Annotated in this window: 107 protein-coding genes and 2 pseudogenes; 43 read left to right on the top strand and 66 right to left on the bottom strand. The window is 71.1% G+C overall.

Annotation, left to right across the window (positions count from 1 at the left end; translation table 11 throughout):
- Positions 1-51 precede the first annotated feature (51 nt).
- Together C6N31_RS12245 and C6N31_RS12240 are read left to right on the top strand one after the other, a co-directional pair.
- Positions 52-432 carry a winged helix-turn-helix transcriptional regulator gene (locus C6N31_RS12245; protein WP_138355271.1) on the top strand — a complete coding sequence of 127 codons (381 nt, stop codon included), beginning with the start codon at positions 52-54 and terminating at the stop codon, positions 430-432.
- Positions 433-519: 87 nt separating this feature from the next.
- Entirely contained in the window at positions 520-876 is a 357-nt protein-coding gene (locus tag C6N31_RS12240) for a hypothetical protein (RefSeq protein ID WP_138355270.1), read from the top strand.
- Positions 877-882: 6 nt separating this feature from the next.
- Here the strand turns inward: C6N31_RS12240 and map are convergent, their stop codons facing one another.
- Entirely contained in the window at positions 883-1,650 is a 768-nt protein-coding gene (gene map / locus C6N31_RS12235; RefSeq protein ID WP_138355269.1) for a type I methionyl aminopeptidase, read from the bottom strand.
- 66 nt (positions 1,651-1,716) lie between these two features.
- Between map and C6N31_RS12230 the strand changes: the two genes are divergently transcribed.
- The 7 genes and pseudogenes from C6N31_RS12230 to C6N31_RS12200 all read left to right on the top strand — a co-directional run bounded on the left by C6N31_RS12230 (position 1,717) and on the right by C6N31_RS12200 (position 5,201).
- On the top strand, positions 1,717-1,992 hold the full coding sequence (locus C6N31_RS12230) for a helix-turn-helix domain-containing protein (RefSeq protein WP_138355268.1): 276 nt from the start codon (positions 1,717-1,719) through the stop codon (positions 1,990-1,992).
- A gap of 217 nt (positions 1,993-2,209) precedes the next feature.
- On the top strand, positions 2,210-3,151 hold the full coding sequence (locus tag C6N31_RS12225) for an AEC family transporter (protein WP_138355267.1): 942 nt from the start codon (positions 2,210-2,212) through the stop codon (positions 3,149-3,151).
- Positions 3,152-3,186: 35 nt separating this feature from the next.
- A pseudogene (locus C6N31_RS12220) lies at positions 3,187-3,369 on the top strand (DUF4291 family protein); the annotation flags it as partial.
- Between the two features lie 18 nt (positions 3,370-3,387).
- A complete protein-coding gene (locus tag C6N31_RS12215) occupies positions 3,388-3,672 on the top strand; it encodes a hypothetical protein (protein WP_232485100.1) in 285 nt (94 codons plus the stop codon).
- Between the two features lie 243 nt (positions 3,673-3,915).
- Positions 3,916-4,230, top strand: coding sequence for a hypothetical protein (locus tag C6N31_RS12210; protein ID WP_138355266.1), 315 nt, complete (start codon positions 3,916-3,918; stop codon positions 4,228-4,230).
- Positions 4,231-4,411: 181 nt separating this feature from the next.
- Positions 4,412-4,723 carry an RNA-binding protein gene (locus C6N31_RS12205; protein WP_194445645.1) on the top strand — a complete coding sequence of 104 codons (312 nt, stop codon included), beginning with the start codon at positions 4,412-4,414 and terminating at the stop codon, positions 4,721-4,723.
- Between the two features lie 217 nt (positions 4,724-4,940).
- On the top strand, positions 4,941-5,201 hold the full coding sequence (locus C6N31_RS12200; protein ID WP_138355265.1) for a DUF7683 domain-containing protein: 261 nt from the start codon (positions 4,941-4,943) through the stop codon (positions 5,199-5,201).
- A gap of 468 nt (positions 5,202-5,669) precedes the next feature.
- Here C6N31_RS12200 and C6N31_RS46890 read toward each other — a convergent pair whose 3' ends face one another.
- Positions 5,670-5,906, bottom strand: coding sequence for a DUF7848 domain-containing protein (locus tag C6N31_RS46890; RefSeq protein ID WP_138355264.1), 237 nt, complete (start codon positions 5,904-5,906; stop codon positions 5,670-5,672).
- On the bottom strand, positions 5,906-6,118 hold the full coding sequence (locus C6N31_RS12195; RefSeq protein ID WP_164298834.1) for a hypothetical protein: 213 nt from the start codon (positions 6,116-6,118) through the stop codon (positions 5,906-5,908). Before C6N31_RS12195 ends, C6N31_RS46890 begins: the two co-directional genes overlap by 1 nt.
- A 333-nt stretch (positions 6,119-6,451) precedes the next feature.
- Between C6N31_RS12195 and C6N31_RS12190 the strand changes: the two genes are divergently transcribed.
- The 5 genes from C6N31_RS12190 (at position 6,452) to C6N31_RS12170 (ending at position 9,689) form a co-directional block, all read left to right on the top strand.
- Entirely contained in the window at positions 6,452-7,195 is a 744-nt protein-coding gene (locus C6N31_RS12190) for a helix-turn-helix domain-containing protein (RefSeq protein WP_138355262.1), read from the top strand.
- Positions 7,192-7,668, top strand: coding sequence for an NUDIX domain-containing protein (locus C6N31_RS12185; protein WP_138355261.1), 477 nt, complete (start codon positions 7,192-7,194; stop codon positions 7,666-7,668). Before C6N31_RS12190 ends, C6N31_RS12185 begins: the two co-directional genes overlap by 4 nt.
- Positions 7,669-7,686: 18 nt before the next feature.
- The gene (locus C6N31_RS12180) at positions 7,687-8,211 is read left to right on the top strand and encodes a DUF4291 domain-containing protein (RefSeq protein ID WP_232485099.1); all 525 of its coding nucleotides are present in this window, start codon (positions 7,687-7,689) and stop codon (positions 8,209-8,211) included.
- A 120-nt stretch (positions 8,212-8,331) separates the two neighbouring features.
- Positions 8,332-8,916: a SigE family RNA polymerase sigma factor gene (locus C6N31_RS12175; RefSeq protein WP_138355260.1), complete on the top strand. Its 585-nt coding sequence runs from the start codon at positions 8,332-8,334 to the stop codon at positions 8,914-8,916.
- Positions 8,913-9,689, top strand: coding sequence for a hypothetical protein (locus C6N31_RS12170; RefSeq protein WP_138355259.1), 777 nt, complete (start codon positions 8,913-8,915; stop codon positions 9,687-9,689). Before C6N31_RS12175 ends, C6N31_RS12170 begins: the two co-directional genes overlap by 4 nt.
- A 139-nt stretch (positions 9,690-9,828) precedes the next feature.
- Here C6N31_RS12170 and C6N31_RS12165 read toward each other — a convergent pair whose 3' ends face one another.
- Together C6N31_RS12165 and C6N31_RS12160 are read right to left on the bottom strand one after the other, a co-directional pair.
- Positions 9,829-11,445, bottom strand: a complete 1,617-nt coding sequence (locus C6N31_RS12165) for an MFS transporter (protein ID WP_138355258.1) — start codon at positions 11,443-11,445, stop codon at positions 9,829-9,831.
- 145 nt (positions 11,446-11,590) lie between these two features.
- The gene (locus C6N31_RS12160) at positions 11,591-11,917 is read right to left on the bottom strand and encodes a carboxymuconolactone decarboxylase family protein (RefSeq protein WP_138355257.1); all 327 of its coding nucleotides are present in this window, start codon (positions 11,915-11,917) and stop codon (positions 11,591-11,593) included.
- Between the two features lie 492 nt (positions 11,918-12,409).
- On the opposite strand from C6N31_RS12160, the gene C6N31_RS12155 reads away from it, so the two are divergent.
- Entirely contained in the window at positions 12,410-12,766 is a 357-nt protein-coding gene (locus tag C6N31_RS12155; RefSeq protein ID WP_138355256.1) for an amphi-Trp domain-containing protein, read from the top strand.
- 7 nt (positions 12,767-12,773) lie between these two features.
- Here C6N31_RS12155 and C6N31_RS12150 read toward each other — a convergent pair whose 3' ends face one another.
- The 3 genes from C6N31_RS12150 to C6N31_RS12140 form a co-directional block, all read right to left on the bottom strand.
- Positions 12,774-13,358 carry a universal stress protein gene (locus C6N31_RS12150; protein WP_138355255.1) on the bottom strand — a complete coding sequence of 195 codons (585 nt, stop codon included), beginning with the start codon at positions 13,356-13,358 and terminating at the stop codon, positions 12,774-12,776.
- A 243-nt stretch (positions 13,359-13,601) separates the two neighbouring features.
- Positions 13,602-14,951 (bottom strand): diaminopimelate decarboxylase, encoded by a 1,350-nt coding sequence (gene lysA, locus C6N31_RS12145; protein WP_138355254.1) that lies wholly within the window; start codon positions 14,949-14,951, stop codon positions 13,602-13,604.
- On the bottom strand, positions 14,948-15,253 hold the full coding sequence (locus tag C6N31_RS12140) for a hypothetical protein (protein ID WP_198357510.1): 306 nt from the start codon (positions 15,251-15,253) through the stop codon (positions 14,948-14,950). Before C6N31_RS12140 ends, lysA begins: the two co-directional genes overlap by 4 nt.
- Before the next feature lie 271 nt (positions 15,254-15,524).
- Here C6N31_RS12140 and C6N31_RS43710 point away from each other — a divergent pair, with 271 nt between their 5' ends.
- Positions 15,525-15,944 (top strand): SAV_915 family protein, encoded by a 420-nt coding sequence (locus tag C6N31_RS43710; RefSeq protein ID WP_232485098.1) that lies wholly within the window; start codon positions 15,525-15,527, stop codon positions 15,942-15,944.
- A gap of 30 nt (positions 15,945-15,974) precedes the next feature.
- On the opposite strand, the gene C6N31_RS12130 is transcribed toward C6N31_RS43710, so the two are convergent.
- The 3 genes from C6N31_RS12130 to C6N31_RS12120 all read right to left on the bottom strand — a co-directional run bounded on the left by C6N31_RS12130 (position 15,975) and on the right by C6N31_RS12120 (position 17,647).
- Positions 15,975-16,505, bottom strand: a complete 531-nt coding sequence (locus C6N31_RS12130; RefSeq protein WP_198357509.1) for a SixA phosphatase family protein — start codon at positions 16,503-16,505, stop codon at positions 15,975-15,977.
- On the bottom strand, positions 16,502-17,221 hold the full coding sequence (locus C6N31_RS12125; protein WP_198357508.1) for a hypothetical protein: 720 nt from the start codon (positions 17,219-17,221) through the stop codon (positions 16,502-16,504). Before C6N31_RS12125 ends, C6N31_RS12130 begins: the two co-directional genes overlap by 4 nt.
- A gap of 81 nt (positions 17,222-17,302) precedes the next feature.
- Positions 17,303-17,647 (bottom strand): MerR family transcriptional regulator, encoded by a 345-nt coding sequence (locus tag C6N31_RS12120; RefSeq protein ID WP_138355250.1) that lies wholly within the window; start codon positions 17,645-17,647, stop codon positions 17,303-17,305.
- 255 nt (positions 17,648-17,902) lie between these two features.
- Here C6N31_RS12120 and C6N31_RS12115 point away from each other — a divergent pair, with 255 nt between their 5' ends.
- The gene (locus tag C6N31_RS12115; RefSeq protein WP_138355249.1) at positions 17,903-18,343 is read left to right on the top strand and encodes an STAS domain-containing protein; all 441 of its coding nucleotides are present in this window, start codon (positions 17,903-17,905) and stop codon (positions 18,341-18,343) included.
- A gap of 114 nt (positions 18,344-18,457) precedes the next feature.
- Here C6N31_RS12115 and C6N31_RS12110 read toward each other — a convergent pair whose 3' ends face one another.
- The 4 genes from C6N31_RS12110 to C6N31_RS12095 all read right to left on the bottom strand — a co-directional run bounded on the left by C6N31_RS12110 (position 18,458) and on the right by C6N31_RS12095 (position 24,880).
- Complete coding sequence (locus C6N31_RS12110; protein WP_138355248.1) at positions 18,458-19,996, bottom strand: DEAD/DEAH box helicase; 1,539 nt, start codon at positions 19,994-19,996, stop codon at positions 18,458-18,460.
- Between the two features lie 283 nt (positions 19,997-20,279).
- The gene (locus tag C6N31_RS12105; protein WP_034275260.1) at positions 20,280-20,483 is read right to left on the bottom strand and encodes a cold-shock protein; all 204 of its coding nucleotides are present in this window, start codon (positions 20,481-20,483) and stop codon (positions 20,280-20,282) included.
- Positions 20,484-20,756: 273 nt separating this feature from the next.
- The gene (locus C6N31_RS12100) at positions 20,757-22,211 is read right to left on the bottom strand and encodes an MFS transporter (protein ID WP_198357507.1); all 1,455 of its coding nucleotides are present in this window, start codon (positions 22,209-22,211) and stop codon (positions 20,757-20,759) included.
- A 194-nt stretch (positions 22,212-22,405) separates the two neighbouring features.
- Positions 22,406-24,880 (bottom strand): RICIN domain-containing protein, encoded by a 2,475-nt coding sequence (locus C6N31_RS12095; protein WP_198357506.1) that lies wholly within the window; start codon positions 24,878-24,880, stop codon positions 22,406-22,408.
- A 268-nt stretch (positions 24,881-25,148) separates the two neighbouring features.
- On the opposite strand from C6N31_RS12095, the gene C6N31_RS45115 reads away from it, so the two are divergent.
- From C6N31_RS45115 to C6N31_RS12085, 3 genes are all read left to right on the top strand, one after another.
- The gene (locus C6N31_RS45115; RefSeq protein WP_269288301.1) at positions 25,149-25,280 is read left to right on the top strand and encodes a hypothetical protein; all 132 of its coding nucleotides are present in this window, start codon (positions 25,149-25,151) and stop codon (positions 25,278-25,280) included.
- A 292-nt stretch (positions 25,281-25,572) separates the two neighbouring features.
- On the top strand, positions 25,573-26,412 hold the full coding sequence (locus C6N31_RS12090; protein ID WP_232485124.1) for an MEDS domain-containing protein: 840 nt from the start codon (positions 25,573-25,575) through the stop codon (positions 26,410-26,412).
- Entirely contained in the window at positions 26,406-26,831 is a 426-nt protein-coding gene (locus C6N31_RS12085; RefSeq protein ID WP_138355244.1) for an ATP-binding protein, read from the top strand. The genes C6N31_RS12090 and C6N31_RS12085 overlap by 7 nt, the downstream gene beginning before the upstream one ends.
- Before the next feature lie 40 nt (positions 26,832-26,871).
- Here C6N31_RS12085 and C6N31_RS12080 read toward each other — a convergent pair whose 3' ends face one another.
- The 3 genes from C6N31_RS12080 to C6N31_RS12070 all read right to left on the bottom strand — a co-directional run bounded on the left by C6N31_RS12080 (position 26,872) and on the right by C6N31_RS12070 (position 30,437).
- On the bottom strand, positions 26,872-28,362 hold the full coding sequence (locus C6N31_RS12080; RefSeq protein ID WP_138355243.1) for a UDP-N-acetylmuramoyl-L-alanyl-D-glutamate--2,6-diaminopimelate ligase: 1,491 nt from the start codon (positions 28,360-28,362) through the stop codon (positions 26,872-26,874).
- A gap of 570 nt (positions 28,363-28,932) precedes the next feature.
- A complete protein-coding gene (locus tag C6N31_RS12075; RefSeq protein ID WP_198357505.1) occupies positions 28,933-29,472 on the bottom strand; it encodes a GNAT family N-acetyltransferase in 540 nt (179 codons plus the stop codon).
- A 32-nt stretch (positions 29,473-29,504) separates the two neighbouring features.
- Positions 29,505-30,437 carry an AraC family transcriptional regulator gene (locus C6N31_RS12070; RefSeq protein WP_138355241.1) on the bottom strand — a complete coding sequence of 311 codons (933 nt, stop codon included), beginning with the start codon at positions 30,435-30,437 and terminating at the stop codon, positions 29,505-29,507.
- Between the two features lie 146 nt (positions 30,438-30,583).
- On the opposite strand from C6N31_RS12070, the gene C6N31_RS12065 reads away from it, so the two are divergent.
- A complete protein-coding gene (locus tag C6N31_RS12065; protein ID WP_138355240.1) occupies positions 30,584-31,093 on the top strand; it encodes an anthrone oxygenase family protein in 510 nt (169 codons plus the stop codon).
- Between the two features lie 85 nt (positions 31,094-31,178).
- Here the strand turns inward: C6N31_RS12065 and C6N31_RS12060 are convergent, their stop codons facing one another.
- The 4 genes from C6N31_RS12060 to C6N31_RS12045 form a co-directional block, all read right to left on the bottom strand.
- Positions 31,179-32,834, bottom strand: a complete 1,656-nt coding sequence (locus C6N31_RS12060) for a glycosyl hydrolase family 8 (RefSeq protein ID WP_244809621.1) — start codon at positions 32,832-32,834, stop codon at positions 31,179-31,181.
- Positions 32,835-32,993: 159 nt separating this feature from the next.
- A complete protein-coding gene (locus C6N31_RS12055) occupies positions 32,994-35,186 on the bottom strand; it encodes a discoidin domain-containing protein (protein ID WP_381588728.1) in 2,193 nt (730 codons plus the stop codon).
- Complete coding sequence (locus C6N31_RS12050; protein WP_198357504.1) at positions 35,183-37,108, bottom strand: glycosyl hydrolase family 28 protein; 1,926 nt, start codon at positions 37,106-37,108, stop codon at positions 35,183-35,185. The genes C6N31_RS12055 and C6N31_RS12050 overlap by 4 nt, the downstream gene beginning before the upstream one ends.
- A 4-nt stretch (positions 37,109-37,112) precedes the next feature.
- Positions 37,113-38,354 carry a glycoside hydrolase family 88/105 protein gene (locus C6N31_RS12045; protein ID WP_138355238.1) on the bottom strand — a complete coding sequence of 414 codons (1,242 nt, stop codon included), beginning with the start codon at positions 38,352-38,354 and terminating at the stop codon, positions 37,113-37,115.
- 354 nt (positions 38,355-38,708) lie between these two features.
- Between C6N31_RS12045 and C6N31_RS12040 the strand changes: the two genes are divergently transcribed.
- Positions 38,709-39,503, top strand: a complete 795-nt coding sequence (locus tag C6N31_RS12040; protein ID WP_138355237.1) for a VOC family protein — start codon at positions 38,709-38,711, stop codon at positions 39,501-39,503.
- A gap of 120 nt (positions 39,504-39,623) precedes the next feature.
- Here C6N31_RS12040 and C6N31_RS12035 read toward each other — a convergent pair whose 3' ends face one another.
- Positions 39,624-40,799, bottom strand: coding sequence for a 4-hydroxybenzoate 3-monooxygenase (locus C6N31_RS12035; protein WP_138355236.1), 1,176 nt, complete (start codon positions 40,797-40,799; stop codon positions 39,624-39,626).
- The gene (locus C6N31_RS12030) at positions 40,799-42,004 is read right to left on the bottom strand and encodes a thiolase family protein (protein ID WP_138355280.1); all 1,206 of its coding nucleotides are present in this window, start codon (positions 42,002-42,004) and stop codon (positions 40,799-40,801) included. Before C6N31_RS12030 ends, C6N31_RS12035 begins: the two co-directional genes overlap by 1 nt.
- A 245-nt stretch (positions 42,005-42,249) precedes the next feature.
- On the opposite strand from C6N31_RS12030, the gene C6N31_RS45110 reads away from it, so the two are divergent.
- Entirely contained in the window at positions 42,250-42,504 is a 255-nt protein-coding gene (locus C6N31_RS45110) for an alpha/beta hydrolase (RefSeq protein ID WP_381588725.1), read from the top strand.
- Here C6N31_RS45110 and C6N31_RS12020 read toward each other — a convergent pair.
- From C6N31_RS12020 to C6N31_RS12010, 3 genes are read right to left on the bottom strand one after another with little or no spacing between them, the layout of a single operon-like run.
- Positions 42,497-42,868, bottom strand: a complete 372-nt coding sequence (locus C6N31_RS12020; protein ID WP_138355235.1) for a hypothetical protein — start codon at positions 42,866-42,868, stop codon at positions 42,497-42,499. The genes C6N31_RS45110 and C6N31_RS12020 overlap by 8 nt on opposite strands.
- Positions 42,865-43,080 carry a ribbon-helix-helix protein, CopG family gene (locus C6N31_RS12015; protein ID WP_138355234.1) on the bottom strand — a complete coding sequence of 72 codons (216 nt, stop codon included), beginning with the start codon at positions 43,078-43,080 and terminating at the stop codon, positions 42,865-42,867. Before C6N31_RS12015 ends, C6N31_RS12020 begins: the two co-directional genes overlap by 4 nt.
- Before the next feature lie 44 nt (positions 43,081-43,124).
- A complete protein-coding gene (locus tag C6N31_RS12010) occupies positions 43,125-43,766 on the bottom strand; it encodes a hypothetical protein (protein WP_138355233.1) in 642 nt (213 codons plus the stop codon).
- Positions 43,767-43,895: 129 nt separating this feature from the next.
- Here C6N31_RS12010 and C6N31_RS12005 point away from each other — a divergent pair, with 129 nt between their 5' ends.
- Positions 43,896-44,114: a DUF2277 domain-containing protein gene (locus tag C6N31_RS12005; RefSeq protein ID WP_138355232.1), complete on the top strand. Its 219-nt coding sequence runs from the start codon at positions 43,896-43,898 to the stop codon at positions 44,112-44,114.
- Between the two features lie 91 nt (positions 44,115-44,205).
- Positions 44,206-44,973 (top strand): VOC family protein, encoded by a 768-nt coding sequence (locus C6N31_RS12000; protein ID WP_138355231.1) that lies wholly within the window; start codon positions 44,206-44,208, stop codon positions 44,971-44,973.
- A 65-nt stretch (positions 44,974-45,038) separates the two neighbouring features.
- Here the strand turns inward: C6N31_RS12000 and C6N31_RS11995 are convergent, their stop codons facing one another.
- From C6N31_RS11995 to C6N31_RS43705, 7 genes and pseudogenes are all read right to left on the bottom strand, one after another.
- A complete protein-coding gene (locus tag C6N31_RS11995) occupies positions 45,039-46,817 on the bottom strand; it encodes a glycoside hydrolase family 3 protein (RefSeq protein ID WP_138355279.1) in 1,779 nt (592 codons plus the stop codon).
- Positions 46,818-47,116: 299 nt separating this feature from the next.
- On the bottom strand, positions 47,117-48,175 hold the full coding sequence (locus C6N31_RS11990; RefSeq protein ID WP_198357503.1) for a 5'/3'-nucleotidase SurE: 1,059 nt from the start codon (positions 48,173-48,175) through the stop codon (positions 47,117-47,119).
- Positions 48,172-49,506, bottom strand: coding sequence for an MFS transporter (locus tag C6N31_RS11985; protein WP_198357502.1), 1,335 nt, complete (start codon positions 49,504-49,506; stop codon positions 48,172-48,174). Before C6N31_RS11985 ends, C6N31_RS11990 begins: the two co-directional genes overlap by 4 nt.
- Positions 49,507-49,775: 269 nt before the next feature.
- On the bottom strand, positions 49,776-50,360 hold the full coding sequence (locus C6N31_RS11980; RefSeq protein WP_198357501.1) for a DUF1990 domain-containing protein: 585 nt from the start codon (positions 50,358-50,360) through the stop codon (positions 49,776-49,778).
- Positions 50,361-50,569: 209 nt separating this feature from the next.
- Positions 50,570-51,382, bottom strand: a pseudogene (locus tag C6N31_RS11975) (YndJ family protein); the annotation flags it as partial.
- A gap of 27 nt (positions 51,383-51,409) precedes the next feature.
- Positions 51,410-51,850 carry a ribosomal maturation YjgA family protein gene (locus C6N31_RS11970; RefSeq protein WP_138355226.1) on the bottom strand — a complete coding sequence of 147 codons (441 nt, stop codon included), beginning with the start codon at positions 51,848-51,850 and terminating at the stop codon, positions 51,410-51,412.
- A gap of 10 nt (positions 51,851-51,860) precedes the next feature.
- Positions 51,861-52,220, bottom strand: coding sequence for an ABC transporter substrate-binding protein (locus tag C6N31_RS43705; protein ID WP_232485097.1), 360 nt, complete (start codon positions 52,218-52,220; stop codon positions 51,861-51,863).
- Positions 52,221-52,599: 379 nt separating this feature from the next.
- Here C6N31_RS43705 and C6N31_RS11960 point away from each other — a divergent pair, with 379 nt between their 5' ends.
- Positions 52,600-53,073, top strand: a complete 474-nt coding sequence (locus C6N31_RS11960) for a cupin domain-containing protein (protein ID WP_187145142.1) — start codon at positions 52,600-52,602, stop codon at positions 53,071-53,073.
- A gap of 24 nt (positions 53,074-53,097) precedes the next feature.
- On the opposite strand, the gene C6N31_RS11955 is transcribed toward C6N31_RS11960, so the two are convergent.
- The 8 genes from C6N31_RS11955 to C6N31_RS11920 all read right to left on the bottom strand — a co-directional run bounded on the left by C6N31_RS11955 (position 53,098) and on the right by C6N31_RS11920 (position 62,912).
- On the bottom strand, positions 53,098-54,171 hold the full coding sequence (locus tag C6N31_RS11955; RefSeq protein ID WP_138355225.1) for a rod shape-determining protein: 1,074 nt from the start codon (positions 54,169-54,171) through the stop codon (positions 53,098-53,100).
- 181 nt (positions 54,172-54,352) lie between these two features.
- A complete protein-coding gene (locus C6N31_RS11950) occupies positions 54,353-55,585 on the bottom strand; it encodes a transglycosylase family protein (RefSeq protein WP_138355224.1) in 1,233 nt (410 codons plus the stop codon).
- Positions 55,586-55,732: 147 nt separating this feature from the next.
- Positions 55,733-56,602, bottom strand: a complete 870-nt coding sequence (locus C6N31_RS11945) for a chitosanase (RefSeq protein ID WP_138355223.1) — start codon at positions 56,600-56,602, stop codon at positions 55,733-55,735.
- Positions 56,603-56,815: 213 nt separating this feature from the next.
- On the bottom strand, positions 56,816-58,084 hold the full coding sequence (locus C6N31_RS11940; protein WP_232485096.1) for an alpha/beta hydrolase family protein: 1,269 nt from the start codon (positions 58,082-58,084) through the stop codon (positions 56,816-56,818).
- A gap of 148 nt (positions 58,085-58,232) precedes the next feature.
- Positions 58,233-59,270: a rod shape-determining protein gene (locus C6N31_RS11935; RefSeq protein WP_138355221.1), complete on the bottom strand. Its 1,038-nt coding sequence runs from the start codon at positions 59,268-59,270 to the stop codon at positions 58,233-58,235.
- Positions 59,271-59,337: 67 nt separating this feature from the next.
- A complete protein-coding gene (locus tag C6N31_RS11930; protein ID WP_138355220.1) occupies positions 59,338-60,420 on the bottom strand; it encodes a rod shape-determining protein in 1,083 nt (360 codons plus the stop codon).
- 311 nt (positions 60,421-60,731) lie between these two features.
- Positions 60,732-61,538 (bottom strand): SDR family NAD(P)-dependent oxidoreductase, encoded by an 807-nt coding sequence (locus tag C6N31_RS11925; RefSeq protein WP_138355219.1) that lies wholly within the window; start codon positions 61,536-61,538, stop codon positions 60,732-60,734.
- A 93-nt stretch (positions 61,539-61,631) separates the two neighbouring features.
- Positions 61,632-62,912, bottom strand: coding sequence for an alginate lyase family protein (locus C6N31_RS11920; protein ID WP_138355218.1), 1,281 nt, complete (start codon positions 62,910-62,912; stop codon positions 61,632-61,634).
- Positions 62,913-63,248: 336 nt separating this feature from the next.
- On the opposite strand from C6N31_RS11920, the gene C6N31_RS11915 reads away from it, so the two are divergent.
- On the top strand, positions 63,249-64,364 hold the full coding sequence (locus C6N31_RS11915; protein WP_138355217.1) for a baeRF3 domain-containing protein: 1,116 nt from the start codon (positions 63,249-63,251) through the stop codon (positions 64,362-64,364).
- Positions 64,365-64,371: 7 nt separating this feature from the next.
- Positions 64,372-65,343, top strand: coding sequence for a tellurite resistance/C4-dicarboxylate transporter family protein (locus tag C6N31_RS11910; protein WP_198357499.1), 972 nt, complete (start codon positions 64,372-64,374; stop codon positions 65,341-65,343).
- Here C6N31_RS11910 and recQ read toward each other — a convergent pair.
- The 5 genes from recQ to C6N31_RS11885 form a co-directional block, all read right to left on the bottom strand.
- Complete coding sequence (recQ, locus tag C6N31_RS11905; RefSeq protein ID WP_138355215.1) at positions 65,340-67,283, bottom strand: DNA helicase RecQ; 1,944 nt, start codon at positions 67,281-67,283, stop codon at positions 65,340-65,342. The two genes, C6N31_RS11910 and recQ, sit on opposite strands and share 4 nt — an antisense overlap.
- Before the next feature lie 86 nt (positions 67,284-67,369).
- Positions 67,370-69,310 (bottom strand): Xaa-Pro dipeptidyl-peptidase, encoded by a 1,941-nt coding sequence (locus C6N31_RS11900; protein WP_198357584.1) that lies wholly within the window; start codon positions 69,308-69,310, stop codon positions 67,370-67,372.
- 108 nt (positions 69,311-69,418) lie between these two features.
- The gene (locus tag C6N31_RS11895; protein WP_138355214.1) at positions 69,419-70,312 is read right to left on the bottom strand and encodes an oxygenase MpaB family protein; all 894 of its coding nucleotides are present in this window, start codon (positions 70,310-70,312) and stop codon (positions 69,419-69,421) included.
- 83 nt (positions 70,313-70,395) lie between these two features.
- A complete protein-coding gene (locus C6N31_RS11890) occupies positions 70,396-72,822 on the bottom strand; it encodes a Tex family protein (RefSeq protein ID WP_164606789.1) in 2,427 nt (808 codons plus the stop codon).
- Between the two features lie 107 nt (positions 72,823-72,929).
- Positions 72,930-73,445 carry a GNAT family N-acetyltransferase gene (locus C6N31_RS11885; RefSeq protein WP_138355213.1) on the bottom strand — a complete coding sequence of 172 codons (516 nt, stop codon included), beginning with the start codon at positions 73,443-73,445 and terminating at the stop codon, positions 72,930-72,932.
- 145 nt (positions 73,446-73,590) lie between these two features.
- Between C6N31_RS11885 and C6N31_RS11880 the strand changes: the two genes are divergently transcribed.
- Positions 73,591-74,658 carry a fatty acid desaturase family protein gene (locus C6N31_RS11880; RefSeq protein ID WP_138355212.1) on the top strand — a complete coding sequence of 356 codons (1,068 nt, stop codon included), beginning with the start codon at positions 73,591-73,593 and terminating at the stop codon, positions 74,656-74,658.
- A gap of 18 nt (positions 74,659-74,676) precedes the next feature.
- Here C6N31_RS11880 and C6N31_RS11875 read toward each other — a convergent pair whose 3' ends face one another.
- Together C6N31_RS11875 and C6N31_RS11870 are read right to left on the bottom strand one after the other, a co-directional pair.
- Entirely contained in the window at positions 74,677-76,083 is a 1,407-nt protein-coding gene (locus tag C6N31_RS11875; RefSeq protein WP_138355211.1) for a M1 family metallopeptidase, read from the bottom strand.
- Between the two features lie 5 nt (positions 76,084-76,088).
- Positions 76,089-77,879, bottom strand: coding sequence for an AMP-dependent synthetase/ligase (locus C6N31_RS11870; RefSeq protein WP_138355210.1), 1,791 nt, complete (start codon positions 77,877-77,879; stop codon positions 76,089-76,091).
- Positions 77,880-78,039: 160 nt separating this feature from the next.
- Here C6N31_RS11870 and C6N31_RS11865 point away from each other — a divergent pair, with 160 nt between their 5' ends.
- Positions 78,040-78,777 carry a MerR family transcriptional regulator gene (locus C6N31_RS11865; RefSeq protein ID WP_138355209.1) on the top strand — a complete coding sequence of 246 codons (738 nt, stop codon included), beginning with the start codon at positions 78,040-78,042 and terminating at the stop codon, positions 78,775-78,777.
- A gap of 34 nt (positions 78,778-78,811) precedes the next feature.
- On the opposite strand, the gene C6N31_RS11860 is transcribed toward C6N31_RS11865, so the two are convergent.
- The 6 genes from C6N31_RS11860 to C6N31_RS11835 form a co-directional block, all read right to left on the bottom strand.
- On the bottom strand, positions 78,812-80,989 hold the full coding sequence (locus C6N31_RS11860) for a 3-hydroxyacyl-CoA dehydrogenase NAD-binding domain-containing protein (RefSeq protein ID WP_198357498.1): 2,178 nt from the start codon (positions 80,987-80,989) through the stop codon (positions 78,812-78,814).
- A 33-nt stretch (positions 80,990-81,022) separates the two neighbouring features.
- A complete protein-coding gene (locus C6N31_RS11855) occupies positions 81,023-82,237 on the bottom strand; it encodes an acetyl-CoA C-acetyltransferase (protein WP_138355207.1) in 1,215 nt (404 codons plus the stop codon).
- A gap of 46 nt (positions 82,238-82,283) precedes the next feature.
- Positions 82,284-83,435: an acyl-CoA dehydrogenase family protein gene (locus C6N31_RS11850; protein WP_138355206.1), complete on the bottom strand. Its 1,152-nt coding sequence runs from the start codon at positions 83,433-83,435 to the stop codon at positions 82,284-82,286.
- Complete coding sequence (locus tag C6N31_RS11845) at positions 83,432-84,619, bottom strand: CaiB/BaiF CoA transferase family protein (protein WP_198357497.1); 1,188 nt, start codon at positions 84,617-84,619, stop codon at positions 83,432-83,434. The genes C6N31_RS11850 and C6N31_RS11845 overlap by 4 nt, the downstream gene beginning before the upstream one ends.
- 145 nt (positions 84,620-84,764) lie before the next feature.
- Positions 84,765-86,294, bottom strand: coding sequence for an APC family permease (locus C6N31_RS11840; protein WP_138358441.1), 1,530 nt, complete (start codon positions 86,292-86,294; stop codon positions 84,765-84,767).
- Between the two features lie 37 nt (positions 86,295-86,331).
- Complete coding sequence (locus C6N31_RS11835; protein ID WP_138358439.1) at positions 86,332-87,288, bottom strand: hypothetical protein; 957 nt, start codon at positions 87,286-87,288, stop codon at positions 86,332-86,334.
- Between the two features lie 403 nt (positions 87,289-87,691).
- Between C6N31_RS11835 and C6N31_RS11830 the strand changes: the two genes are divergently transcribed.
- The 5 genes from C6N31_RS11830 to C6N31_RS11810 all read left to right on the top strand — a co-directional run bounded on the left by C6N31_RS11830 (position 87,692) and on the right by C6N31_RS11810 (position 92,462).
- The gene (locus C6N31_RS11830) at positions 87,692-88,546 is read left to right on the top strand and encodes a BN159_2729 family protein (protein ID WP_198357496.1); all 855 of its coding nucleotides are present in this window, start codon (positions 87,692-87,694) and stop codon (positions 88,544-88,546) included.
- The gene (locus tag C6N31_RS11825) at positions 88,539-89,219 is read left to right on the top strand and encodes a hypothetical protein (protein WP_138358435.1); all 681 of its coding nucleotides are present in this window, start codon (positions 88,539-88,541) and stop codon (positions 89,217-89,219) included. The genes C6N31_RS11830 and C6N31_RS11825 overlap by 8 nt, the downstream gene beginning before the upstream one ends.
- A gap of 115 nt (positions 89,220-89,334) precedes the next feature.
- Positions 89,335-89,700: a nuclear transport factor 2 family protein gene (locus C6N31_RS11820; protein WP_138358433.1), complete on the top strand. Its 366-nt coding sequence runs from the start codon at positions 89,335-89,337 to the stop codon at positions 89,698-89,700.
- Between the two features lie 85 nt (positions 89,701-89,785).
- Positions 89,786-91,246 carry an MFS transporter gene (locus C6N31_RS11815; RefSeq protein ID WP_138358431.1) on the top strand — a complete coding sequence of 487 codons (1,461 nt, stop codon included), beginning with the start codon at positions 89,786-89,788 and terminating at the stop codon, positions 91,244-91,246.
- A gap of 85 nt (positions 91,247-91,331) precedes the next feature.
- Positions 91,332-92,462 carry a WD40/YVTN/BNR-like repeat-containing protein gene (locus C6N31_RS11810; RefSeq protein ID WP_438817414.1) on the top strand — a complete coding sequence of 377 codons (1,131 nt, stop codon included), beginning with the start codon at positions 91,332-91,334 and terminating at the stop codon, positions 92,460-92,462.
- 61 nt (positions 92,463-92,523) lie between these two features.
- Here the strand turns inward: C6N31_RS11810 and C6N31_RS11805 are convergent, their stop codons facing one another.
- From C6N31_RS11805 to C6N31_RS11790, 4 genes are all read right to left on the bottom strand, one after another.
- Positions 92,524-93,393 carry a hypothetical protein gene (locus C6N31_RS11805; RefSeq protein WP_232485095.1) on the bottom strand — a complete coding sequence of 290 codons (870 nt, stop codon included), beginning with the start codon at positions 93,391-93,393 and terminating at the stop codon, positions 92,524-92,526.
- Entirely contained in the window at positions 93,393-94,667 is a 1,275-nt protein-coding gene (locus tag C6N31_RS11800) for a VWA domain-containing protein (RefSeq protein ID WP_138358427.1), read from the bottom strand. The genes C6N31_RS11805 and C6N31_RS11800 overlap by 1 nt, the downstream gene beginning before the upstream one ends.
- Positions 94,668-94,741: 74 nt before the next feature.
- Entirely contained in the window at positions 94,742-95,197 is a 456-nt protein-coding gene (locus C6N31_RS11795; protein WP_138358425.1) for a GNAT family N-acetyltransferase, read from the bottom strand.
- 29 nt (positions 95,198-95,226) lie between these two features.
- Positions 95,227-96,741, bottom strand: coding sequence for a fatty acyl-CoA synthetase (locus C6N31_RS11790; RefSeq protein ID WP_198357495.1), 1,515 nt, complete (start codon positions 96,739-96,741; stop codon positions 95,227-95,229).
- A gap of 158 nt (positions 96,742-96,899) precedes the next feature.
- Between C6N31_RS11790 and paaK the strand changes: the two genes are divergently transcribed.
- Positions 96,900-98,234: a phenylacetate--CoA ligase PaaK gene (gene paaK, locus C6N31_RS11785; protein ID WP_269286353.1), complete on the top strand. Its 1,335-nt coding sequence runs from the start codon at positions 96,900-96,902 to the stop codon at positions 98,232-98,234.
- Between the two features lie 40 nt (positions 98,235-98,274).
- Entirely contained in the window at positions 98,275-98,724 is a 450-nt protein-coding gene (locus tag C6N31_RS11780; protein ID WP_198357494.1) for a hypothetical protein, read from the top strand.
- Between the two features lie 337 nt (positions 98,725-99,061).
- Here C6N31_RS11780 and C6N31_RS11775 read toward each other — a convergent pair whose 3' ends face one another.
- Both C6N31_RS11775 and C6N31_RS11770 read right to left on the bottom strand, forming a co-directional pair.
- Entirely contained in the window at positions 99,062-99,502 is a 441-nt protein-coding gene (locus tag C6N31_RS11775) for a nitroreductase family deazaflavin-dependent oxidoreductase (protein WP_138358417.1), read from the bottom strand.
- Between the two features lie 279 nt (positions 99,503-99,781).
- On the bottom strand, positions 99,782-100,735 hold the full coding sequence (locus C6N31_RS11770) for a quinone oxidoreductase family protein (protein WP_198357493.1): 954 nt from the start codon (positions 100,733-100,735) through the stop codon (positions 99,782-99,784).
- Between the two features lie 229 nt (positions 100,736-100,964).
- Here C6N31_RS11770 and C6N31_RS11765 point away from each other — a divergent pair, with 229 nt between their 5' ends.
- Complete coding sequence (locus C6N31_RS11765; RefSeq protein WP_269286354.1) at positions 100,965-102,053, top strand: hypothetical protein; 1,089 nt, start codon at positions 100,965-100,967, stop codon at positions 102,051-102,053.
- Positions 102,054-102,111: 58 nt separating this feature from the next.
- Here C6N31_RS11765 and C6N31_RS11760 read toward each other — a convergent pair whose 3' ends face one another.
- On the bottom strand, positions 102,112-103,272 hold the full coding sequence (locus tag C6N31_RS11760; protein ID WP_164298197.1) for a citrate synthase/methylcitrate synthase: 1,161 nt from the start codon (positions 103,270-103,272) through the stop codon (positions 102,112-102,114).
- A 100-nt stretch (positions 103,273-103,372) separates the two neighbouring features.
- On the opposite strand from C6N31_RS11760, the gene C6N31_RS11755 reads away from it, so the two are divergent.
- The 5 genes from C6N31_RS11755 (at position 103,373) to C6N31_RS11735 (ending at position 109,331) form a co-directional block, all read left to right on the top strand.
- The gene (locus C6N31_RS11755; RefSeq protein ID WP_198357491.1) at positions 103,373-104,674 is read left to right on the top strand and encodes a citrate/2-methylcitrate synthase; all 1,302 of its coding nucleotides are present in this window, start codon (positions 103,373-103,375) and stop codon (positions 104,672-104,674) included.
- 343 nt (positions 104,675-105,017) lie between these two features.
- Entirely contained in the window at positions 105,018-106,505 is a 1,488-nt protein-coding gene (locus C6N31_RS11750) for a radical SAM/SPASM domain-containing protein (RefSeq protein WP_164298193.1), read from the top strand.
- Positions 106,502-107,698 carry an MFS transporter gene (locus C6N31_RS11745; RefSeq protein WP_198357490.1) on the top strand — a complete coding sequence of 399 codons (1,197 nt, stop codon included), beginning with the start codon at positions 106,502-106,504 and terminating at the stop codon, positions 107,696-107,698. Before C6N31_RS11750 ends, C6N31_RS11745 begins: the two co-directional genes overlap by 4 nt.
- Entirely contained in the window at positions 107,695-108,435 is a 741-nt protein-coding gene (locus tag C6N31_RS11740) for an SDR family NAD(P)-dependent oxidoreductase (RefSeq protein ID WP_138358403.1), read from the top strand. The genes C6N31_RS11745 and C6N31_RS11740 overlap by 4 nt, the downstream gene beginning before the upstream one ends.
- A gap of 8 nt (positions 108,436-108,443) precedes the next feature.
- Complete coding sequence (locus tag C6N31_RS11735; RefSeq protein WP_198357489.1) at positions 108,444-109,331, top strand: hypothetical protein; 888 nt, start codon at positions 108,444-108,446, stop codon at positions 109,329-109,331.
- Between the two features lie 73 nt (positions 109,332-109,404).
- Here the strand turns inward: C6N31_RS11735 and C6N31_RS11730 are convergent, their stop codons facing one another.
- The 4 genes from C6N31_RS11730 to C6N31_RS11715 form a co-directional block, all read right to left on the bottom strand.
- Complete coding sequence (locus tag C6N31_RS11730; RefSeq protein WP_164298188.1) at positions 109,405-109,779, bottom strand: acyl carrier protein; 375 nt, start codon at positions 109,777-109,779, stop codon at positions 109,405-109,407.
- A 130-nt stretch (positions 109,780-109,909) separates the two neighbouring features.
- On the bottom strand, positions 109,910-110,098 hold the full coding sequence (locus tag C6N31_RS11725) for an acyl-CoA carboxylase epsilon subunit (protein ID WP_138358397.1): 189 nt from the start codon (positions 110,096-110,098) through the stop codon (positions 109,910-109,912).
- Positions 110,095-111,639, bottom strand: a complete 1,545-nt coding sequence (locus tag C6N31_RS11720; protein ID WP_164298242.1) for an acyl-CoA carboxylase subunit beta — start codon at positions 111,637-111,639, stop codon at positions 110,095-110,097. Before C6N31_RS11720 ends, C6N31_RS11725 begins: the two co-directional genes overlap by 4 nt.
- A gap of 168 nt (positions 111,640-111,807) precedes the next feature.
- Positions 111,808-111,890: adenosylhomocysteinase (locus tag C6N31_RS11715; protein ID WP_198357582.1), on the bottom strand; the 83-nt coding region annotated here is incomplete at its 5' end.

Genomic DNA, 111,890 nt, shown 5'->3' with positions numbered 1-111,890 from the left:
CAACGCAACCGGCGTGTCGCCCACCCTCCACGACCGGGAAAGGCAGTGGCCATGACCATCGCGTGCACGACAGGAAACCACGCACAGCACGACGTCTACGCCGCGCTGTGCCCGTGCCGCGACGTGCTGGACCTGCTGGCCAACAAGTGGACGGCGCTGGCGATCGGAGCGATGGAGGAAGGGCCGCAGCGCTTCGGCGCACTGCAGCGCCGCCTCCAGGGCATCAGCCCCAAGGTCCTGACGAGCACCCTGCGCCGGCTCGAGGACAGCGGGTTCGTCGACCGCACCGTCTACCCGGCCGTCCCGCTGCATGTGGAGTACGAACTGACGGAGCTGGGGCGCGGTGTGGCCGTGCCGCTCGGCGTGCTGCGCGCGTGGGTGGAGACCCACCTCGACACCGTCAAGCCGGACGCACCGGCCGGGTGTGTCTGACCACCGGACGGGCCGGTCTACCCGGACGGGATCCTGTCCCCCGCCCGGGCACACATCAGCGGCGCGGGAGGGGACATACGTACAGGTATGAGGTTTCCCAGCGCAGAGCCGCACAAGGAACAGACCGTCGGCACCAGGTCACTGGCCGAGGTCGAGGAGGCATTTCACGCCCTGGAGGCCGTCGGGGCGGGGCCGGCCCAGCAGACGCAGCTCTCCCGGGGCGCCCTGACGGGCTACCTGTGGGCGCTGGGCCGCGGCGACCCGGCGCCGGTCACGGGCGCCTCGTGCGAGGGGGCACCGGATCTGCCCCTGCTGACGGCCGAGGCGGACGCCGCGGTCGTGCAGCTGGCGGACGCCACCCAGCGCACGATCCCGCGCGACTACATCCAGGGGGTGCACGACGCGCTGGCCTGGGTCTGCGGGCACAGCGACCTGCGGCCCTGACCCGGGTCAGGGCAGGGTGAGGACGCGGGGGCCCTCCGCGGTGACGGCGACGGTGTGCTCGATGTGGGCGGCCCGGCTGCCGTCGACGGTGCGCAGCGTCCAACCGTCGGGATCGGTACGGTAGTCGTCACGTCCGCCCGCCATCAGCATCGGTTCGATGGCGAGCGCGAGACCGTGCCGCAGCGGGAAGCCGCGGCCGGGACGGCCGCGGTTGGGTACCCCCGGATCCTCGTGCATCCGGCGGCCGATGCCGTGGCCGCCGAAGTCCGCGGGCATCCCGCAGCCGGCCGCCTTGGCGACGGTGCCGACGGCGTGCGAGATGTCCCCGATCCGGTTGCCCGGGACGGCGGCCGCTATGGCGGCGTCCAGCGCCCGCTGGGTGGCGTCGATGAGCCGCAGGTCGGCGGGACGCGGCGTGCCGACGATGAAGCTGATGGCGGCGTCGCCGGTCCAGCCGTCGAGCTCGGCTCCGCAGTCGATGCTGACCAGATCGCCGTCGCGCAGCCGGTGGTCGCCGGGGATGCCGTGCACGATCGCGTCGTTGACCGAGGCGCAGATCACCGCGGGGAACGGCACCGGGGCGAATTCCGGCCGATAGCCGAGGAACGGCGAACGCGCCCCGGCCGCGCGCAGAACGCCACGGGCCACGACGTCCAGCTCCCGCAGCCGGACCCCTACGGCCGCCGCCGCGCGGACGGCGCCGAGCGCCTGGGCCACGACGCGCCCGGCTTCGCGCATCGCCTCCAGCGCCGCGTCGGTCTTGATCTCCACCATGTTGCTGACCCCTGACTGATGACCTCGATGATGCCCAATACTTATACCGGTATTAGTATCACGGTCATGGTGAGAACTCCTTTGACCCCCTGGGAACGTGAACGCGGTGAGCGCTTCGGCGCGCTGCTGCGCCGGGCCCGCGGCGACCGCAGCATGGTGGAGGTCGCCGCCGCGGCGGGACTGTCCGCGGAGACCCTCCGCAAGATCGAGACCGGCCGGGCACCGACCCCGGCCTTCTTCACCGTGGCGGCGCTGGCCGCCGCGCTGGACGTTTCCCTGGACGAGCTGGTCACCGCGTGCGCGGAGAGCGCAGAGGACGCCCCCGAGGCGCTGACGGCCTAGGCCGGGGCCGGCCGGGTCGACGGGAGCCGCCGCGGGTCGGCGCGGCGGCGCGGCGGCGCGGCGCGGCAGCGGGTCGCGGCGGCGGGTCGGCGCGGCGGCGCCCTCAGGCATGCCCTGCCGGAGGCGCCGGGAAGCGGGCGGGGATCATGGACGGCGGCAAACCGCCGACCCGCGGCCCCTTCGGGCCGCGCCCGTGACCCACCGGACCCGAGGATTCATGCCCTCCCTGCTCTCCAGCTTCGCCCCGATCTGGATACTCACCGCGGCCGGCTACCTGGTCAGCCGCACGGGTCTGCTGGGCGAGCAGGCGGAACCCGTCCTCGGCCGGTTCGTCTTCCATGTGGCCATGCCGGCCGCGCTGTTCGTCATGATCTCCAAGGCGCGCCTCGACACCTTCGCGAACACCTCGATGATCGCCTTCGCCGCAGGCACCGTCGTGGTCTGCGCCCTCGGCCTCCTGGCCGCTCGCCGGCTCTTCCACCACAAGCTCGCCGACCAGGCGATCAGCAGCATGGCGGCCGGCTACGTCAACTCGGCCAACCTCGGGATCCCGGTGGCCCTGCAGGTACTCGGAGACGCCTCGTTCGTCGCCCAGATCCTGCTCTTCCAGGTGCTGCTGATATCCCCCCTCATCCTGACCCTGCTCGACGCCGGCACCGGCGCCGGCTGGAGGAGCGGCGGCCTCACCCGGATGCTGAGGATGCCGGTGCGCAACCCGATCATCATGGCCTCCGCCCTCGGCGCCGTCGTCTCCGCCGCGGGCTGGCAGCTTCCGACGGCCCTCGGCCATTCCTGCGAACTGCTCGGCGCGGCCGCCGTTCCCACCGCCCTCGTCACCCTCGGCATGTCGCTGCACGGCCGCCCGGCCGCGACCGGCACGGGCCGGCTCACCGAGGTCGGCGTGACGGTCGTGCTCAAGACCCTCGTTCAGCCCCTCATCGCCCTGGCGGTCGGCGGCCTCCTTCTGCACCTGCCGCAGCACCAGTTGCTCGCCGTGGTCCTCTGCTCCGCGCTGCCCACCGCCCAGAACGCGTTCATCTACGCGCGCCAGTACGACCTGGACACCGATCTCGCCCGCGACTCCGTGATGGTCTCCACCCTCGTCTCGATGGCCACCCTGTCCGTCGTCTACTGGACCCTGGGCCCGACCCACCCGTAGAAACCGTTGGCGCCCCCGCGGCCGGTGGCCGCACCCTGTATCCCGTGGAAGAACCGAAACACCTCCTGGCCGAACCGAAACACCGGATCCGCGCACTGCACACGGAGACGACCGTCACCGTCTACCAGGCGTACTCGCCGCACATCGGACTCCCGGCGGCGAGCACCGGCCGGTTCCCGGCGGCCTGGCAACGGGACCGGATGACGTGGATCAAGCCGCGCTCATAGTCTTTTTCCATGACGCCCGACACCAACAACCAGCAGTCCGAAGCACGATTGCGGCGCGCGCTGCGTGCCAACCAGGCAGCCGGACCACAGCGGACGAAGAAGAGCCGCACCGACTGGGAAGGGGAGCCGGCCGCGATCTACTGCCGGATCTCCCATGTGAACGACGACGACCAGACCGGCGTGGAGCGCCAGGAGAGCATCTGCCGGGAGGCCTCCGGCGCCACCGCGCACCGCAGTACGCCGAGCCGGGATGTGTCCACAGGTATGGCCTGCATGGGGTGTTGGTCTCCTTGACCACTCAGACGCGGCGCATACCATCGTCGGCCCTGTGGTTGTCAGCCGTCCACGGGCACTCCTCTCGGAGTTCCATGGTGGACATTGAAGCGGAGGTGCGTACAAACCCGCCGCCGAACGAGCTGATCCACCCGGGCCGTCTCCGAGCCGTCAAGGGGTGGCCCGGCACCACCGGCCGAACTCATATGATCCGCACCTCGGCGCTCCCCCACAGCGGATGTGCCTCAGACAACCGGGGGCAATATGAACGAGCACTGGCAAACGTCGGACTGGGATCTCATGGACGGCGAGACGCTACTCGGCCGGCTCACCGGATATGACGTCGACCAGCCGAGGTTTCTCCTGCGCTTCGCTCCCACGCCGGCCTGGGAGCCGATCAGGCCGCTATTTGATGCCTTCGCGGCTCTACGCGGGCCCGATCCTGAGGGGACCGCCATGATGCGCGTCCTGAGGCCCATCCGTGATCTTGGGCTCACGCTCGTTCCAGCCGGGGGCGGCACCCCGCTCACCGAGTACATCCTCACCATCGACGGAGATGAAGCTCGCTTGCGCTACTAGCAAGCAACCCCCTGCCCGATCCGTGCCCGGTCCGGCGGGAAGCGGCGGAGATTCGCGGGGAATCCCGGCGACGCTTCCGCTCTGGGGCAGGTCAGACGCTTCCCAGGTCGGCCAGCATCCGCATCCCTGGTCTTCCAAACTAGGGCTCTACAGGCCAGCCTCGCACTGGCATGATCGGCCCATGTCTGAGTACGCGTGGCCGGCGGGGCCCGGAATCCCGGCCGAAGAGGACGTTCGCCGAGATTGGCCGGCGACCGTGTTCGCACTCCCGGTAGGAGCAACGATCAGCTGCCAGGTCATCGGTCGCCAACGCTTCGGCGTGTTTGTCCGGATAGATGGCGTGCCAAACGCAGTGGGGTTGGCGGAGGTCACACTCATGCCACCCGAGATGGATCTACCCCGCATGGGCGCTGTAGTCACCGGTCAGGTGATCTGGCATGCCGACCACAATCACCAGGTGAAGCTCAGGCTGGACGAATGGGTGAGTCCGTAGAGGATTGTCTCGCGGGCCGTCTCAGGACCGTGCGAAGCTGACCGACGTCGCTGCGCTCGATCTGACGCCGGGTCGCGCGCGTCAATCGGGTTCGATCATGTTCCTCAAGATGCCACAGCGGATACGACAAAGCGGGACGACGGCAGACGGGATGGCAGCCAAGAGCAGCGTGGCGGGCACCGCATGATCAGGCCGAGGGCGCCGTTAGGCTCGGTGCATGGCAATAGATGAACCGTCCGTCGTCTGGTCCTTGGACGGCTTCAGCAAGGACGACGAGTTCTTGCGAACTGAGCGCCCGATCAGCCGCGAGCAGATCATCCAACTCCGAGAAGTGATCACTCCGGACCCGGACGATCCTTGGATGCTCTACTGCTACGACGTGCCTCTCAGCGACTGGGCCGCAGTCGACGCGATCTTGCATTGTGGCCCCCCTGACGCGACCCTCGACTACCAGACCTCGGCCAGCGCCCAGCGTTGATCCCCGTGCCCCTTCCGTGCCCGATCTGCCGGGAAGCCACGGGGAACCACGGGGAACCACGGTCGCCCGCAGGCAACACGCATGAGAACGGCCCCCGACCGATGTCCCTGGTCGGGGGCCGACTTGGTGTCTCTGGCTGCGGAGGATGTGAGATTCGAACTCACGGTGACATCGCTGCGCCAGGGAAGGTCAAGAACGGAAGCCGCCGGACCTTCCCGGAACGACGACCCCGGCCCGACCTATGGGGGCAGGGAGCGACCCTCCCGCGCTTCGGCCGCACCAGCTCTGCGAACCCGCCCGGCAACCTCCGCAGACCCTCCTGCGCGCGGGCATCGGACATCCCGGCAGCGATCCGGGCACGCTCCCCATCCAGCAAGCGGAACAACCTGCGATCCGTCACGTGGCGCCACCACCAGACCTCCAGCACGAACGCGGCTGACGCCACCCGCTCGCGCGCACCCACGCCCCTCACCGTGGACCTTCCACCAGCGAGGCCCGGAAGAAGCTCGTGATCACGCCACGGAATCCCGTGTGCCCGGTGAGCCCGGCATGGCGCAAGCACCACACCTCCGGACCCTCTTGCTCATCCGCTGCCGCCGACGCCTCGCCGCACGAAGTGCACTCCGCCGCATAGATCGGGCCGCTAGCCGTTGTGTCCGTGGCCAGCGACCAATCCGTGTACCGATAGACCGCCCTGCCCACCATCACCGCAGCCCCCGGCCACCACGTTCGACCGCCAGGCCGTCCGCCGCATTGAGCCGCAGGGCCAGACCAGAGGTGAAGACCAGCACGACTACCAGGCCACCCGAGGCAAACCGGTCCGAACGAACCGCCTTCACCTCTCGCCACTGACCGCGCACACTGACCCGGTCCCCGCGCTGTACCCTCAGCGCCGCAACGCGGGCCATCACGACCACCGGTCCTCAACGCTGCTCGCGTCGTCGACCCGCGTACCAGTCTGACCGTCAGTCCCGGCAGGCTTGACGTCCTCCGGGCAGGCGCCCCATTCCGTTCCACCGCCGACTGGCCGCAGTTGGATGTACGGGCCTACGCGGCCCATGACGTGGCCCGTGCGCCGCTTGGCTGTATCCACTGCCAGCGCGCCGACTTCAGGAATCCCGTCATTGCTCATGCCGGGATCATCACGCGCATCACCAGGACGTTGGAACCTCCCCCAAAACCCACTTCGGGACGTCCCACACCGGGTAGAACGTCCCTAGTGCCGTCCCGTCAGGTGGGGAGAGACTCAGATGCCGAACGAGAGATTACGTGCCGCCATGGCAGCCGGAGGCTGGACATACGCCGCCCTCGCGGTAAAGGCCGAGGTGGACCCGAAGTCCGTTGAGCGATGGGTCAATCTCGGCCGCACACCACGCCGCGTCACAGCCATGCTGGCGGCAGAGACCTTAGGAGAAGACGTGCACGCTCTGTGGCCAGCGCTCAGGCAGGCCCGTGCTGCCCGAGCAGTCAGTCCCGAACTGGTAGCGCTCTATGACCAGCGCGCTGACATTCCCGCGTCGACGTTCGTCGACATGCTGTCGCAGGCACACGAGCAGATCGACGTGTTGGTGTACGCCGCCATCTTTCTGCACGAGGCGTATCCCCGCCTCAATGAGCTTCTGCGGGAGCGAGCCGCCGATGGCTGCGCGGTTCGCATCGCCATTGGGGATCCGGACGATCCCAACGTCCGGCAGCGCGGCCAGGAGGAACGCTTCGGGCACGGCATCGAATCACGCTGCCGACTCGCCCTCATGCACTACACGCCACTCGTCGGCGTGCCCGGGATCGAGGTCCGGACGCACGGGACCACCCTGTACAACTCGCTGTATCGCGCCGATGACCAGGCCCTGATCAATGCCCATGTCTGGGGAGTGAACGCATACGGCGCACCCGTCTGGCACCTCCGCCGGCACGGCGATGGTGGAATGTTCGACACCTACGCGGGAAGCTTCGATGCGGTGTGGGCGACAGCGACGCAGGTACAGGAGACGTGACCGCGAGCCGGACTGAGTACTACGACGACCCCAAAGCGCCCAAGCCCAACAGCTTGGTCGTGGCAGCGTCCGCTGTCGTCACCGACGAGGAGGGCCGTATCCTGCTTCAGCGGCGGACGGACAACGACCTCTGGGCCTTGCCGGGCGGCGGTATGGACATGACGGACTCGCTTCCAGGTACCGCAGTCCGTGAAGTCAAGGAAGAGACCGGCCTGGACGTGGAGATCACCGGGCTTGTCGGCACGTACACCGACCCGCGGCACGTCATCGCCTACTCGGACGGCGAAGTACGACGGCAGTTCAACATCTGCTTCACCGCCCGAGTCGTTGGTGGTCGACTCGCCATGTCGGATGAGTCGACGGAGCTCCGATTCATCGCCCAGGCTGAGATTGCCGAGCTTCCGATGCATCACACTCAGCAGCTCCGAATCCGCCACTTCATGGAGCACCGCGCTGAGCCCTACCTGGGCTGATGTCGCACGACGTTTCCCTTGGCAGGCGCATCCAGCACGAGGACATCCTCTCGGTCCAAGTCCGAAAGGGACTATGAACGCGGCTTGACGTGGATCAAGCCCTCGTTCCTCTGGATGATGTACCGCTGCGGCTGGGGCATGAAGGAGGACCAGGAGACGGTACTCGCCGTCGAAATCTCCCGTGAAGGCTTCGAGTGGGCGCTGCGCCATGCCTGCCTCTCCCACTACGAGCGTGGGCTCCAACCCAACCTGGCCACCTGGAAGCGCGACCTCAAACGCTCCCCCGCCCGCGTCCAATGGGACCCGGAACGCGATCTCCACCTCCAGCCGCTGCCGTACCGCTCCCTCCAACTCGGCCTCACCGGCGACGCCGCCCGCCGATACGCGGACGAGTGGACGGTCACCATCACCGACGTGACGCCGCTCGCCCAGGAGATCCACACCCTCGTACGCGCCGGAGACCTGCACACCGCGGACCGGCTCCTGCCCGCCGAACTCCCCTACCCCGCCGGCGAAGAACTCCTGGCGCCGCTGCTGCCGTAGAGCCAGGGGCAGCGGTTCAGTGCCGCCGGCGCGCTCCTCGTGGTGCCCGCGGCACCGCTCAGTCGGTGATCTGAGGTGACCGGGCAACCATTTGCGGTGTCGCGTGACTCTAAGGGGGTCATGAGCATCTTCAACGTGAAAGCGCGTGGCACGGCGCCCCCCGGAGTTGCTGCGGAACCGGTCGAGGAGGGTGAGGGGATACCGGATTTCGACCTGCTGGCGGCGAGGCGGTGGCCATCGCTCGTCAGGACCGGTTATCTGCTGACCGGTGATGTCGGCGCCGGGCAGGATCTGGCCCAGACCGCTCTGGCGTCCTGCTATGCCCATTGGGACAAGGTGTCGCGGGCGCGGGACGTGGACGCCTATCTGCATCGGGTCCTGGTCAATGCGCACCGCACCCGGATGCGTCGGCGTCGGGTGCGGGAAGTGGCGTGGGACCGCCGGACCGAGGCGAGCGCGGCCGCCTCGGTGGACTTCGCACCCGCCGCCGCGTGGCGGGTGACGGTCAACCGGGCGCTGGCGGCGCTTCCGCCGCGGCAGCGCGCGGTTCTGGTGCTGCGTTTCTGGTCGGACCTGACCGAAGCGCAGGTCGCTGCGGCGATGGGCTGCTCGGTGGGCACCGTGAAGAGCCAGACCTCCAAGGCACTGGCCAAGCTTCGGCTCGATCCCGCGCTGCGGCTCGACCCTTCGGAAGGACAGTCATGAACGACCCCACGAGCCCTACCGAGGACGGTCTGAAAGCGGTGTTCGAGCGGCTGTCGCAGGACAGTGAGGTGGGCCGGGTGCCGCTGGGAGCCATCGTGACCTCCGGCCGGCGGCAACGTCGGACGCGGCGGGCCCTGCTGGGGCTTTCGGCGGTAGCTGTCGCGACGGTGCTGGGGGGAGGCGGCTGGCTGGCGGCGCAGGCGAACTCCGCGGGCACCACGGCCACCCCGATGTCCCCACCGGCCGCTACGACCCCGAAGGCCCCGGCGATCCCCCGGCCGAGCATCACGACAACGAAGGCCCCGCGCACGCCGCAGGATCCGCCCTTCCCGATCTACCGAACCTTCCCCGAACATTCGGGAAAGATCGCGGGCGTCCCCTGGAAGCTGGGGCTGGTGCACGCCGGCGGCGGCACCTCCTGCACCGCGGTCGTGGCAGCGACCGGCCCGGACACCGGCACAGCCGGCATGTTCGGCTGCGACCAGCAGCCGGCCAATTCGGACGGCGGCGTCAGCACCACCGGCTACACGATCGACGCTCCGTCAGGCCACGGCTCCGTGGGGTGGGTGACCATCGGGCAGGTCAGTCCCAGCGTGAAGTCGGTGGACTGTGTCTGGAAGGGCGTGCACTACAGCACCCCGACCTTCCGGCTCCCGGGCCTGACCCAGACCTACTTCGCCCTGGGACTGCCGGGTACCCAGGGCACCGACCACTCCTCCGAGATCAAACTGCGGGACGCCCAGGGCAAGGAGATCGGCACTGCTCCCTTCTGATCCGGCCACGTCCGTGGACCGTCCGTGGACGCAAGGATCACGGCAACAGCCCCGGTCCTGCTCAGCGGATTCCTCACCGGACCGTCCCAGCCCCGCGATGGCCCCGCACTCGGTCTCAACCCGCCGTCGAGGTCGCCCGCTACGGCTCCGTCGAACGGGGCTGGGTCGTCGGGATCCGTGAGGTGAAGAACATCGCCAGGAGAGCGCTGAAGGCGAGGATGGCGAGTGCGGCGCGCAGGCCGTCGATCCTGGCGTCGGCGTTCGCGTCGAGTGCCGCCTGAGTCACCTTCGCGCTCGTGCCGGCGTCGCCGAGGGCGGACTTGAGCTGGGCGTCCGACAAGAACGGTACGCCGCTCTGGAGCTCGACAGCCGCCTGGCTCTTGACGTCGGCCGGGACCGCCGGATTCTGCTCCACGCTGGTCAGGAACGACGTCGACAGCGCGGCGATCATGATCGACCCGGCGAGCGCCGTACCGATCGAGGCGCCCAGGTTGGTGACGGCGTTCTGAACGCCGCCGACTTCCGAGCTCTGGGCTTCGGGCACGGCGGACACGGTGACCGACCCGAGCTGGGAGGCCAGCGCGCCCATGCCGAGTCCGATCAACAGGAGGGGAATGGTGACGACTTCCGCGCCGGCGTCCGCGTCGAGCGCGGCCATCAGGATCACCGCGCCCGCGAGCAACGCGAGGGTCCCGAGCCGCACCACCCGCCGCGGCGAGACATCCGGGAAGAGGCGCGGAATCAGGATCGCGGCCGCCAGCAGCGTCACGGAGAGCGGCAGGATGCGGGCGCCGGTCTTGAGCGCGGACAGGCCCAGGGCGACGGACAGATAGAGCGGTACGACGAAGAAGACGCCCATCTGAACGAGGTACTGGAAGAAGAACATGGTCAGTCCGCCGGTGAGCTGCCTGTTGTGCAGCATGGCCGGGTCGACGAGAGGTTCCCTGTGCCGCTCCACCATGCGGGCCTCCCAGCGAAGGAAGAGCCAGATCAGCAGTAGGCCGGCCAGCATCAGCCACACGACCAGCGAAACCCCGAGCCACGAGGGCGCGTCGGGTTTCGGCTGGAACCAGCCCCATTCGTCCGAGCGGAGTACGCCGTAGACGAAGATCCCGAGCCCGAGCGCGGAGAGCACGGCGCCCACGAGATCAATGCGCGGCCGCTCGCTGATCGGCGTGTCGACGATGCGGGCGGCAAGCACCAGGATGCCGAGCACCACCACGACCTCACCGGCGAAGACCCATCGCCAGGAGAAGTACGTCGTCGCGACACCCCCGATGAGCGGCCCGACCGCGATCGCCACGGCCCCTGCGGCCGCGACGAGACCGTAAGCGGCGGGACGGCGCTCGGCGACGAAGTTGCTCGCCACGAGTGCCACGATGGCGGGCAGGATCAGTGCCGCCCCGATCCCCTCGAGGAACGCCCAGCCGAACAGCAGCACGGGCAGGTTCGGTGCGATCGCCGTGGTCAGGGAGCCACAGCCGTAGATGACGCAGCCGATCATGAACGCGCGTTTGCGGCCGATCAGCGCCCCCACCTTGCCGCCGAGGATCATGAACATCGCCATCACGAGGGTGTAGGCCGTGATGGCACCCTGGATTCCCGTCACCGTCGTGCCCACGTCCTCGGCCACCGTCGCGATGGAGACGTTCATGACCGAGCTGTCGAGCGCCATCAGGAACTGGCCGGCAGCGAGTGCCAGCAGGACGATTCGCGCCGTTGCCGAACTCGCGGCGGTTCCTGCCTTGGATGCCATGGGCCGAATCGTCCCAGCTGTCCCGGAGCGCGGACCCGCGACCCACCACGGAGGTCAACCGGTTGGTGGACCGGTTGGTGGACTCAGGTCGGCGGAGTGACTTCGGACATCGACTGCTGCTGCGGCGGGACGAGCGGACGGAGATTCAGCCCTGGGCGTCCATCTCGGCATCGGCGACGGCGATGGCGATGCCGAGCGCCGTGGCGATGTTGCCTGCTGCCGTCATGACACGGGCGGTGCCGACGATGGGTGCAATGGCGACCAGGATGTCCTGCACCTGTTCGGCGGTCAGACCGGCTTGGAGTGCGGGGTCGATATGCGCCACGTAAGAGATGGGCGGGGCATCCGAGGCGGCGAGTGCCGCGATACGCGTGACGATGAACATGTCGGGTGCCATCCCGCATCGCTCGATCGAGTCGACCGTCATGGCAGCAAGGGTGTCCAGGACAGGGGTTTCCAACGCAGTGGACATGTCGCATGGCCTCCTGGTGAGTTTCGAGCTTCAGGGAGATATCTCGAGGGAGAGAGGGAGATATGAGGCGGAGAGAACCGCGTTCCGCGAGCGTGAAGCTTCCCCAATCGTAGAACCCATCGTGGGCTCCCGCATGGGGGCGCATGGTCCGCCGGGCCATGGGTGCAGGCGTCCGACCAGGTGCGGGCCCGGATGGGGAGAGCCCGTTTGTCGTGATCGGTCACGTCGTCGCCGTATGCGTTACGACACCGCTCCGACCTGCACAGATGGGCTGCGAGTTGCTCATCGAGCGCTGTCGGTCAGGCACCCCGAGGTGCGGAGTGATCCCGGTGGGTCGACATTGGAAGTAGGCCGGGCGGCCGAGCGCGGACGCGCGGTAATGATCTTCGTGGGCATCGCCGCCATCGCTGAGGACGACGTGTTCCCTACGCGCCCGCGCATGGCCCTGATACGACGCCCGACGCCCATCCCGTTTCCGGATCGGAGACACCCATGAAAGACCTCAAGTTCGAGCAGAAGCGCTCACTGACACGCCTTGAGGCGGCTGACCAGCTCACAGCACTCGCAGCCGCGCTGAGGAAAGGTGAGGATGCCGAACTTGAACTCAGCCCGGGAACGCTGAGCCTGCGGATCGCCGACGACCTTCGCAGCGAGATCGAGGTCGAGATCGGCGATGGGGAGATCGAGCTCGAGATCGAGTTCACCTGGTCGACCAGGTCGAGCAGGAAAGAGCCGGCACGGAAGGCCGCGGGCACGGCGAAGGCCGTAGGCACGGCGAAGGCCGCGGGCACAGCGAAGGCCGCGGGCACAGCGAAGGCCGCGACGCGAAAGAAGGCCCGCCGGGCCTGACAAACCGTCATGAGGTTGATGACGGGCGATACGGATCTTCACCCACAGGGCTCATCTCGTCGGGGCGCCGCGTCGCATAGCGCGCTCCGAAGCGGGTGTTGGGGAACGGGAACCCGTGGCGCCCCGCGCGTTCGAGGGTCTCCAGCAGGTCGGACGGCGGTACGGCGATCACCGGGCACTTGGCGTGGGCCAGGCAGTAGCGGGCCACCGAGCCGTGGAACATCCGGGTCAGCGGGCCGCGGCGGCCCGCACTCACCACGAGCAGGTCGTCCGGCCGGTCGGCGATCCGCACCAGCGCCTGACCGGCCCCGGCACGCACGATCAGCGGCCGGATACGCAGGCCGTTGGGGTAGCCGCCGAGGGCCTGCTCGAAGGCGGTGTCCAGGCGCTTGCCGGCCGCGCGCTCCCATTCCTTGAGCAGCGGCGGGCAGGGCGTCCTGCGGTAGGCGATCTCGCCGCCCACCGGCACCCAGGCGAGCACCGGCACGAGGAGGGCGTCGGAGCGGCGCGCCTCGGCGACGCCGCGATGCAGGGCGGCCAGGCTGCTCAGCGATCCGCTGACGCCGACGATGATCCGCGTGGCCTCGGCCATGGTGGTTTCGCTTCCTTCTCTACTGAGACCGGTGAACCGTGGACCCTGCGCCCCGGTTCCTTGTCCTTCCAGTGGATCCCCGCGAAGCGCGGGCAGCGGCATCCCTTGACGGACCCGATATACGGCCGGCGGGATCCTTGACGGCCCTCTGACAGCCTCACGCCCGGACGCGGCAGGACGACGGGTCCTGACGGAATGGTCCAGACGGACGGCTCCTGGCTGACGGGTCCTGGCTGACGCGTCCTACAGACCGATGTCGCGCAGGCTCATGTCCGTCAGCGTCTCGCGGCGTACCAGGAGCCGGGCGGTGCCGTCGTGGACGGCGACGACGGGCGGGCGGCCCACCAGGTTGTAGCCGGAGGCCATGGACAGGTGGTAGGCGCCCGCGACGGGGACGGCCAGCAGGTCGCCGGGACGGACGTCGTCCGGCAGTGCCGCACCGGCCGCGAGGACGTCACCGGCCTCGCAGTGCCGGCCGACGACGGTGACCGGGCGCACCGGGGCGGTGGAGCCGCGGCCGATGAGCCGGGGCGCGTAGCGCACCCCGTACAGGGCGGGCCGCGGGTTGTCGCTCATGCCGCCGTCCACGGCGACGAAGCGCTGCCCGCCGGTGTCCTTGACCGACAGCACGCGGTAGAGCGCGACGCCCGCCGGGCCGGCGATCGCCCGTCCCGGCTCGATGGTGAGCCGTGGCACCGGCAGCCCGGCGCGGGCGCAGCCCTCCGCGAGTTCGGCGCGGACCCGGGCGGCGAGCGCGGCCACGTCGAGGACGTCCTCGCCGGGCCGGTAGGCCACCGCGTGCCCGCCGCCGAGATCGAGTTGCGGCAGGGCGACGCCGTGGTCGTCCCGGATCCGCGCCATCAGGCCGATCAGCCGGCGCAACGCCGTGATGTACGGCTCGACGTCGGCTATCTGGGATCCGATGTGGCAGTGCAGGCCGACCAGTTCCAGCTCGGGCCGGCCGAGGATCCGGTCGACGGCCTCCTCGGCGGAGCCGTCGGTGATCGACAGGCCGAACTTCTGCCCGTCGGTGCCGGTTCTGACGGCCGTGTGGCCGCCCGCCGAGACGTCCGGCACCACGCGCACCATGACCTGCTGCCGGGTGCCCCTCGGCACCAGCACGGCCAGGTGGTTGATCTCCGAGGCGCTGTCGACCACGATCCGCGCGACGCCGAGCCGTACGGCAGCGCTCAGGTCCTTGGGGCTCTTGGCGTTGCCGTGCAGGACGATCCGCTCGGGCGGGAATCCCGTGGTGACGGCGAGCTCCAACTCGCCCGCCGAGCAGACGTCCAGGCCCAGGCCTTCCTCCTCCACCCAGTGCAGCAGGGCACGGCAGAGGAACGCCTTGGCCGCGTAGATCACATCGGCCTCGGGAAAGGCGGCGCGGTAGGTGCGGCAGCGGTCGCGGATCTCACCCTCGTCCAGGACGTAGAGCGGGGTGCCGAAGCGGTCGGCCGCCTCCGCAAGCGAGACGCACGCGACGGTGACATCGCCGTGGGCGGCGGGCCGGGCGGAGGCGGGCCAGACGACGAGCGACGACGGGTCCACCGCCGGCGCCGTGGCCAGGGCCGGTACGAGCGAGGTGGCGGTCATGCGCAGCGCGCCGGCGTCGTGCGGTCCGCGTGGCGCCAGTTGTCCGGCGCCAGGGTCTTGACGGGAGCGGGAGCGACGACGTCAGGGCCGGCGGCGGGGTACGCCGGGGCCGACCGGGCGCAGAGGGTGGTGCGGACGTACGGAGCCGGCTGGTCCGACGGCGCCGGGACGACAAAGGAACCGGCCGCGATCCGTTCGGTCGGCTCGGGTTCGTCCTCGTCCTCGTACTGGCACAGGCACATGGCGGTCCTCCGGAAGGGAGACGAGATGCTCTCCGGCGTGATCGCCGGGAGCACTGCCATCACGCTATGCCCGCAGGTCCGGGCCCCGCCTCCCTCCCTGACGCGTGCTTGACGCGCAGGCCGGAGCTTTGATGCACCCCTGACGGCGCAGGCCTCAGGACGCCGCTCCGCGCCCCGTCAGCTGCCCGTCAGGAGCGCGTCAAAGGGGCCGGTGCCGCATCAAGCCCCCGTAAGGAGCGTGATCGACGACCCCCCGCGCGGGGATACCTTCATCGGAGCGGCGCCGGCGATCACGCCGGAGTACGCTTCGCCTCTTTCAAGGAGCACTGTGATGGTCGAGCACCAGTACGCGGAGGATCCCGAACCTTCCGAACGCATCCCGGCCGGACCACTTCTCGTCCCTGTCCGGCCGGGTTCCGCGGGCTGCAGCGCCCGCTTCTTCCGCACCCCGCTCGGCGGCCGCACCGCCGTCGCCTTCACCACCGAGCGGCGGCTCGTCGCGGCGCTGGGCGCCGGCCAGGAGTGGATCAGACTGTCCGCGTCCGCGCTGCACGAGCTCGGGGCGCCGCTGGGCGTCACCGCCCTCACCGTCGACCCGTCGCTGGTCGCCCCCGCTCCCAGGCCCGTCGGAACCACCGCGCGCCTCGGAACCACCGCGCCCGTCAGAACGGCCGGACCCGTCAAGGCCGCTGGACCCGTCAGAAGCGTCGCGACCCCGGCGACCGTCGCGGCCGCCGGGACCTTCCGCTGAGGCGGGGAACGCCCTTCCGGCCGCCCGCCGTCAGGAACGCTCCTCACGCCGCCCGCGCGGAACCACGAAGTCGGTCAGCAGGGCGGACCCCGGCTCGAGGGCCGACCACGGTCCGCTCCAGGTGAGCACGGCGGTGCCGGACGTGGGGAACTTGGTCCGCGCGCGCTCCAGGGTGTCGCCGGCCGCCTCGCCGGCGAGCAGCAGGGCCAGTTCCTGGAGGCCGGGGTTGTGGCCGACCAGCAGCAACGTCCCGACATCGGAGGCCACTTCGCGGACGACGTCGAGCAGATCGTCGTCGTCCGCCGCGTAGAGGCGCGGTTCGTAGCGGACCGGTGGAGCGCCGTCGAGCTCGGCGGCGGCCAGTTCCCAGGTCTGGCGGGTCCGGCGGGCGGAGGAGCACAGGACGAGGTCGGGCAGCCGGCCCGCCTCGTCCAACCACCGGCCGGCGGCGGGGGCATCGCGCAGGCCGCGCCGGTTCAGCGGTCTGTCGTGGTCAGGAACGCCGTCGGGCCAGGCGGACTTGGCGTGCCGCAGGATCACCAGTCGCCGCGTCCCGTTCATGCCGGTGCCCCGGCGGAGCGCGGGCGGCCGATCTCGCGGACGACTTCCAGGCCGAGAACCCGGTCGAGATGCGCGAAGGTCTCGAACTTGGCGCCGGACGGTACCTCACCGGCCGTCTCCAGCCCGCGCAGCAGCCGCAGCACCTCGGAGGTGTCGAGGGTGTCCTCCAGCGTGGCCCGGGCCGTTCGCACCAGGTCGGCGGCCATCGGCTTGGACGGCTCCTCGGCCCAGTCGGCCACCGCTCGCCGCCAGCGGGCCAGCAGGCGGCCGGCCACGGCGATCTCCTCGGACGTGACGGCGATCGGTTCGTGGTGCGGGTGGCCGAGGAGCAGCACGCGCACGGCGAGCATGTCCCCGTCCACCGGGTCCGGACCCGTGGCGCTCGCCTCGCCGACGCGGAGGCTGGCGCCGCCCGCGCCCTCGTAGGCGCGATGGGTGATGTGCACGACCGGTGGGCCGCCCAGTGTCTCGGTGATCTCCTCGAGGGTGCCGGTGGCGTCGGCCGGACGGATGCCCGCCCCGTCGGCGGAGGGCACCTGCGGTCCGGTCCACCCCATGAGCACCGCCCTGCCGCGCAGCTCGACGACGCGCGCCAGCACATCGGCGACGAGGAGCACCCGCAGTCCGGTCAGATCGCCCGGATCGCCGTCCTGTGGGGCATGGGCGCAGATCCGCAGCGGACCAGGGCCGGTCAGTTCATCCACGATGCTCAGCACAGCACCGACCCTAGGCGCTCCGGCGCCGTCGTGGCACGGGCCCGCACCGCCCCGTCCGGCCCGGATGCGCCGCCCGGACGGTCAGTCGTCCCCGGGCGGCGGGCCGCCGGCCCCGCGGCGCAGCTCCTCGTTGAGGCGCAGGGCCTCCTCGAGCTGGTCCTCCAGGATGACGATGCGGCAGGCCGTGTCGATGGCCGTGCCCTGGTCGACGAGTTCGCGCGCGCGGGCGGCGACGCGCAGCTGGTAGCGCGAGTAGCGGCGGTGGCCGCCCTCCGAACGCAGCGGGGTGATCAGCCGCGCGTCACCCAGCGCCCGCAGGAAGGCGGGCGTGCTGCCGATCATCTCCGCGGCCCGGCCCATGGTGTAGGCGGGGTAGTCGTCGTCGTCGAACCTGTCGGTCGTGTTCGTACGGGTTCTGGGGGTCATTGCACCTCTGCGGCGGACAGCCCACTCGGGGGAGGCGACAGCCGGAGATCACCGACGTCCTGCATTACGTCAGAAAACCTAACAACCCGATCGGGAAATGTCTATCGTGGCCGAGGCAGATTTACGCACGCCGGGAAGCCAGGTACGCTTCCCTCGCGCTACCTCGCCACGGAGTCGGCCGACCCGTGGCAAGGCGGGGTGGGGGCGACGTGAGCACACCCAGATTTCCTCGATCTTGATCTTCGGGAGACGACCATGACTCGGCTGCAGGTGCGGCCCGTACGCCACGGCCAGGGGGATGTCGACGTACTCGCGCTGGCGGGCGAGCTCGACCTCGACAGCGAGGACGTCCTGGCGACCGCCGTGGCCGAGCTGCTCCGGGCCCGGCAGGACGGCCGGGCCGGGAACGGCGAGCTGCCGGCCCAGCAGGACGGCGACACCCGCCGGTCCCGCCTGGTACTGGACTGCGCCGGCCTCACCTTCTGCGACTCCCGCGGGCTGGGCCTGCTGCTCACCATCCGGCAGACGCTGCAGGACCGCGGGGACGTCCTGGTCCTCGCCGACGTCAGCCCGCAACTGCTGCGCACGCTCGAACTGACCGGTGCGGACCAGGTCCTGACGCTCGCCGACGGGGTGGGCGAAGCCCTGCTCCCGGTCGCTCCGCCCGAGCCGCGCACCGGCGACGCGTCCGCCTGACGACGCCTCCGCCTGACGGCCCTTCCGCCTGACAGCGACAACGAAAAGCCGGGCCCCACTCGTCAGTGGGGCCCGGCGGTATTCGGGGTGCTGCCGGCCGTTGGCCGGCAACGGTCAGACGGCGGTCGTACGGGGCCTGGAGGAACGATCCGGCGCACCGGCGCGACGAGCCTGGGCCGTACGGCTGCGGCGCCCGCGGGTCGAGGCGGCACTGCGCTTCGCGGTCTCGGACACCGGGGAGGTGATGACGACCGGAACACCGGACGGGGCCTGGGCACCGGTGATCCGGGTCAGCTCGGCCTCGCCGGAACGGACCTGGGTCGTCTTCGGCGTGATGCCGGCGTCGGCCATCAGACGCGTCATGTCGCGGCGCTGGTTCGGCAGCACCAGCGTGACGACCACACCGGACTCCCCCGCGCGGGCGGTACGGCCGCCGCGGTGCAGGTAGTCCTTGTGGTCGCTCGGCGGGTCGACGTTGACGACGAGGTCCAGGTTGTCGACGTGGATACCGCGGGCGGCGACGTTGGTCGCCACCAGCACGGTCACGTGGCCGGTCTTGAACTGCTCCAGCGTCCGGTTGCGCTGCGGCTGCGACTTGCCGCCGTGCAGCGCGGCCGCGCGCACACCGCTGGCCAGCAGCTCGCGGGTCAGCAGGTCGACGGCGTGCTTGGTGTCCAGGAACATCAGCACCCGGCCGTCACGGGCGGCGATCTCCGTGGTGGTGGCGCGCTTGTCGGCGCCGTGCACGTGCAGCACGTGGTGCTCCATCGTGGTGACCGCACCGGCCGACGGGTCCACCGAGTGGACCACCGGGTCGTGCAGGTACTGGCGCACCAGCTGGTCGACGTTGCGGTCCAGGGTGGCCGAGAACAGCATCCGCTGGCCGTCGGTGCGCACCTGGTCGAGCAGCGCGGTGACCTGCGGCATGAAGCCCATGTCCGCCATCTGGTCGGCCTCGTCGAGCACCGTGATGGCCACCCGGTCCAGCCGGCAGTCACCCCGGTCGATCAGGTCCTTGAGCCGGCCCGGCGTCGCCACGACGACCTCGGCGCCGCCGCGCAGCACGCTGGCCTGGCGGCCGATCGACATACCGCCGACGACCGTGGCCAGCCGCAGGTGCAGCGAGCGGGCGTACGGGGTCAGGGCGTCGGTGACCTGCTGGGCCAGCTCACGGGTCGGCACCAGCACCAGGGCGAGCGGCTGGCGGGGCTGGGCACGCTGTCCGGCGGTGCGGCAGAGCAGCGCCAGACCGAACGCGAGGGTCTTGCCGGAGCCGGTACGCCCCCGGCCGAGGACGTCACGGCCGGCCAGCGAGTTCGGCAGCGTCGCGCCCTGGATCGGGAACGGCTCGTTCATGCCCAGGCTGGTGAGCATCTTGAGCACCTCGACGGGCATGTCCAGCGCGCCGAAGGTGGTGACGGCGGGAAGCGCCGGGGTGATGGTGACGGGCAGGGCGAACTCGCCCTGCAGCGCGGCCGGCCGGCGTCCGGAACCGCCGGAGCGGTTCGGGGACTGCGAGCGGGAGCGGCCGGTGAAACCGGCGGTGTTGTTGCCCGAGCCCGCGGAGCGGCTGCTGTAGCTGCCGCCACTGCCCGAGCCGCCGGTGCGGCTGCTGCGGGAGTAGGGGCTGTTCGAGCGCGTGGTGCGGTTCATGCGGAACCTTCCTCGAGGCGGCGCGTGTCGAGGAAGTCCCGGCGGCCGGCAGCCGCGCAAGGAATCGCAAGAAACGAACCGAAGCAAATGACGAATGCGGAGTTCGGCGGAAATATCCGCGCGGTGAACTCCGATGAAAACGGCGCCTACTGAGAAGTGGCGGCCGGAATACCGGACCGATGAGGTCCGTGTGGTGAATGGTGCCCGGGAGGTCCTACGGAGTCCGGGCAACGGCCAGGGCCCGCACCGTGAGGTGCGGGCCCTGGCTCAGCTCTTGTCAGCGTCAGGCGGGAACGATGTTCTCGGCCTGCGGGCCCTTCTGGCCCTGCGTGACGTCGAAGGAGACCTTCTGGCCTTCCTGGAGCTCACGGAAGCCCTGGGCGGCGATGTTCGAGTAGTGGGCGAAGACGTCAGCGCCGCCGCCGTCCTGCTCGATGAAGCCGAAGCCCTTTTCCGCGTTGAACCACTTCACGGTGCCAGTAGCCATGTCAAATCTCCTCTGATAGGGGGCACAGCCGGAACACGCACTTCACGTGTTCCGCGTCGCCGCAATGAGCCCATCCGGAGATGACCGGAAAAACAAAATGCACCTGAGGGATGTAACCGTCAGGTGCACACAAAGTTTCATGGGTACCACAACTGCAACTGAGATCTACGATAGCACGTGGCCCGCATCCATGGCGGATGCGGGCCTTCCGGCGGCGACCCGGGTGCGCGGCGCCCTTGTGGCACACCGCCGGAATGGGGTGTGAGACCCGCGTCACGTCCGCCGTGTGCCGCTCAGGAACAGGGCCGCGAGGACCGCTCCGGCCAGCGCGAGGGCCGCGTTCACCAGGACCGCGTTCCCGATGCCGTCCAGCACCGCGCCCGTGCCGGACGAGACGGTGATCCCGGCGGTGGCGATGGCGCTCATGACCGGGGCGCCCATGGTGATGCCGACCTGCTGGGTCATGGTGGCCAGCCCGGTCGCCATGCCCTGCTCGGCGTCGGGGTTGCCGGAGGTGGCGGTGACCATGAAGCCGACGATCACCAGCATGTTGCCGATCCCGCCGAGGAAGGTGCCGGCCAGCAGCAGCGCCATCCAGCCGCGGTCGTCGCCCAGCGCGACCAGCGCCACCGTCGCCACGGCCTGGACGACACCACCGGTCACGAGGGTGGCCCTGGTGCCGATCCGGCCGATCACCCGGGCCGCGACCAGACCGCCGGCGACGGTGCCCAGGCCCAGCACACCGAAGGAGAGACCCGCCGCCAGCGGGGAGAAGCCGAGCACTTTCTGCAGATAGAGGGTCATGAGGAAGACCAGCGAGGTCTCGGTGACGAAGGCGATGAGGCCCGCGACGTTGCCCCAGATCACGGTGCGGCGCCGCAGCATCGCCACCGGCACCAGAGGAGCGGACGCGCCCTTCTCGACGAGGTAGAACACGACGAGCAGTACGGCGCCGGTCGCCAGGGAGACCAGAGCCACCGGGTCGCCCCACCCCTTCTCCCCTGCGGTGGTCAGCCCGAGGACCAGGGCGAGCAGGCCGAGGGTGACCGCGATCGCGCCGGGTACGTCCAGCCGCGGGCGGACCGCCGGGCGGGTCTCCTTGATCACCAGCGGGGCCACGATCAGCACCGCGACGGCGACCGGCACGTTGACGAAGAACGCCCAGCGCCAGGAGAGCAGGTCGGTCAGTACACCGCCGAGGACCGCGCCGGCGGTGAAGCCGGCCGACATCAGAGCGCCGTTGAGACCGAGCGCCTTGTCGCGGAGCGGGCCCTCGGGAAAGGAAGAGGTCAGCAGCGACAGCCCGGCCGGGGTGACGGCCGCGGTCGCCAGCCCCTGGGCGACCCGGGCGGCCAGCAGCATGCCAGGGCTGACCGCCAGCCCGCCGACCAGCGAGGAGACCCCCAGCACCGCCAGCCCGGCGAGGAACAGCCGGCGGCGGCCGACGATGTCGGCGATCCGGCCGAACAGCAGCGTGAACCCCGCGGCGGCCAGCGCGAACGACGTACCGATCCACTGCAGGTCCGCCAGCGGGAACCCGAGCCCCTGGCCGACCACCGGCAGCGCCACATTGAGAATCGAGAAGTCCACGGCCAGCATGAACTGCGCGACCAGCAGCACCACCAGGACCAGCCGCAGCCGGCCCGTCATCCGGTCGGGCACGGACTCCCGTACGGACCCGCCGACCGGCGCCTCCACGCCGGCCGGCACCCCTTCGACAATCGCCATCGTCCCGTTCCCTCCGGATACCGGGCCCGCCGCACCGATCGTGCCGCGGGCTCCCGGAAGGAATACTTCGCCGCCCGGGGCGGCCGACCCAGCCCCCTGTACTGCGTACGCATGCGGCACGTACCAGCGCGGTTCCTACCACTGGCAGGGTCTGGACCGGCCGCCCCGGAGGCACGGCGAAGGGCCGGAACGGATCAGGAGACGGGCACCAGCTGCCACTGCTGGTTGCTGCCGCCGTTGGCCGGCCACTGGTCGACCGGCGCCTGGTCGGCGGTGGACGCACCGCTGACGTCGGCGAGCTGGCCGCTGTCGCGGCCCTCCAGCGTGTAGTAGCCGCCACCGCTGGGGACGATCAGCCATTGCTGGTGGGCGCCCCCGTTGGACGTCCACAGGTCGAGTTGCGTCCCGGCGACCTTGGCGGCGCCCGGTACGTCGAGCGCTTTGCCGCTGGCCACTCCGGTGACGGTGTAGTAGCCGCCCGCGGCCGGAGTGATCTTCCACTGCTGGTTGCCGCCGCCGTTGCGGGTCCACTGGATGATGGGCGTGCCGTCGGCAGTGCCCTGCTCGGCCGCGTCGAGCGCCTTGCCGCTGTTGCGGTTGACCAGCGTGTACGTACCCGACACGGCGGCCGGGGAGCCGGGCGTCACGCTGAGGTTGTCGAACTGTGCGGCCACGTACCCGGCGGTGCCGATACCGACCTGACCCGCCCCGTAGGAGTCGTCGGTGACGGAGCCGGCCTTCGTGCCGTCGATGGTCGCGGTGATGGTGCGGCCGGCGAAGGTGAGGGCGAGCCGGTGCCAGCTGCCGGTGCCGGGCGCGGCGACGGTGCCGGAGGCGAGGGTGGTGACCGCTCCGGTGGCGCTGTTGCGCAGGATGGACCAGGCCCCGGTGTTGGTGAGTTTGAGGTAGTAGGCGTTGATGCTGCCCGGGGAGAAGCCCTTCTGGGTGCCGACCCGGCCCATCAGCTGGACCGCGCCCGCCTGTTCGAGCATCGCGTCGGCCGACACGGTGTAGTCGGACCAGCTCAGGTCGCCGAGGGTCGCGTACGGGTCACTGCCGCTGTCCCAGGCGATGGGGGTCGTCGTGGCCATCTGCCGTACGCAGGTGCCCGTGCGGCCCGCGCCGCAGGCCGCGCCCTCGAAGGAGCCGTTCATGTCGGCCAGGTACCGGGCCTCGCCGCCGTGCCGGGTGGACTGGAAGTCGTCGGAGTAGGGCAGTGCGAGCAGCCCGCGGGTGGGTGAGGCGGCTGTTCCGGCGCCCTGTCCTGCAGTGGTGGTCACCGAGTACACCCGGCCCGGCTGCAGGGTCAGCTGGTAGGCGCCGTTGACGGGTGTGAGGTCGGCGGTGTGCACGAGGTAGTCGCTCTGCCGGCCGGAGGCGAAGTCGCTGGACCAGACGTGCACCGTGCCGCCGGGCAGTCCTCCGGCGGTCTTGAGGCTGACGGTCTGCGCGGCCGTGGCGTCGAGGGTCTCGATGACGGTGCTCCAGGCGGTCTTTCCCGGTGACTTGTAGCTGACATAGCTGCCGTTGGCCCGGTCGCCGCCCAGGTAGCCACTGCCGGAATCCAGGTACTGCCACCCCGGCTGGGTGAACTGGGTGGTGTGCGCGGTGGCCCAGGTGCTCTTTCCGACGCTGTACGTACCCGACCAGGGCTGGGTGGCGGTCAGCATGCCGTCGGTGTTGTACGGGAGGTTCTGGTAGAGCGCGGCGGCCAGCGGCCAGTTGATGAACGCGGAGAACTTGGCGTCCAGATAACCCCTGTTGATGGCACGGGCGATGGGCGCGCCACCGGTGTTGTAGTCCTCCGAGCCGTTCTCGCTCGCCCACAGCTGCTTTCCGGTCGCCAGGGCGTCGGAGGTGGTGGAGCAGGACGTCATGGCGGACATGTAGCCGCAGGGGTAGTGCGCGCCGACGATGTCCACGGAGGCGGCGAAGGCCGCGTCGCCGCGGATGTCCCCGGCGACCGACCAGTCGGAGTCCGCGCCGACGATCTTCGTCGATCCGTATCCCTTCGCGGCGAGGGTCGCGTGCAGATTCTCGTACCAGGCCTTGTTGTAGCCGCGCTCGTTCCAGCCGCCCAGGTAGTCGATCCGGAGTCCGTGCTGGGTGGCGCAGCCCATCCAGGCGATCAGGTAGTCGATCATGTCCTGGGACCAGAAGTTGCCGTTGCCGATCCAGCCGGGCGCGCCCCAGGCGAGCCCGTACAGCTTCACCGCGGGATTGCGGGCCTTGGCCTGTTCCATCAGCCACCACTCGTACCCGGTACCGCAGTCGACGGTGCCGCGGGTGTGCTCATGGCTGGGCTCGGCGCCGTCGGTGGAGTTGGTGTCGCCGCCGATCTCGACCTTGAAGATCTGCAGCGCCGCGCCGTAACCGGGCTTGAACAGGTAGTCCAGGATCTGGCCGCGCTGCGGCTCCGGATAGTCCGCCAGCAGCCGCGAGTTGCCTCCGCCGCCGCTGATCGCTCCGACTCCGTCGAAGATCCGGCCGGCGGAGTTCCCGTCGACCGTGATCGCGGTGTTCACCGCCGCGTGGGCGGGCGGGGCCTGCAGGACGGCGAAGGCCGCCATGACGAGCACGAGCAGTACGGTCAGGGGCGTTCGCAGGGTTCGTAAGGTGCGCGGGTGCGCTACGGCGCGCTGTTGCGGTACGGCGTGCGGGCTTCGCATACGCGGGGCTCCTTCTTCGCGGCCGGACAGAGACGGCCGTTGGGGTTTGTGGAGAAGGGTTGCGAAAAGCGAACAGAAGACAACTCAGTCCACCGCCATCGGACGGTAAGACCGTGACCGTGTCCCGTCAACAGTTCGGACAACAGCGGATGCGTCCCCCGAACGGGGGTATACGGCCCGGAGAGACGCCAGTACCGCACACCCGGCGGTTAACCTGGCGCCTTCCTGATGTACAGCGCCACCGACACCGACAGGGAGGACGAAGATCATGCCCGGCACCACCAGCGGCCCGAGCCAGTCCACCGACAGTCCGCAGCAGAAGCCCTCGCCCGTGCCCGTCCAGCGCTCCGACTCCGCCCAGTCGGCGCACCGCCGCTTCATGCAGCGCTCGAAGTGGTAGGACGCGGCGCTCCGCGCTGACCCGCGCCCCGCACCCTCGGCCGCGCCCCTGGCCGCGCCCCGGCGAACGGTCAGATGTGATCAGGCAATGACCAATCGCGACCCTTCCTGAAAACGGAAGGGCAACTTCCTTACGCCATCGTTCACTTCCGCCGGCGCATGTCGCGTCCGGAAGCAGACTCGCTAGCTTTGCCACGACTCCGGTCCGCGGAAACAGCGGTACGGGTCGCAGAAAGCGAGGGGCGATGCCTGTCTGGGATGAGGTCCATCCCGCCACGATCTCCGTGCAACGCATGCGAGCCGGCGACCACTGCTTCGTCAGCTACGGCGACGACGAGTCGAACTGGGATGTGCTGACCACCTTCGCCTGGACGGGGCTGGCCCGCGGCGAGAAGGTGATGGTCTTCGCCGCTCCCCAGGTGAGCGATGACGAGGTGTGGTCCCGGCTGGAGGCCGACAGCCCTTCGATGGCCCGGGTCAGAGCCCGCGGCCAGCTGGTGCTCACCAGCATGCGGTCGCTGATCCGCCCCGACGTCGGCTTCACCCCCGAGCGGCAATGGCAGCGGATCCGCGAGGAGACCGCCCTCTCGGGCCGGCAGGGGTACACCGGGCTGCGCACCTTCATCGACATGCACTGGGTGCCGGACCTGGACGCCGACATCGACGTGATGATGCATCGCGAGTCCCACGCCGGGCACCTGTTCACCGACGGCTCCTACAGCGAGATCTGCGCGTACGACCGCCGCTGGTTCGACGAGGACGTCCTGGCGCGGATGTGCCGGGCACACCCCGTCAATCTGCTCACCCGGCTCGGCGAACTGCGAGCGGTGCACGGGGACGGCTCGCTGCGGCTGATCGGCGAGGCGGACCTCGCCACCGGCGAGCAGTTCGGTGCCGCCGTCGGCGAGGCGCTCACGCGCACCGCGGACGCCCGCAAACTCGTCGTGGATCTGACGCAGTTGAGCTTCCTCAGCGTCCGGTGCGCCGACGACCTCCTCCGGCTGGTTCGCGCCGCCGACGGCCACGACCGCGTCGAGGTCCGCTGCGAGAGCGGCCAGCTCCGCGTACTGCGCGCGCTGGGCGAGCACGGCTCGGCCCGGCTGGTGCTGACCGGGATGGGGCGCCGATGCTGACCGACCCGGCCGGCGGCCGTGCCGGCGAACCGGCGGAGTGCCTGCTGAAGGTGGCGTTCACCGGGGAGGACCTGCCACGGCTGCGGGTCCTCATCGAGCAGCGCGCGTCCCTGGCGGGGCTGTCGGAACCGCGCCGCGGCGAGTTCGTCCTCGCCATGGACGCGCTCGCCTCGAACGTGGTGGAGCACGCCGGCGGGGACGGCGCCCTGGCGCTGACCAGGGTCGGCGACGAACTGGAGTGCCGCATCAGCGATTCCGGTCCCGGCTTCTCCGAGGACGTCATCCCCGAGCTGGCGCCCGGGATCAACGGCGGCCCGGCCGGCCGCGGGCTGTGGCTCACCCGCCTGCTCGCCGACCGGCTGGTGATCGCCGCGGCCTCCCCCGGCGCTGTCGTGACCTTCGCGATGCGACTGGCCTGAGCAAGAACCGGCCGTCGCATCGCGGCACGGCCGGCGGTGGCTACAGGGCCGCTGCGGCCGGCTCCAGCGCCAGCTCGCGGACCACGCCCATGTCGCTGAACGGAAGCAGCTCGTCACCGATGATCTGGAACGGCTCGCTGCCCTTGCCCGCGACGAGCACGACGTCGTCGGGACCGGCGACGGACAGCGCGTAGCGGATCGCGTCCCGGCGGTCGGTGATCCGCTGGAACGGGATCCCGGTGTGGACCAGGCCGGGGGCGATCTGGTCGAGGATCCCCTCGGGGTCCTCGTAGCGCGGGTTGTCCGAGGTGAGGACGCACAGGTCGGAGAGCTCGCCGGCGATGGTGCCCATGGCGACGCGCTTGGTGATGTCCCGGTCGCCGCCGCAGCCGAAGACGGTGATGACCCGGCCGGCCGCGAAGCTGCGGATGGTGGTGAGGACCTTCTCCAGCGAGTCCGGGGAGTGCGCGTAGTCCACGATCACGCAGGAGCCCTGCGGGGTGGTGTAGCGCTCGAAGCGGCCGGGGGTGGGCGGCATCCGGTCGAGAGCGCTGACGAGGCCCTGCAGGTCGTGGCCGAGCAGATGGCACGCCGCCAGGGTGGCCAGCGCGTTCGCCACCGAGAAGCGGCCGGGGACCGGGATCGCGGCCGGGTACTTGCGGCCGGCGTGGTGCAGCGTGAAGCGGCTGCCCGCCGCGTCCACGACCAGGTCGGTGGCGCGGTAGTCCGCCGGGGCGTCCAGGGCGTACGTGGTCACCGTGTCCGGCATCAGCGCGATGATCTCGGCGCTGACCGGGTCGTCGGCGTTGACCACCGCACGCCGGCACAGCCCCTGGAACAGCCGCATCTTGGCGTTCTTGTAGTGCTCCATCGTGCCGTGGTCGTCCAGGTGGTCCTGGGTCAGGTTGGTGAAGACGCCGACGTCGATGAACACGCCCTCGACCCGGCGCTGCAGCAGCCCCATCGAGGTCGCCTCCAGCACCACGCTGGGCGTCCGGCGGTCACGCATGTGGCCGAGCAGGTACTGCAGGTCCGGTGCCTCCGGGGTGGTCAGCACCGACCTCGGCATCGGGATCGACTCGTCGCCGATCCGGCTGCCCGAGGTGCCGATGACGCCGACCTTCACGCCCTCGGCGATCCGCAGGACCGCCTCGACCATGTACGAGACCGAGGTCTTGCCGTTGGTGCCGGTGATCGCCACGACGTCCATCGCGCGGCCGGGCTCACCGTAGTAGCGCGACGCGACGACCGCGGCCAGCGCGCGGATGTCGGTCACCCGGACCACGCAGACCGCCGCGGGCAGGCCCGCGAGGTGCGGGGCGTCGCCCTCGGCCAGTACCGCGACCGCGCCCAGCTCCAGCGCCCGCCCGATCAGCTCGGGGCCGCCGTCCTCGTGGCCCGGTACGGCGATGTACAGCGAGCCGGCCGTCACCCGGTGGGCGTCGAAGCTCATTCCCGCGGTGATCGGCGTCGCCGGGTCGCCCTGGAGTACGTGGTGGTCGTGACCGTCGAGCAGTGCACTGAGTTTCACAACTATCCCCTCGGAAGCGGCCGGTGGTGCACTGCGGGTGGCCCGGCCTGTCGGCAGGGGTGAGGGCAAACCGGATACCGCGATGATGACCATGACCCGGCGTCCCGGCACCGGTCGTCCGGTACCCGGCTGCCGGGGATCGTGCTGTCGGCCGGGTGCGGACCCGCTCCGGCGCAGTGCGGTGCACATGCGACGCGGAAGCCGGGGCACCGGCGGTGGTACGCGTGAAGGCGAGCGGTCCCCACAGGGGGGCGATCTGCGTGCGGACCGAAGGGCCGGATCGGCCGAGGACCGCTACCTGTCACTGCGCAACAACTGCGGCGTGCGTCCGGACCGGCTCAGGACCCGTTCCGGGGTCGGCCGAGTTCCGGGCGGCAGCACTCTCTGGTCTGGCCGCAGACGGTTGGATACAGGTGGTGCATACAGGTGGCCGGGCGGAGCAGGGGCCTGCCCGACACCTCTTCAGTGTACGTCCGACCCTGCCACCTGCGGCCATGGTGCCAAATGCTGACATTTCGCCATGTCGAAACTCCCTGGCCGCGTTGCGGCGGGACCGTCCTCCACCGGCCCTCAGCGGCCGACCGCGGTCAGGTCCACACGCCAGTCGTTGCACCGGATCGGGTTCCCGGGCGGGTACTCGAAGTCGCAGACGGAGACCAGGGTGAACCCGGCCTTGCGGCAGATCGCGTTCGAGGCGGGGTGGTCGACGGACGGGTACGCGTGCAGGGACCCGTGCGTGCGCCGGGCCGCGGCGTCGGCGATGGCCGCGGTCGCAGCCGCCACCGCGATCCCCCGGCCCTGGTACCCCGGCAGCACACCCCAGCCGGTCTCGTACACCGTCTCGCCCTGCCAGACCCGGTCCCAGTACCCGATGGTGCCGACCGTCACGCCCTCCGGGAGCAGGACGACGCTGAACATCCGTCCCGTTCCGGCGCCTTCGATGTCCAGGTAGCGCTGATGGCGTACGAGCAGCTTCTCCTCGGGTTCCGGGCCGCCCAGGTGCTCCGTCATCTCCGGGGAGTTCGTCAGCCGCAGCAGCTCCAGATCCCGCTCCGCCCAGGTCTCGAGCCGCACCTGCGCCGTGCCGGCCGCGTCGCGCCGTTCGGACATCGCGCCGTTTCCTCTCCTTGGATCCTGGGCCGTCACACGCCCGCCCGGTGCTCCTGCGGCCGGATGCCGCGGACCCGCTTGAAGGCGGTGCTCAGGGCGAACGCGCTTCCGTAGCCTACTTTTCTGGCCACCGAGCCGACCGTGGCATCGGGCTCCCGCAGCAGGTCGGCGGCGAGCGACAGCCGCCATCCGGTGAGGTACGCCATCGGCGGCTCGCCGACGAGTTCGGTGAACCGCCGGGCGAGCGCGGCACGCGACACCCCGGTCTTCGCCGCGAGCGTGGCCACCGACCAAGGGTGCGCCGGGTGGTCGTGGAGCAGCCGCAGCGCCTGGCCCACCACCGCATCGGCCAACGCCACGTACCAGGTGGGCGCTTCGGCCTCCGGCCGGGCGAACCACGCTCTGACGAGGGCGATCAGCAACAGGTCCAGCAGCCGGTCGAGGAAGACCTCCTGACCCGGCTCGTCGCGGACGATCTCCTCGCCGAGCAGCGCGACGAGCGGGCAGTCCCAGGAGTCGGCGGGCATCACGAGGAGCGTGGGCAGCGCTTCCAGCAGCCGCCGGCTGATCTCGCCGTCCATCGCATAGGTGCCGGTGAACATCATCGTCGCGCCGTCCGGGCGGTTGCCCCAGGTACGAACCCCCAAGTCCATGGTCTCGCACAGCTCGTCGCCCTCCGTGGAGGTGGAGAGCTGCCCGGGGTGGATCACGATCCGCGGCGGCGTGTCCGGAGTATCGGCGACGGTGTACGGGGCGGGGCCGCGGACAACGGCGATGTCGCCGGGGCGCAGGCACACCGCGGCACCGTGCTCGGGCAGCACCCACGCCTCGCCGCGCACCAGGGAGATCAGGGTCAGCGGAGCGCGGTCCTCGATCCGCAGCGACCACGGCGGGTCGAGGACCGACCGCATCAGGAATGCGCCACGGGCCCGGGGCCCGTCCAGGAGACCGGCGAGTGCGTCCATGTCTTTCAGCCTAGACGTCCGGGTGGACGCACGCGTATGGAGTTGAGGCTCTGCATCATGGCCGGTCCTGGCTGTTACGGCTTGACTGTCCTCATGACCGATCAGCCGCACGGCGGCCCGGCGGTCCGCTGAGGGAGGTTTCGACGATGGACGAGTTCCGCACGGTCGCACTGGTGGGCGCCACGATCACCACCGGGTTGATCGCGGGCCTGTACTACGGCTTCGCCTGCGCCGTCATGCCCGGTCTGCGCAGGGCCGACGACCGGACGTTCGTCGACGGCATGCAGTGGATCAACGTCCGTATCCTCAACGGCTGGTTCGCCCTCGGCTTCGGCGGGTCACTGGTGCTCACCCTGCTGGCCGGGGCGCTGCACCTGCCGGGGGACGCCCCGGACGGTCCGCTGCCCTGGATCGGCGCCGCTGCCGTCCTGTACGTGCTGACGCTGGTCTCCACGTTCGCGGTCAACATCCCGCTCAACGACGAGCTCGCCGCGGCCGGCGACCCGGGGTCGGCAGGCGCCTCCGCTCTCGCCGCGGTCCGTGAGCGCTTCGAGACGCGGTGGGTCCGCTGGAACCTCTTCCGCGCGGTGGCCGCCACGGGCGCGCTCGGCTGTCTGATCTGGGCGCTGGTGCTCTACGGGCGGGCCACGCCGTAGGTCCTGTCGCACCGACGGGCCCGGCGGAAGGCTCTCCACCGGGCCCTCCCCCAGCTACCGCTGGGAGGTGCCCCAGTCGTTCCCGTCAGGGAATCCAGTAGTTGCCGGAGACGACGATCATCGACTGGAGCTGCACACTGCCGCCGTAGTAGAGCGAGGCGTCAAGGGGCGTGCCGGCCAGCTTGTTCCACAGGGCGTCGAGCCAGGCCTGGGAACCGGGGTCGGTCAGGGCGGCGACCGCGAACGGTGCGGTGAAGGCCATGTCGTGGCCGCTGTCGAACGTCGATCCGTTCAGGTGGTAGCCGGTCACGATGCTGGCGGGGTTGCCGCCGGTCCTGGTCTTGATCCAGGCGTTGAGCTTGCGGGCCGAGGCGAGGGACGCCGGGTCACCGCTGGTGACGGCGTCGGTCGCCACCCGCCAGGGGTCACGGCAGGCGTTCCATCCGAAGTCCCCGTCGTTGGGGCTTTCGAGCACCTCTCCCGCGGCGGGCTTGGGGGTGGTGTTGGTGTTGACGACGAAGTCGGCGAGCAGTCCGGTACTGGGCGCGTAGCTCGCCTGCTGCTGGGTGATCAGGTTCTGGTGGGCGGTGCGGATGGTGTCCCAGGCGCTGTCGCCGGTCGCGGTCCTGAAGGCGCGGAAGTGGTCGATCAGCCAGTCGGAGGACCGGGTGATCCAGTGGTGGGACTCCCCGGAGCCGCTCCAGTCGCCGAGCAGCATCAGGTGAGTGGTGGAGTTGACCTCACTGGCCTTGATGGCGTTGATGTGCTGGACCGCGAGGTTCTTGTAGTTGTAGGTGCCGGTGCTTCCCCACTGCCGGTCGGCGAGCAGCAGGCCGTACGCGACGTCGAGATCGCCGTCGGTCGCGGAGTCCGAGCCGTCGACGCTCTTGCAGGAGCTGTCCTGTTCGGCGGCGAGCAGGTTGGGGTTGTTCACCGACGGGTGCGCGAGCATGAACTTCACCAGGCCGTCGAAGACGGTCTTGGCATTGGTGTCGGCGCCCGCCATCAGCGCGGTGACGACCATGCCGTAGCCCTGGCCCTCGGCGACGTACGGGTGGTCGGCGTCGGGCGAGATGACCTCGTACCAGCCGTTGCCGCAGTTGTGCTTGACGAAGGCGGCCTTCCACTGGTTGTAGGTGGTGACGACCGCCTGGTCGATGGTGCTCTGCGCGCCCGAGGGCTTGAGGGTGCCCGCGGTGTACGGGAACTGGTGGCTGCCGAACGGCACGGTGGGTCCACCGCCGCCGCCTCCGCCCTGGGGGTTCGCGTCGAGGTAGTCGAGGTTGGGCCCGCCGTTGGCGGTGGTCGCGGTGGCGCGGATCTTGTTGCTGCCGGCCAGCAGCGTCGCTGTGAGGGTCCTGGTCTGCCAGGTGTCCCAGGAGCCGGTGCCCGCGAAGGAGACCCCGGACGCGACGGTCGTGCCGTTCACCGCGATGTCCATGGGGCGGTTGACCGTGGTGCCGTTGGCGAAGCCGAGGACGAGGGTGCCGCTGCCCGCGGCGGCCGCGGTCACGGTGAACTCCACGGAGGAGCCGGCGATGTTGGTGTAGTCGACGAAGCCGGTGCCGGAGAACCCGGTGTGGTTGGTGGCGACGGAGGACTGCGACAGTGTCGCGTTCTCGGCCTCGTAGCGGGTGGTGGCCGCCTGGGCTTGCGGTACCTCGGCGGCCAGCGGCAACAGCAGGCCGAGCGATGCGGTCAGGGTCAGACCGAGGAGTCTTCGGGGGATGGGGATGCGCACGTGGGGACCTTCCCTCAGGACAGCGGGACGGGACGCGGGACACGGTTAGGAAAGTTTCCTAACCAAGAATGCATGGGAGCGCCACGCGGGCCTTCTGTCAAGGGGCCCCGGGAGAACCGTTAGCCGATCGCGGCGAACGGCCCTCCCGGGGCGATCCCGCTACCCCACGTCCAGATGGTCGAGATTGGGCGCGCCGGTCGCCGTGGTCGCGGTCACCCGGACGGTGTTGGCCCCGGCGTGCAGCGCCGCCGTCAGCGTCGAGTCGGCCCAGGTGTTCCAGTCGCCGGTGCCGTTGAACGCCCTTGCGGACATCACGGTCGTGCCGTTGACCGCGATGTCCATCGGACGGTTGACCGTGGTGCCGTTGGCGTACCGGACGGCCAGCGGTACGTTTCCGGCGGCCGCCGCGTCGACCGTCCATTCCACGTACGCGCCGGACGCGTTGCCGGTGTTGACGAAGCCGGTCCCGGTGTACCCGGTGTGGTCGGAGTCGACGGAGCTGCCCGCGGAGAAGGCGGCGGCCTCCGCCTCGTAGCGGGCCGGGGACGGACCGGTGCTCCCGGTCGCGTACCCGGACCCGATCCAGGTCTCGTCGATGCGCAGCCGCTTGTAGCGCGCGGTGTCGGTGGAGGCGGCGTAGGTGCTGGTCACTTGGAGGCGGACATGACGGGTGGTGACCGCCGGGATGTCGATGGTCGCGACCCCGCGGGCGCTGGGCAGGGTGCCGGACTTCACCGGGCTCCCCCACGTGCTGCCGTCGCTGCTGACGTACACGTTGTAGCCCTTGATGCGTGCCGACTGCTCGGTGGCGGAGCGGGCGTAACTGACCGAGTCCTCCCGCTGGTTGATGCCGACGTACCGCACCGGCTTCGACGATCCGAGGTCGAAGTCGAGCCGCACGGGCAGCGTCTGATTGCTGTCCCAGTACGTCAGATAACTGCCGTCGGCCGCCGCCGGGGCGCCGTGGCCGCTCGCCGAGGCACTGGCGCTCATCGTGTACGAGGAGGCCGGATAGATCCCCGTACGGCCGTCGGCGGTCACCTTGAAGACCGTGTCGTACGGATCCCAGCCGCCCAGCCCGGTCAGGGTGAGACTGCCGCCGGACTGGCTGAAGGCGATGGGCGCGCCGGTGCGCAGATCGGTGACGGCGGAGATCCGGTACCCGTTGTCGCGCAGGCGCAGCGTGCTCGTCGACGGCGGGGTGACGACATGGATGTACTGCCGGTCGGGGTCGGACGTGCTGATGGTCGTGACGCCGCGGGCGCCGTCGTTCCAGGCTCCGGGTTGCAGGCCGCCGTACAGATAGCCGCCGCCCTCGGTGCCGTGCAGCGATTCCCAGATCGGGTTCAGATAGCTGTTGGCGAAGGTGTTGAAGGCCTCCTGGTTCGACGGGAACCTGCCGTTGACCTGGGCGGTCTCGGCCATCAGCGCCTTCACGGACGATCCGGCGTTGGTGATGAGCCGGCCGAGGGTGAGGGCCCGGTCGACGGCGGGGTTGGAGCCGTCGTACCACCAGGCCCCGGTGGAAGGCAGTTTGAAGTCGGCCTCGGTCAGCCGGGGGCCGGCGGTGTAGAGCGCCTGCGGGTAGTCGTACGCCGGGGACATGCCGGTCTTCTGCTCGTTGCTGATCATGTCCATGATGGGGGTGTCTTCGTTGTTGTTGCTGATCGTGTAGTTGGGGCGCTTCTGGTAGATCTGGGCGTAGAGGTTGTGGCTCTCCCAGTACGCGTTGTCGTTGTCGATCCAGAACCCGCCCAGGGTGGGATAGCGGTTCATGACCTCGAAGAAGTTGTCGTAGGAGAACTCCCCGAAGCCATCACGGGTGGTGAGGTCGACGGTCTTGCCCTTGTACGACGAGTAGGCACCCGAGTTGAGCCACTCATGGCCGCCCTCGGCATGCCACTGCGGGTCGTCGGTCATATAGAGGATGACCTTCAGGCCCTTCGCGCTCGCGGCGGTGATCAGTTCGCCGAGGAAGTCGCGGTGGGTACTGCAGCTGCCGGGGATCGCCGACGGCCACGGCCGTGCGTAGCCGAGCCGGCTGTGGAACGTGGCGAGCACCAGGTACTGCGCATGCAGCTTCTGGGCCTCGTTGACCCAGTACGCCGGGGTCCAGCCGCCGTTGGTGACATCGGACTCCCACTGGGCGCAGTCGGTGTGCGCCGGGGCGGTGCGTTCGCCCCAGTGCAGGAACAACCCGCTGGTGGAGCCGCGCAGGAAGTCCTGCCGCGGGTTCTGCAGATCGGCGCGCGCCGCGGTGCCGGGCAGCAGCAGGGCACCGAGGATCAGCGCGACCACGGCCAGCAGCCGCACGAACGTCCTCCGGTCCGCCCTCCTGTCCATCGCGTTCATACCGGACCGTCCAGGTAGTCGAGGTTGGGGCAGCCCGCCGCGGTCGTCGCGGTGGCGCGGATGGTGTTGGCTCCCGCGCGGAGCGGGACGTTGACGACGGCGGTGTGCCAGGTGTTCCAGCTGCCGGTGCCGCCGAAGGCCGTGCCGGCCGGGACCGCGGCGCCGTTGACGGTGATGTCCATCGGGCGGTCGGCCGTGGTGCCGTTGGCGTAGCCGAGGGTGATGTCCGCGGTGCCGGCCTGCGCGGCGTTCACCGTCCACTGGACGTAGGCGCCGGCCGCGTTCGCGGAGTTCACGAACACGGTCCCGCTGTAGCCGGTGTGATCGGTGTCGACCGTGCCACCCGCGGAGTACGAGCCGTCCTCCGCCTCGTACCGCGCGGCGGACGGCGGCGCGCAACCGGCGGTCGAGCCGGTGGCGTTGACGCGCAGCGCCCCGCCGGTGGTGTTGGCACTGTTGGCGACGCAGTAGCCGGTGACGCCCTGGAAGCCGAGGTCGTACGGGCTGTTGGTGCCGCGCTGGGCGGTGAAGTGGTCGAACTTCACCGTGCTGCCGGTGTTGGCCAGGACGGCGGGCCGGCCGTCGTTGGCGGCGAAGCGCACCGAGCTGTCGGTGAAGGTGATGTTGTTGGCGTTGTGCAGGTACCAGCCGTAGGCGGGGCGGGTGCCGATGCTGTTCGGGTTGTAGTCGGTGGGGTTGTTGGACGGGACGGTGACCGCCGTGGTGCCGCTGCCGCCCGGGACGGTGATGTTGACGTTCCGGAACGTCACACCGTCGATGTGGTTGCCGCCGGACTCGCCCCACAGGGTCGGGCTGAACGCGGGCGAGGCGCCGGTCGCGGTGATGTTGTCGTAGGTGATGTCACTGATGTGACCGACGCCCGGGCTGTTGCCGCAGCGTTTTCTCGTGCCGATCTTCTGCATGATGGGTGAGCGCACACCGGTCATGGTGATGTCGCGGTAGTGGACGTCGGAGATGTCGGCGCCGTCCATGGAGACCATGCCGAGGCCCGACTTGTCGGCGCCGGTGATCGTGATCGCCTGGAACTGGTAGTCGGTGAAGTCCCCGCAGGTCTCGGAGCCGAACATCAGGGCGTTGCAGCAGCGCGCCGACAGATGTGAGTCATGCACGACGACATGGCCGTTGGGGAGTTTCGCGCCGAGCGCGTAGTCGCTCTTGAAGACGAGCGCGTCGTCGTTGGCGGCGATGTCGGCATGCGTGATGACGGCGTTGGTGGTGCTGATGATGTTCCAGCCGTCCCGGTCGCTCGCGGTGTCGATCGTCAGACGGTCCGAGGTCACGTTGGAACAGCCGTTGATGAGCGCGGCGAAGTGGCCGCCGCGCCGCAGGGTGATCCCGCTGAGCGTCAGGCCGTTGCAGCGCGTCAGCGAGATGATCTTGTCCGCCTCGCCGGCCTTCGGGTTGCCGGTGATGAGGTTGCCGCCGCCGTCGATCGTCCCGGATCCGGTGAACCCGATGTTGGTGAGCCGGTCGCCCCAGATCATGGCGTCGTGGAAATGGCTGTGCCCGTAGTCCTGGTACGCGTCGTACGGGTTGGACTCCGCCGCGTCGTAGGTGTCGGCGCTGGAACCGGTGAGCGTGGCGCCCGAGTCCAGCTGGAGGGTCACATTGCTCTTCAGGCGGATCGAGTTGGCGGACTTGTAACTGCCGGACGGGAAGCGGACGGTGCCTCCGCCGGCGGCATTGGCGGCGGTGATCGCCTTGTTGACGGCGGCCGTGTCGTTCGTCGAGCCGTTGCCCGTCGCACCGTAGTCCCGGACGTTGAACTCGGCGGCCGCCCGGGCCGCCGCGCCGGGTGCGGAACCGGGTGCGGAGCCGGCCGTGCTTCCCATGGCGGGTGCCTGCGCCAGTCCGAGAAAGACGAACAGGGCGAGACCCACGAGAACTGCGATTCGCTTCATCACGTCACTCCCCGGCCTTCGGCGAGCTGCTGCCGGTGGTCCCCCGGAGCTGCTCGTTCATGATCAGGAAGGCGCCGAGGCCGTGGAAGTCGTTCGTGGCCCGGGTGCGCCCGATGTAGTAGGCGTAGGTGCCGACGTTGGTCCCGATGGAGATGTCGGAGAGGTTGGTCCGGCCGTCGGTGCCGAGCGCGACCTTGGCCAGCACACCCTGGTAGCCGCGCCGCGCCACCGCCGCGTAGTGCGGGTCGATGTAGCCCTGCTCCGCCGCGCGCGACAGGGTGAAGGTGAACATGCTGGAGCAGGACGTCTCGGTCCAGTCGTCCGAGTGGGTGCCCTTGTCGGCGACCTGGAACCAGCGCCCGGTGGCCGGGTCCTGGTAGTGCTCGATACCGGCCGCCAGGTTGCGCAGGATGGCCAGCAGCCGGTCCCGGCGCGGCTGGTTCGCCGGGATGTTGTCGAGGACGTCGATGGCCGCCATTCCGTACCAGCCGACCGCCCGGCACCAGTACTCCGGGGCCAGCCCGGTGGACGGGTTCGCCCAGCTCGCGGTCCTCGACTCGTCGTAGGCGTGCTTGAGCAGGCCGTTCGGCTGCTGGAGATGGGTGCCGTAGACCACCAGCTGCTTGGTCGTCTCGTCGTCGGCGTACGCGGTGTCGTTGAACTCCCGCCCGTACTCGACGAGGAACGGGTTGACCATGAACGTGCCGTCGGCCCAGAGCTGGTGGGCGCGGCTGTCCGAGGTGGAGTGCCAGAATCCGCCGTCGGAGGTCCTGGGGTACGTGGCCAGCCGATTGCGGATCTTGGTGGCGGCCGTCCCGTACTTCGCCTGGCCGGTCTCGTGGCGCATGATCACCAGCAGCCGGCCGGCGAGCATGCTGTCCAGGTTGTTGAAGCTCTGGCCGATGGCGCCCTTGCTGTCGACGAACCGGTCCACCCAGCTCTTGATGTACGCCAGGTCCTTGGGGTTGTGGGTGCGCTGGTAGACGAGGTACTGGCCGTAGAGGTAGAGGCCTACGGGGTACGACCAGCCGCCGATCTGGCTGGGAGTGAAGCGCGCCATCGTCGAGTCGGTCATCGCGACCGACCAGTCGGTACCGGCGGCGGCGACGCCGGGAGCGGACACCGGAACCGGGGCTGGAACCGTGACCGAGGCTTTCTCGGGTACAGCCGCCGCCGGTGGACCGTTCAGCGCGACAAGCGCGGCGCAGGCCGCGAGCGCGGCCGTCAGAGCACGTAATCCGTTCATGATCCCCTCACCCTGAATCCCCTGCATCGGGGGCTGATCGGGTAGCAAAGGTTGGACCTTTAAACGGAATCTAGCAGCGCTGAAACATCTGTCAATAACCCTAACAATTATCGTCGAACCAACAACTGGCTGGATCTATGGCTCCCAGAGTGACCCCTGGGACGAACCAGAGCCTCGATGATTCGGACATGCCAGACATCAGATATCGGATGTATTACCAAGAACCATAAGTCGCCAGAAATGCGGCGTGCAGGGACGATGAGTTCTGCGGCGGCGGATCGTCTACCTCACAGACAGCCGCGCCCGAACCCCGCGCCGGGCAGGCACCGCGAGAACAGCTGGAAGGAACCCCTCATGCTCTCCACCGACTACGTCCCGGGCGCGCCGAACTGGCTCGACCTCGCGAGCCGCGACATTCCGGCGTCCGCCGCGTTCTACAACGCGGTCTTCGGCTGGGACTTCCAGTCCGCCGGCCCCGACGCGGGCGGCTACGGAATGTTCGTCCTCGACGGGAAGACCGTCGCCGGTGTCGGACCGATCATGGTCGAGGGCGTGGAACCGCGCTGGACGCCGTACTTCATGACGCCCGACGCGGACGCCACCGCCAAGACCGTGGAGCAGGCGGGCGGCACCGTGCCGTTCCCGGCGATGGACGTCTTCACGATGGGCCGTATGGCCGTCTTCACCGACCCGGCCGGCGCCGGGTTCAACGTCTGGCAGCCCGCCGACAACAAGGGTCTGGACCTGGTGACCGCCGACAACGCGCTGTGTTGGGTCGAACTCCACACCACCGACGCGGCCGCCGCGAAGGCCTTCTACCACCAGGTCCTCGGCTGGGACTTCAACGACGCCCCGATGCCCGGCATGACCTACACGCTCATCCGCCCGGCGGGCACCGACGCCGAGGCGGAGCACGGCGGCCTCATGGAACTGCCCCCGGGCGGCACCGGGCCCGGCAGCACCCCGAACTGGCACCCGTACTTCGGGACGGCCGACTGCGACGCCACCTTCGCCACGGCCGTCGCGCACGGAGCCACCGCCATCATGCCGCCGGACGACGCGCCCGGGGTCGGCCGGCTGGCCATGCTCCTGGACCCGGCGGGCGCCCAGTTCGCCCTGCTCACCGGGGCGGCGCCGGACGCCGGCTGACCGCACGCACCGACGGCCGTCCCACGGCTCGAACGCTCACCGGCACCCGCTCCCACGGGGGGAGGGGGTTCCGGTGAGCGCGTTCACGGGCCACGCCGACCCCGTCGGCCGTAGGTCCCGTCAGCCGATCGGCAGGCCGGTGTAGTTCTCGGCGAAGTCGGTGGCGGCGGCCGTGGACCCGGTGATCCGGTCGAGCTGGGCGGTCTGCAGCCGGGTGGCGAACGGCGACTGCCCGGGCTCGTTGTGCAGCGTGGTCGTCAAGAAGTACGAGAAGTGCTCCGCGCGCCACACCCGGCGCAGACACGTCCGGGAGTAGGCGTCGAGCAGCTCCGCCGATCCGGTGTCCCGCAGCTCCGCCAGCGCCCGCGCCAGGACGATGACATCGGCGGCGGCCAGGTTCAGGCCCTTCGCACCCGCCGGGGGCACGATGTGCGCGGCGTCCCCGGCCAGCAGCACCCGCCCGTACCGCATCGGCTCGGTGACCGAACTGCGCATCGGCAGCACGGACTTGGCGGTGATCGGCCCCCGGTCCAGCTTCCAGTCGCCGTCGATCGCGAAACGGGCGTCGAGCTCGTCCCAGATCCGCCCGTCCGGCCAGTCGGCGGGATCCTCGCCGTTGGGCACCTGCAGATACAGCCGGCTCACCAAAGGCGAACGCATGCTGTGCAGCGCGAACCCGCGCGGGGAGTGCGCGTAGATCAGCTCGTCGCACGACGGCGCCACATCGGCCAGGATCCCCAGCCACGAGTACGGGTACACCCGCTCGAAGGTCTGCCGCACGCCTTCGGGGATCGCGTCGCGGGCGACGCCGTGGAAGCCGTCGCAGCCCACCACGTAGTCGCACTCCAGGGTCCGCTCGCGGCCCTCGTGCGTGAACCGTATGACGGGCGTGTCGGTGTCCGCGCCCTCGACGGCAGTGGCCCGCGCCTCGAACAACAGCGGCCCGCCACCGTCCAGTTGCAGGGCTATGAGGTCCTTGACCACCTCGGTCTGGGCGTAGACCATCACCCGGCGCCCGCCGGTGAGGGACGGAAAGTCGATACGGTGCGCCCGTCGGTCGAACCGCAGCTCGACACCGTCATGGACCAGCCCCTGCCGGTCCATCCGCTCCCCCGCCCCGCACGCGCGCAGCGCGTCCACGGTGGCCTGCTCCAGGATTCCCGCGCGCTGCCGCTGCTCGACGTAGGCACGGTCGCGGGACTCCAGGACGACGCTGTCGACGCCCGCCAGATGCAGCAGCCGCGCCAGCAGCAGTCCGGCGGGACCGCCGCCGATGATCCCGACCGTGGTGCGCATCAGCGCTCCAGGACCAGGGCGAGCCCTTGCCCCACCCCGATGCACAGCGCGGCGAGCCCGGTACCGCTGCCCGCGGCCTTCAGCTGGTGCGCGACGGCACCGGCGATACGGGCGCCGGACGCGCCGAGCGGGTGGCCGATGGCGATGGCGCCACCGCGCGGGTTGACGACCGCCGGATCGAGGCCGGGCCACTCCGCGAAACAGCCGAGGGCCTGCGCGGCGAACGCCTCGTTGAGTTCGAAGGTGCGCAGGTCGCCGAAGCCCCGGCCGGCCCGCGTCAGCGCGCGGTTGACGGCTTCCACCGGGCCGAGCCCGAAGTACTGCGGTTCGATGCCGGACACGGCGCTCGCCCGGATGCGGGCCAGCGGTTCACGGCCGGTGGCCGCCAGACCCTCCTCGTCGGTGATCAGCAGGGCGGCGGCGCCGTCGTTCAGCGGCGAGGCGTTGCCCGCAGTGACGGTGCCGCCCGCACGGAAGACCGTCTTGAGCTTGGCCAGCGACTCCACCGAGGTGTTGTCGCGGATCGTCTCGTCCCGTACGAGGGTGGTGCCCTCGACGGCGACGACCTCGTCGTCGTAAAGACCGTCCTTCCAGGCGCGCGCCGCCTTCTCATGGCTCGCGACGGCGAAGGCGTCCTGCTGCTCACGGGTGATGCCGTGCTTGTCGGCGATCAGTTCCGCGCCCTCGCCGAGCGGAATCGTCCACGCCGGTTCATGGCGCCGGTTGACCATGCGCCAGCCGATGGTCGTGGAGTACATCTCCTGATGGCCGGCCGGGAAGGCGCGGTCGGGCTTGGGCAGCACCCAGGGGGCGCGGCTCATCGACTCGACGCCGCCGGCGACGGCGATCGACACGTCCCCGAGGGCGACCGCCCGGTACGCCTGGACCACCGCCTCCAGCCCGGACGCGCACAGCCGGTTGACGGTCACGCCCGGCACCGAAACCGGCAGGCCCGCGAGCAGCACGGCCATCCGCGCGACATCGCGGTTCTCCTCGCCCGCGCCGTTGGCGTTGCCGAAGAAGACATCGCCGATCCTGGCCGGGTCCAGTTCCGGTGTGCGGTCCACCAGGGCCTTGAGGACGTGTGCGGCCAGGTCGTCGGGGCGGACGCCGGACAGCGCGCCACCGTACTTCCCGACGGGGGTGCGGACGGCGTCGACGATGTAGACGTCACGGGTGTTCGGCACGTTCGGCACGCTGGCCATATGGGTCACCGGTCCCTTCCTGCGGCCTTCGGGGCGCGGCGCGGAGAGTTCTTCGCCGGCGTCGGGTGCAGGATACCGAGCCGGGTGATCACGGTGACCGGGGGCCGGGGTGGCACCGGTCGCCCGCGGTAGCACTGATGCCACCGCGGGAGTGGCACCAGCGGGATCGATCTTCGTCCCGGTACGCCGGAACATCGGGAGTGCGACCGCAACACCCTCCAGGAGGAACGCTGTTCAGGTTCGGCATGTCACGGTGGAGGATCTCCGCGGTGTCCGGCGCGGTGGTGGCGGCCATGGCGGCCGCGGCGCTGCCCGCGGCGGCGGTGACGGTCACCGGCGGCGGTGACCACGGCCAGTATCTGAACGGCAACGCGTGCGTCGACGGCATCGTCACCGGCTACCTGCTCACCGGAGCCGCTCCGGCCCACGACACCAGCTGCGCGGCGAACCCGCTGCCGGTGCCGGACCCGGCGAGAACGGGCCCCTATGCACTCAGCTGAGTGGCCGCAGCACCTCGGCGACCTGCTGGATCCCGGTCCTGTGGGTTTTGACGCGGTCCACCAGATCGCCGAGGGCGACCGTGTCCGGCAGCGTCTTCCAGCCCGCCGCGGCGCAGTACGAACGGGTCATGGCCATGGCGTAGAACTCGTTCATCGGCGATTCCAGCGGCGGGCACACGGTCAGGGTGTGCAGCAGCGCGGCGGCCCGCCAGGCCGTGTCGTGGCCGGGGCTGTCGGGCGCCATGACGAGGTCGGACGCATGACGCGCTATGGCGGCCTCGATACCCGAAGGGTCCCAGACCGTGGGGTCGGACGGCAGGTGATGGGCCAGGACGTTCCAGGCCCAGGTCAGGTCGATCTTCACGACTTGGGGCCGAACCTCTCCTGGACGTACGCCCAGTTCTCCTCGTTGTTGAAGTCCGCCGCCGCGGCCAGGAACCGGTCACGGTTCTCGTCCAGCTCGCGCCTGGCGGCCTCGGTGATCAGAGCGGTGACCGTGGTGCCCTGCTCAGCGGCGCGGACCTTGAGTCGCTCGAGGAATTCCTCGTCAAGGCGGATCGTCACATGCTTCGACATTGCACCAGCGTACAGCGATAGCGCTGTACGCGGCGAGAGGATCGTCACGCGCGACGCGGCGAGGCCAGCAGGAAGCGCCCGCCCGCGCCGTCCGGATGCTCGGTGACCTGCCAGCCGGCGCGCTCCAGCGCGGCCGCGCAGGCGGCCGTTCCGACCGCGGCGGGCTCGGCGCCGCCGCCGGTCCACTCCACGCTCACGGCCTCGGGCTGTTGCGCGGGGCCGACCCGATATCCGCCCTCGCCTGCCACCGCCGGGGAGCAGCCGGCCGCCTCCAGCGCCAGGGCGGCGCCCGAGACGAGGTGGGCGCGTTCCCACGGGCAGGGCTGGTCGGTGATCCCTCGGTTGGTGACGCGGCGCAGCTCCAGGAGCCCTTCCCAGGCGACGGCGACCTCCCGGGCCCGGCGCGGATCGTCGGCCGTCGCCGGCTCGTCGCCGGTGCGCGCGGCGAAGGTCTCCACCTCGGGCGGCGGGTCGGCGGTGGGCTCGGGCGGGGGCGTGAGCAGTTCGGTGCGCAATGCGAGTCCGGCCGGGGTCAGATAGCAGCGGTGGGGCGCGCGTGGGTGCTTCACGGCGAGCCCTTGGCCGCAGAGCGCGTCGAGCAGCGCCTGCGAGCCGCGGAGCAGCCCGGTGTTCGGGTCGGCGGCGGTGATCAGGCGGCGCTGGGCCACGGTCGGCTGCTTGGTCATGTCCACCCCCGTCCGGTGTCGGTCGTGCGGCGGGGCGTGGTCTGCCGCCCCCTGTGGGACGACAGTACCGACCGGTCGGCCGGGAGCCTGTCCCGGCCGACTGTCCGAGGGGCGGAGCACACTGGAGTCATGTGCCGAAGCATCAAGACTCTCCGACCCCCGATGACCCCCGACGTCGATGACGACGACATCAGGGCGGCGGCGTTGCAGTACGTCCGTAAGGTCTCCGGATTCCGCGCCCCGGCCGCTCACAACCGCGAGGTCTTCGACCACGCGGTGGACGCGGTGGCCGAGGCCACCCGGCAGCTCCTCGCCGAGCTGACCGTGCGCGGCGCCCCGACGACGTAAACCCGCCCGCCGCCGCGGCCGCATTGCGGACAGCACCTGACCGCGATGACTCCTAACGTCAGACCCACAGGTTCCGACGAAGGGTCGTGCGATGAGCTACGTCACCAGCAATCCACCGGACGGTACGCCGACGTGGATCGATCTCGTCGTCCCCGACCGCGAGCGCGCGATGGAGTTCTACCGCGCGCTGTTCGGCTGGGAGTACGCCGTGGGGTCGGCGGAGAGCGGTCATTGCACGATGTGTCTGCTGCGCGGAAAGCCGGTCGCGGCGCTCGTGCAGGACCCGGAGCGGGAACCGGCCGGGGCGTCCCCGCGCTGGACCATGTACATCGCCACCGACGACTGCGACGCGACGGCCAAGCGCGTGACCGAGGCCGGCGGCACCCTGATCACGGCCCCTGGCGATGTCATGGACCAGGGCCGCATGGCTCTTGCCGAGGACCCGGTCGGCTCGCGGTTCGGTCTCTGGCAGGGCCGGGCGCACGTCGGCTGCGAGATCGTGAACGAGCCCGGGTCCCTGGTCCGCAACGACCTGGTCACCCCGGATCCCGGCCCGGCCCGTGCCTTCTACACAGCGGTGTTCGGCTACACGCTCGACTCCAACAAGGATCTCCCGGACGTCGACTTCACCTTCCTGCGCCGTCCGGACGGCTACGAGATCGGCGGCATCTTCGGCCTGCCGGACGCTCCGTCGTCCGCCTGGGCCACCACCTTCGAGGTCGACGGCACCGACGCCGCGGTGGAGCGGGCCACGGCGGCCGGCGGCACGGCCGGTGTCCCCGAGGACATGACCTACGGCAGGATCGCGACCGTCACCGATCCGTTCGGCACGGAGTTCTCCGTCATCACCAGAGCGTGAATCCGCCGTCCGCCCGCGGTACGGGCGGACGGACGGCGGACAGCGGAGCACCGGCGGGCAGGACGTCAGCCGATGGTGAGCCCGTGCCCGAAGGGGAAGAGCGGGTCGCCGGAGTCGTTGGGCATGTCCTCGTGGCCCGCTTCGACCTGGGCCATGGACCGGGGCAGTTCGAAGGGCAGCCGCCCCTCGGGCGCGGCCCTGCCGAAGAGCACGTCCAGCACCGCGGCGTCGGAGGCCCCGAAGGTGCCCACCAGGGCCGCCGCCTGCTCGGCAATGCCCGGGATCACCGCCGGCCGGTCGAGGAAGATGTCGACGACCGTGGGCACCGCTGAGACGACATCGAGGATCGGACGGAGTTCGTCCTCGGTGAAGTCCAGCCGGCCGGCGCGGAAGAAGGATTCGAAGCCTTCGGTGCGCCGGTCGAACGGGGTGGCGATCCGCAGCACCGCGACGTCCGCCTCCTGCGGCGTGGCGACCACGGTGCCGTAGCGCGCGGCGACCTCGGGGTCGACGCCCTCGGTGTACAGCCGCAGTCCGGCGGCGAGGGGCAGCAGCGGCGCGGCGGATGCGGCCGGGCGGTCGGTGAGGACGGTGACCGAGCGGCTCTGCGCCGCGGTGCCCGCGTCGCTGAACTCCTGGCTGCCGCAGATCCGGGCGGCCTCGTCGGGATCCACGAACGGATCGTCGAACAGGCCCAGGACGAACTTCTCCCGCAGCAGCCGGCCCACCGACTCGTCGATGCGCTCCTCACTGATCCTGCCGCCGCGCACCAGCTCGACCACGAGTTCGGGGCAGGCCTCGCCGCCGAGCTGGTCGGCGCCGGCGTCCAGGATGCGCTCGACGCGGGTCAGCCGGTCCAGGTGCTCCGCGCCCCAGGCCCGGGCGGGGAAGGGCGCGCCGAAGATCTCGGAGTCGGTGACCAGCCCCCAGTCGGTGCAGACGATGCCGTCGAAGCCGTAGGTGCCGCGCAACAGCCCGGTGATGACGCCCTTGTTGAAGCCGAAGCCGATCTCCTCGTACTCGGTGCCGACGGGCATCGCGTAGTACGGCATGATCTGCGAGGTCCCCGCCTCGAACGCGGCCTCGAAGGGGATCAGGTGGTGCTTGAAGTTGTCACCGGGGTAGACCTGCTCACGGCCGTAGGCGAAGTGCGCGTCCTCGCCGTTGAGCTGGGGCCCGGCGCCGGGGAAGTGCTTGGTCATCGCCGCGACGCTGGTGGTGCCGAGGGTCTCGCCCTGCAGCCCGCGGATGTAGGCGGCGACCATGCGGGCGGCCAGGCCCGCGTCGGATCCGAAGGTGCCGACGACGCGCGCCCAGCGCGGTTCGGTCGCCAGGTCGGCCATGGGGTGCAGGGCGAGCCGGATGCCGACGGCGAGGTACTCACGGCGGACGATGTCCCCGTGCTGCCGCACGAGTTCCTCGTCACCGATGGCGGCCAGGCCCGGCGGCTCCGGCCACAGCGAGAAGCCTTCGGTGTGCACGCTGGCGGCCGGGTTGTCCATGAACCCATTGCGCGGGTCGGTGGAGATCGTCACCGGGATACCGAGCCGGGTGGTCGCGGCGAGCGCCTGCAGGCGGTTGTTCCACTCGGCCATCCGGCGCGGGGCGGCGGCGCCGAACAGGTTGAAGTGGTTCATCAGCTTGCCGGTCACCATGCGGGAGGTGGAGGCGCGCATCGGGTCGTCGTCTGCGGCGCCGGTCTCGGGCTCGACGAGGGTGCCGTCGGCGTTGATCCCGACCATCGTCTGGAAGAGCAGACCCGCCTTCTCCTCCAGCGTCATGCGCCCGACGAGGTCGGCCGCCCGTTCGCCGGCCGGCAGCCGGGGGTCCTCGTACGGTTCCATGACGCCGTTACCGTTCAGGTCCCGGAAGGGTGTGCCATCGGGTGCCTGGAGCAGGGGTGCGCGGGTCGGTGGGCGGGTCGTCGGGTGCTGGGACACAGGGGTTCGTTCCGTTCTGTCGGCTCTGTGGGCTCACCGCCGCGCACGGGCGCCGCCACCGTGAAAAAGGTCGGTCGGGTCGGCGGTGGTGCGCAGTGCTTTCGGCCCGCGCTGGGCGGTGGTGCGGTGCGAGGGCCACCGGCACCGGCACTTCCCCTCCGGAGTGCCGGGGCCGGTGTCCTCGTCCGGCCGCTGAGGTCAGGTCAGCGGCCGGTCCTGACGAAGCGTTCGAGCCGCCCGGCCTCGCGGCCCTCGAACGTCCGGTCAGGAGTGATGGGGGTGACGGTGACGTTCCCCTGCTGCAGCAGCCGGTAGTCGGCGTCGCGCTTGGTCTCGGGACGGCACTTGGGGTTGTCGGCGGCGCAGAGGGCGCCGCCCACGGTGAACGTGTCGCCGTTCGCGGCGGTCTGTGCGTAGCTGGGCTGGATCAGTTTCTGGCTGCCCACCGACGACCGGACGGTGCTCCGGGGCTGCTGCCCTTCGGCGAGGTACGGGTAGTTGACGTTGACGACGAAGTCGGTGGTCAGCAGCCCGCGATGGCGGAGGGAGCCGATGAAGGCGGCACCGAAGTCGGCCGTCTGCCGGTAGGTGCGGTCGGCGACCTCCAGGGAGGTGGTGACCGTCGGGTCGTAGGAGCTGTTGAGGGCGACGGCGGGCGTGCCCTCCTCGATCGCGGCGAGAGCCGCGCTGACCGTGCCGGAATCGTTCACCACCGAGGCGACGTTGGGCCCGAAGTTGCTGCCCGTGACCACGAGGTCGGGGGCTGTCGTCCAGCCCGCCTTGGCGGCGAGGCCGCCGTTCAGCGCGAGCCGGACGGTGTCGACCGGGGTGGCGCTGACGCTCGCGGCGTCGCAGGCGGCGGCGCCCTTGCACACTCCGAAGACGGCGCCGGCGGCGGGCGCACCAGCGCAGTCCTGGCCGTAGCCGGCGGGCAGAACGGTACGCCGCTGCACGGTGAGCGAGCCGCTGCCGGCCGCGCCCGTACCGGCGCCGCTCTGGTTGGCCCAGGGCGCCATGACGACGACGTCGGCTCCGGCGGAGCACAGCGCGCGCCGCACCTCGTAGAGGCCCTTGCCGTCGGAGGCGTTGGGGCGGGCCATCTGCATGGAGTCGTCGTTGCTCATCAGGATCCGCATCCCGGCGAGCGGCTCGCTGTCATGGTGGTTGCCGGTTCCGGCGTTCGCGCTGCCGCTCAGCGGCAGGACGAGCGTTCCGGCGGCGAGCAGCGTCGTGACGGTGCCGCGGTGGTCACGGATTCTCATCGCACACCCCGCACGCGCAGCACGAGGACGGCTCCCGCGAGGGAGACGGCGGCGGCCACCGGGAACAGCGCCTCGTACCCGGCGGCGCTGACGATCCAGCCGGCGACGGTCGGGGCGAGGATCTGCGGGCCCGCGTTGGCGATGTTGATCAGACCCATGTCCTTGCCCGCGTCCGCGGTGGCCGGCAGGACCTTGGTGATCAGGGCCATGTCGACGGCCATGTAGACGCCGAAGGCGACTCCGCCCGCGACGTTGTAGGCGACCATGCCGCCCTCGGTCGGCGAGATCATCGGAAGGGTCAGCGCCAGCGCAGCCCCGATGCCGGAGGCCAGGACGAACGGCTTCATCCTGCCGACACGGTCGACGAGCGGGCCGATCAGGATCACGGCGGCGATCGTGCAGACCGCGTTGACGATCATCAGGAACCCGACGGTCGGGAGCAGGTCCTGCGGTGGGATCTTGATGTAGTCGGCCAGCAGATACATGTTGTAGGTCAGGACGACGAAGTAGCCGAGCATGACCCCCAGCCGGGACAGGAAGGCCCAGATGAAGTCGGGGTGTTCCTTCGGGTTGACCCAGAAGTTGGACAGGAACGCCCGCAGGTCGAACTTCTGCCGCGGCAGGTCCCGGGCGGACGTGTCGGGCGACACGACGGTGAAGATCAGCGCGGCCACGACGACACAGGCCGCGATCAGGTAGTAGCCCTTCTCCCCCGCGAACCGGCCGCCGAAGCCGCCGATGACACCGTCGAGTCCGAACTTGCTGCCCGGCACACCACCGATGACCAGCGCCGCAACGATGGTGCCGAGCGGCACACCGAGTCCGACGAGGGCGGAGAACGTGCCGTACTTGGACTGCGGGACCCGGTCCGGCATACAGGCGGTGAGCGCCGCCTGGTAGCCGTTCATGATGAACTGCACGACGCCCCAGCTCAGTCCGAGCATGGCGATCGAGTTCGCGTGCGCCTGGCCGATCAGTGCCAGCGCGCCCATCCCGGCGCAGAGCAGGATCCACGGGGCGCGGCGGCCGAAGCGCGATCGGGTGCGGTCCGAGAGCTGGCCGAATATCGGGTTGCCGACGGTCGCCAGGATGGCGCCCGTGGTGCTCGCCGTGGACAGCGCCCCCGTGTCGTTCGTGCCGGTGATCTGCGCGACCTGGATCGGCAGCAGAAAGCTGCCCACGCCCAGCCACAGCAGGTACAGGGCGATGTTCGCGAGCGGGAGCGTGACGTACAGCGGGCCCAGGCGGTAGCGGTTGACGGGGCGCATGACCTCGTCCGGACCTCCGGGCGCGAGGACCGAAGACCCTTCTTCGGGAAGCAGTGTGCTCATCGGTGGACCCTTCAACGGAAGAGACGGCGGAACGGGGGCAGAGCGAGGGGAACGCGCGCCAGTAGTCGAACCGACCGGCTCCGGAGGCCGCGGCGGGGCGTTGTCGGTGAGCGTAGATGACACGTGTCAGCAATGTAAGAGGTCGGTTCGCGAAGCAATGGATCCGTGATGCACGACTGTGTGTTCAAGAAGTGAACACATCATTGCGACAGCGCCCGTTCCCGGCCCTGCTGTCCCCGGTCCTGTCCGGGTCCCTTCCAGGGTTCGGGCTACCCGATCGGAGCCGCATCCACCGGCGGCGCGGCGGCCAGCCGCCGCAGGGTCCGGCCGCAGTGTCGGGCGTAGAGGCGCTGGCAGAGCGGTACGAGCGGCCCGGCCAGGCGGGTGTACCAGCGGCCCGGGCGGCTGAACGCGGTGACGGTGAACCGTACGGAGTCGTCGGGCAGGAGCTCCACGACAAAGGACTCCTCACCGCACTCCGGATGCCCGGTCAGCGTTCCGTAGGCGAAGCCGATCCGCTGGGCCTCGTCAGCGGTCCACACCACGCGGCAGGGGGCGGCGATCCGGAACGGCCCGACGCCGATCCCGCATTCCACCGCGATCCCGGGCTCCGCGCGCGGCGCTCCGGCCCGGATCCGGACACCGGCCGCGCGGTGCATCTGCCAGGTGGTGACGGCGGCGCCCGCCCTCTCGAAGACCTCCCGGCCCCGTCCGATCACGACTTCGTGGCGCAGGTGGTGGTATCCGTCGGGCAGTTCCCCGTGCCGGGTGGCGCCGAACTCGGGATAGCTCGGGACCGGATCCCGGCGGGGACCGGCGTTCGCGACGGGCTTCCGCCCGGGGTTCGGCGTCATGCGGGGGTACCCGCCGCCAGGACGCCCTTCTCGGCACCGTCGCGGACCGGTTCCGGCCCTTCGTCCGGCTCCGGTCGTCCGCCAGGTTCCAGTCGTCCACCGGGTTCCAGCCGTCCATCGGGTTCCAGCCGTACGTCCGGCTGAGCGGCCGTCCGCTCGACCGGCCGTTCAACTCGCTGTTCATCCCGCCGTTCGTATGGCTGTTCATCCGACTGCCGCAGTCGGCGCCAGGCGAGCACCGAGCACAGCGCGAAGCCGAGGGCGTTGCCGAGACCGTGGGTCGCCGCCATCCAGGCCGGCGTGGGGTGCGGAATGCCGGTGGCCTCCCCCAGGGCCCAGCTCAGGGCGAGCAGCATCGTCGCCAGGAGGACGGCCGCCGATGTGCCGAGCAGACCGCGGGTGAGCCGGTCGGGGGCGCCGGTGCGGATCTCGCGCCAGGTGAGCAGGCCCACCAGCCACATTCCGGCGGTGAGGACGACGGCTCCGGCGAGCTCGGCCCAGTCGTCGATGAAGTAGCCGGCCAGGACGAGCAGCGTTCCCACCGGCACGCTCAACGCGGCGAGCCGGCCCGCGACCCGGCCTGGGGTGGCGCGGCAGACCAGCCCGGCCATGAGCGCGGCGGTGAAGCCGGCGAAGTGGAAGTGCGGCACCGTGAGCTCGAGGATCTTCAGATCGAAGCCGAGGAGCCGGTGGCCCGACCGCTCGGCGACCAGCGCCAGTCCCGCCACCGACGGGGTGACGAGCGCGGTCAGGACCGCGATCTCGCGGGGCGCGAGCGACCGGGTGCGGGCCAGCCGCAACGGAGCGGTGGCGGCGAGGACCACGGTGGCGGCGGCGTAGACGGCGGCGAGCCCGGTCGCCGGACCGCCGCGCGGCAGCCACAGCGCCACGCTCCCCGGCACGGCGCCGACCAGCCAGAACACACGGACCGCGGCGATACCCGGCCCGTGGATCAGCGTGAGTCCGCACGGGACCACGACGAGCATGCCCAGCATGACGATCAGGTTCACCAGAGCCGTCACGGCGCCCCACCCCTACGTTGAACGCGTTCAATTCTCCCGTACGACGCCGACTGTACGCCGAGAACTGAACGCGTTCAACATGAAATGGACGACGCAGCCGAACACCGCTCCGACGGCGTACCAGAACAGGTCGGGCGCGTTGAAGGTGGACCCGAGGACCAGGCGCGCGAGTGTGCTGCGCGCGGACAGTTCGCCGGGTACCGGGCTGAGCTGAGCGAACTCGACGGCCCAGCTGACGCCGAGGGCGACCGCGACCGCCACCAGGGGCTTCACCCGAGGCGCGGCGAGGACGACCAGCGCGTGGAGCAGCACGGTGTACAGCGCGTCCCCGGCGTACTTGCCGACCGCTTCCGTCGCACCTGTGGCGCCCGCCCTGACGCCCAGCGCCACCGCGACCGTCAGCACGGCGGCGCCGACGGCGAACAGCCGTGTCGACAATGGTCCGCCGCGCCTCAAGGAGTCGTTCATGCCGGAGACCCTATGCGGCGCGGAGGCGACGGGCGCCGGACGGCCGCCCCGCAGGCCGGCGCCCGGCCGGGGCGGCGCCGGACCGGATCCCCCAGGGTCGCCCCGAGTCGGAGTTGGCCAGTTGGGCGGCGATGAGTGACTTCGGGTGGTCCCGGCCGCGTTCGATGCTCTTCTTGACGGCAGTGGCGTCGAGCGGGGTGCCGTCGCTGAACGTCGTCCCCTTGCGCAGCGTGAAGGTGACCGAGGTGCCGTCGGCGTTGTACTCCCAGGACTCGGCGAGGGCGGGAACCGGGTCGCCCTTCTCGTTCTCCTTGGTGAGGCCCGCGTAGACGAGCGACAGGACGTGCACGTCCCAGCCCGCCGAGGACATCACCGGGTCCCATGAAGTGGGCAGCGCCCAGCCTCACTTGAGGGTTCCTCCGGTGCCGCCGGCGGTGGCCGGGGGGCGTCCGAGCCGCAGGCGGCCAGGGTGAGGACGGCGCCGGCGCCGAGGGCGAGCCCGAGGAACGAGCGTCTGCCGAGGCCCGCGGGGAGCGTGGCGGGTAGGTCGGCGTCCGCGGTGGTGGAGGGGGTGCGGAAGAACTGCATGGGCGTGCGCCACCCTTTTCGGCCGTGCGGAACATGCGCGGGCGGGGGCATGGGGGCAGCGCCGTACGGCGCCTCGTCGGGTACCGAGGGCGCGGAAGGATTCGGAGTGAGGGTGTGCGGAACGTGCGGGCGTGCGGTGTCGGCGGGGGAACGGCGCGCGGGTGCACGTGCAGCGGTACGGCGACGAGGAGGGGCCTGGAGCAGGCGGCAGCGGCACCGCCGTCAACAGGGGGAACGGGGACGCCACAGGACTCGCACGGACGGCCGTCCGGCGACCGGTAGGCGGCCGGCCCGCGGTCGGCTCCGAGCGCATCTGGATGGGCCAGACGCACGTCGCGCCGGCCACCGCGTCCTCCGACCACCATCACGGCGCGTCCGAGACCGCGATCCATGTCGTCAGCGGCCACCCCGAGTTCGTCTTCCTCGACGAGTCGAACGGTGTCAGGGAAGAGGTCAGGCTGCGCACCTCGCCCGGCGACTACATCTTCGTGCCGCCCTTCGTCCCGCACCGCGAGGAGAACCCGAGCGACGACGAGGAGGCCGTCGTCGTGATCGCGCGCAGCACCCAGGAGGCGGTCGTCGTCAACCTCCCGGGGCTGTACGTCCTGGGCGACCCCGGCACCGAAGCGCCTTGAGCCGCGGCGCACCCGGCCGCCGGATCAGACCGGGAGCATCTGCTGGGGCAGGAACTTCGCCTCGGTGAGGTACTTGCGGGCACCGAGGATCGCCGAGGACATCGGATCGGCCGCCGGGATGACGGGCATGCCGACCACTTCGGCGAGCAGTTCGCGCAGGCCGCCCATGAGCGAGCCGCCGCCGGTCAGCACCAGCCCCTGCCGGGCGATGTCGTCGGCGACGCTGGCCGGGCTCTGTTCGAGTACCGCGCCGACCGTCTCGGCGATCATCCGTACGTAGGGCGCGACGACCTCGGTCAGCTCGGCCATGGTCACCTGCACCGTACGGGGCCGGCCGGTGTCGCCGTCGAGGCCGGTCACCGACAGCGCGGCCGGGCCCCGTGCGCCGGGCGTACCGCTCAGGCCGGTCTTGATGTCCTGCGCCCGGCGGACGCCCAGTGCCAGCCCGTGCCGGCTCTCCAGGTGGGCGGCGATCACCTCGTCGAAGGTGTCCCCGGCCGCGGCGGTGGACGAGGACGCGACCATGCTGCCGAAGGCGAACCCGGCCACGTCGGTGGTGCCCGCTCCGACATCGACGACCATGCACCCGTCGCCGTCCCACACCGGCAGCCCGGCGCCGAGCGCGGCGGCCATCGGCTTGGGCAGCATCCGCACCTGGCGGGCGCCGGCCGCGTGCAGCGCGTCCTGCAGGGCCCGGCGCTCCACCGAAGTGGCCAGGACCGGGACGGTGACCATCACCCGGGGCGGCGCCCACGCCGTCCACTGCCGTCTGCGTCCCAGCACGTGCCACAGCAGCCGTGACGCCGCCTCGAACTCGGTGATCGCCCCGTGGCGCAGCGGGGAGGTGGCGACGATGCCGGGCGGGGTGCGGCCGAGCATCTTCCGGGCGTCCTCGCCGATCGCCAGCACCTTGTTGGTCCCGGTACGCACGGCCACCACCGAGGCGCCCTCGCTCACCGGGCCGTTCCGGCTGTGCACCCGGGTGGTCGCCGTTCCCAGGTCCACCACGAGGTCGAGGGCGCTGGACGCCCCGTGCGGGACGGGCGAGTCGGTCTGCTGCCGGCTGGTGAAGACGTTCAGCAGCTGAGGGAGCGTCATGGTGACTCCTCGGAGGGATACCTGGGCCGGGCCTGACCTGTCGTCATGAAGGCATGCCCGCCTTCACGCGCGCGGTGGTGCCCGCTGCGCGTTGTCCCTCGAAAGAGTGAATTCCCTCGCCCCGGCGGCCGACGGGTGTGCCGGGGCGGCCCGGCGCCGGGTACCGGCGGTCCCGCCGGCGTCAGATGCTGACGCCGTGTGCCCGCAGGTAGGTGAGGGGGTTGATGTCCGAGCCGTACTCGGGCCCGGTGCGGATCTCGAAGTGCAGATGCGGTCCGGTGGCGTTGCCGGTGGAGCCGGAACGCCCGATCTGCTGACCGCGGTTGACGGGCTGCCCGGACCGTACGGACAGTTGCGACAGATGCCCGTACTGGCTGTACCTGCCGTCGGTGTGGCGGATGACGACCTGGTAGCCGTACGCGCCGCCCCAGCCCGCGGAGACGACCGTCCCGTTGCCGACGGCCTTCACCGAGGTGCCCGTGGAGACCGGGAAGTCGACGCCGGTGTGGTACCCGCTCGACCAGCTGGCGCCGGACGCGTGGTACGGGGTGCTCGGGCTGACCCCGCTGACCGGTGCCATGAAGGTCGATCCGGACTGCGCCGGCTTCTGGGCCGGTTTCTGCGCCGCCTTGTGGGTCGCCGCCGGCTTGGCGGGGGCCTTGGCGGGCGCCGCCTTCTCGTGCTGCTGCGGCTTCACGGCGGGCGCCTGGGTCCTGGCCACGGGACGCTCGGTACCGGTGAGGCTGAGATGCTGGCCGGGGAAGATCAGGTCGGGATCGCCGCCGACGATCTGCCGGTTGGCCGAGTACAGCTGGGGCCAACCGCCCTTGGTGTGATGGTCCGCCGCGATACCGGACAGCGTGTCGCCGCTGACGACGACATACGCGTCGGCCGTGGTCCTGCCGGGTGTCGAGGGCGAGGAGGGCTTGGCGGCCGGTGCCGACTTGGCGGGCGCGGCCTTCGTGGAGACCTTCACCGGTGTCTTCACGGGAGTGGTCTTCTTCGGGTGCGCCGGGGCCTGTTGCGGAGCCGCGCTGTCGCGGGTGAGCCCGGCCCGGGGGCCGCACACCGGCCATGCTCCCGGTCCCTGGCCGCGCAGTACCTTCTCCGCGACGGCGATCTGCTCGGACTTCGACGCGAGGTCGGCGCGGGAGGCGTACGCGGTGCCGCCGTAGGCCTTCCAGGTGCTCGACGCGAACTGCAGCCCGCCGTAGTACCCGTTACCGGTGTTGATGTTCCAGTCCCCGGTGCTCTCGCACTGAGCGACCTTGTCCCAGGTGTTGAGCGGCGCTGCCGCCGCGCCGCTGACGCTGATCAGCGGCAGGGCGAGACCCGCTCCGCCGGCGGTGACGGTCAGGGAGGCCTGCGAGACCCGGCTGGGCCGGTAGCGGCGGTGACGACCACGTAAGGGCATAGACCTCGTCCTCTTCCACGACCGGGGGCCGGACTGGCGCCCCACAGGGTAGACGCAACGATTTGGCCACCACAAGGGGCGCACGTGGAGCGGCTGTTGGGGCGGGCCGCACCGGATGGCTTCCGGTGCGGCCCGCCCCGCCGGCGATCAGTTGGCGATGTTGTAGCTGTCGCCGTAGACCTTCCAGCTCAGCGGCGGGTTGAGGTCGAAGTTGCCCTTCTGGAGGAAGACGCGCTGCTCGGTGTCGACACGGCTGGTGTCGCTGTGCGCCTCCTCGGTCTTCATCGCGGCCTTGCGGGCGTCGAGGAAGGCATTGAGGTACGTTGTCTCGTTTCCGCCCTGGGCGGGGGTCTTGGCCTTCTTCATGGCGGTCTTGCGGATTCCGCCGAAGCTGGTGCTGTCGGTGCCCGGTCCGTGCATCACGATCGCGTCGTAGTAGGCGAACTGGCCGAGCGCGCGCAGGCCGTCGGACTTGGCCTGGTTGACAGCCGGGTTGAAGTAGACCCGGTCGCGCTCGTCGTTCTGCGCGGTCTGGAACGCGGCGTCCTTGGCGGCGGTCTTCCAGGCGCTCTCGAACGCGGAGCCGAGGCCCGAGTGCGATTCGGTGCCGTTGACCTTGCGCAGCGCGGGGAGGTACTTGGCAAGGGCGTTGCCGGGCTTGCGGTCCGTGTACAGCTGGACGAGGTCCAGCATGTCACCGGTGCCCGAACAGAAGCCGATGATGCCGGCGGTGTAGCCGCGGCCGTCACCGATGTCCTCGATGTACTTGTACTGCGACTTCCAGTCCAGCGAGGAGTTCTCTGCGCTGGAGACCAGCTGCATCGCGATGTCCTTCTTGTGGGCGTCGTCGAGACCGACGCCCGCCGCAGCCTTGACACCGGCGCTGTGCGCGGCCACCGGCGTCGCGGCGTTGCCGTTGGCCGCGATCACCAGGGGGGTGGCGCCTGCTGCCAGCAGTCCGGTAGCTATGAGAAGGGTCAGGCGCTTACGGGATCGTCCTGCGCGGTGGTCGTTCACGTGCTCTCCGCTTCCGGCCGGGGGGCGGCCACTTCGGGGCTCAGGAGGTTGCTCACGCCTTAGTTAGGAAACTTTCCTAACCGGGCGGGTGTATTCAAGCACCGCAACGAAGGAACGCCAAGAGGCAGTTCAATGATCAGTTCCGGATCCGTTCGGGTTCGGCCCGAAATCGGCTCCGGATCGGCCCCGAATACGATCGGGGCCGACTCCGGTTCAGCCCCGGCGCAGTTCCTCGAACCAGCTCAGGATCTGCGGGTAGGCCACGAACGGCGACGACATGTGCCCCGCCTCGCCCGCGTGGAGGAGGGGCGCGTGCACCCCGTTCGCCCGCAGTTGCGCCTGGCAGTGCTCGCTGTTGGCGATCGCCACGTCCCGGTCGGTTTCGGTGGCGAAGATCCGTACCGGCACCCGCGGCGTCCAGTCCGAGCAGGTGGAGTCCCCGACGCGCAGCGCCTCGGCGAACGCGCCCGTGGGGTGCTGCAGTGTGTCGATGAAGGCCGGGGTGAACAGCTTGCGCGGGTCGCCCGGCAGCGCGCCGAGGATCTCCTCGTCATTGTGGCTGCCGTCGAAGAGCTGCTCCACGGTCCGGTCGTAAGGCGGCAGGAACGCCTCGGAGGTCGAACCGTAGAGCGGGTACAGGCGGTTCCAGGACGTCGTGAAGTAGCCGAGGTAGTAGGCGGCGATGGCCGGGTCGAGCCGGCCGTCGAACGCGGCCGGAAGCTCCGCGCCGCGCGCGTCGAACGGGCCGCTGACCGGCGCGAGCGCCTGCAGCCTGAAGTACGGGTCGGCTCCGCCCTGCAGCGCCCGGCCGAGCCCCATCGAGGCCACCCCGCCCTGGGAGAATCCGGTGACCAGCACCTGCCGCTGCAGCGTCCGGCCGTGGCCGGCCGCGAACGTACGGGCCGCGCGCAGCATGTCCAGCGAGGCGCTGGTCTCCGTGCCGATGTCCATGTACGGGTGATGTCCGGGGCCGGTGCCCAGCCCGAGGTAGTCGGGGGCCACGGCGGCGAACCCGGCGCCCGCGAACATCACCGCGACCGCGCGGTCCGCGGTGTCCGGGTCCGTGGAGGCCACGCCCTTCTTCTCGGCGCGCGTGCCGTGCTCATAGGAGACGGTCCGCAGCTCGCGGGGCCCGCCGACCGGCAGGGAGACCAGGCCGCTGGCGGTGGTCGGCCGGCCGTCGGTGCCGATCGTGCGGTACGTGATGCGGTACGAGGCGGTCGCGTACCGCGCGCCGGGCACGTCGAATCCCTGGCTCTCGACGTAGGCGTCCGTCTTCGTACGGTTCAGCAGGGCGACGGGCACGGCGGAGAGCAACGTGCCGCGGCCGTCCGCGTGGTGAGCGGCCGATCCCGCGGCGGCGGGGCGGCCGTCGGCCGCGAGTGCGGCGGCCGGCACACCGGCGACGAGGGCGAGGACGAGCGCGGTGGCCGCGGCCCGGGCGATGTGGGTGCTGCGGGCGGTACGAGCGGATCGGGACATGGGCTTCCCCTGCGGTGAAGGTGCGGTGAGCACTGGGTTTCTGCTCCCCTCAGCCTTCCGTCCCGCGCTACGCCGCTCCATGGCCCCACACACCCGACGGGGGTGGGGCCGGCAACACCCCTGCTCCGGGGGGAATCCGGCGTGCCGGTTACCTGACCGCCACGCTCTGCCGCGCCGGAAGGATCCGCCCTTCCATCATCGCGCCCATTCCCCGCGCCACACACCCGTCCGGATGCTCCGCGATCTGCACCCGTAGCCCGGTGGCGGACCGGAGCAGGGAGTCCAGGCCCGGCATCCGGGAGATGGAGCCGCCGAGCGTGAGTCCGCTGTCCGCGATGTCGACCACCAGGTCCGGCGGGCAGCGCCGCAGGACCATGCTGACCCCGTCGAGGATCGGCCGCAGCGGGCCACGCATCGCGTCCCGCGCCGCGTGGGCGTCGGCCGTCACCGAGCGGGCCAGGCCGCTGACGATGTCCCGGCCGTTCAGCTCGACGTCCGCCTCGGCCGCGGGCGCGGTCCCGCCGATCGCCTCGCGCAGCGACTTCACGGTCTGGAAGGACGGCGCCAGTTCGTGGTGGCCGCGGAAGTACTCCACGACGGCCCGGTCGATGGTGTCGCTTCCCACCGGCACGGTCTCGGCGGCCACCACCGTGCCCATCGAGAGCACCGCCACCTGCGTACTGTCGGCGTTCGCCAGCACGATCATGGCCGCTTCCGGGTACTCCACGGGCAGTCCGCAGCCGACGGCCGCCGCGAGCAGCGAGTCCACCAGCTCGACACGGCGCAGTCCGAGGCCCGCCAGCGTCTCGAGCGCGGTGCGCCGCGCGACCGGCGGGGCGTCGTACGGAAGGCTCAGGGCTGCCCTGAGCACCGGGGTGCGCAGCCTGGCCCGGCGCAGTCTGGACCCCGCCACATGCCGGAGCAGACGCCGCGCCATCTCGACGTCGACCACCATTCCGCCCGCCACCGGCTTGATGACGAGGAGGTGCTCCGGCGCGCGGCCGGTCAGCTGTTCCGCGGTGGTGCCGATCGCGACCACCTCGCCGCGCTCGGTGTCGAACGCGACGACGCTGGGCTCGTCGGCGATCAGGCCGTGGCCCCTGAGGTAGACCCGGGTCCTGTCGGCTCCCAGGTCCACGGCGACGGTGCACCGTCGCAAGCGCTCCAGAACCGGTGCCAGGGTCATCACGCGCTCCCGACCCCGGGGAGTTCCCCGGAAGATATGGACGTGGCCGGCCCGTACGACCGGGTGGTCATGCGAGTTCCTGGCTCGCCGCCCGCACAGCGCTCTCCGGCCGGACCTCCGCCACCTCTTCTTCGACGGCGGGTTCGGTGGCCTCGGCAGATTCGATCATCATGCCCAGACCCAGCACGGTGGAGAGCGCGGGGTCCTTCGTGATGTGCACCGGCATGCCGGTCGCGGTCCCCAGCATGGTGTCGAGACCGGGCAGGACGGCGCTGCCGCCGGTGAGGATGATGCCGCGGTCGGCGATGTCGACCACCAGGTCCGGCGGGCAGCGCCGCAGCACCCGGCCGATACCGCTCACCAGCGCGGACAGCGGATCGCGCATCGCCTCCCGCACCCCGCCGGTCTCCAGGTTCAGGGAGCGGGCGAGTCCGCTGGACACGTCCTTGCCGTGCACCTCGGTGTTCGACTGCGGCTCCGCCACCGCCTCGGACAGCACCTGGTGCAGCGGCAGCAGCCCTTGGTGCGGGAGTATCAGATCGTGGTGGATCCGCAGGTGTTCGAGCACCGCGTCGTCCATGGCGTTCCCCCCGACCGGGAGGACCTCGCCCGCGATGATCCCGCCGAAGGAGAGCACCGCGACCTGGGTCTCGGACGCACCGCAGATCACGATCATGCTGCCTTCGGGCTGTCCGACCGGGATCGCGGAACCCACCGCGGCGGCGAGCGGGGCGTGGACCAGTTCCACCTGCCGGGCGCCCAGGTCCGTCAGCGTCTCGGACAGGATCCGGCGTGCCTGCGGTCCTGCGCCGTACGGGACGGCCGCCGCTATCCGCGGTTTGGACTGACGGAGCCAGGCCCTGCGCGCCTTGTCGCCGAGGAGGTGGCGCAGCATCAGGATGCCCATGTCCACATCGACGACGGTTCCGCCGGAGAACGGACGGACCACGCGCACGTATTCGGCGGTACGGCCGGCCATGCGCTCGGCCAGGCCGCCTATCGCGACAAGGCGCCCGTTACGGATGTCGACGGCCACCAGGCTCGGTTCGTCGACGATCAGTCCGGCGCGCTTGGCATAGACGCGGGTCCGTGCAGCCCCCAGATCGATCGCCAAGGTACAGCGGCGCAGATCGTGCAAGCTGTCGGTCACGGTGGTGCCTCTCGAACGGTGGATCCGGCCGCTCGTGCGGCGGCCTTCCCTTCACCATGAGGGCGGCCCCCGGTGATCGCCCGCTGGAATGCGCCGACTGGGGACACGTCAGGTCGGGGCGTGTCAGGACCGTTCGTCGCGAGCGGACGGCGGCCGGAGGCGCGTCCGGCTGTCCGCACCGGGCAAGCACGCCGACGCCGTCCCCGACGACTCGCCCCGCGCAGACGCCGCGCGTTTCACACGTTCGAGTGAAGACCCCGTACGGAGGATTGCCGCCCGCGGCGACCGGCGAGCGGATGGCTCCCGGTCCGTCAGGTCCGCAGGTAGGAGGCGCCGTTGACGTCCAGGACGGTCCCGGAGGCCCACAGGGCGGCGGGCGACGCGAGCCACAGGGCGGCGGCCGCGATCTCGGCGGGCGCGGCGACCCGGCCGAACGGGCTCTGCGCGCGGATCGCCTCGCCGCCGGCGCCGGCCAGCCGGTGGGCGACCCGGTCGGTCTCGATGAAGCCGGGCGCGACGGACGCCACCGCGATGCCGTGCGGTGCCAGTGCGACGGCCAGGGACTGGCCCAGTGCGTGGACCGCCGCCTTCGTCGCGCCGTAGGCGGGATGGTCCGGCTCACCGCGGAAGGCACCGCGCGAGCCGATGTTGACGATGCGGCCGCCGGTGCCCGCGGCGATCATCCGGTTCGCGGCGAGATGACTGAGGTTGGCCGTGCCGAGCAGGTTGACGGCGACATGCCGCTGCCAGGTGTCGGTCCACTCCTCGTAGCCGGTGGTCGCGGGCGGGTGCGGGGTGTTGACGGCCGCGTTGTTCACCAGGACGTCGATGCCGCCGAGAGCGTCGGCCGCATCGGCCGCCAGCCGGGCCGTGGCCGCCGGGTCCGCGAGATCGGCGCCCAGCAGGACATGGCCGGTGCCCGGCAGCTCCGCCAGGGTCTCCTCGGCCTCCTCACGGCGCGAGCCGTAGTGCACTGCCACCCGGTCGCCGTTGGCCGCGAATGCCTGGGCAAGCGCCCTGCCCAGGCCGCGCGAGGCACCGCTGACCAGTACTCGGCGGCCGGTGGCGGGGAACGGTGGGACATCGGTGGCATCGGGTACCGGGCCGGGCTGGTGCATCGCGCGCTGCTTCCTGGAGGGGTGATCGAACCCCCCAGCGTAGGAGAGCCTCGGCGCCCTACCGGCCCGGCCCCGTATCTGTCGCCCCGGTGGTCAGCCGGCGTTGGCGGCGTGGGTCAGGGTCTCCCAGGCCACGAAGAGGTTGTTCGAGCCCGCGGGACGCTGCTGCTCGGTGAGCCGCTGGGTGTTGGCCATCGCGATGCCGAGCCGGTTGTGCAGCGCGTTGAAGCCGACCTCGGTGACCGGGCCGAGGCCCAGGTTGAGGTGTCCGCCGCACAGCGAGGACGGTACGGCCGCGCCGAGCTGGTACTTGGCCTGGAAGCCCAGCGCCTGGCGCAGTCGCTCACCGACCTCGGGATAGAGGTCCTGGCCCTGGATGCGGGTGGTCTCCGCGATGTGCGAGATCGCCGAGATGCCGTAACCGGTGTGGGTGAAGTCGCGGCAGGTCTCCTGGGTCAGGCCCGCGGTGAACGTGCGCTGGCCCTGCCAGTAGCTGATGATCTCCGCGCTGGTGTCGATGCTGCCGCCGGGCGGTGCCTTGGGGAGGGCGCCGTCGGAGGGCAGGTAGATGTAGGCGGGCACCCGGCCGCGGAACTTGGCTATGGCCTTGTCGTAGCTGGCGCGGTCCTCCAGGAAGACCGAGATGCCGACGGCCGCCTCCATCATGCTCAGTTCCCAGTTCCCGTTGCTCTGGGAGCCGTTGATGACCTTCGGAAGGTAGACGTTGCGCAGCATGGTCGCGAAGCGGGTGACACCGGCCGAGGACCAGCCGGCCCCGGTGTAGCGGATGATCTCGGCGGCGCGGGGCCAGGTCGAGCCGGCCCAGCCGGTCTGCAGCGGTGCGTTGCTGTTGGTGTGGTTGGTGATGACCGCGGACCAGGCGTCCATGAGCTGGACGGCCTTGTCGGCGTAGCGGTGGTCCTGGCCGATGTACCAGGCCAGCGCGTCGGTGTACGCGGCGATGGCGTCCTCGCGCTCATCCGTACAGCCGTAGTTGGGGTTGGAGTACGAGCCGCATTCGACGACGGAGCGCGGCTTCGGGGTGCGCGACAGGGATGCGTACGGGCTCGCGAGCATCTTGTCGTAGGCGGCCTTCCAGGGCTGGGCACCCGCCCGGACCTGGGCACGGACGAAGTCGAGCTGACCGCGGCTCACCAGCACACCGGGATGGGCGAACGTGGCGGGGGCGCCGGCGACCGCAGGGCTCTTCGGTGCGGCGGCGACGGTTCGGCTCTGCGGTGCGGCGGATGCCGTCCTGGCGGCGAGGGCAGGGCCCGCGACCAGGCCTGCCGAGAGCAGGCCCGCGACGGCGGCGAAGGCGATGACCAGGGTTCTCCGCCTGCGTGGGGGGCGCGGAGTGGTTCCGGTGCGCATGGGGGGTGCCTTCCGGTGGGGGGTGGCGTCAACTCCCCGAGATTCACACCTGTGAACTATGTGCATTGGTATGAACCATCGTGGTGAGAGGCGAAGTTAGAAGAAACCCGTGAACACGTCAAGGATTCGCGTCGACCCGGCCTTCGATTGGCCGGGTTTCGGGCGAAGGATTCCCTTTGACCCGCGGAACGGCGTTCAGAAGATGGAATCGGGGCTCCCGAGGCCCGCCCGGCACCCCGCGAGTGGTGCTCTGCGAGTCGCGCTCCGCCCGTAAGCCTGTTCCCCTGGTAGGACGGATCCGCCCGCTCCCGCGGCGGGCATGTGGAGAGGGCGAGCATGCACACCAGTGAACTGACCCCCGCGATCCTCGAAGGTCTGCGCCGGCCGCGGCCCTATCCGGCGGTCTCGCTGCTGATGCCCACCCACCGGCACCGGCCGGACAACGCCCAGGACCCCATCCGGCTGCGCAACCTGCTCGAGGAAGCGCGCAAGCGCCTCACGGACGACCCGCAGGTCTCGCGCGCGGACCGGCTCGACCTGGAGGGGCAGCTGGACCTGGTGGCTCAGGACGTCGACTTCCTGCACGCGGAGGACGGGCTGCTGGTCCTGCTCGCCCCCGGGGAACGGCACATCTGGCAACTGTCCTCCCCCGTGGAGATCCAGGAACGCCTCGTCTTCGCCAACACCTTCCTCACCCGCAACCTCGTCGCCGCGCGGCTGTACGCCCGCCCGTACTGGGTGCTCGTGGTGTCCGAGGAGGCGACGCTGCTCTGGGAGGGATCCGGCGAACGGCTGGTGCCCGTCGAGCGCCACGGCTTCCCGCTGAAGCCCGGGATCCCGGACCCGGAGGACGCCGTCCCCGGGCCGAACATCGGCTCCGTCCCCGGCCACCAGCGCGAAGAGCGGATGCGCCAGTACCTGCGGTCCGTCGACGCCGCCCTGGACAAGGCACTGAACCAGGAGCGCCGGCCGGTCTTCCTGGTCGGTACGGCCAGCACCGTCACCCTCCTGGCGGAGCTGTCCCAGCACCCGCAGGATCTGGTGGGCCGCCTCGACCGCGCCGGGCTCGACAAGGCGCCCGCGCACGAGCTCTCGGAACGGCTGCGGCCGGTGTTCGAGGAGTACACGGCCAAGCGGAACGCCGATGGGCTGGAGGAGCTCGACTCCGCGCGCGGCCGGCGCCGCTTCGCCGGCGGCCTCGACGAGGCCTGGCGGGCGGTCACCGAGGGCCGCGGATCGCTGCTGCTGGTCGAGGAGCACTTCCAGGCCGCGGCCCGCATCCAGGACGGCCACCTGGTGCCGGTCGAGGGCGGCACGGCGGCCGACGGCGTCGAGGAGGACGTCGTCGACCAGCTCATCGAGGCCGCCCTGGACAAGGAGACCGAGGTCCGCTTCGTCCCGGACGACTCGCTCAGCGACGACGGCCGGGTCGCCCTCGTCCTGCGCTACTGACCGTCCGGTGCCCGCACGGGTGACCGCGCGGCACTGGTGGGCCGATCGCCCGCCCGCCGCCGGAGGGGCCGCGATGGCGACCGCGATCATCTCGGTCGGCCTGCGGCTGACCGGGTACGACGCGGCCTCCGCGGTCTTCCTCGTGGTGGCGGTCGCGGCGTGGCTGCTGCTCGCGGTGCTCTTCGCCGACCGGCTGCTGCTGGACCGCGGCACCTGGAAGGCACAGGCCGGGACCCCGGCCGCGCTCACCTCGATCGCCGCGACGACTGTGCTGGGCACCCGGCTGTCGCTCCAGGGCCGCCAGGGCGTGGCGGCGGCCCTGCTGATCGTGGCCGCCGGGCTGTGGCCGGTGCTGCTGCCGTCCGTCGTCCGGCACTGGAAGCCCGGGTTGCCGGGGGCGGGCTTCCTCGTCTGCGTCGCCACCGAGGGCCTGGCCGTACTGGCCGGGAGCCTCGCTCTCGCCGAGCGGCAGACCTGGCTGATGTGGGCGGCGCTGGTGTGTTTCGTGCTGGGCCTGCTGCTCTACGCCGCTGTGCTGCCGCGCTTCGACGTCCGCCAGCTGCGGACCGGCAGCGGCGATCAGTGGGTGGCCGGCGGCGCGCTGGCCATCTCCGCGCTCGCCGGCTCCGAACTCGTCACCGCGTCGGCCGCGAACGGACCCCTGCGCTGGGCCCCTTCGGCGCACGGAACACTGCGCGTGGTCACCGTCGTGCTGCTGGTGCTGGACCTGTGCTGGTTCGCCGTGCTGCTGGTGTGCGAGGTGCGGTGGCCGCGCCCGCACTACGACGTCCGCCGCTGGTCGACGGTCTTCCCGTTCGGGATGACGGCGGTGGCCTGCCTCGCCGTCGCCGCGGCGGCGGACGTCCCGGCGGCGGAGACCGCCGGGCGCGCGCTGCTGTGGCCGACCCTCGCGCTGTGGGTCCTCGCCCTCGCGGGTGCGGTCCGCTCGGCGCGGGCCGGCCAGGGGCCGCCTCCCTAGAACTCCGGGTCGGGCTCCCCCGCCGGATCCTCCGCGTCCTCCGGCTCCGGCAGGTCGCCGAACCCCTCCGGCTCGTCCGCCGCTTCCGGCTCGCGCTCGGTGCCGGAGAGCGTGTCCAGGATCTGCTGCCCGTACTTCGCCAGCTTGTTCTCGCCGACGCCGCTGATCGTGCCGAGCGCCGCCAGGTCCGCGGGAGCGGCCGTGGCGATCTCGCGCAGGGTCGCGTCGTGGAAGATCACATACGCGGGGACGCCCTGCTCCTTCGCGCTGGCGGCACGCCAGGCGCGCAGCTTCTCGAACACCGGCAACAGTGCCTCGGGCAGGTCGACGGGAGCGGCCCGGCGGGACTTGGCCGACTTCTCCGCACGGGCGGCCTTCTCCGGCTCCCGTCGCAGCAGCACCTCGCGCTTGCGGCCCAGCACCTCGGCGCTCGCGTCGGTGAGCACCAGCGTGCCGTAGTCACCCTCGACGGCGAGCAGCCCCTGGGCCAGCAGCTGGCGGACGACACCGCGCCAGCCGGACACCCCGAGCTCGGTGCCGATCCCGAACACCGACAGTGTGTCGTGGTCGAACTGGATGACCTTGGCCGTCTTCTTGCCGAGCAGGATGTCGATGATCTGGCCGGCGCCGAACTTCTGGTGGCGCTCGCGCTCCAGCCGCAGCACGGTCGAGAGCAGCTTCTGCGCGGGGATGGTGCCGTCCCACGACTCCGGCGGGGTCAGACAGGTGTCGCAGTTCCCGCACGCGGTGCTCTGCTGGCCGAAGTAGGCCAGCAGCCGCACCCGGCGGCACTCCACGGTCTCGCACAGCGCCAGCATGGCTTCGAGGTGCGTGCCCAGCCGACGGCGGTGGGCCTCGTCGCCCTCGGACGTCTCGATCATCTTGCGCTGCTGCACGACGTCCTGGAGGCCGTACGCGAGCCAGGCCGTGGACGGCAGGCCGTCACGCCCGGCCCTGCCGGTCTCCTGGTAGTAGCCCTCGACGGACTTGGGCAGGTCCAGGTGGGCGACGAAGCGCACGTCCGGTTTGTCGATGCCCATGCCGAACGCGATGGTCGCGACGACCACCACCCCGTCCTCGCGCAGGAACCGCGACTGGTTCGCCGCCCGGACCCGCGAGTCGAGACCGGCGTGGTACGGCACCGCGTCGATGCCCTTGCCCACCAGGAACTCGGCGGTCTTCTCCACCGAGGCACGCGAGAGGCAGTAGACGACGCCCGCGTCACCGGGGTGCTCGGTGCGCAGCAGTTCCAGCAGCTGCTTCTTCGGGTCGTCCTTCGGGGCGATCCGGTACTGGATGTTCGGGCGGTCGAAGCTCGCCACGAAGTGCCGGGCGTCCTTGAGGTTCAGCCGGGACGCGATCTCGCCGTGGGTGGCCTCGGTGGCCGTCGCGGTCAGCGCGATGCGGGGCACCTTGGGCCAGCGCTCGTGCAGCGCCGACAGCATGAGGTAGTCGGGCCGGAAGTCGTGGCCCCACTGGGCGACGCAGTGCGCCTCGTCGATCGCGAACAGCGAGATCGTGCCGCGGTCCAGCAGCCGCAGCGTCGCCTCGGAGCGCAGCCGCTCGGGCGCCAGGTAGAGCAGGTCCAGCTCGCCGGAGAGGAAGGCCGCCTCGACCGACCGGCGCTCGTCCATGTCCTGCGTGGAGTTCAGGAATCCGGCCCGCACACCGAGCGCGGTGAGCGCGTCGACCTGGTCCTGCATAAGGGCGATCAGCGGCGAGATGACCACACCGACGCCGTCCCTGACCAGGGCGGGGATCTGGTAGCAGAGCGATTTGCCGCCGCCGGTCGGCATGAGGACGAGGGCGTCACCGCCCGCGACCACATGATCGATGATCTCCTGTTGCGCCCCTCTGAACGACCCGTAGCCGAACACACGGTGCAGGACGCGCAGCGCGTCGCTCGTCTCGGACGTCTCGTCGAGGGCAGCAGCAGTCATCCGGGCAGTCTACGAGGAGCACGGTGCCCGCCATGACACGATTCCCCGTCCCGGCCGGGTCCGGCCGGGACGGGGACCGTTCGGTGTCAGCGCAGCCGCGCCGCCGCCGGGAGCCCGTCGAACGCCGGGCGCGGGACGGCCGGCGCGCGCAGCCCGCGGGCCTGCGGGGTCACCGCCGCGGTGGAGGTGCGCAGAGCGCCGTAGCCGCCGACGAGCGGCAGGTTCACACCCGAACGGGCCAGGTCGACGGTGATCTTCGGGGTGGTGTCGGCGGGCAGGATCAGCCCGCCGTCGGTACCCGCGACGATGACGGCGAGGCGGTGGCCGGCCGGGATCACATGGTCGGTGGCGGCCAGCTTCAGAGTGATCGTGTACGGCTTGCCCGGGGTCAGCGGCACTCCGTGGTCGAGGGACGCGTAGTGGCCGAGGTCGGCCCAGCCCCGGCTGAACACGGTGTGGTCGACGGTGGTGGTGTCCGCCGCCGTGTCGAGGAAGCACGAGCTGTCACCGGCCGTGCTGTCACCGAAGCAGGAACGGGTGGCCAGGGTCTTGATGCCCTCGCCCGCCCCCAGATAGTTCCGGATGGTCGCCGGGCCGAGGTCGACCAGCACCGCCGACAGGTGCGCGCTGGTGGTGGAGGACGTCGCGGTGACGGTGACCGTGCCGTTGCCGGACAGCCGCAGGTCCTTGGTGAGGACCCCGGTGGTGAACGCCGTCCTGGCGGGGTTGGCGGCGTCGGGCTGGGCGGCCCAGTCCTCCTCCCACAGCGCCGGGTCGTCGGTGAACGACGCGGTGCTGCCGTGGGCGGCGGGCTTCGTGCCGAGGGTGCCGACGCCGGGCGTGGTGCCGGCGCGCAGGTTCAGCCGGGTGCCGGTGGTCGCGGCCGGCGGCCAGACACGGTCGGTGGTCCAGTGGTCGGGGGTGCGCTCGATGTCGGCCATCGGCTCGCGCTCGATGCCGTTGCGCACGCCCAGCAGGTAGTGGTCGAACCAGCGCTGCAGGGTCGGCACCCAGGTGGTGCGGCGGGTGTCGAACGGGTCGACGTGTCCGGTCTGCGACAGCCAGACCTTGCGCTCGACGCCGTTGGCGGCGATGGCGTCCCACCACTGACCGAAGTTCTTCGTGCGGACGTTGAGGTCCTGCATGCCCTGGACGGCGAAGACGCTGGCGCGCACGTTGTCCGCGTCCTTGACGTAGTCGCGCTCGGTCCAGAACGGGGTCCAGTCACCGGTGCGCGGCGAACCGGCGATGATCTTCTGCTGCTGGGCGGCGCAGTGGGCCTGGGCGTCCGGGCTCTCGACGGCGTCCGACAGCCACTCGGGGCCGTCCTGGAGCGGCGCGCCCTGGTGGAAGTAGTAGTCGTACCAGGAGCTGATCGCGCTGATCGGCACGATGGTCCTCAGACCGGCGACCCCCGTGGCGGCGACGCCGTTGGCGATGGTGCCGTCCCAGCTCTTGCCGATCATCCCGACGGCGCCGGTGGTCCAGCTCGCCTTGACGGACTGGCCGCCGGCACGGGCGCTGTAGCCCTTGGCGCGGCCGTTCAGCCAGTCGACGACGGCCTTGGCGGACTGGATGTCGGACCGGCCGCCGACGTCGACACAGCCGTCGGAGCGGTTGGTGCCCGCCAGGTCGACCAGGACGGCGGCGTAGCCGCGCGGTACGAAGTAGTTGTCGTAGAAGAGCGGCGCCTGGACGATGTGGCCGTTGGCGTCGTACGTCTTCAGCTGACCCTCGTTGCCGCGTCCGCAGCAGGAGTAGTAGGGGCTGGCATCCATGATCACCGGGATCTTCCGGCCGGCCTTGGCGGGTTCACTGGGCCGGACGATGTCGACGGCGACGCGGTCGGCCTTGCCGTCCGCGTCGCCGTCGAGTCCGGTGTCCACCCATACCGATTCGCGGATGGCGTCGGCATAGGAGTAGTCGGGTTGGCTCAGTCCTTGCCGTACCGTCCCCGCGTCCCGGGTGTTCGCGTGTGCGGCGGTCGGTGCGGTGAGTACGGCGGCCAGGGCGGCGAGTACTGCCACCACGGCGGATATCCAATGGGTGCGGGTTCCCCGCGCATGTATGAGCACGGGCGGACCGTAGCGGTTGTACCCGCCATGACAGAAGGGGGATACGAGACAACTTCTGGTTCAGCCGGGGCGGTTGTGCCCGGCCCGGTCGTGCGGCACCGGACAGCCGCCCGGCCCGAAGGTGCCCAGTTCCGCGATGTCGAAGCCGTTCCGGTATCCCTTGATCTCCGGGTTCTGGCGGGCGTAGTGCGGAGTGCGGCGCGGCGGCAGCAGCCGGACCGCGCGGGCCCGCAGCCGCAGCGCTCCGCGCACCGCGGCCCGGCCCGCCGGGGACGGCGCCGGGTAGCGGAAGGCGCGCAGCAGCGAGTCGTCGAGCAGCGCGCGGGCACCGGCACGGGCCAGCGGGGCGAGCGGGGCCGGGTACCAGGACGCCATCAGGTCCAGGGTCGCGTCGGAAACCTTGCGGCCGCCCTCGTCCCAGCCGAAGTGCGCCACCTCGTAGGCGTCGAGGAGCGACTCGAACTCCTCGAAGGTCCGCGGGAGTTCCGTGATGCCCAGGTGTGCGCCGAGGGTGCGGTAGTACGCGGCCGTGGCGCGCAGCTCGTGCGGCGACAGCCGCCGCCAGCCGTACACGTCGAGCCAGCGCTTCGGCATGACGACGAACGTGCACAGCACGTACCGCAGATCGTCGTTGCTGATGTCGTAGCGCCCGTGCATCTGGTTGATGCGGCGGATCGCGGTGCGGCCGCTCCCGCTCGCGAAGCCGTGCTCGACGACGGCGTCGAGCAGCAGCGCGGTGTCGTCGTAGCGCTTCTGCGAACGGTCCGTCAGCTCCGCGGTCTCCGCGAGCAGCCGCCCGATGCTGGGGACGGCGTAGGTGCGGTAGAGGGCGAGCTCAAGGGCCCGTGCGAAGTCCCAGGGGAATTCGAGGGTCGCGCTGATCCGGTAGATCCGCAGGAAGTCCCGCTCAGGATCGAGCCGGCGGATCTCGCGTAAGTGGTCGTAGCGTCCCACGGCATACCCCCTGGTTCCCGGCACCGGCGGTAACCCACTCTACGGCCGGCGCGCCCGCGCCGGCCGTAGAAAGTGACGACGGGTCAGCGGCCGCCCTTTCCCTGGTCCAGGCCCGCGCGGCGCAGCGCGTCGGCCATGGCGCCGCCGGGCGCCGGAGCCGCGGAACCGCCGCCGCGCCGGTCACCGCGGTCGTCGCGGGCGCCCCGGCCGCCGCCCTGGCCGCCCCGGGCCTGGCCTCCCCGGGCCTGACGGGGCGGGCCGCCCCGGCGCTCGCCGCCACCGCCGCCGCCCTGACGCTGGTCGTCCCGCGGACCGCGCGGCGTGGCCTCGTCCTCCAGCCGCAGCGTCAGCGAGATGCGCTTGCGGGGGATGTCGACCTCGAGGACCTTCACCCGCACGATGTCACCGGGCTTGACGACCTCGCGCGGGTCCGAGACGAACTTCTGGGACATCGCCGAGACGTGCACCAGGCCGTCCTGGTGAACGCCGACGTCGACGAAGGCACCGAAGGCGGCGACGTTGGTGACCACGCCCTCCAGCAGCATGCCGGGCTGCAGGTCCTTCATCTCCTCGACGCCGTCCTTGAAGGTGGCGGTCTTGAAGGCGGGTCGCGGGTCGCGGCCGGGCTTCTCCAGCTCGGCGAGGATGTCGGTGACGGTCGGCAGCCCGAAGGAGTCGTCGACGAAGTCCTGCGGCTTCAGGGCCCGGAGCACGGTGCCGTTGCCGATCAGCGACGGGATGTCCGTCTTGGCCGTGGCGCTGATCCTGCGCACCACCGGGTACGCCTCGGGGTGCACGCTGGAGGAGTCCAACGGGTCGTCGCCGCCGGGGATCCGCAGGAAGCCCGCGCACTGCTCGTACGCCTTCGGGCCGAGCCGGGCGACGTCCTTGAGCGCCTTGCGGGACCGGAAGGGCCCGTTGGCGTCACGGTGGGCGACGATGTTGCCCGCCAGGCCCTCGGTGATGCCCGAGACCCGACGCAACAGCGGCGCGGAGGCGGTGTTGACGTCGACGCCGACACCGTTCACACAGTCCTCGACGACCGCGTCCAGCGAGCGCGACAGCTTCAGCTCGGACAGGTCGTGCTGGTACTGGCCGACACCGATCGACTTGGGATCGATCTTGACGAGTTCGGCCAGCGGGTCCTGCAGGCGCCGGGCGATGGAGACTGCGCCGCGGATGGAGACGTCCAGCTCCGGGAGTTCCGCGGAGGCGTAGGCGGACGCGGAGTAGACCGAGGCGCCGGCCTCGGAGACCACGGCCTTGGTCAGCTTCAGGTCCGGGTGCAGCCGGATCAGGTCGGCGGCGAGCTTGTCGGTCTCGCGTGACGCCGTGCCGTTGCCGATCGCGATCAGGTCCACGGAGTGCTCGCGGGCGAGCTGGGCGAGGGTGGCGACCGACTCGTCCCACTTGTTGCGCGGCACATGCGGGTAGATCGTCTCGAAGGCGGTGACCTTGCCGGTGGCGTCGACGACGGCGACCTTCACACCGGTGCGGAACCCGGGGTCGAGGCCCATGGTGGCGCGGGTGCCGGCAGGTGCGGCGAGCAGCAGGTCGCGCAGGTTGGAGGCGAAGACCCGGACCGCCTCGTCCTCGGCGCCCTGGCGCAGCTGTCCGCGCAGGTCGATGCCGAGCCGGACCAGGAAGCGGGTGCGCCAGGCCCAGCGCACGGTGTCCGCCAGCCAGCGGTCGGCCGGCCGTCCCCGGTCGGCGATGCCGAAGTGGTGCGAGATGCTGCGCTCGTAGCTGCTGGGGCCCTCGCTGGGCTCCTCGGGCTCCAGGGTGAGGTCGAGGACGTCCTCCTTCTCGCCTCGCAGCATGGCCAGCACGCGGTGCGAGGGGAGCTTGGCGAACGGCTCGGTGAAGTCGAAGTAGTCGGAGAACTTGGCGCCGGCCTCCTCCCGTCCCTCGCGCACCTTCGCCACTAGGCGGCCCCTGGACCACATCCGGGTGCGCAGTTCGCCGACCAGGTCGGCGTCCTCGGAGAACCGCTCGGTGAGGATGGAGCGGGCCCCTTCCAGCGCGGCGGCCGCGTCCTCGACGCCCTTTTCCGCGTCGGCGTAACCGGCGGCCACCGTCTGCGGGTCGAGCCCCGGGTCGGCCAGCAGCGCGTCCGCCAGCGGCTCCAGACCGGCCTCACGGGCGATCTGCGCCTTGGTGCGCCGCTTGGACTTGAAGGGCAGGTAGATGTCCTCCAGCCGCGCCTTGGAGTCGGCGGCCAGGATCTGCGCCTTCAGCGCGTCGTCCAGCTTGCCCTGCGACTCCACGGACTCCAGGATCGCGGCCCGCCGCTCGTCCAGCTCCCGCAGGTAGCGCAGCCGCTCCTCCAGGGTGCGCAGCTGCGCGTCGTCGAGGGTGCCGGTGGCTTCCTTGCGGTAGCGGGCGATGAACGGCACGGTGGCGCCGCCGTCGAGCAGATCGACGGCCGCCTGCACCTGTGCCTGCCGTACCCCGAGTTCCTCGGCGATCCTGCGCTCGACCGACGGCCCGACCGACCCTGCAACAGACATCGTCACGATGCTGAACCTGCTCTCTCCGCTGGACTTCTGCGTGCATTATGCCCGCGCGGGCCGGGACGGCGCGGACGGCCCGCAGCCGTACCGCGCCCCCGGCGGAGTCAGACCAGCGTCTTCTCGAACCAGTGGTCGGCGTACTGGCTGTCGTTGTAGGCGGGGATCTCGCGGTATCCGTGCTTGGCGTACAGCGCGCGGGCCTCCACCAGGTCCTTGCGGGTGTCGAGCCGCAGCACGGCCACGCCCAGGATGTCGCGCGCGGCGAGTTCCGCGGCGGCGATCAGTCGGCTCGCGACGCCCTGGCCCCGGGCTTCGGAGCGAACGAACATCCGGGTCAGTTCACCGGTGTCCCGGTCCAGCACCCGCACGCCCAGGCATCCCATCGGCACGCCGTCACGGCGTACGACCAGAAAGTGACCGGTGGGAACGACCAAGTCGTCGCTGAGCTCGTCCAGCAGGACCTGGTCCACCTCCGCGTCGGTCGCCGGCCGGTCGTAGTACCGGGCGACCAGTTCGACGTAGTACTGCCGCAGCAGCGCGGATGCCTCGGGATGCCCCGGCGCCAGGGGGACGGTCTCCCACCGGGCAGCGTGGTCTGTTGTTGCCGTCACGCAGCCCATACTTGCAGGACCGTGCGGGGGTTAGCCCCCGAATATCCGGGGGCTTGGCACCCCAGCGGTTGGGGTGATGCCGTCATGGCTGCTCCGGGCCGCTGATCCGTAGGTTCGACATACGGATTCCGCACGCCAGCATCGAGGAGCACCCATGCCCCCCGTCAGCATTCTCGCAGCCCCTGTCACCGACGCCGCCGACGGCGCCGACTGTCCGGCGGGCAGCGACTTCGCCCCCTTGCTGCGGGTCGTCAAGGAGCACGGGCTCTTCAAACGCAGGCCCGGGTACTACGCCGCCGCGATCGCCCTGAACCTGGTCGCGCTGGGCGCGATATGGAGCGGGGTGCTGCTGCTCGGCGGCTCCTGGCTGGTGCTGCTCCTCGCCCTGCCGGCCGCGGTCTTCGGTGCCCGTACGGCCTTCTTCGGCCATGACGCCGGACATCAGCAGATCGCCCGCAGCCGGGACCGCAACCGGCTCATCGGCCTGGTGCACGCGAATCTGCTGCTCGGTATGAGCTACGGCTGGTGGAACGACAAGCACAACCGGCACCACGCCAACCCCAACCACATCGAGAAGGACCCGGACGTCGAGGTGGGCGCACTGGTCTGGACGCGGGCCCAGGCCGTCGAACGGCAGGGCTTCGCACGCTTCCTCACCCGGCACCAGGCACGGCTGTTCTTCCCGATGCTGCTGCTGGAGGGCATCGCGCTGAAGGTGTCCAGCTTCCAGAGCCTCAAGAGCCGCCCCGCACGCGAGCGCGGCGTCGAGGGCGCCCTGCTGTCCACCCATCTCCTCGGCTACATCTCCCTGTTGCTGATCGCGATGCCGGTCGGCCAGGCCATCGCCTTCGCGCTGCTGCACCACGCGCTGTTCGGTCTGCACCTGGGCTCCGCCTTCGCCCCGAACCACAAGGGCATGGAGATGCCGGAGCCGGGGTCGCGCTGGGGCCATCTGCGCCGTCAGGTCCTCACCTCGCGCAACGTACGCGGCGGGCTGGTCACCGACTGGTTCCTCGGCGGGCTCAACTACCAGATAGAGCACCACCTCTTCCCGAACATGCCCCGCCCGCATCTGCGCCTCACCCAGCCGCTGGTCCGCGAGCACTGCGACCGGCTGGACGTCCGCTACACCGAGACCGGGCTGCTCGACTCGTACGCCCAGGCGCTCAGCCACATGCACGAGGTCGGCGCCCCGCTGCGCGAAGCGGCCCCCACCTCTTAGGGCGAACGCCTGCTGCTCCTAAGGCGTTCCGGGGCGGCCGTCGCCGTACAGCCAGACGGCGAACAGGCCGCTGAGGTCCTTGCCGGACTGCTTTTCGCACCAGGCCGTGAACTCGGCGGAGTCGACGTTCCCGCCCCGGTGCCCGGTGGCCCAGCCGCGCAGGATGGCGAAGAACCGCTCGTCCCCGACGGCCTGCCGCACCTTGTGCAGGACCATCGCGCCGCGTCCGTAGACCGGGGCGTCGGAGACGTTCTCCGGCTTGCCGGGGTCGGCCGGCGGGAACGCCCACTGGGCGTCGTCCCGGTAGGTGGCGTCGAAGTGCTTCTGAACGCTGTCACCGCCGTGCTGTTCGTCCCACAGCCACTCGGTGTAGGTGGCGAAGCCCTCGTTGAGCCACATGTCCTGCCAGGTGCGGGGGGTGACGGAGTCGCCGAACCACTGGTGCGCCAGTTCGTGCACCAGGGTCGGCTCGTCCAGGGTGGTGCCCTTCCGGTCGCCGGGGAACACCGGTTTCGTCTGGGTCTCCAGGGCGTAGCCGACGGTGTCGCCGTCGACACGGTCCACGATGGCGCCGGTGGACGAGAAGGGGTACGGGCCGAACAGCCCGCTCTCCCAGTCGACGATCTGCGGGATCCTGCGGAGCACACCGGACCGCTCCTCGCCCGCCTCGCGGGGGTCGACGGCGACGTAGACCGGCAGTCCCGAGGCTGTGGCCGACCGGGTCACCTGGAACTTCCCGATGGCGACGGTCGCCAGATAGCTCGCCATCGGCTCGGCGCTGTGCCACCGGAACGTGGACCGGCCGCCCGTGGTGCGGGTCTCGGTCAACTCCCCGTTGGACACCGCGGTCAGGCCTTCGGGCACGGTCACCGTGATGTCGTAGGCGGCCTTGTCCGAGGGGTGGTTGTTGCCCGGGAACCAGGCCATCGAGCCGACCGGTTCGCCCAGGCCGACGGCGCCGTCGTCCGTACGGACCCACCCTTCGTGCGAGCCGTCGGCGTCCTTGATGGTGCCGGGGACCCCGGAGTACTCGACGACGGTGGTGAACTCCGCCCCCGAACCGATGGCGTGGGCCGGCCGTACGGTCAGTTCGGCCCCGGCGCGGGAGCTCACGGCCCCGGCCCCGTCGACGGTGACCTTGCCGACCTCCAGGCCCGACAGGTCGAGGTTGAAGGTCGGCAGACCCCGCGTGGCACGCGCGGTGATCCGCGCGGTGCCGCGCAGCACCCGGGTCGCGGGGTCGTAGTCCAGGTCGAGGCCGTAGTGCGAGACGTCGTACCCGCCGTTGCCCGCCAGCGGGAACAGCGGGTCGCCGACTCCGGAGGAGCTGTCCGCGGACGGCGGTGACGCGGAGGGGCGCCCTGCGGCGCACGCGGTCACGAGGAGCAGCCCGGAGAGCGCCGCGCGCAGGAGTCGGTGGTGCACAGGTCCTACCCCTCGTACAGGGAATCGATCTCCTCAGCGTACGTACTGCGGATCACCCGGCGCTTCAGCTTCAGCGAGGGGGTGAGCTCTCCGGTGGCCGGCCCCCACTCATCGGTGAGCAGGTGGTAGCGCTTGATCTGCTCGGGCCGGCTCAACCGGGCGTTGGCGGTGGCGACCGCGCGGGCGATCTCGGCGCGCAGCGCCTCCGGGCCCTCCCGGTCGGCCCAGGCGGGAGCCAGCTCGGGGTCGAGGACGAGCAGGGCGACGAGGTAGGGGCGGCCGTCGCCGTGCACCAGGGCCTGGCCGATCAGCGGGTGCTCCTTCAGGGCGTTCTCGACGGCGGCAGGGGCCACGTTCTTGCCCGAGGAGAGCACGATGATCTCCTTCTTGCGGTCGGTGATCCACAGATAGCCGTCCTCGTCGATCCGGCCGACGTCCCCGGTGGGGAACCACCCGTCGGCGTCGGTGGCGGGGAGCACCGTGCCGTCCGGCCGCAGATAGCCGGCGCAGACGATCGGCCCGCGCACGAGGATCTCGCCGTCCTCCGCGGTCCGTACCTCCACTCCGTCCAGCGGGCGTCCGACGGAGCCGAAGCGGAAGCCGCCGGGGCTGTTGGTGGTGGCAACGCCGGTCGTCTCCGTCAGGCCCCACGCGTCGACGATGACCAGGCCGAAGCCGGCCCAGAACTCCAGGATGTCGACGGGCATCGGCGCGGCGGCGCTCGCCGTCCAGGTCAGCCGCTCGAAGCCGGCCAGGGCCAGCACCGGGTCGAGCACCGCGGCCTTCGCCTCGGCGTAGGCCGCGGCCAGGGCCGGTGCGGGCTCCTCGCCGCGCTCGCGGCACTTCACCACGGCCCGCGCGGTCTCCGCGGCCGCCCCGACGGCCGCACGCCGCTCCTCGGGCAGCAGGCCGAGGGCGGCCCGTACCGAGGAGGTGAGCTTCTCCCAGACCCGGGGCACGCCGAAGAACTGCACGGGGCGCAGTTCCCTGGCGGTCGCCGCGACGGCCTGCGGATCGGCGCAGAGGTGGACGTGCCCGGCCCGGAAGACCGGCAGATAGATTCCGAGCATGCGCTCGGCTATGTGGGCGAACGGCAGATAGCAGATGCTCGCGGCGTGGCCGGGGAAGTCCGCGACGCGGTCCAGCGCGATGCCGTTGAGCAGCACATTGCGGTGCGAGATCACGACGCCCTTGGGGTCGCCGGTGGTCCCGGAGGTGTAGACGACGGTGAGCGGGTCGGCCGGGTCCACCGCGCGCCAGCCCTTCTCGAAGGCGTCGGCGTCGTACAGCCGGACGCCCTGCGCGGCGATCGAGGAGTACGCGACGTGCGGCCCCGCCTCGCCGGGTTCCACCACGACGATCCGCCGCAGCCGGGTCTGCGGGTCGTCGAGGAGCGGCTCCCACCGGGCGCCCTCGCGCGCCGATTCCACGACCACGAGCCGGGCCCTGCTGTGACGGGCGATATGGCCGATCTGTTCGGGCGCGGCGGTGCCGTAGACGGAGACCGGCACGGCGCCCAGGTGGACGAGGGCGAGGTCGGAGAGCCAGTGCTCGGGGCGGTTGCCCATCATCAGCAGGACGTGCTCGCCCCGCTCCACGCCGATCGCGGCGTAGCCGGAGGCGAGGACGGCCACCTTGCGGCGGACATCCGACCACGTGAGGGTGGTCCAGCCGGATCCGTCGGCGGTGCGCCAGGACAGCGCGGGGAGATCCCCGTGGTCCTCGGCATTGCGCAGCAGCAGCGCGGGGAGAGTGAGCTCGGACGGTTCGGCGGGGAGTCGCAGGATCGTGGGCATGACGGCCTCCTGGCCGGCCTGGCGGCCGGTCTCCTGGAACCTGGTGGAGTACGGGAACCGCAAGCTTTCACACCATCGCTGAGACAGCAATACTGTTGAGCACGATCCGCCGCATCGACCGGGGCGGCACCGGGGTACCGACGGAAGCGAGGCGCAGCGCATGGCGCAGTCCCTGATCCAGCCGGCCGGCCTCACCGTCGACGAGCTGGCGGCGCGGGCCGGAGTCACCGTCCGTACGCTTCGTTTCTACAGCAGCAAGGGCTTGCTCCCGCCGCCCGTGCTGGGTCCGCGACGGGTGGGGCTCTACGGGCCCGAGCACCTGGCGCGGCTGTCGCTGATCGAGGAACTGCAGCACCAGGGGCTGACGTTGGCGGCGATCGAGCGCTACCTCCTCCAGCTGCCGGCCGACATCACCGCGGAGGATCTGGCGATGCACCGGGCGCTGGTCGCCGCCTGGGTGCCGGACTCCGCCGAGGAGACGCCGCGCGCGCAGCTGGAGCGGCGGGCGGGCCGGGCGCTGACCGACCACGATGTGGACCGGCTGTCGGCGATGGGTGTGCTCGACCGCACCGACCGCCCCGAGGTCTTCCTGGTCAATCCGGCGATGCTGCACCTGGGGGTGCGGCTGCTGGACGTGCCGATCCCGCTGGAGACGGTGCTCGCCACCCGCGAGATCGTGCTGAAGCACACCCGGGCCGTCGCCCATGAGCTGCAGAAGCTCTTCCGCGAGCAGGTCTGGCAGCCGTATCTGGACGGTGACCCGAGCCCGGAGGAGACCGCCCGGATGCGCTCGCTCACCGAGTACATCCAGCCGGCCCTGGTCCAGGCCCTGGTGACCGCCTTCCAACGGTCGCTGGCGGAGGAGCTGCGGGCTTCGGCCTCGTCCGGCAGGGACTGAGACCGAAGCCCGTACGCCAAGGGCGGGGAAAGCCTCAGCTGTCCGTGAAGGTCTCGCCCTTCTCCGCCTTCGCGACCAGCAGCGCGGGTGGGGTGAAGCGCTCGCCGTACGCCGCCGTCAGCTCACCGGCGCGGGCCACGAAGCCGGGCAGTCCGCCCTCGTAGCCGTTGATGTACTGCAGGACGCCGCCGGTCCAGGCCGGGAAGCCGATGCCCATGATCGAGCCGATGTTGGCGTCGGCGACTGAGGTCAGCACGCCCTCCTCGAGCAGCCGGACGGTGTCCAGCGCCTCGGAGAGCAGCATCCGTTCCTGCATGTCCCGGAACGGGATCCGCGCGTCGGGCTTGCTGAAGTGCTCGCGCAGACCGGGCCACAGCCGGGTCCGCCTGCCGTCCTCGTAGTCGTAGAACCCGGCGCCGCCGCTGCGGCCGGTGCGGCCGAACTCGTCGATCAGCCGGTCCAGGACCACTTCGGCGGGGTGGGTCTGCCAGCTGCCGCCCTCGGCCTCGATGGCGCGCTGCGACTCCGCGCGGATCTTGCGCGGCAGGGTGAGCGTCAGCTCGTCGAGCAGCGAGAGCACCTTGGCCGGGTAGCCGGCCTGGGCGGCGGCCTGCTCGACGGAGGACGGATCCAGTCCCTCGCCGACCATCGCGACGCCCTCGTTGATGAAGTGCCCGATGACGCGCGAGGTGAAGAAGCCGCGCGAGTCGTTGACGACGATCGGGGTCTTGCGGATCTGCCGCACCAGGTCGAAGGCGCGGGCCAGCGCCTCCGCACTGGTGTGCTCGCCCTTGATGATCTCCACCAGCGGCATCTTGTCGACGGGCGAGAAGAAGTGCAGTCCGATGAAGTCCTGGCGGCGCTTGACCCCTTCGGCCAGCAGCGAGATCGGCAGCGTCGAGGTGTTGGAGCAGAGCAGGGCGTCGGGGGCGATGACGTCCTCGATCTCCTGGAAGACCTTGCGCTTGAGCGACGGGTCCTCGAAGACCGCCTCGATGACGGCGTCGCAGCCCGCGAGGTCCCGCGGGTCGCCGGTCGCCCTGATGCGGCCCAGCAGCTCGTCCCGCTTGGCCTGCGTGGTGCGGCCACGGGCGAGCGCCTTGTCCAGGATCGCGGCCGAGTACGCCTTGCCGCGCTCGGCGGCCTCGGCGGACACGTCCTTCAGGACGACCTGCAGGCCCGCCTTGGCACAGGAGTAGGCGATGCCGGCGCCCATCATCCCGGCGCCGAGGACGGCGACCTTGGTGACCGGGCGCGGGTCGATGCCCTGCGGACGGTTGGCACCGGAGTTGACGGCCTGCAGGTCGAAGAAGAACGCCTGGATCATGTTCTTCGAGATGGGGCCGCAGGCCAGTTCGGTGAAGTAGCGGCCCTCGATCGCCAGAGCGGTGTCGATGTCGACCTGGGCGCCCTCGACGGCCGCGGCGAGGATGTTGCGCGGCGCCGGGTACGGGGCGCCGGCCAGCTGCTTGCGGAGATTGGACGGGAAGGCCGGCAGGTTCGCCGCGAACGCCGGGCTCTTGGGGGTCCCGCCGGGGATCCTGTAGCCCTTGACGTCCCAGGGCTGCTGCACCTGCGGGTTCGCGTCGATGAACGCGCGGGCCTTGGCCAGCATCTCCTCGCGGTCGGTGGCGACCTCATGGATGAGACCGGCCTCCAGCGCCTGCCGCGGGGCGTACTGCCGGCCCTGCAGCAGCACCTTGAGCAGCGCGTCGGCGATACCGAGCAGCCGGACGGTGCGCACGACGCCGCCACCTCCGGGCAGCAGCCCGAGGGTGACCTCGGGCAGACCGATCTTGGAGCCGGGGGCGTCCAGGGCGATCCGGTGGTGGCAGGCCAGCGCGATCTCGTACCCGCCGCCGAGCGCGGCGCCGTTGATGGCGGCGACGACCGGCTTGCCGAGGGTCTCCAGACGGCGCAGCCGGCCCTTGATGCGCATGGAGCCCGCGAAGACCTCGGCGGCGTTCTCCGGCGTGGCACGGATCAGGTCGCGCAGGTCGCCGCCGGCGAAGAAGGTCTTCTTCGCGGAGGTGATGATGACGCCGCGTACGGTGTCGGCCTCGGCCTCCAGCCGGTCCAGGACGGCGTCCAGGGAGTCGGCGAAGGCCGCGTTCATGGTGTTGGCGGACTGGTTGGGGTCATCGAGGATCAGGGTGACGATTCCGTCGCCGTTCCCGTCCTGCTCCCAGCGGATGGTGGTGGACTCGCTCATCTCAGGGTCTCCGTAAGGGGGTTGGACGGGGCGTCAGACGCGCTCGATGACGGTGGCGATGCCCATGCCGCCGCCGACGCACAGCGTCAGCAGGCCGTAGCGCAGATCGCGCCGTTCCAGTTCGTCGATGAGGGTGCCGAGGATCATCGCGCCGGTCGCGCCGAGCGGGTGGCCCATGGCGATGGCGCCGCCGTTGACGTTGACCTTGTCCAGGCTCAGGCCCATCTCGCGGACGAAGCGCAGCACGACGGCGGCGAACGCCTCGTTGATCTCCACCAGGTCGATGTCACCGATGCTGAGGCCCGCCTTGGCGAGCGCCTTGCGGGCGGCGGGCGCGGGGCCGGTCAGCATGATCGTCGGGTCGGCGCCGGAGACGGCGGCGGAGACGATACGGGCGCGCGGGGTGAGGCCGTAGCGCTCACCGGTCTCGCGGTTGCCGATGGCGACGAGCGCCGCGCCGTCCACGATGCCCGAGGAGTTGCCCGCGTGGTGGACATGGTCGATCTTCTCGACCCAGTGGTACTTCTGCAGCGCCACGGCGTCGAAGCCGCCCGCCTCGCCGACCGTCGCGAACGACGGCTTGAGGGCGGCGAGGGTCTCGGCGGTGGTGCCGGGCCGGATGAACTCGTCGTGGTCCAGGACGGTCAGTCCGTTGCGGTCCAGGACCGGGACGACGGACCGGGCGAAGCGGCCGTCCTTCCACGCCTCGGCCGCCCGCTCCTGCGACAGGGCCGCGAAGGAGTCGACGTCATGGCGGGAGAAGCCCTCGATGGTGGCGATGAGGTCAGCGCCGACGCCCTGCGGGACGAAGCCGGTCTCGAAGTTGGTCATCGGGTCCATCGCCCAGGCGCCGCCGTCCGTGCCGAGCGGGACGCGTGACATGGACTCCACGCCGCCAGCCAGCACCAGGTCCTCCCAGCCGGAGCGCACCTTGGCCGCCGCCAGGTTGACCGCTTCCAGGCCCGAGGCGCAGAAGCGGTTCTCCTGCAGGCCGGCGACGGTGTCGGGCAGCCCGGCGGCGATCGCCGCGATCTTGGCGATGTCGGAACCCTGGTCGCCGATCGGGCCGACGACGCCCAGCACGATGTCGTCGATCGCGGCCGGGTCCAGGCCGGGGAACCGGCGGCGGATCTCGTGGATGAGGCCGACCACCAGGTCGATCGGCTTGGTGCCGTGCAGTGCGCCATTGGCCTTGCCGCGGCCGCGCGGGGTGCGGATGGCGTCGAATACGTACGCTTCGGGACTCACGTCGGGTGCCTTTCGGGAATGAGGGGTCCGGAGACCGGTCGGGGGATCAGGCGAGCAGGGAACGGCCGATGATCTCCTTCATGATCTCCGTGGTGCCGCCGTAGATGGTCTGGATACGGCCGTCGGTGAACGCCCTCGCGACCCGGTATTCGGCCATGTAGCCGTATCCGCCGTGCAGTTGCAGACAGCGGTCGGCGACGCGCTTCTGCAGTTCCGTCGCCCACCACTTGGCCATCGAGGCATGGACGGCGTCGAGCCCGCCGGCGCTGTGCTCGGTGATGCAACGGTCGATGAAGGACCGGGTGACAGCGCATTCGGTGGCCATCTCCGCGATCTCGAACCGGATGTGCTGGAGCTTGGCCAGCGGACGGCCGAACGCCTCGCGCTGCTTGACGTACTCGGTGGTCAGCTCCAGGACGGATTCGGCGGCGGCGATCCCGGAGACGGCGATGGCCAGCCGCTCCTGGGCGAGATTGGTCATCAGGTGCAGGAACGCCTGGTTCTCGCCGCCCAGCAGATTGGTCTTCGGCACCCGCACATCGCTGAACGACAGTTCCGCGGTGTCCTGCGCGTGCTGGCCGATCTTGTCCAGGTTTCGGCCACGCTCGAAGCCCGGCATACCGCGTTCGACGACCAGCAGGCTCAGGCCCTTGGCGCCTTCCTGGCCCGGCTCGTGGCCGGTGCGGGCCACGACGATGACGAGGTCGGCGAGGATGCCGTTGGAGATGAAGGTCTTGGAGCCGTTCAGGATCCAGTGGTCGCCGTGGTCGGCCGCGGTGGTGCGGATGCCCTGCAGGTCGGAGCCGGCGCCCGGCTCGGTCATGGCGATCGCGGTGATGATCTCGCCGGAGCAGAAGCCGGGCAGCCAGCGGCGCTTCTGCTCGTCGGTGGCCAGCGAGGTGAGGTACGGGCCGATGATGTCGTTGTGCAGGCCGATGGCCAGCCCCGAGACGCCCGCCCTGGTGAACTCCTCGCCCAGCACGACCCCGTAGCGGAAGTCCGGCTCTCCCCCGCCGCCGAACTCCTCGGGTACCGCGACGCCGAGCAGCCCCTGGCGGCCCGCGGCCAGCCATGCCTCCCGGTCGACGATGCCCGCCTTCTCCCAGCGCTCGTGGTGCGGCAGCGCCTCCTTGGCGAGGAACGTCCGCACGGTCTCACGGAAGGCGTCGTGGTCGGAGGTGAAGATCTCACGCTTCATACGGATGTGTCTCCTCGAAGGCTTTCGGACGCGTCGGACGCGGGGCCGTGGCCGGGCTCGGCTCCCTGGCCGAGCGCGGGCACCTGCCAGTCCCGGGCGACCTCCGCCGTGTGCGCGCCCGGCTGGGCGGGCGGGAGGCGTACGGCGCCGGGGGTGGCGGAGAACCGGGGCGCGGGGGCGGGCTGGACGATGCCGGCATCCTCGGTGAAGGTGCCGCGGGCGGCGAGATGCGGGTGGCCGGGGGCCTCGCGCAGCGACAGGACCGGGGCGACGCAGGCGTCGGACTGCTCGAAGACGGCCGTCCACTCGTCGCGGGTGCGGGTCTTGAAGCGGGCGGCGACGGCGGCGCGCAGATCGCCCCAGCGGGCGAGGTCGCCGCGGTCCGGGGCGTCCTCGCCGAGCTCCAGCAGAGCGGTGAACTCGGCGTAGAAGCGCTTCTCCAGGGCTCCGACCGCCATGTAGCCGCCGTCCGCGGTCTCGTAGACGCCGTAGAACGGGCAGCCGCCGTCGAGCAGGTTGGCGCCGCGCCGGTCCTGCCAGCCGCCGGCCGCGACCATGCCGTGGATCATCGAGGTCAGATGCGCGGTGCCGTCCACGATCGCGGCGTCGACGACCTGTCCGGTACCGGTGGTGCGGGCGTGCTGCAGGGCCGCGAGAACGCCGATGACGAGGTAGAGCGAGCCGCCCGCGTAGTCGCCGACGAGGTTGGCGGGGATGGCCGGCGGGCCGTCGGCCGGGCCGATCATGCCGAGCGTGCCGGTGATGGCGATGTAGCCGATGTCATGGCCCGCGGTGTGCGCGAGCGGGCCGTCCTGGCCCCACCCGGTCATCCGCCCGTACACCAGCCGGGGGTTGCGGGCCAGCGCCTGTTCGGGGCCGACGCCCAGCCGTTCCGCGACGCCCGGCCGGTAGCCCTCGACCAGGATGTCGGCGCGTTCGACGAGGTCCAGGACGGCGGCGGGGCCCCGCGGGGACTTCAGGTCCAGCAGCACCGACCGCTTGTTGCGGTTGGTGATGTCGTACGTCGGGTTGATGGCCAGCCCGGAACCGCCGGGCCGGTCGACCCGTACGACATCGGCGCCCAGGTCGGCCAGCACCATCGCGGCGAACGGCCCGGGGCCGATGCCGGCCAGCTCCACGACCCTGACGCCGGCCAGTGGGCCGGGACCTGCCTGCACGTCCATCGGCTCCCCGATCACTTTGACAGTAGTGATGTCACATCAGTGATGTTAGGAACGTGTTCCAGTCCTGGCAAGGGCCGGACGGGCGGGGCCCGGAAACGACACCGGCCCGCCGCGCCTCCAGGGCGTGGCGGGCCGGTGCGAGCGGTCAGGCGGAGGTCTCGGAGACCGCGGCCTTCTCCAGCTGGAACGCCTCGTTGCCGAGGCCCACGCGGGCGTGCACCTCGGGCTTCCGTGCCTTCAGCACCAGGCCCAGCACGATGCCGACGACGCCGGAGATCCCCACGATGCCCGGCAGGATCCAGGCCAGCGCCGCGTCCTGGTCGGGACCGATCAGCACGTCGAAGTCCTTGACCGCGTAGACGAGTACGAAGAGCAGGGCGGCCCCGGCCACCCCGGCGCTCAGCAGCCGCCAGATCTGGGCGCGGCCGGCTCCGCGGCGGACGAAGAAGGCGATGACGGAGGCCGAGGCGACCGCCATGAGGAGGATGACGCCGACCGCGCCGACGTTGCCGCCCCAGGTGAACAGCCGCAGCACCGGCACCGTCGGGTCGCCGGCCGGCTTGTCGTCGGTGACCGCGAAGGCGACCACGACGAGGAGGGAGATCACGGTCTGCAGCATCGAGCCGATCGCGGGGGCGCCGCTCGACTTGGAGGTGCGGCCCACGGCGGAGGGCAGCAGGCCCTCGCGGCCCATCGCGAAGGCGTAGCGGGCGACGACGTTGTGGAAGCTGAGCATCGAGGCGAAGATGCCGGTCAGGAAGAACACGTGCAGCAGGTCGGTGAAGGTGCCGCCGAGCCGGGACTCGGTGAGACCGAACAGCAGGCCCGCGCTCTGCTCCTGCGCGGCGCCCACGACCTGCGAAGGACCGGCGGCCACGCCGATCAGCCATGAGGTGAGGGCGAAGAAGACACTCGCGAAGGCGACGGCGAGGAACATCGCGCGCGCCACCGCGCGCCCCGGCTTGCTGGTCTCCTCCGCGTACACGGGGGCCTGTTCGAACCCGACGAAGCCGACGACGGCGAAGCAGAGGGCGATTCCGAGGCCGGCGCCCGTCAGCGTGCTGGGGTCGAAGCCGGTCAGGGTCAGGCCCTGCCTCTTGTCCGGATCCGCGACGAACGCGATGTCGCACACGATGACCAGGGCGCACTCGACGACCAGCAGCACGCCGAGCACCTTGGCGTTCAGGTCGATCTTCAGCGCGCCCAGCGCGCCGGTGAGCAGCACCGCGAAGAGCGCCGGTATCCACCAGTCGACGGATATGTCGAAGTGCTGGTCGAGCTGGCCGACGACCTCGAAGCCGAAGATGCCGTAGATGCCGACCTGCATGAGGCTGTACGAGACGAGGGCTACGAAGGACGCGCCGACACCGGCCGTGGCGCCGAGGCCGCGGGCGATGTAGGCGTAGAAGGCACCCGCGTTGTGCACATGGCGGCTCATCTCCGCGTAGCCGACGCTGAAGAGCGCCATCACCACACCGAGGATCACGAACAGCAGCGGCTGCCCGACGATGCCGGTCGCACCGTACGTCGTGGGCATGACGCCCGCGACGACCATGAGCGGCGCGCTGGCCGCCAGCACCGAGAGCAGGAGCCCGGTCGTACCGATCCGGTCGGCGCGCAGCGCCCGTTCCTGGCCCTTGAAGGTGCTGATCTCGGTCTTACTGCCCGTCAGCATGGCTGCGGTGTCCTTCCGGTGAGGTGAGCGTCGGGTCCTACGGAGAACCGAAACCGAGCGCGGAGCTGCGCGCGGCGCGGAATGCCTTCTTCGGATCGCGGCCGAAGTACGACCAGGGCCGCCGGGTGGCGTGCGGGCCGATCCGGTTGAACAGCGCGGCGGCCTCCACCGGACGGCCGCTGTGCACCATGGCGAAGGCGAGCAGGTTGAGATCCAGCTCCAGCCGGGGATGGTCGCCACCGTGCCATTCCAGCCACCAGTCGAACGCCGTGCGCAGGCTCTGCCGGCCGCGGCCGCTGGTCCAGTGCGGCAGGCCGGTGGGATCCTTCGGCTCGGCGCCGGTCCCGGCGAGCACCCGGTAGCGCTCGATGTGGGCGAGCAGCGGCAGTCCGGCGAGCGGCGAACCCTCGGGTGCCTCCCCCGCGGCCCACTCGGCGAACTCGTACACCTCATGGAACGGGTCGTTCCGGTCCGTCTTCTGACGCTCGGCCAGGCAGGCGGTCATCAGATGGTGCGCGTGGTGGTGGCTACGGTGCCGGCCGCGCACCTGGTCGAACGCGCGCACCTGGTCCTCGTCGGTACCGGTGCGGCGGGCCAGGATCAGCAGCGCCAGCCACGGGGAGGGGTCCGCCGGCGCCAGCCGGGCCACCGCGAGACAGGCCTCCCGCGCGACTTCCGGGTTCGCCTTGCCGGCCACGGCGCGGAACACCGTGGAGCACGCGAGCAGCATCGCCGCGTCCTGGCTGTCCGGTTCCGCGAGCTGCCATTCGCGGGTCCACGCGGCGGTGGCCGGGCCCTCGGCGAGCACGACCAGCCGGTGACCGCGGCGGTCCCAGTGGTCGCCGGTCTCGGCCAGCAAGGTGCGTACCTCGGACCAGTGGCCCTGTCCCAGGGCGCTGCGCGCCGCGACCAGCTCGACGTCGTCGAGGGCCGGATCGAAGCCGAAGTCGTCCTTGGCCCGGGAGAAGCCGAAGGGGGGCGGAGGTGGGCTCATCCGCGGGCTGCCTCCACGGGCGGGTTACGAACAGTGATCGTCCACAGCCAACCGGTAGGCACAGGTCCGCTTCAAGACCACGCCTGTTGTCTCCCTGTAGTCCCCTACGGGATTCCGGCCGGGGAGCAGCGGGCGGGCGCGGGCGCCGGGCCGGGAGAAGACGCCTGCGATCCGCGATCCACGGCACAGCCATGCGGCTGCTGTGACCCCTGCGGGGCAGCCGCATGGCTGTGCAGCGGCGCCTGGGCCATGAGTCGATGGTGACGGCCCCGGATCACTGCGGGCATCTCCCGCCCGAGCTGGAGGCCTTCGGCCTGGCGGCTATCGAGGAGGTTTCGGCGGGCCGGAAGCCGGCGCTGCGCTGCGTAAGCCGACCGTGCCGTCGAGGGATGCGATCGGCCTGATGAATCCGAACCTCTCCCGCGCCGCGCGAGTCATTCACGAGGGGCTGGCGCAGTTCACGACCGGTGACGTGGCGACGCGCATCGCGACGGCCATGGACGCGGCCGGGCTGATCACGTCCGCCGAGGGTCTTGGCCGCCCGGCTCGGGCGCCGATGGCCGAGGCCGAGGTCGAGGCCACCGAGGCCGAGGGCGAGGGCACCGAGCTCGAACTCACCGCCACGGCGTGGGACGAGCGGTGCGACCCAGCCATGCAGGTCGCCGGGTGGCTTCTCTCGCAGTACGTCTCACACGCCGACGTGATCGAGATCGGCACCGACTACGACCGCGCTGTCGTCGCCGTCCGGGTCAGGTCCCTTGAGGACTGGGACCACTGGATGGCCGAGACCGGCGTCTCCCGTCACGACTCCGGGCGGTCCGTGGGCAACGCCCAGGTCACGTACGGCCGGCTGCAGGACACCGAAGTACGGCTGGTCGCACACGGTGTGCCCGAGCTGCTCGACGCTCTCGCCGCCGCCGCGATCGACCCGTACCGGCTGTACGGACGCGTCCACGACCTCGGCCGCCCGATGGTCGACCGGGACGGCTGCCGCTGGAAGTACCTGGTCCGGAGGGGTCCGGACGACATGCCGCTCCTCGTCGCCGCCGGGCAGAACGTTCCGTGCTCGTTGGCGAACGTGGTCCACCAAGTGGGCCCGCTCCGGCCCGCCGTGCCCTATCTGCCGGCACCCGCCCCTGCTCCCGTGGCCGCCGCTGCTCCCCCGGCCGGCGCCGTCATCTCGCTGACCGAGGGGCTCGCCGCGACCGGGCCCGGCACCCCTGCCCAGGGCACGGAGGCGGTGACCGCGGATGCCTGAGCCCATGACGCTGGAGCAGCTGCTGGCACGGTGGAACCAGGGCCCTCGCCTGGCCCGGATCGAAATCGTTCACGTACTCGCCGTCGAGTCGGGCGACCACGACCAGGCGGACCGGGCGGCCCTGGAACTGGCCGTGCCGCACGTCACTCCGCTGCAGTCGCTGGCGGCGAACGCCGAGCTCGTCCGCCGGCTGCTGGACGGCCGGTGGAAGGCAGTGCGTGACGCCCTTGAGGGCGCTGCCACCTGGGACGAGATCGCCGAGGCCCAGGGACTCACCCGCGACGAGGCCGTCGCGTACTACGTCCACGCCGACGAACACCGGGAGCGCCGCGCAGGCGAGCCCTTCGACCAGCGCAGCAGGAGGGATCCCGTGCTCGGACTCACCACCATCCGCCGGCGGGACGCCTGCCTCGAGCAGGCGCTCGCCGACCTGGCGGCCGCGAAGCGGCATTTGGCCGAAGCGAACGTCGCCCTGGTCGTGGCCGCCAGCAACGCCCTCACCACCGCAGCGCGGCACGAACGCGAGCGACGGGCGCTCCTCCGCCGTCTCGGCATCGCCCTCCGCGGCTGCCGGCGCTACCGCCGGGAGGCTCGCGCCGACGCCCGAATCATCCCGTACCGCGCTGCCGCCCCGAGCGCGGAGACGGCCGCCGATCCGCACCCAAGTACCTAACGATGACTGATTCCGCGTCCCTTCGATCTCCGTAACGTCTTGACCTGCAGGAACGCAGCACAGCAAACAACACGACAGCGCACGCCGCGCACCGACCCGCAGGGAGACCCCGGACATGAGCGACACCCAATACCTCGTCGAGCGCTACCTCGCCACCTGGAACGAGACCGACCCTGTTGCCCGCCGCGCGGCGATCGACGAACTGTGGGCCGACGACGCCGAGTACACCGACCCGCTGGTGGTCGCCGAGGGGCGTGACGCGATCGACGCGACCATCGGCGCCGTGCAGGCCCAGTTCCCCGGACTGGTGTTCACCCTGGGCGGGCCCGTCGACGCCCATCACAACATCGCCCGCTTCACCTGGGAACTGGGCCCGGCCGGCGGCGAGTCGCTGGTGATCGGGTTCGACGTCGCGGTGCTGACCGGGGACGGCCGGCTGCGCAGCGTCCTCGGCTTCCTCGACAAGGTTCCAGCGGCCTGAGCAACCGCCCCGGGGGCGGGCCCGTCCGGCCCGCCCCCGCCGCAGCCCTACGCCCCGTCGCCCTATCGTCCACAGGAGTTCCGCCATGGCATCGCCCCTCACCGACGAACGCACCATCCCCTCCGCCGCCGACCGTCAGCGGCCGCCCGCCCGCCGGCCGGGGCTGGGCCTGCTGGTTCTCCTGATCGCGACCTTCATGACCGCCCTCGACTTCTTCATCGTCAATGTCGCGATCCCGTCCATGCAGGTGGACCTGCACGCCGGCACCGCGTCGATCCAGTGGGTGGTCGCCGGCTTCGGACTCGCCCTGGCCACCGGGCTGATCACCGCCGGAAGGCTGGGTGACATGTTCGGCCGCAGACGGATCTTCGCCGTCGGGCTGGCGCTGTTCACCCTGACCTCCGTGGCCTGCGGCATCGCCCCGACCGCCGGAATACTCGTGGCCTCCCGCGTCCTGCAGGGCCTGGCGGCCGCGCTGATGGGCCCGCAGGTGCTCTCCATCATCCAGACCGACTACGCCGGAAAGGCCCAGGCCCGCGCGTTCAGCATGTACGGGCTGACCATGGGTATCGGCGCGGTGTTCGGCCAGCTGATCGGCGGCCTGCTCATCAAGGCGGACTTCTTCGGACTCGACTGGCGCACCTGCTTCCTCATCAACCTGCCGGTCGGCGCCGTGACACTGCTGCTCGTCCCGCGCGCCCTGACCGAGTCCCGCGCCCCGCAGCGCCCCCGCCTCGACGTGACCGGTGTCGCTTTGTCGACCCTCGCCGTCGTCGCCCTCGTACTGCCGCTGATCCAGGGCCGCGAGCAGGGCTGGCCGCTGTGGACCTGGCTGTGCCTGGCGCTGTCCGCCCTGCTGTTCGCGGAGTTCGCCGTGCACCAGCACCGCCTGGGCCGCCGCGGCGCCGACCCGCTGGTCGACACCGCGCTGTTCCGGGAGCGGACGTTCACCGTCGGCGTCCTCGCCCAGCTGGTGTTCTGGATCGGCCAGGCGTCGTTCTTCCTGGTGCTCGCCCTCTATCTGCAGCAGGGCCGCGGTCTGGACGCACTCGCCTCCGGAGTGGTCTTCACCGCGATCGGCGCCGGCTACATGATCACGTCGACCACCGCCCACCACCTGTCCGCACGGCTCGGCCGGCACACCATCTCGGTCGGCGCCCTCGGCATGGTCCTCGGCCTGGCACTCCTCTGGGAGGCCTCGCACCGCATCGGCACCACCGGCGGCATCGGCTGGCTGGTCCCCGGGCTGTTCTTCGACGGACTGGGGATGGGCATGGTCATCGCACCGCTCACCACCATCGTGCTCCGGGGCGTCACGCCCCAGCTGGTCGGCTCCGCCTCCGGCGCCGTCGCCACCATCCAGCAGATCGGCGGAGCGCTGGGCGTCGCGCTGATCGGCATCATCTTCTACGACGCGGTCGGCAGCGGACAGCCGGAGTCCTTCCCGCACGCCTTCGGTCTCGGTCTCGGCTTCCTCATCGCCGTCGAAGTCGCCCTCGCCGCACTCGTCCTGCTGCTGCCCCGCAAGGCGGCCAGCACGGGATGAATCCACCCGGTCAGCATCCGCCGACCCCCTCGGTGCCGTCTGGACGGCATCGAGGGGGTCGGCTACGTTCCGCGGCATGAGTGCCATGGGGATACTGAGACGTACGGTGACGATCGGGTTGTGCGGGGCGGCACTGGTCGCGGTGGCCGCGCTTCCCGCGCAGGCCGGCCCGGAGCCGGGCGGCACGAAGCCGGCCGCGCCACAGGCGAACGGGGCGAAGGTGAGCCTGCCGAAGCTCGGCTGGGAGCTCAAGGCGACCGGAACGACGTCCCGGTTCCGCGGCCTGTCGGCGGTGAACAGCAGGACCGCCTGGGCGGCGGGCTCCGCCGGCACCGTCCTGCGGACCACCGACGGCGGCGCCAGCTGGGGCAATGTGTCCCCGCCGGGCGCTGCGGAGTTGGAGTTCCGCGACATCGAGGCGTTCGACGCGCGGCACGCGGTGGCCCTGGCGATCGGCGAGGGCGACACCTCCCGCGTCTACCGGACGCAGGACGGCGGCGCCAGCTGGACCGAGACCTTCCGCAACCCCGACCCGAAGGCGTTCTACGACTGCCTGACGTTCTTCGACGCGAAGAACGGACTGGCCGTCAGCGACCCGGTGGACGGCAAGTACCGGATCCTGTCCACGGGTGACGGCGGCCGCAGCTGGCGGGTGCTGCCCTCCGACGGCATGCCCGCCGCGCAGGACGGCGAGGCCTCCTTCGCGGCGAGCGGCCAGTGCCTGGTCACGTCGGGCAGCCGTGACGTGTGGCTGGCCACCGGCGGCGGCGCGGCCTCCCGCGTGCTGCACTCCGGTGACCGGGGTCTGACGTGGACGGCGGCGCCGACCGTGATCCCGGCCGGTGACCCCGCCAAGGGCGTCTTCGCCCTCGCCTTCCGTGACGCCCGGCACGGCCTGGCCGTCGGCGGCGACTACCGCGCCGACCAGGCCTCGCCCAGCGCCGGAGCGGTCAGCTGGGACGGCGGCGCCACCTGGACGGTGTCCGCGACGCCACCGCAGGCGTACCGCTCGGGTGTCGCGTGGCTCCCCTATCCGGGCTTCGCCGCGATCGCGGTCGGGCCCACCGGCAGCGATCTGTCCCTCGACTCGGGGCGCGGCTGGCGGCAGTTCGACTCCGGGTCCTTCGACACGGTCGACTGTGCCCCCGACCTCAGCTGCTGGGCGTCGGGCGAGAAGGGCCGGATCGCCCGTCTCACCCTGACCCTGTCGCCCTGACTGTCTCGCCCTGACGGTGGGGAGAAGGCGGTCCGACCTCCGACCGCCTTCTCCCGGCCGTTCAGTGCCTCGAGTACGCCTCGGCGTCCCGTGAACCGCTGGGCGGCCCCGCGTACCCCTGGGACGGCACCCGGGCCGAGGACCGGCGCGGTCCCCTGGTGAGGGTGTAGCCGCCGATCGCGGCGAGCGCGCCGAGCACACCTCCGCCCGCGGTCCACAGCCAGCGGTCGGACCACCAGCCGGAAGTCCACCCGCCCTCCGGGGCGGCCAGCGCGTCCGGCTGCGTCGCGGGGGTCAGCGGGACGGCCAGCTCGCCGCCCTCGGAGTGCGCTCCCCCGGCGTCCTTCGTCGTCGCGAGCACCTCCGCCTTGAACGGCTGCCCGAGATCGTCGGCGGGCAGATCGATGACGGTCAGCCGTACGTAGTACGCGCCCGGCAGCGGGTCGTTGGACCTGGTGTCGGCGATCGGCCGCACCGTGCGCAGGGTGCAGGTGAGGGTGACGGACGGACCCGAGTCCGGGCTCTTCACCGTCCGGTCGCCCGAGACGCACGGCTGGCGGCGGCGGAGACCGTCGTAGACGTCGATCTGCCAGGTCTGCGCACCGTGCCGGTTGGCCTGGTCGGGCAGTGTCACCGTCGCCTTGGCGGTGGCGGTCTGCCCCGCGGCGGCCGGGAACATCCAGTACAGGTAGTCGCCGGTCGAGGCGGCGGCCGTGGCGGCCTGTCCCTGCCGGATCGCGGTGGCGGTACGGAAGGCGGTGCCGGCCTCGGTGGGCGCGGCCTCCTCCTCGGTGCCGGAGCTCCCGCTGGGGCTCGCTGCGGGGTCCGTGCTCGGACTCGCGCCGGGGGTGTCGGCCAGCGCGGTCGCGGCGGGCCCGAGCAGGGCCGCCCCGGTGAGCAGTGCGGCGGTCACCAGACGTGTCGTACGCATCAGTTGCTCCTCCATACGGCGACGCGCCAGCGGGTCAGCCAGCCCCAGATCAGTCCGGCGAACAGTCCCGTGACCGCCAGGACGCCGAGCAGCACCCAGCCGCGGCCCAGGCCGAACGCGGCGACATCACCGGCTTCGTCGGGGGCGTCGACCAGGTCGAGCGTCAGCTCGACGGGCAGGCCCGGGGTGCGCTTGACGGCGTCCGGCGCCGAGAAGGAGTTGCTGACCTCCAGGCACACGGTGTGTGGCGGCGGGGCGTCGTCCGAGTCGGTGTCCTTCTCCGGGTAGACGTAGCGCAGTCCGGAGGACATCACATCGGTCCGGCCGCTGCCGGCGTCCGAGCCGCGGACCAGTTCCTGGCCCTCACCGCTCACCGCGCGCAGCAGTACGCCGTAGTCCGCGTTCACCGCCCGGTCGGCGCCGACGCTGACCGTGGCCCGCAGTTCCTGGCCGTCGGTCACCGCGACCTTGTAGTAGCGGTGCTGCCCGAACTCCTCGCGGTCGGTGTACACGCCCGGGGTGATGCCGGCCGCGTTCCCGCACTGTGCCGATCCCTGGACCGCCTTCGAAACGACCGGCGGAGTCTGCGCCGAGCGCCGTACCAGCTGCTTGATGCGCGAAGAGAGCTGGTCGGTGTGCTGGACGGAGGTGTACGTGCCGCCGGTGGCCTCGGCGATGCAGCTCAGCTGCTTGCGGATCTTGTCGTTCGCCACCAGGCCGAGGGTGTCCACCACCAGGTGGGTGCCCTGCGCGGCGAGTTCACGGGCGACGTCGCAGGGGTCCGGCTGGCCGCAGGAGTCCTCGCCGTCGGTGATGAGCACGATCCTGCGGGTGGCGTCACCGCCCGCCAGGTCCTGGGCTGCGCCGCGCAGCGCCAGCCCGATGGGGGTCCAGCCGGTGGGGCGCAGCGTCGCGACGGCCGCTTTCGCCTCGGTCCTGTTGACCGGGCCCACGGGGTACAGCTGCTTGCTGTCCTGGCAGCCGGTCTTCATGTCCTTGCCGGGATAGGTGGCCCCCAACGTCCTTATGCCGAGCCGGACATCGTCCGGCACCGCGTCCAGCACGTCGTTGAACGCCTGCTGCGCCGCGGACATCCGCGACTTCCCGTCCACGTCCCGCGCGCTCATCGACCCGCTGACGTCCAGGACCAGGTCGATCTTGGGTGGTTCCTGCGCTGTGGGCTCGTCCGCGGCGGCGGACGCCGGGAACAGTCCGGCGGCGAGAGTTGCGGCAAGGCCGCACAGGCCGGCCGCCAGCCGTCTTTTGGTGATCATCCGGGGAGCTTAGTGACCGCCAACTCCACGGGGAAATCCGGGACCATGAGCGGCCGTGCGCCCGGCCGCGGAACCTACAGGGCGAGCTTGAAACCGTCGTGGCTGCGGACGAAGCCGAGCGAGTCGTAGAAGCGGTGCGCGTCGGTGCGCCGCTTGTTGCTGGTGAGCTGGACCAGGGCGCAGCCGCGGCCGCGGGCGCGTTCGACGGCGTGGGTGAGCAGTGCGCGGCCCAGTCCGGCGCCGCGCCGGTCGGACCGCACCCGGACGCCTTCGATGAGCGCCCGTTCCGCGCCGCGCCGGCCGAGACCGGGGATGTAGGTGAGCTGGAGGCAGCCGAGCACCGTGCCGGCGCCGTCGTCCAGCACGACGATTTCGTTGCGCGCGTCGCTGTCCACCGCGTCGAAGGCGCGGCTGTAGGCCTCGTCGACCGCGGCCGCGTCCTGGGCGGGCACCGGCTGGCCGACCGTGTCCTCGGAGAGCAGGGCGATGAGGGCGGGCAGGTCGTCGCGGGTGGCGGTGCGGAAGATCATGCGCCGATCCTCTCATCGCGCGCCGGGCGTCAGGCGGTCCCGGCGTCCGGTGCGAAGCGGTCGCGCAGCTCGCGTTTGAGGATCTTGCCGCTCGCGTTGCGCGGCAGTTCGTCGACGAGCAGCACCCGCTTGGGCGCCTTGAAGTGGACGAGCTGTCCGCGGGCGTACTCCAGCAGTTCGTCCTCGGTGACGTCGCCGCGCGCCACGACCACCGCGGTGACGGCCTCGATCCAGCGTTCGTCGGGCAGTCCCACGACGGCGACCTCGGCGACCGCCGGATGCCCGTAGAGCGCGTCCTCGACCTGCCGGGAAGCGACCAGCACGCCGCCGGAGTTGATGACGTCCTTCACCCGGTCGACGACGGTGAGATAGCCCTCGGCGTCGCGCACGGCGAGGTCGCCGGAGTGGAACCAGCCGTCGCGGAAGGCCTCCGCCGTCTCCTGGGGCTTGTCCCAGTAGCCCTCGCAGAGCTGCGGTGAGCGGTAGACGACCTCGCCCGGTGTGCCGTCCGGTACGTCCTTGCCGGCCTCGTCGACCACCCGGGCCTCGACGAACAGCACCGGACGGCCGCAGGAGTCCATCCGGCCCTCGTGCTCGTCCGGGCCGAGGACGGTGGCGAGCGGGCCGATCTCGCTCTGCCCGAAGCAGTTGTAGAAGGCGAGGTGCGGCAGCCGGGCGCGCAGCCGTTCCAGAACCGGAACGGGCATGATCGAGGCACCGTAGAAGGCCTTGCGCAGTCCGCTCAGGTCGCGCTCGGCGAACTGCGGGTGGTTGGCGAGGGCGATCCATACGGTGGGCGGCGCGAAGAGACTGTCCGCCCGGCCCTCCTCGACGAGGTCGAAGACCGTCTGCGGATCCGGTCCCGCGATGATCGTGTTCTCCGCGCCGACCATCAGGTACGGCAGCAGGAAGACATGCATCTGCGCCGAGTGGTAGAGCGGCAGCGAGTGCACCGGCCGGTCGCCCTCCCGCAGGCCGAGCGCGGTGACGGCGCTGACGTACTCGTGGACGAGCGCGCGGTGCGTCATCATCGCGCCCTTGGGCAGCGCGGTGGTCCCTGAGGTGTAGAGCAGCTGCGCGAGATCCTCGGCCCCGGCCTCCGCCGCACCGGTCGCCGGCCCGGCGGCGGGCAGCCGGGCGAGCAGCGACGTGTCGTCGTCCCGGAGCGCCAGGACAGGGACGCCGGCGGGGAGCCGGTCGCGCAGCTGCGGGTCGCTGAGCACCAGCACGCTGCCGGACTGCCCGAGCTGGTAGGCGAGGTCCTCGCCCTCCAGATGGTGGTTGACGGGCACGTGCACCAGGCCGGCGCGCGCACAGCCGAGGAAGCCGATCAGATAGGCGTCGGAGTTGTGCCCGTAGGCCGCGACCCGTTCGCCCGGCCGCAGCCCGCGCTCCAGGAGGACGGCCGCCGCCGCGGACACCGCCTCGTCGAGTTCCCGATAGGTCCACGTCCGGTCCCCGAACCGCACCGCCACCCGGTCGGGTACCCGCCGGGCGCTGCGCCGCAACACCCCGTCGACCGTATTGCTGTGCACCGCGACCATGACGCCTCCCCGCTGCCGGACCTGCCCCGGGCCACCTTCGGACGGCACGGGTGCCCGGGTCAAGCACTACCGCACGGTGCGCCGGTCGGGCCGCACGGAAGTCTGTGGATCATCGCGCGTCTCTTGACCTGCGATGCGGATCCTGATTACTTGAGCCCGTGACGACAGTACCGAACGATCGGTCGGGAGCGGGCGGCGCCCTCCTCGACGCCGGTGAGCAGCTGAGCGGCGCGGAGCTGCGGGATCTTCAGCTGCGGCGATTGCGGGCCACCCTGCGGCACGCGTACGACAACGTCGCCTTCTACCGGAACTCGTTCGACGCGGCCGGGGTGTCGCCGGAGGACTGCCGCACTCTCGAGGATCTCGCCCGGTTCCCCTTCACCACCAAGGCCGATCTGCGCGACAACTACCCGTTCGGCATGTTCGCCGTGCCCGAGGCGGACATCCGGCGGATTCACGCGTCCAGCGGCACCACCGGCGCCCCGACCGTCGTGGGCTACACGCGCAACGACCTGGACATGTGGGCGGACATGGTCGCCCGGTCGATCCGCGCGGCGGGCGGGCGGCCCGGACAGAGGATCCATATCGCCTACGGGTACGGCCTGTTCACCGGCGGCCTCGGCGCCCACTACGGTGCCGAGCGGCTGGGCTGTACGGTCATCCCGGCCTCGGGCGGTATGACGGCGCGCCAGGTCCGGATCATCCAGGACTTCAAGCCCGACATCATCATGGTCACCCCCTCGTACATGCTCACGCTGCTGGACGAGTTCCAGCGGCAGGGCATCGACCCGCGCTCGACGTCCCTGCGGACCGGCATCTTCGGGGCCGAGCCGTGGACCGAGGAGATGCGGCGGGAGATCGAGCAGCGGATGGACATCGACGCGGTCGACATCTACGGGCTCAGCGAGGTCATCGGCCCCGGGGTGGCGCAGGAGTGCGTCGAGACCAAGGACGGGCTGCACATCTGGGAGGACCACTTCTTCCCCGAGGTCGTCGACCCGCTCACCGACCAGGTGATGGCGCAGGGCGAGAGCGGAGAGCTGGTCTTCACCTCCCTCACCAAGGAGGCGATGCCGGTCATCCGCTACCGCACCCGCGATCTGACCCGGCTGCTGCCCGGCACGGCGCGGCGCCCCTTCCGCCGGATGGAGAAGGTGACCGGCCGCTGCGACGACATGATCATCCTGCGCGGGGTGAACCTCTTCCCCACCGCGATCGAGGAAATCGTGCTCCGCACCCCCGGCGTGGCACCGCACTTCCAGCTGCGGCTCACCCGCGAGGGCCGTCTCGACCGGCTCACCGTACGCGCCGAGGCACGCCCGGGCGCGAGCCCCGAGCAGCGGACCGCGGCGGCGGCCGCCATCGCGCAGGGAGTCAAGGACGGAGTGGGCGTGACGGTGGAGGTGGCCGTCGTCGATCCGGAGACCCTGGAACGCTCGGTCGGAAAGATCAAGCGCGTCATCGACGAACGGGAGCCACGGCCGAGCGCGTAGCCGCCGCCCGCCACCGCCCGGGCCGCGGCGGAGCCCGCCGGTGCATGAAGCACCGGAGCGGAACATGCGCGGCCGCCCGGGATTTCACTCCATCGGTTGTGCCTTCATCGAGCTGTCCTACGACTCGGCGGACCGGCCGATCCTCGGCGGCCGCTACATCATCGACGTCGCCGCCCAGGACGCCGCCCCGCAGACGGACGCCTTCTGGGTCGGCCGCTGGCAGATGGACCACGACGGCTGGCGCGGCACCCTGGACATCACCTCGGCCGTTCCCTTCGCGGTTTCGTACACGGCGGCGGACGGCCAGGGGCTCGCCGTCGACGGCGGTCCTGACCCCGGTCTGCCGCACGTCCTGCGCATCAGCATCCCGTTCTCGCCCGACAACATCCAGCAGTTCCAACTGTTCGCGCACACCTGGGAGAAGGACGTCTTCTCCGGGCTCACCCAGTGGGGTCCATGCAACTTCGGAGTACAGGGCAACCGCGGCTGACAGCCGTACGTCCGCCACCGCGCAGACGGCCGGGCGGCAGCGACGGCGGTAGTAGCCGTAGGCCAAGGCCAGCACCAGGGGCTCCCACAGGGTCAGCAGACCGTGTTGGTTGACATGCCATCAGTGTTCCGTCGGCCTCACCTGCCGGGGATCGACCTGCGGGCTGACATCGCTACCCCGCCCGCTTGACGGCCGCGGGGCCGAAGATCCTCCGCACGTCGCACGACCGGCCGGGCACTCGGCCGCCGGGCCCGCCTACGAGACCCCGCCTCCGGGGGCGGCGAAGGAGCGGCGGCGCAGACCATCAGCGCCTCCGCCTCCCCCGGCCGATGTCACATCAGACCCGGCGCAGCCGCACGACGGGGATGTCCCGTTCGGTCTTCTGCTGGTAGTCCGCGTACGGGCCGTAGACGTCGACCAGGTGGGGCCAGACGCGGGCCTTCTCGTCGGGCGACAGGGTCTCGGCGGTGGCGGCGAACCGCTCGGTGTCCACGCGGAGATGGACCTCGGCGTTGTCCTGCAGGCTCAGGTACCAGAGCGGGTGGTTGTCGTCGCCGCCCTTCGAGGCGACGATCAGGTAGTCGGCGCCGTCCCGGCCGTAGATGAGCACCGTCCGGTGCCACTTGCCGCTGCGCCGGCCCAGGTAGTCCAGGAGCAGGCAGGGCGAGCCGTTCATGTCGGTACCCTTGGTGCCACCGGACTCCTCGTAGGTCCGCGCCTGCGTGGCCACCCACTCCGTCGGGCTGATCTGTACTTCCTTCTCGTTGTACGCCGTCACGCCACTGCCTCCAGGTCGTTCTCGGATGTGATCTCCACCCTAGGCCGCTCGGGGCGGAACAAAGGGATCAAAACCGGCCGGGAATCAGGGATTCCGTTCCGCGCTTCACGGCGCGTCGGCTCACAGGCCCAACGCTCCCCAGACCGGGAACCGGCGGGAGAGATGTACTCCGTTGTCCATGGTGCATCTTGGACAACGAACACGACGGGCCACGGGTTTCCGGATCAGCGGGTCATTCGGCGCCGGCCGGCCCTGCGGGCAGTTGCCGCCGGCGGCGGCTCAGCGCGTCACGTCCAGGATCAGCTTGCCGTGGGTGCGCCGCGCGCGGATGTCCTCGTGGGCGCGGGCGGCGTCGGCGAGCGGGTAGACGCCGCCGACCTGGGGCTTGAGGCGTCCGTCGGCCGTCATCGCCAGGAGCTCGGCCATCGGCTCGCGGTACATGCCGGGGCGGCCGAGGCAGTGCATCAGCCAGAAGCCGACGACCGCGCGGGAGCGGCCCATCAACTGGGCGGCCTGGACCGGCGTCGGGGGGACGCGGGAGGCCATGCCGTACGTCACCAGCCGGCCGAAGGGCGCGAGGGCGGCGAGTGACGCGTCGAAGACCGGACCGCCGGTCATCTCCAGGACGATGTCGACCTTCTTGCCGTCGTTGGCCTCGACGAGCCGGTCCTTCATCCCCTCGGCGTCGGCGTCGACCGCGATGTCGGCGCCCAGTTCCAGCGCGAGGTCCCGCTTCTCCTTGGTGGAGGCGGTGGCGATGACCCGGCCCGCGCCGAAGGACTTGGCGAGCTGCACGGCCAGCGACCCGGTGCCGCCCGCGGCCGCGTGCACCACGACGCTCTCGCCCGCGGCGATCCGCGCGGAGGTGCGCAGCAGGTGCCAGGCGGTGAGCCCCTGGACGATGAGCGCGAGGGCCTGGCCGTCGCTGACGCCTTCGGGGACGTCGTGCGCCAGGTACTCGCGGACGGCGGCGATCTCCGCGTACCCGCCGTTGTCGGCGAGGGCGACGACGCGGCGGCCGTCGGAGGTGCGGCCGACGACCTCGGCGCCGGGGACCATCGGCAGGGTGGAGCGCGAGAGGTAGCTGTCCTCGACGGTGTGGGTGTCGGCGAAGTTGATCCCCGCGGACGACACCTCCACGAGCAGGTGTCCCGGCTGTGCCTCGGGCGCCGGCAGTTCCACCTGCCGCAGTACCTCGGGTCCGCCGAACTCCGTGATCTGGATCGCGCGCAACGCGACTCCTTCCGCTGTTCCTCGTCGTTCCTGGTCGTTCCCGGTCCGTCATGGGCCGTGTTCCCGCAGGTTTCACGGTAGAGCGTGCGCGGCGCCAGGGGAATGGGTGACCGACCAGTCGGTATGTGATCTGTGCCGCGCGTGCCCCGGCCGGTTACGGTGCGGCCGCGCTTACGCTTTCCCGCGAAGCGAGTCGATCTTCCGGCCCGCTCCGACCTGGAAGGACACCGTGTTGCGCGCACTGCTGGGCGTTGTGGGTACCGCCATCGTGCTCGGCATCTACTCCTCCGTGCTGCGGACGCTGGTGATACCGCGGGCGAGCCGTTCGGGATTCACCCAGATCGTCCAACGGCTAGTGCACGCGCCCTTCCAACTGGTGGCGGACCGCTGCGACAGCATCGAGAGCAAGGACCGGGTGCTCGCGCCCGCGGCCCCGCTGGCGATCGTGATCACGCTGATGAGCTGGCTGGCGTGCTTCATGGGCGGCTACGCCCTGCTGGAGGCCGCGGTCAGCGGGCTCGGCCCCCAGACGTCGCTGTTCGAGGCCGGCTCCTCGCTGTTCACCCTCGGCTTCGCCAGCAGCAGCCGCCCGACGCTGACGGCCATCGACTTCTGCGCGGCGGCCACCGGCCCGATCGTCATCGGTCTGCAGATCGGCTATCTGCCGACGCTCTACGGGGCGTACGCGCGCCGCGAGACCGAGGTGACGATGCTGCAGGCACGCGCCGGGAGCCCGCCGTGGGGGCCGGAGATCCTGGCGCGGTACGCCCAGGTGGAGCTGCTGGACAGCCTCACCGAGCTGTTCCGCAACTGGGAGCGGTGGGCGGCCGAGGTGAGCGAGAGCCATACGACCTACCCGGTGCTCATCATGTTCCGCTCTCCCCGGGCCACCCGGAACTGGCTGATCAGCCTGCTGTCGGTGATGGACGCGGCCGCCCTGCGGCTGGCGCTCAACCCCTCCCGGCCGCAGGCCGAGGTGCGGATGGCGCTGCGCGGCGGCTTCGTCTGCCTGCGCGACATCGCCGACATGCGCGGTGTCGCGTACAACCACGATCCGCTGCCGGACGACCCGTTGATCCTGGAGTACGCGGAGTACCTGCGCGGCGTGCAGCGCATGGCGGACCAGGGCTATCCGATGGAGCGCACCCCGCAGGAGGCCTGGCCGCACTTCAGGGGGTGGCGGGTGAACTACGAGGCGCTGGCCTACCGGCTGGCGCGGGACATCGACGCCGTTCCGGCTCCGTGGTCGGGTCCGCGCCGCACCTCGGTGACCATCCGCAATCCGGTGACGCCGGTGGACCGCCGGCCCGTCGGCTGACCCGCCGCACGGGCCGCCCGGGCCACCACCGGCGCCCGGCCGGACCGCGGTTCGCCGGTCAGATCGCTGGGACCGGCTGCGGCGGCGGGGGCCCGGTGTAGCGCGCCGCCGGACGGATGATCTTGCTGTCCTCGGCCTGCTCCAGGATGTTGGCGCACCAGCCGACGACCCGGGCCGAGGCGAAGGTCGGGGTGAACATCTCGCGGGGCAGCCCGCACAGCTCCATGACCACGCCAGCGTAGAACTCGACGTTGGTGTGCAGTTCCCGGCCGGGCTTCAGCTCGGCGAGGATCGCCTCGACGCGCTCCTCGACCTGGACGGCGAAGTCCACCAGCGGCCCGCCGAAGCCCCGGGCGATCTCCTTCAGCATCCGCGAGCGCGGGTCCTCCGTGCGGTAGACCGGGTGCCCGAAGCCCATGATCCGGTCGCCCGCCAGAACGCGTTCGCGGATCCACGGGTCGATGCGCTCGGGTGTCCCGATGGCATCCAGGGTGTCCAGCGCGCGGCTCGGCGCGCCGCCGTGCAGCGGCCCGGAGAGCGCGCCGATCGCGCCGACCAGACAGGCGGCCAGGTCCGCGCCGGTGGAGGTGATGACCCGGGCGGTGAAGGTGGACGCGTTGAAGCCGTGGTCGATCGTGGAGATCAGATACCGCTCGATCGCCCGGGCCCGGGCGGGCTCGGGCTCCTGCCCGGTCAGCATGTACAGGTAGTTGGCCGCGTACGGCAGGTCCGCGCGCGGTTCGACGGGGGCCAGTCCCTGGCCGAGCCGGTGCAGCGCGGTCAGCAGCGTCGGCACGAGGGCGCTCGCCGCGAGCGCGTCCGCGCGGCGGCGGTCGGCGTCGATGTCGTACAGCGGCCGGAAGCCGGCCGAGGCGCCGGCCAGCGACAGGGCGGTGCGCAGTCCGGCGAGGGGTCCGGCGAGCGCGCACGAGCGGGCTATGGCGGGCAGGGCGTCCCGGACGTCGGCGGGTAGCCGGCGCAGCTCGGCGGTCCGCGCGGTGAAGGCGGCGCGCCCCGCCGCGTCGGGCAGCGTGCCGTGGAACATCAGATGCCAGACGTCCTCGAAGGTGCGGGTCTCCGCCAGTTCCACGGCCGAGTACTGGCGATAGTGATAGAAGCCCTCAAGGCCCCGGACGTCGCCGAGCGCGGTGTCGGTGACGACCACTCCCTTCAGTCCGCGGGGTACATCGATCGGGGCGTTCCGCTCGGTGGTGGGCATGGCTTTCCTCCCTGGATGTTGATTCGACTGTCTATGATTGATTCAATGCTTGTCAATGTTGATTGAATCAATATGGACACGACTGGATACGGTGTGGCTCATGACGGACGACACGGGCGGCGGAACGAGCGGGAGCGGAAAGCGGCTGAGTACCCGGGAGACCGCCGGCCGGCTCGGGGTGAAGTCCGAGACGGTCTACGCGTACGTCAGCCGCGGGCTGCTCACCAGCCGGCGCGCGCCCGGCGGGCGCGGCAGCACCTTCGACCCCGAGGAGGTGGACGCGCTCGCCCGCCGGTCGGGACGCGGACGGCCGGGCGGCGACGGTATGGCGGCGGACCGGGCCGCCGGCTCCTCCGGTGGCGACGGCCCGTGGGACCTGACCGCCAGGACCGGCATCACCCTCATCGACACCGACCGCTACTACTTCCGGGGCGTCGACGCCTGCGCCCTCGCCGCCCGTTACGGCTACGAGGAGACCGCCGCGTGGCTGTGGACCGGTGAACTGACGCCGGGCATCCGCTTCACCGCGCCGCCCGAGAGCCTCGCCGCCGCGCGCCGGGCCGTGGAGGCGCTGCCCGCCCACAGCGGGCTGGTGGACCGGCTCCGGGCGGCGACGATCGCGGCGGCCGTCACCGATCCGCTGCGGTTCGACCTGTCGGCGCCCACCGTGCTGGCCGCCGCCCCCGCCCTCATCGCCACCCTGGTCAGCGCCCTGCCCGTACGGGAGGCCGACGCGGCGGACGGACCGGAGAGCGCGCTGGCCGAGCGGCTCTGGCCCCGGCTCACCCGGCACCCCGCCGACCAGGCGTCGGTGCGGGTGCTCGACGCCGCGCTCACCCTGCTCATCGACCACGACCTGGCCGCCTCCACCCTCGCCGCCCGGGTCGCGGCCTCCGCGCGCGCCCACCCGTACGCCGTCGTCTCCGCCGGCCTCGGCGCGGTCGACGGACCGCTCCACGGAGCCGCCAGCGGCCTCGCGCACCGGCTGCTGACCGAGGTGCTGGAACGCGGCAGCGCGGCGGCGGTCGTCGCCGACCACCTACGCGAAGGGCGCCGGATCCCGGGGCTCGGCCACCGCCTGTACCCGGGCGAGGACCCGCGTGCCCGGATGCTGTTCGGTCTCCTCGAGGACCTGCCGCAGGCGGCCCCCGCACTCACCGCCGCCCGCGAAGTGGTGGAGACGACCGCGCGGTACACCCCGCTGCACGCCAACGTCGATCTCGCGCTCGCCGTGCTGTCGGTCTCGGCCGGCATGCCCGCGGAGGCGGGTGAGGCGGTCTTCGCGGTGGCCCGCACCGCCGGCTGGATCGCCCACGCGCTGGAGGAGTACCAGGAGCGCCCGCTGCGACTGCGTCCCAGTGGCCACTACACCGGACCCACGCCGCCCCAGCCGCTGCCGTGACCCACCTGCACGTCCAGCACCTCCCGACCCCGGCTCGAGAGCCGTTCGCCACCTTCCCTTCACCTACCCGTCCCACGGATCGAGGAGGAGGTGAATCTCATGTCGGAGAAGAAGATGTCGTCCCCCTCCAGCAAGCCGGAAGAGCTGGAGGAGTCGGAGCAGAACGAGGAGTCGGTGGAGCCCTCCTGGGTGGCCACCTGAGCAGCGGCACAACGAGGGGCGTGCCCGTACGCCATGGGCGGGCACGCCCGCGCCACACCCCTTCCGGCACCGGCCGGAGGTGGCAGCGCGGCACCACGCAGAGCGAGCGGAAGCCGGACGGTAGGGAAGGGAAGGCCGCCACATGCCGATCGACCTGGCGCCGGACACCCGGATCGGGGTCTCCGACCATCTCCAGCTCGAAGCCGGCGACGGCGTAGCCACGGGGAAGACACTGGTGGTCGCGCCCGGCACCGGTGGCTGGACGGTCACCGAGGACGCCGGCGCACTGGCCCTGCTCGCACATCTCGACGCGAACGGCCCCGCCTCCCTCAGCGACCTGTATGCGCTGGGTGACCCGATCGCCCGCGTCACCCACGACACCGTCCGCGAGCTCTTCGACCGGGGCCTGCTGGAGCTGGACCAGCGGGTGCGCGGCACCTCCGCCACCCGCCCAGCCCCTGGCCTGGAACTGATCTCCCCGAAGGCCGCTCACAACAGCTATCCGGTGCTGGGCATCTTCCATGTGCACAACTGGTGCAATCTGGCGTGCACCTACTGCTACACCATCGAGGAGGGCATCCCCCGGGAGCAGCTCTCCGCCGAGGTGATGTGCAAGGCCGTCGACGAACTCGTCGAGATGCCCACCCGGTTCACCAGTTTCGAGTTCCACGGCGGCGAACCCACCATGGCCATGCCGGCCATCCGCGAGGTCACCGCGCACGCCCAGCGGGTCTACGCCCGCGCGGGGAAGAAGGTCCGGTTCTCCATCCAGACCAATGCCTACAACCTGTCCCCGCAGGTGTGCCGGTTCCTGGCCGACAACGACTTCTCGGTCCGGGTCTCGCTGGACGGCACTCCCGGGACGCACGACGAGTTCCGGGTGGACCACGCGGGCAAGGGCTCGTACCGGGGTGTGGTGCGCGGGATCCGCAGGCTCCAGGAGCTGGGGATCGCGGTGCACGCGGTGTGTGTCGTGCACGCCGGCACCGCGGACCGCATCGTCGAGATGTACGACTCGATGGCCGCGCTGGACGTCGCCAGCGTACGGTTCCTGCCGGTGTTCACCACCGGGAAAGCCGGCCTCGAACAGTGGCTCACCGGCGACCGGTACCTGGCCGCGTACCTCGGCGTCGTCCGGCATGTGGCCCGCCTCGGGCGGTCCGGCGCCCCCACCGTCCCGCTGGCCAACCTCACCGCGGGCGAGCTGGGTTCGCTGCGCTCCTTCAAGCGCGAGTACATGTGCATGCGCAACCCGTGCGGCGCCGGGGTCAACATGATCACCGTCGACACCAACGGCGACCTCTACCCGTGCGAGGAGATGGTCGGCAAGCCGGAGTTCGTCATCGGGAACCTGCGCAGCGAGACGATCCGCGACGTCCTCGACACCAGCCCCGTGGTGCGGCAGCTCCGCGATCGGCATGTCGAGGAGATCGACGAGTGCGCGAAGTGCACCTGGAAGCAGATGTGCCACGGCGGCTGCGTGCACAAGAGCTACACGCACTTCAAGCGGCTCGACCGTGAGTCGGAGCACTGCTCGTACTACAAGGGCGTCTACCGGGAGCTGATCTGGCTCGATGTGAAGGAGCCCGGCAGCTGGGAGGCGCTGAGCCCGTCCGGAGCGCGCCGGTGAACCGCCCCTGGCCCGCCGCGTACGGACGCCTGCTGGGCGCGCGGCTGTTGCTGCGCAGCTACTTCTTCCTCCCCTACATCGTGCTGTACGCCCGCCAGGTCGGGGTGTCGCTGGGCACTCTCCTCGTCATCGAGGCCGTCTTCGCGCTGCTGATCGTGCTGGTGGACCTGCCGGCCGGGCTGCTCGCCGACCGGATCGGTCCGCGCCAGGCGCTGGCCATCGGGGCCGGCATGGAGGGCGCCGCCGCGCTGCTGCTGGGCTGCTGGCCGCACGCGCTGGTCTTCTGGCTGGTGCAGCCGCTGTTCGCGGCGGCCACCGCGCTCACCCAGGGCAGTGACGCGGGCCTGGCCGGCGCCCTGCTGCGGCGGGCCGGACGCGACGCGGAATTCGAGTCCGGGGAGCGGCTGTTCCAGGCCGGGGCGCTGGGCTGGAACGCGGTGGTCTTCGCCGCCGCCAGCGCGTTCTCGCTGATCTCCCTGCGGGCCACCTTCGTGGCGAGCGGCATCGTGCTCTGCCTGACCGTCGGCCTGGTCCTGACGGTCCCCGACGTACGCGGCGCCGCCCCGGACGGCGAACGTCCCGGTCTGGCGGCCCAGTTGACCGGCGTCGTGCGCGCCGTGCGCGAGGCGGCCGGGCTGCGCTGGGACCTGACGGCGATGGTGCTGACCGGGACGGCCTTCTCGATCCTGCTGTATCTGATGCCCGTGTACGTGGTGGCCGCCGGGATCGACGAGCGGCTGGTCGGCCTGGTCGCCGCCGCCGTGGCACTGGGGGCCGCTCTGCTGCTGCACCTGGCACCCGGCGGGCTCGGCACCGGCACGGTGGTACTGGCCGCCGTCGCCGCGTCCGCCGCCCTGGCCTCGACATCCGTCACCCTCGTCCTGGCCGGGATCCTCGTCGTGCAGTGCGCCCAGGGGCGGCTGCTGCCTTCGTACCGGGCCCTGGTGCTGCGGGATCTCGCGGACCGCGGCGACGCCACCGCGATGAGCGTGGTCACCACGGCGTCGAGCCTGGGATTCGCCGTCCTGGCCCCGTTCCTCGGCATTCTCGTCGCCCGGCTGCAACCGGACGGGCTGGCGCTGGTCTGCGCGCTGCTCTTCTCCTGCGCCGGGGCGACGCTGGTGATCCGGTCCGGAGCCGCACGGAGCCGACGGGCCCCCGCACCGGCCGGGGAGAAGGAGGGCGCCGTATGACCGGGCCGGATCTCTGGTTGCTGGCCGGCCGCCGGGTGGTGCTCACCGGCGCCGCGGGAGCGGTGGGCCGGGAAGCTGCCGCCGCCTTCTCCGCCGCGGGCGCCGCGGTCGTCGGCATCGACCGCAACGAGGAACCGCTGCGCGAGATGCGCAAGGCCGGGATCCTCGCCGACCACCTCTGCGGCGACCTGTGCGACCAGGCCGTCCAGGACGCGGCCGCCGACTGCTGCGATGCCGATGTGCTGGTCAACAACGTCGGCGCGGGCGACGCCCGGCCGCTGGCCGACACCGACGACGAACTGATCGACCGGATGCTCGACATCAACCTCAAGACGGCCGCGGGGCTGTGCCGCCGCTTCGCGCCGCGGATGGCCGCCCGTGGCCGGGGAAAGATCATCAACGTCTCCTCGGTCCTGGCCCTGCACCCCGTCCCCACCGTCCCGGCCTACGCGGCGGCCAAGGCCGCCCTGATCGGCTTCACGCGCAGCGCCGCACTCGAATACGCGGCGTCCGGCGTGCAGATCAACGTGCTCGCCCCCGGCTACCTCGAAGGCCCCAAGAACGCCGCCTACTTCGCCTCCGCGGCGGGCCGGCGCTTCCAGGAGCGCTTCATGCCGGACGGCAAAGTCGGCCCCGCCGACGCGCTCAACGGACCGCTGCTCTTCCTCGCCTCCGCCATGTCCGACCACGTCACCGGCCACGTACTCGTCGTGGACGGCGGCTACAGCATCTGGTGAGTGCCTTCATGGAATGGATCTCCCGGCCCCGCTACCGGCTTCCGCTCGACGACGCCGAGTACGCCTGGCCCGGCCGCCCGCAGATGACCATCGAGTGGTTCGGCTCGGGCGATCCCGTGATCGCCCTGGCGCTGATGCCGCACGCCAACGAACCGTTGGGGTACGCCCTGCACCGGCCGCTGGAGAAGCTGGCCGACGGGTGCGGGCAGGTGGCGGTGGTCTGGCCGGTGGATCCGCCGCCCGCCGACCGGTGCTTCCCGTTACCTTGCGACTTCCGGGAGTTCCTGCGGACCGGCTATCTGCAGCCGCTGGAGGAGCAGACGGAGTTCGCGCACACCGCCGTTCCGGTCACACCCGCCCAGCACCATGCCGCCGACTTCCGCCGGCTGGTGCGGCTGGCCGCCCCCGCGGCACTGATCCTCGTCCACAACGACGCGTTCTCCCGGATCCCCTACATGTACGGCAATCGCCGGTGGCCCGAGGCCGAGCGGCTGCTCGCCTCCGCGCCGGCCGGCGCGTTCCCCGACGCCCCGCTCGACGAGGTGGAGTGGACGCACCATCTCGGCCCGCGCACCTATTCCTACTTCGCAGCAGCACAGATCGGCATCACGGACAGCGAGGCGGCCGGCCTGTACATCGAGCGGACACTGCGCATTCCGGTCCTCACCGCAGAACTGCCGATGTTCGACTGGACCGGGATCAGCGACGAACTGCGGATCGCCGTACGCATGCGCATGGAGCAGTGGATCGAGGACGGCTGCGGCGACGTCACGTCGATGGTCGCCGACAGCGAGGCCCTGCTCGCCGGGCGGTCGGTGCCGATGATCGCACCCGAGGTCAGCGCCCGGGCCCTGCACGCGGTCCTGGAAGGCGTTCGCGCCGAACTCGACGGGTAGGACCCGGCACATGGGTACGCCCCGCCGGGTCCGTGTCACCGGCGGGGCGCGATTCGCGTGCGGGACCCTCTTCTCAGTACTGCCAGGACGCCCCGGCGACCGTCCCCCGGGAACCGTGCTCCGACCAACCGGCGAGCCCGGTCCGGCGCCGATGTGCGGGACCGCGGTGCCCGCCGTCCGGCTCCCCCCACTCCGTCGCCTGCTGTGCGGCCTGCACCATGCCCCAGAGCACTCCCGGGTTGGCAAACGCGGAGGAGGGCATCGTGCCGGGCGGAAACGTCACCCGGTGCGAGGTCTCCAGCCGGGCGATGAGCTGCATCATCCCCATCGAGTCCAGACCGTACTCGGACAGCGGCGTGCTCGGCAGCAGCGCCTCGTCCTGCTTCAGCAGGGGAAGGCTGGATCTCAGTATTTCGTCGAACGCCTTGTCCCAGGGCACCTTCGTCATCCTTGCCGTCCTCTCCGCTCCTGAAGTCCGACGCGCGGGAGTGCCAGGGTCGGCATTCCCGCTCGAACAGCCATGGAGGGCGGCTGCATCCCGCGCGCCCTCCACCGCGCCGCGGCCGGCGGGCCCGGCGTCATCGTCCGGCCGCCCGCCAGGAGCCCGCGCTCTGGTACCCGTAGCCCTGGCGCCATGCGGCGCGGGAGGGTTCGGTCTCGGGCCCGGGTACCTGGGCGCGCGTCGAAAGACTCGCCAGGACCACCGCCAGGGCCGCCAACTCCTCCTGGCCGACGTCGCCGCGCTCCACCGCCCATCGCTCGCTCATACCGGGGGGTTCCCGTGCTTGCGGGCCGGCAGGACCTGCTGCTTGGACCGCAGCATCTCCAGGGAGCGGGCCAGTGTGCGCCGGGTCCAGCGGGGGTCGATCACATCGTCGACCAGCCCGCGCTCCGCCGCGTAGTAGGGGTGCACCAACTCCTGTCGGTACTCCTCGACCAGCAGCTGCCGGGTGGCCTCCGGATCCTCCGACGCCGCGATCTGACGGCGGAACACCACATTCGCGGCGCCCTCGGCCCCCATCACCGCGATCTCGTTGCTCGGCCAGGCGAAGGAGAGGTCGGCGCCGATGGAGCGCGAATCCATGACGATGTACGCGCCCCCGTACGCCTTGCGCACGATCACCTGTATGCGCGGGACGGTCGCGTTGCAGTACGCGTACAGCAACTTGGCACCGTGCCGGATGATGCCGTTGTGCTCCTGGTCCCTGCCGGGCAGGAAGCCTGGCACGTCGACCAAGGTGATCAGCGGGATGTTGAACGCGTCGCAGGTCTGCACGAACCTGGCCGCCTTCTCCGAAGCCTGGATGTCCAGTGCTCCGGCCATCGAGGCCGGCTGGTTGGCGACGATACCGACGACATTGCCGCCGATACGGGCCAGTGCGCACACCACGTTGGTGGCCCAGCGCTCATGGACCTCGAACAGGTCGCCCTCGTCGACGATCTCCTCGATGACGGCCCGCATGTCGTACGACTGCGTCGGATCGGCCGGCACCAGATCCACCAACACGTCGTTGGGCCGGTCGACCGGGTCGTCACAGGGCCAGACCGGCGGCAGCTCGCGGTTGTTGGCCGGCAACAACGAGAGCAGGAACCTGACCTCCTCCAGGCACTCGTCCTCGTTGTCGTAGGCGAACGCCGCGACACCCGAGGTCGCCGCGTGGGTGTCGGCGCCGCCGAGTACCTCCTGCGTGACCTCCTCGCCGGTGACCGCGTGCACCACATCGGGCCCCGTGATGAACATCTGTGATGTCCCGCGCACCATGAACACGAAATCGGTGAGCGCCGGCGAGTACGCGGCGCCGCCCGCGCACGGGCCGAGCATCACACTGATCTGCGGGATCACTCCGGAGGACCGGGTGTTGCGGGAGAAGATCCCGCCGTATCCGGCCAACGCGGTGACGCCCTCCTGGATCCGGGCGCCCGCGCCGTCGTTGAGACTGACCAGCGGGGCGCCGGAGGACTCGGCGAGATCCATCAACTTGTGGATCTTCTCGGCGTGCGCCTCGCCGAGCGCACCGCCGAAGATCCGGAAGTCATGCGCGTAGGCGAAGACGATACGGCCGTGCACCTTTCCCCAGCCCGTCACCACTCCGTCGGTGTAGGGCCTGCGGGTTTCCAGGCCGAACCCTGTCGCGCGGTGCCTGCGGAAGGGCTCGACCTCGTTGAACGTGCCCTCGTCGAAGAGCAGTTCCAGCCGCTCGCGGGCGGTGAACTTCCCGCGGTCGTGCTGGTTGCGGGTGGCCTGCTCGCTCGGCCCCGCTTCCGCCTCCGCCTTGCGGCCTTCCAGTTCGGCGATCCGGCCGAGCATGTCCGCGGGCGCCGGAGCGGTCGCGGTGCCGGCTGGCAGGTCGACGGAGTCCGGGTCCAGGTTCGGTGACGCGGGCGGCACGATTTCCGGTGGAGCACCGGTCATCTGTCGTTCCAGCTCGAAGATGCTCATGGTTTCCTTGTCGGTTTGCCGGACTGCGCCGATGGTTCAGTAGCGGTAGTGGTCCGCCTTGTAGGGGCCCTCGACCGGGACGCCGATGTAGGCGGCCTGCTCCGGGCGGAGCGTGGTCA

Origin of the sequence: Streptomyces fildesensis, assembly GCF_016107395.1 — a bacterium.
Taxonomy (GTDB): Bacteria; Actinomycetota; Actinomycetes; order Streptomycetales; family Streptomycetaceae; genus Actinacidiphila; species Actinacidiphila fildesensis.
This window is presented reverse-complemented; position numbering and strand designations above follow the sequence as displayed.

Bases quoted from the DNA above. Each gene is read 5' to 3' on its own strand.
- C6N31_RS12245 (WP_138355271.1), top strand. From the start codon at position 52: ATGACCATCGCGTGCACGACAGGAAACCACGCACAGCACGACGTCTAC.
- C6N31_RS12240 (WP_138355270.1), top strand. From the start codon at position 520: ATGAGGTTTCCCAGCGCAGAGCCGCACAAGGAACAGACCGTCGGCACC.
- map (WP_138355269.1), bottom strand. From the start codon at position 1,650: ATGGTGGAGATCAAGACCGACGCGGCGCTGGAGGCGATGCGCGAAGCC.
- C6N31_RS12230 (WP_138355268.1), top strand. From the start codon at position 1,717: ATGGTGAGAACTCCTTTGACCCCCTGGGAACGTGAACGCGGTGAGCGC.
- C6N31_RS12225 (WP_138355267.1), top strand. From the start codon at position 2,210: ATGCCCTCCCTGCTCTCCAGCTTCGCCCCGATCTGGATACTCACCGCG.
- C6N31_RS12215 (WP_232485100.1), top strand. From the start codon at position 3,388: ATGACGCCCGACACCAACAACCAGCAGTCCGAAGCACGATTGCGGCGC.
- C6N31_RS12210 (WP_138355266.1), top strand. From the start codon at position 3,916: ATGAACGAGCACTGGCAAACGTCGGACTGGGATCTCATGGACGGCGAG.
- C6N31_RS12205 (WP_194445645.1), top strand. From the start codon at position 4,412: ATGTCTGAGTACGCGTGGCCGGCGGGGCCCGGAATCCCGGCCGAAGAG.
- C6N31_RS12200 (WP_138355265.1), top strand. From the start codon at position 4,941: ATGGCAATAGATGAACCGTCCGTCGTCTGGTCCTTGGACGGCTTCAGC.
- C6N31_RS46890 (WP_138355264.1), bottom strand. From the start codon at position 5,906: ATGGTGGGCAGGGCGGTCTATCGGTACACGGATTGGTCGCTGGCCACG.
- C6N31_RS12190 (WP_138355262.1), top strand. From the start codon at position 6,452: ATGCCGAACGAGAGATTACGTGCCGCCATGGCAGCCGGAGGCTGGACA.
- C6N31_RS12175 (WP_138355260.1), top strand. From the start codon at position 8,332: ATGAGCATCTTCAACGTGAAAGCGCGTGGCACGGCGCCCCCCGGAGTT.
- C6N31_RS12170 (WP_138355259.1), top strand. From the start codon at position 8,913: ATGAACGACCCCACGAGCCCTACCGAGGACGGTCTGAAAGCGGTGTTC.
- C6N31_RS12165 (WP_138355258.1), bottom strand. From the start codon at position 11,445: ATGGCATCCAAGGCAGGAACCGCCGCGAGTTCGGCAACGGCGCGAATC.
- C6N31_RS12160 (WP_138355257.1), bottom strand. From the start codon at position 11,917: ATGTCCACTGCGTTGGAAACCCCTGTCCTGGACACCCTTGCTGCCATG.
- C6N31_RS12155 (WP_138355256.1), top strand. From the start codon at position 12,410: ATGAAAGACCTCAAGTTCGAGCAGAAGCGCTCACTGACACGCCTTGAG.
- C6N31_RS12150 (WP_138355255.1), bottom strand. From the start codon at position 13,358: ATGGCCGAGGCCACGCGGATCATCGTCGGCGTCAGCGGATCGCTGAGC.
- lysA (WP_138355254.1), bottom strand. From the start codon at position 14,951: ATGACCGCCACCTCGCTCGTACCGGCCCTGGCCACGGCGCCGGCGGTG.
- C6N31_RS12140 (WP_198357510.1), bottom strand. From the start codon at position 15,253: ATGGCAGTGCTCCCGGCGATCACGCCGGAGAGCATCTCGTCTCCCTTC.
- C6N31_RS43710 (WP_232485098.1), top strand. From the start codon at position 15,525: ATGGTCGAGCACCAGTACGCGGAGGATCCCGAACCTTCCGAACGCATC.
- C6N31_RS12130 (WP_198357509.1), bottom strand. From the start codon at position 16,505: ATGAACGGGACGCGGCGACTGGTGATCCTGCGGCACGCCAAGTCCGCC.
- C6N31_RS12120 (WP_138355250.1), bottom strand. From the start codon at position 17,647: ATGACCCCCAGAACCCGTACGAACACGACCGACAGGTTCGACGACGAC.
- C6N31_RS12115 (WP_138355249.1), top strand. From the start codon at position 17,903: ATGACTCGGCTGCAGGTGCGGCCCGTACGCCACGGCCAGGGGGATGTC.
- C6N31_RS12110 (WP_138355248.1), bottom strand. From the start codon at position 19,996: ATGAACCGCACCACGCGCTCGAACAGCCCCTACTCCCGCAGCAGCCGC.
- C6N31_RS12105 (WP_034275260.1), bottom strand. From the start codon at position 20,483: ATGGCTACTGGCACCGTGAAGTGGTTCAACGCGGAAAAGGGCTTCGGC.
- C6N31_RS12100 (WP_198357507.1), bottom strand. From the start codon at position 22,211: ATGGCGATTGTCGAAGGGGTGCCGGCCGGCGTGGAGGCGCCGGTCGGC.
- C6N31_RS12095 (WP_198357506.1), bottom strand. From the start codon at position 24,880: ATGCGAAGCCCGCACGCCGTACCGCAACAGCGCGCCGTAGCGCACCCG.
- C6N31_RS45115 (WP_269288301.1), top strand. From the start codon at position 25,149: ATGCCCGGCACCACCAGCGGCCCGAGCCAGTCCACCGACAGTCCGCAG.
- C6N31_RS12090 (WP_232485124.1), top strand. From the start codon at position 25,573: ATGCGAGCCGGCGACCACTGCTTCGTCAGCTACGGCGACGACGAGTCG.
- C6N31_RS12085 (WP_138355244.1), top strand. From the start codon at position 26,406: ATGCTGACCGACCCGGCCGGCGGCCGTGCCGGCGAACCGGCGGAGTGC.
- C6N31_RS12075 (WP_198357505.1), bottom strand. From the start codon at position 29,472: ATGTCCGAACGGCGCGACGCGGCCGGCACGGCGCAGGTGCGGCTCGAG.
- C6N31_RS12070 (WP_138355241.1), bottom strand. From the start codon at position 30,437: ATGGACGCACTCGCCGGTCTCCTGGACGGGCCCCGGGCCCGTGGCGCA.
- C6N31_RS12065 (WP_138355240.1), top strand. From the start codon at position 30,584: ATGGACGAGTTCCGCACGGTCGCACTGGTGGGCGCCACGATCACCACC.
- C6N31_RS12055 (WP_381588728.1), bottom strand. From the start codon at position 35,186: ATGAACGCGATGGACAGGAGGGCGGACCGGAGGACGTTCGTGCGGCTG.
- C6N31_RS12050 (WP_198357504.1), bottom strand. From the start codon at position 37,108: ATGAAGCGAATCGCAGTTCTCGTGGGTCTCGCCCTGTTCGTCTTTCTC.
- C6N31_RS12045 (WP_138355238.1), bottom strand. From the start codon at position 38,354: ATGAACGGATTACGTGCTCTGACGGCCGCGCTCGCGGCCTGCGCCGCG.
- C6N31_RS12040 (WP_138355237.1), top strand. From the start codon at position 38,709: ATGCTCTCCACCGACTACGTCCCGGGCGCGCCGAACTGGCTCGACCTC.
- C6N31_RS12035 (WP_138355236.1), bottom strand. From the start codon at position 40,799: ATGCGCACCACGGTCGGGATCATCGGCGGCGGTCCCGCCGGACTGCTG.
- C6N31_RS12030 (WP_138355280.1), bottom strand. From the start codon at position 42,004: ATGGCCAGCGTGCCGAACGTGCCGAACACCCGTGACGTCTACATCGTC.
- C6N31_RS45110 (WP_381588725.1), top strand. From the start codon at position 42,250: ATGTCACGGTGGAGGATCTCCGCGGTGTCCGGCGCGGTGGTGGCGGCC.
- C6N31_RS12015 (WP_138355234.1), bottom strand. From the start codon at position 43,080: ATGTCGAAGCATGTGACGATCCGCCTTGACGAGGAATTCCTCGAGCGA.
- C6N31_RS12010 (WP_138355233.1), bottom strand. From the start codon at position 43,766: ATGACCAAGCAGCCGACCGTGGCCCAGCGCCGCCTGATCACCGCCGCC.
- C6N31_RS12005 (WP_138355232.1), top strand. From the start codon at position 43,896: ATGTGCCGAAGCATCAAGACTCTCCGACCCCCGATGACCCCCGACGTC.
- C6N31_RS12000 (WP_138355231.1), top strand. From the start codon at position 44,206: ATGAGCTACGTCACCAGCAATCCACCGGACGGTACGCCGACGTGGATC.
- C6N31_RS11995 (WP_138355279.1), bottom strand. From the start codon at position 46,817: ATGGAACCGTACGAGGACCCCCGGCTGCCGGCCGGCGAACGGGCGGCC.
- C6N31_RS11990 (WP_198357503.1), bottom strand. From the start codon at position 48,175: ATGAGAATCCGTGACCACCGCGGCACCGTCACGACGCTGCTCGCCGCC.
- C6N31_RS11985 (WP_198357502.1), bottom strand. From the start codon at position 49,506: ATGAGCACACTGCTTCCCGAAGAAGGGTCTTCGGTCCTCGCGCCCGGA.
- C6N31_RS11980 (WP_198357501.1), bottom strand. From the start codon at position 50,360: ATGACGCCGAACCCCGGGCGGAAGCCCGTCGCGAACGCCGGTCCCCGC.
- C6N31_RS11970 (WP_138355226.1), bottom strand. From the start codon at position 51,850: ATGAACGACTCCTTGAGGCGCGGCGGACCATTGTCGACACGGCTGTTC.
- C6N31_RS43705 (WP_232485097.1), bottom strand. From the start codon at position 52,220: ATGTCCTCGGCGGGCTGGGACGTGCACGTCCTGTCGCTCGTCTACGCG.
- C6N31_RS11955 (WP_138355225.1), bottom strand. From the start codon at position 54,171: ATGACGCTCCCTCAGCTGCTGAACGTCTTCACCAGCCGGCAGCAGACC.
- C6N31_RS11950 (WP_138355224.1), bottom strand. From the start codon at position 55,585: ATGCCCTTACGTGGTCGTCACCGCCGCTACCGGCCCAGCCGGGTCTCG.
- C6N31_RS11940 (WP_232485096.1), bottom strand. From the start codon at position 58,084: ATGTCCCGATCCGCTCGTACCGCCCGCAGCACCCACATCGCCCGGGCC.
- C6N31_RS11935 (WP_138355221.1), bottom strand. From the start codon at position 59,270: ATGACCCTGGCACCGGTTCTGGAGCGCTTGCGACGGTGCACCGTCGCC.
- C6N31_RS11925 (WP_138355219.1), bottom strand. From the start codon at position 61,538: ATGCACCAGCCCGGCCCGGTACCCGATGCCACCGATGTCCCACCGTTC.
- C6N31_RS11920 (WP_138355218.1), bottom strand. From the start codon at position 62,912: ATGCGCACCGGAACCACTCCGCGCCCCCCACGCAGGCGGAGAACCCTG.
- C6N31_RS11915 (WP_138355217.1), top strand. From the start codon at position 63,249: ATGCACACCAGTGAACTGACCCCCGCGATCCTCGAAGGTCTGCGCCGG.
- recQ (WP_138355215.1), bottom strand. From the start codon at position 67,283: ATGACTGCTGCTGCCCTCGACGAGACGTCCGAGACGAGCGACGCGCTG.
- C6N31_RS11890 (WP_164606789.1), bottom strand. From the start codon at position 72,822: ATGTCTGTTGCAGGGTCGGTCGGGCCGTCGGTCGAGCGCAGGATCGCC.
- C6N31_RS11885 (WP_138355213.1), bottom strand. From the start codon at position 73,445: ATGGGCTGCGTGACGGCAACAACAGACCACGCTGCCCGGTGGGAGACC.
- C6N31_RS11880 (WP_138355212.1), top strand. From the start codon at position 73,591: ATGCCCCCCGTCAGCATTCTCGCAGCCCCTGTCACCGACGCCGCCGAC.
- C6N31_RS11870 (WP_138355210.1), bottom strand. From the start codon at position 77,879: ATGCCCACGATCCTGCGACTCCCCGCCGAACCGTCCGAGCTCACTCTC.
- C6N31_RS11865 (WP_138355209.1), top strand. From the start codon at position 78,040: ATGGCGCAGTCCCTGATCCAGCCGGCCGGCCTCACCGTCGACGAGCTG.
- C6N31_RS11860 (WP_198357498.1), bottom strand. From the start codon at position 80,989: ATGAGCGAGTCCACCACCATCCGCTGGGAGCAGGACGGGAACGGCGAC.
- C6N31_RS11850 (WP_138355206.1), bottom strand. From the start codon at position 83,435: ATGAAGCGTGAGATCTTCACCTCCGACCACGACGCCTTCCGTGAGACC.
- C6N31_RS11845 (WP_198357497.1), bottom strand. From the start codon at position 84,619: ATGGACGTGCAGGCAGGTCCCGGCCCACTGGCCGGCGTCAGGGTCGTG.
- C6N31_RS11840 (WP_138358441.1), bottom strand. From the start codon at position 86,294: ATGCTGACGGGCAGTAAGACCGAGATCAGCACCTTCAAGGGCCAGGAA.
- C6N31_RS11835 (WP_138358439.1), bottom strand. From the start codon at position 87,288: ATGAGCCCACCTCCGCCCCCCTTCGGCTTCTCCCGGGCCAAGGACGAC.
- C6N31_RS11830 (WP_198357496.1), top strand. From the start codon at position 87,692: ATGAATCCGAACCTCTCCCGCGCCGCGCGAGTCATTCACGAGGGGCTG.
- C6N31_RS11825 (WP_138358435.1), top strand. From the start codon at position 88,539: ATGCCTGAGCCCATGACGCTGGAGCAGCTGCTGGCACGGTGGAACCAG.
- C6N31_RS11820 (WP_138358433.1), top strand. From the start codon at position 89,335: ATGAGCGACACCCAATACCTCGTCGAGCGCTACCTCGCCACCTGGAAC.
- C6N31_RS11815 (WP_138358431.1), top strand. From the start codon at position 89,786: ATGGCATCGCCCCTCACCGACGAACGCACCATCCCCTCCGCCGCCGAC.
- C6N31_RS11810 (WP_438817414.1), top strand. From the start codon at position 91,332: ATGGGGATACTGAGACGTACGGTGACGATCGGGTTGTGCGGGGCGGCA.
- C6N31_RS11805 (WP_232485095.1), bottom strand. From the start codon at position 93,393: ATGCGTACGACACGTCTGGTGACCGCCGCACTGCTCACCGGGGCGGCC.
- C6N31_RS11800 (WP_138358427.1), bottom strand. From the start codon at position 94,667: ATGATCACCAAAAGACGGCTGGCGGCCGGCCTGTGCGGCCTTGCCGCA.
- C6N31_RS11795 (WP_138358425.1), bottom strand. From the start codon at position 95,197: ATGATCTTCCGCACCGCCACCCGCGACGACCTGCCCGCCCTCATCGCC.
- C6N31_RS11790 (WP_198357495.1), bottom strand. From the start codon at position 96,741: ATGGTCGCGGTGCACAGCAATACGGTCGACGGGGTGTTGCGGCGCAGC.
- C6N31_RS11760 (WP_164298197.1), bottom strand. From the start codon at position 103,272: ATGCCCACCACCGAGCGGAACGCCCCGATCGATGTACCCCGCGGACTG.
- C6N31_RS11755 (WP_198357491.1), top strand. From the start codon at position 103,373: ATGACGGACGACACGGGCGGCGGAACGAGCGGGAGCGGAAAGCGGCTG.
- C6N31_RS11750 (WP_164298193.1), top strand. From the start codon at position 105,018: ATGCCGATCGACCTGGCGCCGGACACCCGGATCGGGGTCTCCGACCAT.
- C6N31_RS11740 (WP_138358403.1), top strand. From the start codon at position 107,695: ATGACCGGGCCGGATCTCTGGTTGCTGGCCGGCCGCCGGGTGGTGCTC.
- C6N31_RS11735 (WP_198357489.1), top strand. From the start codon at position 108,444: ATGGAATGGATCTCCCGGCCCCGCTACCGGCTTCCGCTCGACGACGCC.
- C6N31_RS11730 (WP_164298188.1), bottom strand. From the start codon at position 109,779: ATGACGAAGGTGCCCTGGGACAAGGCGTTCGACGAAATACTGAGATCC.
- C6N31_RS11725 (WP_138358397.1), bottom strand. From the start codon at position 110,098: ATGAGCGAGCGATGGGCGGTGGAGCGCGGCGACGTCGGCCAGGAGGAG.
- C6N31_RS11720 (WP_164298242.1), bottom strand. From the start codon at position 111,639: ATGCTCGGCCGGATCGCCGAACTGGAAGGCCGCAAGGCGGAGGCGGAA.